Here is a 113276-nt window from a genome sequence, read left to right on the forward strand (position 1 = left end):
CGGCTACAACAATCAGATCAATCAATTCGTTTGGGGCGTAGAAGCCGACTTCGACTGGGCAGACATCAAGAGAGCGCAAACGGATGTCCGTCCCGCTGTTGGCGGGGGCGCAACGCTGTTCACGACGGCGGGAGCACAGAAGCTTGATCTGTTCGGGACCGTGCGCGGGCGCATGGGCTGGACGTTCGACCGCCTGATGATTTTTACCACCGCTGGTCTCGCTTACGGTCACGTACGCGTCTCGAACATTACGGGCTCGGTAGGTGGTGGGGGCACGTTCTGTGATGGCGGCGGATTTGCCGACTGCACCAATGCATCATCGTCAAAGACGTTGGTCGGCGCGGCTTTTGGCGCGGGCCTGGAGTGGGCCTTCGCCGGCAATTGGAGCACGAAAGCAGAATATCTTCACTATGAACTGGGGAGCGTGTCCTACACCGCAATCAATGCGGGAAATCCGCTAAATCCCTATTCCATCAAACATGATGTTTTCGGTGACATTGTCCGCGTCGGCCTGAACTACAAATTCGGCGGGACTGCCGCCGCCTACTGATCCACCAAAAGAACTCAAGCCGCTTCAACTTAAGCCGCTTAACTTCAGCCCGGCTTCGCGCCGGGCTTTTCATTTGTCCAATTGCCGGTGACTGGCTTCTGCCCTGGAGGCGGTGGTCACTACGGCATGTCGACAGCGGACAATATGGCACGTTCTTCGGCGATCCGGTCGGCCAAGCTTCTTCGATGCCTCATTCAAGCCTTACATGCAGACCGTCAGCAGCTCGCTGGTCTACCGCTTCAACTTGGGTGGCCGCTAATCGTGAAGTCCTGACAAGCGTTCCGGTAGGCACGCAGCCTGTTCAGCCCTTCGCCTTGGCCGTCTTCGCTTTCTTAGCGGAGGCCTTCTTGGGGGCTTTGGCCGGTTTCGCAGCCTTCACAGGCTTTGTCGCCTTATCCTGCTTGGCAGGCGCAGCCGCAGGTTTGGAGGCTGCATCTTCGGCGGCCTTGCGCATCGCGCGGGCGTAGCTGTCGGCGACGTTGTCGGCGGACATCTGCAGACGCTTGGCGGCAGCGGAGCCGAGCTCCATCGCGTCCTTGGCGAGCTGCTTGTACCGCTCCTTCGCGTCCTTGGTCTTTGCCTTGGCCGCGAGTTGCAAATAATGGTCGCGCCGCTCCTTGGTGGCTGCAACCAGGCTCTTGTTCTGTTCTTTCGCAACGCGCCGGATAACGACGTCCAGATCGGCTCCCGCCATGTACTCTTTCCCTTTGTTCTCAGTCCGCAGCGTTCTAGCCGATCCCGATCGTCATTTCATTGGCGATGACGGGATCGCCCACAGGCGTGCGTAATCGGGCCACCGGGGCCATGCTGCGGCGCATTCTAGGGGGCTTGAGTTTCCGGCGTGTTAACCCGGCGGGGGGCTGTCGGGCGTCACCCTATGACATGGGCTGCAGGACGGCGCTGTCAGCGGGCTGCGAGACCGAGACGGGCGCTAGCGATTTCTCTATCGCCCGAGCGGCGCGCTTCAGGGCAGGCACGAACGAGAGGGCACGTTCGAGCGGAAGTCGCGTAATCGGCCCGTGCACGGCCACGGTGGCGCAAAGGCGATTGCGCGCGTCGTAGATCGGGACAGCAGCGGCCGCCATGCCTTCCATGAACTCGCCGTTGTCGGTACCGACCGCCGTCTTGCGGATCGTGGCCACCGCACTTTCGATTTGTGCCGCAGTCGTCAGAGTGTGTGGCGTGTAGCGCTGCAGCGGCTGCGAGCGCAGCAGCGTCTTGCGTAGCGACGGCGCGAAGGCGAGAAAGATCTTGCCGCTCGCCGTGCAATGCAGCGGCACATGCGAGCCGATCTTCAGGCGGAATTGCAGCGGCCAATCGGACTCCACGCGATCCAGATAAATCAGGCGATCACCGTCGATCATGGTGATGTTGCAGGTCTCGCCGATCTCTTCAACGAGCGATGAAAGAATCGCACGACGGGGCGCCAGCGCGAATGAATGGCGCATGCCGTCGAGCGCGAGACTCGTAAGGCGATGGCCGATTTCGTAACGCCGCCCATCCACTGCGCGCCGCACGAAGCCGAGCTGTTCGAGCAGCGAGACGAAGCGATGCGTGGTCGCTTTCGGCAATTGAATCGCTGACATCAGTTCGCTGAGCGTCGGTGGTTCATCCGCTTTCGCGATGATCTCGAGCAACAGCAGTGCGCGTTCTGAAACCGAAGAAGTCGTTTGCATCGTCATCGCTAGTGTCCCGGTTCTAACGTTCGCATTTCTTTGCAGCGATCTCACTAGCCGTCCCAATGGATGAGTTCGCGAGGATTCATCCACGTTGACAGAAGTGAGTATGACATTCAACTTTTTAGGACAAAACGTCTCAATAAATGGAATTATTGGGTAGGGAATGTCAGAGCAGGTGGAATACATCGTTGTGGGTGCTGGATCGGCGGGATGCGTGCTCGCCAATCGCCTCAGTGCCGATGGCAAGAACAAGGTGCTGCTGCTCGAAGCAGGACCGAAGGACAACTATCTCTGGATCCACATTCCCATAGGTTATGGGAAGACGATGTTCCACAAGGCCTACAACTGGGGCTTCTACACAGACCCCGAGGCCAACATGAAAGATCGCCGCATCTACTGGCCGCGTGGACGCGGCCTCGGCGGCTCAAGTTCCATCAACGGATTGATTTTCATTCGCGGCCAGCGCGAGGACTACGATCACTGGGCGCAGCTCGGCAATGCGGGATGGGACTGGAACAGTATCCTTCCGTACTTCATCAAGTCGGAACACAACAGCCGCGGCGCGAGCGAGACGCACGGTGGCAGCGGTCCACTATGGTCGTCCGACATCGTCGACAAGAATGAATTGATGGAAGCGATCATTCGCGGTGCGGGCGAACTCGGCGTGCCGCGCACGAACGATTTCAACGGTGGCGATCAGGAAGGCGTCGGTTACTTCCAGCTGTTCACGCACAACGGATGGCGCATCAGTTCGGCGGTGGCGTATCTCAAGCCCGCGAAGGGGCGCGCCAATCTGCGCATCGAGACCGATGCGCAGGCCACCGGGCTGATCATGCAGGGCAAGCGCGCGGTCGGCGTCAGATACATCCAGAATGGCGTGGTGAAGGAAGCGCGCGCCGCGCGGGAGGTGATCCTCTCCGCAGGTGCATTGCAGTCACCGCAACTGCTGCAGCTCTCCGGCATCGGTCCCGCGTCGCTGCTGCAGAGCCACGGTATTGACGTCGTGCATGATCTGCCGGGCGTCGGGCGCAATCTGCAGGACCATCTGCAATTCCGCCTGATGTTCCGCGTCTCGAAGCCGATCACCACAAATGACGATCTGCGTTCGCTAGCGAGCCAGGCGCGCATCGGCCTGAAGTGGCTGATGAAGGGCACCGGGCCACTCGGCATCGGCATCAACCAGGGCGGCCTGTTCGCGCGCGTACTGCCGGGATCGACGACACCGGACATCCAGTTTCACTTCAGCACATTGTCGGCGGATATGGCTGGCGGCAAACCGCACGACTGGTCCGGCTGCACCTTCTCGGTGTGCCAGCTTCGGCCGGAGTCGCGCGGCGTCGTCGAGATCAAGTCGACCGATCCGCTGGAGCCGCCGTCGATGCGGCCGAATTACCTCGCTGCGGAAACCGACCGCATCTGCGCGGTGGAGTCGATCAAATATGCCCGCCGTCTTGCGACAACGGATGCGCTGAAAGACTACATCGAAGGTGAATACAAGCCCGGCGCGCTGGTGCAGTCCGACGACGAGATTCTCGATTTCGCGCGTGGCAACGGCGCGACGATTTTCCATCCCTCCGGCACCTGCAAGATGGGGTCTGACCCCATGGCTGTGACCGATGCACGCCTGCGTGTGCATGGCATCGACGGGCTGCGCGTTGTGGATTGCTCGATCATGCCGACGCTGGTGTCCGGGAATACTCATGCACCGGTGGTGATGATCGCGGAAAAAGCCTCCGACATGATTCTCGCGGACGCAAAAGAAAGTTCGATGGCGGCTTAAGAGACGAAACGACAAACAAAATGAAACGGGGAAGGAAACAATGGAAAAGGACGCATTGCTCAAAAGGGTGGTTATCGCCTCGCTAATCGGGGCGACGGTGGAATGGTACGACTTCTTCCTTTACGGAGTGGTCGCAGGCATTGTCTTCAATCAGCTTTATTTCCCGGCGGGCGATCCGGTGATCGCGACGCTGTTGGCCTACACGACATTTGCCGTGGGCTTCGTCACACGCCCATTGGGTGGCGTGATCTTCGGCCACTTTGGCGATCGCATCGGCCGCAAGAGCATGCTGGTGCTCACGCTGATGATCATGGGCGTTGCGACGTTCCTCATCGGTTTGGTGCCGACTTATGCGCAGATCGGAATCTGGGCGCCGATCCTGTTGTTGATGCTGCGCATTCTGCAAGGCATCGGTCTCGGCGGCGAATGGGGCGGCGCGGTGCTCATGACGTATGAGTACGCGACGCCAGACAAGCGCGGCTTTTATGCGAGCCTTCCGCAGATCGGCCTCGCCATTGGCTTGTGTCTCGCGTCAGGCGTCGTCGCGCTATTGTCCTATTCGCTGACCAACGAGCAGTTCCTCGCCTGGGGCTGGCGCATCGCCTTTGTGCTGAGCTTCGTGCTGGTGCTGATCGGGCTCTATATCCGGCTCAACATCATGGAGACGCCGGAATTCGCCAAGCTGAAAGACAGCCGCAAAGAGGTGAAAGTGCCGTTCGCCACGATGATCCGCGAATATCCAAGGGAGATCATCGCCGGAATGGGCGCGCGTTACATCGACGGCGTGTTCTTCAACATCTTCGGTGTGTACTCGATCGCGTATTTGACATCGCAGCTCAAGATCCCGCGCACGGAAGCGTTGCTCGGCGTCTGTACCGCAGCGCTCTTGATGTGCGTGTTCATTCCGTATTTCGGCCGTGTGTCAGATCGCATCGGCCGCACCAGAACCTACTTCTGGGGATCGTTGATCACCGGCTTCTCCGCGCTGCCGGCGTTCTATATCTGGATGACCTTTCCCGGCCAGCCGCTGCTGGTGTGGGCGGCGTTGATCATTCCGTTCTCGATCTTCTACGCCGCGGTGTACGGACCGGAAGCAGCGTTGTTCTGTGACCTGTTCGGACCGCACGTGCGCTACACGGGCATCTCGTTCGTCTATCAGTTCTCAGGCATCTTCGCGAGCGGACTGACGCCGATCATCGCCACGTATCTCGTGCAGCGCTACGCGAGCAATGCGGGGTGGGCGATCGCATGGTATTGCGTCTTTGCCGGTGTCGTCTCCGCACTGTCGGCAGTATGGATTAGCAGTCTTGCGAGGGCGCGGCAGCGGGAAGAACAACTGGTGGCGAAGCCGCTCGCGGCGTGACGCCAATACGCTTCGCGCGTCAACTCTCAATATGACAAGCAAATGGCCCGGCTCTGCCGGGCCATTTTTTGTTGGCGTGCCGGTTGTTGCCTTTTAAAAACCGTAAAGCGTTTCGACGGTATAATGATACAATTGTATTATTGACGCGTTATTGGCGATGAGAAATTTGGAATTGTCCCGACTGGATCAAACGCTGAATCGGCTCGGAGAAGCCGTGATCGATCCGTCTGTCTGGCCGGACTTGATGGAAGGCATCTCGTCCGGTGTGGGCGCGACGGGCGCCATTCTCCTGCAAAGCGACAGCCGTACTCCAGATGTGCCGCACACATCGGGGGTCCATGACCTCAGGTCAGCCTATTTCGGAGAAGGCTGGCATACGAAAGACCCGCGAGCCGAGCGCGCTGTACCGCTGTTGGTCGGGGGGCATCCGGTCGTCGTGGATGCCGATATTTTGGGGCCTGATGATATCGCACGCGATCCACTCTACAGGGAATGTCTGGCGCCTCACGGTTTCACCTGGTTTGCTGTCGTTGGGTTTAGTGCTGGCGGTGCTCATTGGGGTTTAAGCATCCAGCGCACTGACGCAGAAGGGATGTTCACTGAAGCCGAGAAGCAAAACCTCGCGCCGTTGTCTCAAAGGTTGACCGAAGTCGCTACACTCTCCGCGGCAGTTGGGCGCATCGCGCTGTCAAGCGGTATCAACGCGCTGGAGCATATCCGGAAGGCGGCCATTGCTATTGATCGCTTCGGAAACGTGCTCGATGCGAACAGCGCGGCCTTCAATGCGTTCGATGATGAGTTCAACATTCGGCAGCGGCGGATCGTCGTAAAGGACAAATTGGCCAACGCCCGGTTTGAAAGTCTGTTCGAGAGACTGCGGAAGGCGCGGGACATGGATGTCATTGCGGTCGAGCCGATCGTCATCCGCAGAACTGGTGTGAAACCGACAGTTGTTCGCCTGATGCCGGTTCATCCTGCCGCCAAGTCTCCCTTTCTTGGGGCGCGGGCGCTGCTGGTGTTCACGCCACCCGAGGCGAAGAAAGTCATTCAGCCTGCCGTGCTGGTGCAAGCTTTCAGACTGACCGGCGCCGAAGCTCGTCTGGCAGCCGAGCTTGCGGAAGGCGCAAGCATCGAAGAGATCGCGCTGAAATTCGGCGTCAGCCGGGACACCATCCGTAACCAGCTCAAGGTGATCTTTTCAAAGACCGGTACCCATCGTCAGGCTGAACTCGTTCTGCTGCTGAATCAATTCAAGTCCTGAGAGCGTCGGACTCTCGATAGGACAAGCAAATGGCCCGGTTCTGCCGGGCTATTTTTGTTGGCGATGATCTGCTTGGCGATGATGTGTCATGGTCTGCGAGAAGAATGACGACGACATAATCTGAGCATTTTCGTCAAGTTGAGACGCCCCGTTCTTTATCCATTCAATTGATTTGCTTCAGTTGTGTAACGAACTGCAGGCAATCTGCCGTGCCGCGTTCACCTTGCCGCCAAAGTTCGGCCCTCACAGCATGTTCACTTGCTTTCATTCCGTGCCGTGCATGACCGATCCTGATTGCGTTGTGCCGAGAACAAAGTCCAACTTTAGCGGGTTTGCCAAAGCGAGATCTGCGCATTTCGCAGGAGGTTGTCGCCAGACGGAATCTCGATCGCTGTTGGTAAAGTTGAGATACAGAGGCTGGATTTGGTTGATATCAACGCGTTGCTTTGTTGTCCGAGGTGCCGCTCGGAATTGCATCTGGACAAAAACCCAATTCGCTGTGCCGGAACCCACTGCATCTTTTCGCGGGAAGGATTTCCTCGCGCGTCCGATCAGCCGGTGCTGATTGATTTTGAGCGCAGCATCTTCGACCGCTCGGCTTATCACGATCACCGTGGCTCGGTGTTCAAGCGTGATGATACTGGAAAAGGTCTCCGCGTCCGCGCCCGCCGCTTGTTGACCGGGGCCAACCCCGTGACGCCGACCAAGTCACGCGAGATGATTGCGATGATGAAGCGCTACACGCCGCGGCCTGTCGTTCTCGTTATCGGTGGTGGAGCAATCGGCGCGGGAGCGGATTCGCTTTACAAAGATACCGCCATCGAGGTTGTGGGAACAGACGTCTACGCGTCGCCGAACACCAATGTGGTGGCGGATGGTCATTTCCTGCCGTTTCGTGATGCGATGTTCGACGGTGTCTGGATTCAGGCGGTGCTTGAACATGTGCTTGAGCCGCAGGCGGTGGTGGAGGAAATCCATCGCGTGCTGAAGCCGAATGGCGTGGTCTATGCCGACACACCTTTCATTCAACAGGTGCATGAGCAGGCGTACGACTTCACGCGCTTTACGCTCAGCGGGCACCGCTGGCTGTTTCGCCGCTTCGAGGAAATTGACTCGGGTGCAGTGGGCGGAGCAGGGAAGGCGCTTGTGTGGTCGCTGCGCTATGTTGCGCTGTCAATGGGCCTTGGTACGCGTTTGGCGACGGCTGTCGCTTTGCCGTTCTTTTGGCTACGCTTCATCGACGGCTTTGCAAAGCCGGGTCCAAAATCGGATGCGGCCAGTGGCGTGTTCTTTTTCGGCCGCCGGTCAGACCGCGAGCTAAAAGCCAAAGATATGCTGCGCTACTACGCCTCGAAACGCTGACGGCGCGATAGCGCGAGCCTTTTAAATGCTGATGGCGTCTAAATGCCGATGGCGTCTCTCACCTTGGTTGCCGTGAACGGTAGGTCACGCAGACGGCGTCCCGTTGCTCCCGCAATGGCGTTGGCAATTGCCGCGGGTGTCGGACCTTGTGCTGCTTCGCCGGCGCCGAGGAATGGCAGGCCCGGCCGGTCGATAATGTGAACGTCAACGGTATCCGGTACGGCGTCGAAGCGCAGGATCGGATATGTCGACCAGTCAATGGACGTGATCCGCGTGTCGTCGAACGTGACACCTTCATAGAGCGTCCAGCTTGTTGCCTGCAGGATCGCGCCTTCGATCTGATTGCGGATGCCGTCGGGATTGACAACCTGGCCGGCATCGACGGCGCTGGTTGCACGGATCACCCGCACGCGTCCCGTCTCTCGATGGACTTCCACTTCCAGCGCGATCGCGCAATAAGCCGCGAGGTTCTTGTAGCGCGCAAACGCGAATCCGCAGCCGCGTCCTTCAGTGCGTTTATAGCGGTCCCAACCGAATTCATCCGCCGCGCGGGTGATAACGTCGCGGGCGCGCTCATCGGTCAGATGTGCGAGGCGGAAGGCCACCGGGTCCTGGCTTGCCTCGCGCGCAAGTTCGTCCATGAAGCTCTCGATGGCGAACACATTGGTGTACGCACCGAGCGAACGCATGGCGGAAATCCGCAGCGGCATGTCCGGCAGGAAATGATGCACCACGGTGGCGTGATCGAGCGCATAGAGCGGGATTGCGTTGCGGTCTCCTCCGCCTTCCGGCAGCGGCAATGGTATCGGCGGCGGCACCGGGAAGTGGCTCTCGATATGCTGCGCGGCGAGCAATGATCCAGCGTTGCCGGGCCGCATGGAATGCGTGTTGCTCCAGACGTCGTAATTCCAATCGACGATCTTGCCGTTGTCATCCAGAGATGCCGACGCCTTGGAGACCATCCCAGGTCCAAAGGGCTCCCATGCATGTTCCTGTTCGCGCATCCATTGCACGCGCACCGGCGCTCCATTCATGGCGAGCGCGATCACCGCGGCGTCTGCTGCTGCATCGTCAGCGCCGTTATGGCCGTAACAGCCCGAGCCCTGCACGTGGATGCAGCGCACTTTATCGTTGGGCATCTTCAGCATTTCGGCGATCGCCGCGCGGTCAGGATAGACGCCTTGGGTGTGGGTCCAGATGGTCAGTTCGCCGCTTTGATATTGCGCCACTGCACAGGATGGGCCGATCGAACCATGGGATTGATAGGGGCGGGTGTAGGTGGCTTCGATGGTGGTCTTCGCTTCGCCTGTTGCCTTCCTAACATCGAGGATCGTGCTGTCCTTTGACGGCATGGCACGAATAACGTCAGGAAGAGGCTTGCCTGCGGGCAGAGATGGCTTTTCCGACCAGCGAGCTGATGCAGCCAACGCGCGCATCGCTTTCACGGCCTGGAATTCTTCTTTGGCGACCACTGCGAGGAAATCGCCGTTGCGGATGGTCTTCAACACACCCGGCATCGCATCGATGGCAGCAAGATCAACGTTGTCGAGTTTCGCGTTATAGCTCGGCGGGCGCACCACGCGGGCGTGCACCATGCCGGGAAGCCGCATATCCTGCAAATAGGCTTCTCCGCCGGTCACTTTCGCCGGGATATCGACGCGCGGCACCGACGTGTTCATCACCTTGAATGCCGATGGACTCCGGAGATTTGAGATCGGCTGCGCGGGAATGTGAGCGGAGGCGGCTTCTGCCAGCAAGCCGTAGGACGCTGTGATGTTCGCCCCGATAATCTTGCCGTTGCCGTCGGTCTTGAGCTGTTCTGGCGTCGTATTAAATTTGCGTGCGGCTTCAATAATAAGCAGGTCGCGCATCTGTGCAGCCGCATTGCGGATGGCGGTTGCGCTGTCCTGCATCGAATGACTGCCCGCGGTGTAGCCCTCGTTCACCGTGCGCCCGGTATCGGCTGTGATGAGTTCGATGCTGTGGAACGGTACGTCGAGCTCTTCCGCCGCCACCTGGATCAGCGCGGTCTTGATGCCCTGACCGAGTTCGGCCTTTCCGGAGAGTACGGTGATGCGTCCCTTCGCATCGACCCTGATCCAGGAGTCGAGATAAGGGTCGACGGACAGGCTTCCGGGCAGCTTCGCTGCGGGCTTCGCGCCGGCTGTCGGAGCGGTCTGCTCCTCAGCGAGTGCGGGTGAGAGCGAGAATGCGACGACGAGGGCGCCGCCGCTTTTTAGGACGGTACGGCGCGAGAGCGGGCCAAATGGCGCATTCATCAGGTTGCTCCCTTCGCTGAAGCTTTCTGCATGATATCGGCTGCGCGGCGTACGGCTTTCAGGATGCGCATATGCGTGCCGCAGCGGCAGAGATTGGATTGCAGCGCGGCGCGGATGGCGCTGTCGGATGGATTGTTGTCCTGCGCGAGGAGAGCCTGCGCCCGCATGATCATGCCAGCGATGCAGTATCCGCATTGCGCGGCCTGTTCTTCAATGAACGCTTGCTGGATCGGCGCGGGATTCTCTTCCGTACCGAGACCCTCCACCGTGGAGATCTTTCGTCCTTCGAAGAGCGCGATGGGCATGACGCAGGAGAGCACCGGCTTGCCGTCCGCGATCACCGTGCATGCTCCGCATTGTCCAAGCCCGCAACCGAATTTGGCGGCATTGAGCTGCAGGTCATTGCGCAGAACGTAGAGCAGCGGTGTGTCGGGCGCCGCATCCACGGAATGGGTTTGGCCGTTGACCATCAGGTCCATGCGTGCCTCCGCTAACGAGTAGTCGATGATGTGGAGGCTTGCGCCTCGGTTCGTATCTTGCGCAATTGCTCCGGCACGTTCGTCCACGCAGGCTTCTGCGCGAACCGCATGCGGATGTATTGCGCCAGCGCAATAACCTGGCTGTCGGTCAGCGTATCGGAAAAGCCGGGCATGATGGGACCGCGCGCGCCGCTGGTTGCCGGGACGCCGCCAAGGATGACACGCAGCGCATTGCGCGGATCGTCGGAGCTCACGGTCGTGCTCAGCGCGAGGTTGATGCCGCCATAGGGCACCGGACGGCCTGCGTCATGGCATGAGGCGCATGCGCTGGCGTAAAGCACCGCGCCTTTATCATCGGGAGACTCGGCATTCGCCGTGGTCTGACTCCCCGCCGATTGCGGCTTGCTGCCCGTACCGGATGCGTTGTTGCTCGATACGAGAAGGTTGTTGTCGTCTCTGCGCTGCTGCTCTGCGGGCTGCTTCATCAGCGAGGCGACATAAATCGCGATGGCTTTGACATCCTGATCTGACGCGGTCGCGAGATTGCCGACCACAGGTCCCATCGGTCCGCGTGCAACACCATGGAGACCATGCCAGCCCTGACGCAAATAAGCGTTCAGCGAATCCGCATCCCACGGGATCGGCGCCTGCGACGCCGCGTTGATGGTGAAAGCATGCCAGCCTTCCGCATCCCCGCCCGCAAATGTCTGGCGGGTCTTCTCCGCACCGAGCCAGTTGCGCGGCGTGTGGCATGCCCCGCAATGGCCGATGCTTTCCACCAGATAGGCGCCGCGATTCCATTCCTCGCTTTGCGAAGGATCGGGCGTAAAGGGACCTTTGTGCAGGAACATCACATTCCAGGCGGCGAGGAGTGGGCGAACATTGAACGGAAACGAGAGATCGTTCGGTCGTGCTGGGGCGTGCACCGGTGTCCGCGTCATTAAATACGCATAGAGCGCGCTGTTGTCGTTGTCCGAGACCAGCGTGAAATGATCATAGGGAAACGCAGGGTAAAGATAGTTCCCTTCGCGATCGACGCCTGTGCGCATCGCGCGCTGGAAGGCTGCTTCCGACCAGTTTCCAATGCCGGTGTCCGGATCAGGGGTGATGTTGGTCGAATAGATCGTGCCGAACGGCGTCGGAATATCGCGGCCGCCTGCGAAGGTTTTGCCACCCTCGGTCGTATGGCAAGTGTTGCAGTCGCCGAGTGCCGCGAGATCGGCTCCGCGTTTGATCAAGGCGGCGTCGAAATTTGGGGGAGTTCCTGCCGTGATGGCAGGGATCTCGCGATTGCGAACCGCAACAAAGGTAAGGGCGATTACAACCGCCGCAGAGGCGGCTCCGATCAGGGCAAGTTTGACATAGCGCATAAGCTACATTCGTAACACATAGTTACATTTGCAACACTAAAGACGACGTCAAGCGCGGACACGATAGCGTTAGGTCTTGCGGAGAGAGCACAAATACGGGGCTCTGCTCTGCATTTCCGTGAGGCGCCGTGGGCATTCCATCGCAATCCGATGATCAATCCTGTGCCCGGGGCTCGGTTACATGGCGACGATCATTCCGAATCGGGAAGTATCGGCATGAAATCTGCCCATGGATGCGCTGCCACCCGGAGACTTCGCGATTGCGCGCTCATGAAAAAGGTCAGGCTGCCGCAGCGCAACACAACTCCGAAGCATGACCGCTCAGTGTCCCGCGGGCGTGCGTGCGCTTCGATTGACCGGGCGCAGTGTCAAGGCGAGCGGCACCAGGATCGCGGCCATGGCGGCGAGCATCACGAACACATCGATATAGGCGAGGAGAGTAGACTGGGTCTGCACCAGCTGTCCGATGTAGGCCGTGCTGGTGCCTGACGAATTGCCGGTGAATGTCTGCGCCTTGAAGTAGTTCTGAATTTTGTTGAGCGTGTCGTGATAGAACGGATTCCACGATCCGACATGCTCGACCAGGCGCGACTGGTGGAATTGCTGGCGCCGCGCCAACATGGTCTGCGTTAATGCCACCCCCATCGATCCGCCGAAGTTGCGCGCGAGGTTGATCATCGCCGAGGCCTGATCGGTCTTGTTCGGCGGAATGCCGTCATAGGAGGCTGTGGTGATCGGAATGAAGATCAGCGGCAACCCGATGCCGAGATAAATGCGCGACCAGGCGAAGAACCAGAAATCCGCATCCGGCGACATGCGCAGCAGATCGATCATCGCATAGCCCGCCACCGCCGCGCCGATGGAGATGAGATATTTGGGCTGTATGAAGCTGAGCCGCCCGACCACCACCATCATCACCATCGTTACCAGTCCCCCGGGCGAAATAGCGAGGCCTGCAAGCGTTGCGGTGTAGCCGAACTGATCCTGTAACAATTGCGGCAGCGCCTGTGTGGTGGCGATCAAGAGGGCTCCGGTGGCGAGCATGATGACGAAGCAGGTGCCGAACTGTCGTCCGGCGAGCATCTGCAGGTCGATCAGCGGTTGCTCGCGGTTCAACTCCCACGGGATGAACAGCAGTAGCGCGACAGCGGACATCACGGCGAAGGTGATGATGAAGGTCGATCCAAACCAGTCCTCGATCTGGCCGCGATCGAGTACGACCTCGAGACTGCCGAGAAACGTCGCCACCAGCAGGAAGCCGATGATGTCAAAGTTCGGGCCTTTCTCCCACAGCTTCTTGCGCTCCGCCGCACGCCGCGGCGAACTCGGGATGATGAGATAGATCAGGATGACGGAGGCGATGCCGACCGGCACGTTGATGAGGAAGCACCAGTGCCATGAGAGATTGTCGCTGAGCCAGCCGCCGAGTGTTGGGCCGACCACAGGTGCGACCACCACGGCGATGCCGTACAGCGCAAAGCCCTGGCCGCGTTTGTTTGGTGGAAAGGCCGCCGCGAGAATTGACTGCGCCACCGGCGTCATACCGCCGCCTGCGAGGCCCTGCATCACGCGGAAGATTAGCAGCGCCTGCAGATTCCACGCGAGGCCACAGAGCAGCGAGCTGACGGTGAACAGCGCGATGCAGACGAGAAAAAAGTTCTTACGTCCGAACATCTCGGCAATCCAGCCCGAGGCGCACAGCACGATGGAATTGGCGACGAGATAGGTGGTGATCACCCATGACGCCTCGTCGGCGCTCACCGCGAGGCCGCCGGCGATGTAGCGTAGCGCGACGTTGGCGATGGTGGTGTCGAGCACTTCCATGAAGGTCGCTACCGCCACCAGAACCGCGATCAGCCAAGGATTCGCGCCGCTGTATTCGGATTGTTCGGCATCTGCTGCGCCGGCCATTGTGCCGCGCTCCGCTCAGCGCACGGTGGCGCGCGGCACCACCGACATGCCGGGACCGAGCTGGACGTCCGGGCGCTGATCGAAGGTGATTTTCACCGGCACGCGCTGCACGACCTTGACGAAATTGCCTGTGGCGTTTTCAGCCGGGAGCAGGCTGAACGCGGTGCCGCTGCCGGCTTGTACGCTATCGATATGGCCTTTGAACACGCGGCCACCGAACGCGTCGATGCTGATATCGACCGGCTGTCCGACGCGCATGTCGGCAAGTTGAGACTCCTTAAAATTCGCGGTGACCCACACATCGAGCGGCACCACCACCATGATGGCTTGTCCGGGCGCGGCGAGGGCTCCCAGGGCGGCGGTGAGTTTGGCGACGCGGCCGTCAATAGTCGCGCGTAATTCGGTGCGGCCGAGATTGGCGTCAGCCTGGGCCTTCTGCGCGTTGCCTTGATCGACCTGTGCAGCGGCTGCGTCCTTCTGCGCCACCAGTACGTCGATCTGACGTTCCGCCGAAATCTTCGCGGAATTGGCTGCATCGAATGCGGCCTGCCGGGCCTGCAAATCTGTCGCCGCCTGTTGCGCGCGCTGTACAGTGCCCGCGCCTTTCTGCACGAGATCCTGATAGCGGTTGTTTTCGTCCTGCGCGAACTTCAGCGCGGCCTCCGCTTGGGTCACCTGCTGCTCGGCTTGCTGGATCTGTGATTTCTGCGCGTTGATCTGAGCCTCGAGGTTTTTCACGCTCGCCTCGGCCTGCCGGATTTGCGCTGCCGCCTGATCGACCGCAGCTTGATAGTCGCGCGGGTCGATCTTTGCGAGCAGATCGCCCGCCTTCACGATCTGATTGTCGGTGACATTGACCTGCACGATGTTGCCGGTGATCTGTGGACTGACCAGTACGGGACGGGAATCGATAAAGGCATCGTCTGTCGTCTCGAAATGCCGTGCATGCAGATACCACGCGATGCCGGCGATCAGGCCTGCAACAATCAAGCCGAGGCAGACGATCATTGCGATGGGGTGCTTGCGAAACGCACCTTTCACTCCGCCGTTTTGCTTACTGGCGGAGTCACTTGTCCACTTGTCCTGGACGTGATCCGGCTGCTGCGGACGCTCCGACTTTGCGGTCGGATCGGGACGCATCATACGTTGTGTCTTGTCCTGCGCCCGATCCGCGTCATCGCGGGCCTCCGTGCTCAGGGTCGCGTGATTTGAACTCATACGGCCTCAATCCTGTCCTCGTCGCGATCCCGGAAGGCGGCGCAGGTTTCGGGAGACCAAACGAAACAGGCTGCTAGCTGTTCCCGCTATGCTTTGTGCGAATGCCTACATCCCCGAATGACGAGGGGAAAAGGCTGCGAGCGTGCTCGGCGTTAGGTGTTGTTCCGCATGTGAGGAACGAAAGTTTCCGCAAGACATTGCAGTCATGACAATTCCTTTCACAGGAGAAACAGCATGCGAAGGATGATGATCATGGCAGCATGCGCGGCATTGCTCTGTGGTCCGGCATTTGCCCAGACCAGTCAGCCGCAAGGCGGCGCCAATCAGAGCCCGACGAGTCCGACATCGGAAATGTCGAAAGATGGCATGAAGAAGGGAAAGAGCACGACGGGAATGTCCGGCAAGACCAAGCAGAAAACGCAGAAAGACGGCATGAAAACTCAGGCGCCCAAATACTAATTGGCCCAAACAGGAATTGCGTCGCGCTCCGAACGAGCGCGACTTGTTTGTGTTGGCGTTACGTGGAGACGGACATCCTGGCGATGTCGCCAGCATTCGCCAGCGTCTCCACGTTCCAGCATGAATCCATCACCTGACGGATCTTGGCAGCGGGGATGATGCCGTCCGCCAGATCGCTGAACTTGGTCTCTAACTGCTGGTCGGTCATCGGCACCTCGACGCTGCCGATCGCGTGTTGGATATATTTGTGCAGCGAGCGGCCGTCCTTGGTGACGATGGTCAGGTCCACCTGCGCCGCATCGATGCCCGGCGTCACTACCGGCATGACCTTGGAGCGCAGCGCGACGATGGTCGGGTCTTGCGCCGCGCGGTCGCTGAATTGTTTCTCGCCGCCCGCGCCTTCGACAATGCCGACCGCCACCGCATGGTAGATGCTGAACTTACTCTCAAGCCCGGTCTGCGGCGTCTTTTTGCCGGTGAGTTCGAGCACCAATGGATGAACTTTGAGATCGACACGCTCGATCTGGTCGGCGGTCAGCAGGTTCTCATTGCGCAGTTGCACGGCGGCGTCGATCGCCGGATGCATGACGATGCCGCAGGCGAATGGCTTGTAGGTGTTAAGTGCGGCTTCATAGCGCTTGCCGAGATCGCCGGTGATTTCGTTATAGTCTTGTTTGGTGCTGATGGTGTTGGCCCAGCCGCGCTTGGCCTCGATCATGCCGTCGGAACTCGTGTAGTTCTTCGAAGCAAGCAGTGCCGCGAAAATGCCGTTCGCGGCTGCGCGTCCCGGATTGAAGCTCTTGTTCATGGAGCCGAAGGATTCGCGCAGGCCGACCGGCTGTGACGCTGCCAAGCCCAGCGCCCATACCATCTGCTCTTCGTTCAGTCCCATCAGCTTGCCGATGGCAGCCGCTGAGCCGAACACGCCCGCGGTGCCGGTGATGTGCCAGCCGACATCATAATGGTTCGGATAGACGGCGTTGCCGATGCGGCATTCGGTTTCAACGCCGAGCACCAGCGCATTGAGGAAGTCTTTGCCCGAGACCGGTGTCATTTCGGAATAGGCGAGAATCGCGGAAGCGACAGGACCGGCGGGATGAATGATCGTCTTCAGGTGAGTGTCGTCGTAATCGAAGATATGGCTCGACACGCCGTTGATGAAAGCCGCATTCATGATATCGAAGCGCTCGTTGCGGCCAAGCAGGGACGCCTGCTGCGGACCGGAGAAAGGCGCGAGCGCAGAAACCGCGATGTCCACCGTCTGGTGATGTGAGCCGCCGATGGCAACTCCGACCCAATTCAGAAGCGTGCGGACGCCTTCCTTGCGCACATTGGTGGGAAGATCGTCGTAGCGCGCGGTGACGATGTAATGCGCCAGCGTGCGGGTGACGTCCTTCGGGGCGGCAGGTTTCGCGGATTCATCCGATGCCGCCTTCGGGGCTTGTGCAAACGCCGCTGTGGCGGCCGTCGCGGCCAGGGGCAGGGCGGCCGCAGTCTGCAACAATGTCCTGCGATCGGTGAGCGGCATGGGTGTCTCCCTGGAATTTTCTTCGCGGCGCTTGTTTTTAAAGCTGGCGCAATCTGCCATGGCGGGCGCCACGGTGGTTCTCACTGTGCCGTGAGCGTATGGCGTTTTAAGGCCTGTTCAAAAATTTAGTACGTGGTGTCATGCGGGTCCGTCAGGTGCGGCGCCGCGGCAGCGAATTGCTGCACGATCCAGTCGATAAACACGCGCACGCGCGGGCTCAGCTGGCGGTTGCGCGGATAGAGGACCGAGACCGGTCCCGGCGGCACAGGGTAGTCCGCCAGCACACGCACTAGCCGGCCTTTCGCGATGTCCCGCTCAATGTGAAACACTGGCATCTGGGCAAGCCCGAGCCCAAGGCGTACGCCGTCGAGAAAACTTTCGGTGCCTGTCACTGAAAACGGCGAGGGCATCTCAATGCGCTTGATGCTGCCATCCGGCTGCACGAACTCGAAGGGGTAAAGTGCACCGGTGGTGAGCGAGCGCAAGCTCACCGCGTGATGATTGACCAGATCATCCGGTGTTTGCGGGCGGCTATAACGTTCAAGATAGGCGGGAGCCGCGCATGTGATGCGCTCGAGCGTGGTGACGGTGCGTGCGATGAGATCGCTGTCCGGTAATGCGCCGTAACGCAGCACGCAATCCACGCCTTCGCGCACCACGTCGACCCAGCGGTCGCTCTCGCTCATGGCGATCTCGATGTCGGGATAGTTGGCGAAGAACTGCGGCAGGCCGGGCAAGACGAAGTGCCGCGCGAGCGTGCCCTGCACTTCGATCCGCAGCGTTCCCTTCGGAACGGCGCCGCTGAACGCGCCTTCGGCGTCTTCGATATCGTCGAGGATCGCAAGACATCGCCGGTAGTAAGCCTCGCCATCGAGAGTCGGCATCACTGTTCGCGTGGTGCGCTGAAGCAGCCGCACACCAAGCCGTTCCTCCATTTGCTGGACCACCTGCGTCGCCGTGGAGCGCGGAACATCCAGGTCGTGGGCGGCTTGTGTGAAGCTGCGGCGGTCCACCACCCGCGTGAACAGCCGCATGGCGTCGAGGCGATCCATCGTTGTTATTGTTCCAAATTTGCGAACAGTATTGCTGTTTCTAGCGTGATTATCTTCAGAAATCCAGGATGTATCTCCTTATCCATCAGCTCGACACCGGGCTTTGGCAAACACAGGAGACTAAAATGGCCAACACCACCAACAAGGTAGCAATCGTCACCGGCGCTTCCCGGGGCATTGGCGCAGCTATCGCCGAGCGGCTGGCCTCCGATGGGTTCACCGTCGTCATTAATTACGCCGGCAGCGCGGGCGAAGCCGAAGCGCTCGCCAGCAAGATCGAGAAGGCCGGTGGCCGCGCCACCACGGCGCAGGCCGACGTCAGCGACCCGGCTGCGGTCGCCCGCATGTTCGACGCGGCGGATGCAGCGTTCGGCGGCGTGGATGTGTTGGTGAACAACGCCGGCATCATGCACCTGACCTCGATCGCCGAGGCCGACGACAAGCTGTTCGACAGCCATGTCGCGATCAACATCAAGGGCACATTCAACACCCTGCGCGAAGCGTCGAAGCGCCTGCGCAACGGTGGACGCATCATCAACATGTCGTCGAGCCAGGTTGCCATGCTCCACCCGACTTACGGCGTCTATGCCGCGACCAAGGCAGCGGTTGAGGCCATGACCCACGTCCTGTCCAAGGAGCTGCGCGGCCGTAACATCACCGTCAACGCCGTTGCGCCGGGACCGACCGCGACGAAGCTCTTCCTCGATGGCAAGCCGCAGCAGGTGATCGACCACCTGACCAAGCTTGCGCCGCTGGAACGTCTCGGTCAGCCGGAGGATGTCGCCAACATCGTCGCTTTCCTTGCAGGCAAGGACGGCAGCTGGCTCAACGGCCAGGTGCTGCGCGCCAACGGCGGCATCATCTGATCATCACCCTCTTCTCACGCATCAACTTCATCGTCTTCATCGTCGCATCACAGCGTCCGCCTTGAGCGCGGACGCCAACAGGAGAACCTGTGCCATGTCCAACGTCAACACCAACGCAAACGTCACCGCCACCGCTTCCAAGAAGATCGTTCTCGTCACCGGCGCATCCAGCGGCTTCGGCCGTCTCACCGCCGAAGCGCTCGCCAGAGCAGGCCACACCGTCTACGCCTCCATGCGCGACGTCGCCGGCCGCAACGCCAAGAACGCGGCTGAGATGGCCGAGACCTCCAAGCGCGACAATATCGATCTGCGCGCACTCGAACTGGATGTGCAGTCGGAGCCGTCAGCCAATGCCGCGGTTGAGCAGATCATCGCAGAGAGCGGCCGCATCGATGTGTTGGTTCACAATGCCGGACACATGATGTTCGGCCCGGCGGAATCATTCACGCCGGAGCAGTTCGCCCAGCAATACGACGTCAATGTGCTCGGCACGCAGCGCGTCAACCGTGCGGTGCTTCCGCATATGCGCAAGCAGAAGCAAGGTCTGCTGGTGTGGGTGTCGAGCAGCAGCTCGGCAGGTGGCACGCCGCCGTATCTTTCGCCGTACTTCGCAGCAAAGGCCGCGATGGATGCACTCGCGGTGCAGTACGCACGTGAACTCTCGCGCTGGGGCATCGAGACCTCGATCGTTGTGCCGGGCGCCTTCACCAAGGGCACCAATCATTTCGCGCACTCAGGCCGTCCAGCGGACGAAGCTCGCCTCGCCGAGTATGAAGCTGGTCCCTACAAGGGCTTTGGCGAACAGGTGCAGCAGGCATTCGCTGCCATTGTGCCGGACGATGCGGATGTGAGCGGCGTCGCAGACGCCATCGTCGATATCGTCGACATGCCCTTCGGCAAGCGCCCGTTCCGCATTCACTACGATCCGACGGAAGACGGCGCCGATGTCGGCTTCACCGTGCTCGATCGCCTGCGCGCCGAAATGCTGCACCGGGTCGGCCTGTCCGACCTGCTGAAGCCTGCGAAGCTGGTCTGAAGCGTTCGATATTCAGGAGATGGACCATGAACGCCCCGCGATACCTGAAAATGACTGCGTTGGCTGGCTTTGCCATCGCCCGCCTTTTCGCCACTATCACGCCTGCTGTGGGACAGACTCGTGAGGCCGTTGACTCCATCACAGGTCGAAGCGTGAAGACGGAACACTCGATCTCGGTTCAGCGCGATGCTCACACCACACTCGTGCCTTGAGACGCATCGCTGCCACACTCATTGTAACGAAAAAAAAGGCCCCGGGGGAATTCCGGGGCCTTAAGTCTGAACTGGAGAGTTCTATGAACTATTCTTCTTAGTAAGTCTTAGTATCGGGCGACGACCGGGCTGGCCCAGTTGAAGTGATAGTTCACGCCAACCTTCACAGTGTGGATGTCGTCCTTGTAGCTGAATGCATTCAGGCCGGTGTTAGCCGAGAGGTAAGCCACGTTGGTGGTGTCGAAGTTGTAGTACTGGTACTCAACCTTCGCCGACCAGGCCGGAGCGAACATGTATTCGAAGCCGCCGCCGACGGTCCAGCCAGTGGTGTTGCGTTCGGTTGTGCCCAACAAGATGCCGGACGTGGCTTCGACGCCCCTGTCGTCGCGGAACGCAGCACCGCCCTTGGCGTAGATCAGGCCCGGACCCCAGGTGTAGCCGAGGCGGCCGGTGACCGAAGCGAGCCAGTTCGAACGATCGCGGAACGTGTCGAAGCCATCGCCGAAGCGACGATCATTGTTCGACAGACCGCTGATCTGGCCTTCGATACCGACGACCCAGTTCGGAGCGAACTGATAGTCAGCGCCGATCTGACCGCCGCCGAGGAACGCGGCGTCGCGGTTGCTGCTGACCAGGCCCGAACCGGCGGTAGCAGCGAAGCTGTTGTCACCGCCGAAGGCAGCGCCCAAGTGCGCACCGACGTAGAAGCCGGTCCAGTTGTAGATCGGTGCCACCGGTGCATACACCGGAGCCTTGGTGTAGGTGCGGGCCGGCAGGTCGGCCGCGAAGGAGGCGGTCGAAGCGAGAGCAGCAGCGGAGGCTGCCAGCAGAGCGATACGGATACGCATGGTCTTCCCCGTGTTTGGCGAGATCTTCCACCGAATGCGGAAGGTCCTCCCCGTTTGACTTGGGCGGACGCTATCGGCCGTCCAGTTAATGGAGAATGGACAGCGGGGCCGTTGGTTGCGGCCCGGTCCTGACCGATGCGTCTTTCTCTTGGAGCGTGACATAAAAGACACGAAGTAGGCCAAAATCGTAACGGTTCATTAAGTATAACTTATTGTCGGCGTTCATGATTCGTCGGACGCCCCTCATTCCGGTCATCCCTTGGACAAGCTTGGCGCCAGCGGAAACGGGGCCAAGTCGGAGGCGCTGCAAACCGCCGATCACCACTTATTGAAGGACCCTTCAACGTGGTGAAGATGCTTTTAATCAAATTGATCTAAAACGATTCCCGAGCAGAACGCGTAGCTCCCGCAAAGGCAGCCAACTTCCTCCTTCCGCTATTCGCGCCAGAATAAAGTCGAAGAGCGCTACGCCGTCTGGACTTCATGCTCACATCCTTCCGTTTAAGAACCTACAGGCCTCATCATTATCGGGGCTTAGGCAAAGCAGCTCGCCACTTGATTTACGTTCAGCTCCGTTCAGGCCACGCAGCATGACAGCGGTATTGAACGATGGTCTCTTCATGCCAGCAATCGACCGCATGGGTCTCGGCCAACTCGTGCGGATGGCGTTTAACGGCGTCGATCTGCTCCCGCTTTGGCGACGTCTGTCGGAGCGTGCTGTCGACGGCACCGCCGATGCCGGCGCTCTTCTTGATCTATCGCTGGTCGCCCAACTCGCCGCGTCGAAAGATGTCGGGTTGGCGATTCAGGAGCAGGTCCTTGCCGTCCATCGCTTGTTTCGATTGCCGTGCTCGTCAGAAAATCCGCGCCTGCGCGTTCTGGCGCTCGCCGCTGCCATCGATATGGGAGGCAATACGCCGATCGAATGTCTGCTTGAGGACGCCGATATCGAACTTCAGACTTTATATGTTGTGCCTGGTACGCATCTGCCAAGTCCGCTGCCGGAGCACGACATTGCGATTGTGATCGCGTCTGATTCCGCGGAATGCCGCCCGGCGCTCGAAGAGATTGATCGGCTCGCACCGCATTGGCCGCGGCCTATTCTCAATCTGCCGTGCTCGATCGCCAATCTTGATCGGGACAAGCTGTATCGATTGCTGAACGGAATCGAAGGCATCGATATGCCCGCGACGGTCGGATGCAGCCGTGTCCAGCTCACAGATATCGCTCTCGGGATGATGTCTGTGACGGACTTTGGGGATGATATAGCGTTCCCGATTATCGTGCGGCCGCGTGGATCGCACGCGGGTGTCGGTCTGGCGAAGCTTGATGATGCGGAAGCGCTTTTCGGCTACCTTGACGGGCGAACCGAGGATGAATTCTTCATCTCGCGCTTTGTCGATTATTCAAGTGAGGATGGCCAGTTTCGCAAATACAGGATTGTCGCTGTCGACGGCAAACCTTTTGCCTGCCACATGGCGATCGCGGATCAGTGGAATATCTGGTATCTCAATGCGGGAATGGCGCAGAGCGAGGACAAACGCCTCGAAGAGGCGACCTTCATGTACACCTTTAATTTTGGGTTTGCGCTTCGCCACGGCAAGGCGCTGAGCAATATGATCGAACGCATTGGCCTGGATTATTTCGTGGTCGATTGTGCGGAAAACAAGAACGGCGATCTGGTGATCTTTGAGGCCGACAACACCGCTGTCGTCCACAACATGGATTCACCGGAGACATTTCCCTACAAGCCGCCGCAGATGCGGATGATCTTCGAAGCCTTTGTTGCGATGCTTCTGCGCCGCGCACAGCAAGAACAGCAATGCGCGGCGTGATCGCCTCAAGGACAAAGCGCCATCATTCCAGCCAGCGCCGTACGGCGGTCTTCACGAAAGCTGCATCGGCGGGAATGATGGCGGGATTGCCCGCGCGGTGACCCCAGATGCTCGGGATCGGAAGCAACTCGGCATTACCGAGGTGCTTCAGTTCGAGCTCATTGTCGGCGACACGGAAGTAGAGATCGGTCTCGCCCGGTAGCAGCAGCACCCGGGCCTTGATCGCCTTGAGCGCGCGCTCGAAATCACCGCCGTGGGTTGGATTGGCGCTGATGTCGCCGTGGTACCAGGTGACGAGCTGGGCATAGCAATTGGCCGCGCGCCGGCGCGCGAACGAGGCTTCCCAGTCATTCTTCAAATACGTGTCGAGATCTGGCACCTTGAACGCAGTGAGATGCAGCTTCTCGCGATAGAAATCCTGGCTCAATGCCCAGCCGGCGTAGATGTGACCGATGGCGCGCAACGTCAGGCGCGGCTCTTCCTTGAAGCGCCCATGGCCGAGATGTTCGGGGGCCGCTTCGAAAGTGCGCAGCAGTCCTGAGAGGAAAACCTTGTTGTGTTCGGCCGTGCGCGCGCTGCTGCACACCACGATGATGCGCGCGACATCGTCGGGAAACATCGCGGCCCAGTGATAGGCTTGCTGGCCGCCCATGGAGAAGCCGTAGACCGCGTGAAGCTTCTCGATGCCGAACTGTTCGGTGAGCAGGCGGCGCTGCGCCTGAACATTGTCCCATGGCGTGACCAGCGTAGGATAGTCCGGCGTCTCGGCCGCGCCGGATGAGTGTCCGTTGGAAAACATGTTCGGAATAATCACGAACCATCGGGTCGGGTCGAGAATGCCGTCCGGCTTGACCAGCCACTCCATGTCGTCATGCTTGGCACCGTAGCTGCAGGGATAAAGCACCACATTGTCTTTCTGCGGGGACAGCGTGCCATAGCTCTTCCACACGATGCGCGCGTCGCGAATGACCTCGCCCGACTGCACCTGATAATCGCCGAGGGCGAATTCGCCCGTGTTCGTCGGCCAATCCATCAATCCTACCTTTCCGCTGAAAATTCGTTGCGCGCCCTTATACGCTGCGACGGGAGACCGAGCTATCGCTGTAAAGTCATGACACCATTTCAGTGGTGTGGGATTGCTCCCAGGCTGCGCCGGGGACAGCCGCAAACAATTCGCGGGTGTAGGGATGTGATGGCGAGGCATGGATCGTCGCGGCATCGCCAATTTCAACAATACTACCTGCACGCATCACCGCGATGCGATCGCAGACCTGAAGCGCCACGCGCAGATCATGGGTGACGAACAGCATGCTGAGGTCGAGCTTGTGCTTGATGTCCGCCAGCAGCTTCAGCACCTGTGCCTGAACCGATACATCAAGTGCGGAGACAGGTTCATCCGCCACCAGCACTTCCGGCTCCAGTGCCAGTGCGCGCGCGATACCGATGCGCTGCCGCTGGCCGCCGGAGAATTCATGCGGATAGCGAGCGGCCGCGACTGCACTGAGGCCCACCAGCTCTAACAATTCGGCGACGCGGGCCTGCGCTGCTGCACGGCTGACGCCATGGATCATCGGGCCCTCCGCGATGATGTCGCCGACACTCTGGCGCGGATCGAGCGAGGCGTAGGGGTCCTGAAACACCATCTGCACGCGCTTGCGATAGGGGCGCAACTGGCGGCGGGAGAGATAGGCAAGCTGCTCGCCGTCCAGCAACACGTCGCCGGAGTCAGCAGGCGCAAGACACGTCAGCACACGCGCCAGCGTCGATTTTCCCGAACCGGACTCGCCGACCAGCCCCAGTGTATCGCCCTTGCGCAACATCACGCTCACATCGTTGAGCGCCATGGTGACGCGGCCGCCGAAGCCGCGGCGGGCATAGGTCTTTTTCAGATTACGCGCTTCGAGGATTTGAACACCCGGCGTATTCGCGGGCCGCGACGGCGGCATGAGCCGCGGCACGGCTGCGAGCAGCGAGCGGGTGTAGGGATGGGACGGATTGCGCAGCACGTCGTCGCGGCGGCCTTCCTCGACCAGTTGGCCGCGCTGAAGCACGGCAACGCGATCGGCGATCTCCGCCACCACACCGAAATCGTGGGTGATGAACAGCACCGATGTATTGCGCTCGCGCTGCAGCTCGCTCAACTGCTTGAGGATTTGCGCCTGTGTCGTAACATCGAGCGCAGTGGTCGGTTCGTCCGCGATAAGAAGCTTCGGCCGAAGCGCCAAAGCCATCGCGATCACCACGCGCTGACGCTGGCCGCCAGAAAGCTGATGCGGATAGGAGCGATACAGCCGCTCAGGTTCGGGCAGGTTGACGTCGGTCAGCAGTTGCACCACGCGTTCACGCCGCGCGCGGCGGGACAGATCGGTATGCAGCCGCAGCACCTCGTCGACTTGATAGCCGACCCGATGCAGCGGATTGAGCGCGGTCATCGGCTCCTGAAACACCATGCCGATTTGCGCCGCGCGGATCTTGCGCATCTGCGCTTCGGTCGCCTGAGCGAGATCGGTGGTGCCGAAACGCAGTGCGCCGGAGGTGACCTTCACGCGCTGGGGGAGCAGCCCCATGATAGCCTTCGCAACCATGGATTTGCCGGAGCCGGACTCGCCCACAAGACAAGTGATCTCGCCAGGGCGCAACACGAGATTGAAATTCTCCACCGCATGGGCGCGATCGGCGCCGCCGGGCAAAGAGATGCTCAGGCCCTCGATCGACAGCACCGGCGTGGATAAGAAAGATCCATCATTCATCGGTCGCGCAGCCTTGGATTGAGGGCCTCATTCAGGCCGTCGCCGACCAGGTTGATCGCCAGCACCGTGGCAAGGATGGCGAGACCGGGAAATGTGCAGATCCACCACGCGGTGCGCAGCACCTCGCGTCCCGCACTGATCATCAGGCCCCAACTCATCAGGTTGGGATCACCGAGACCGAGAAATGACAGGCCGGATTCGAACAGGATCACGCTCGCCACCAGCAAAGAGCCGACCGCGATCAACGGCGATGCGCAGTTCGGCAGCAAATGACGGAAGACGATGCGGCCATCTCCGGCGCCGAGACCCGCACATGCCAGCACGAATTCGCGGCCGCCGAGCGAAGCAAATTCGCCACGTGCCAGCCGCGCGATGCCGGGCCAGGAGACGATGGCAATCGCAAGGATTTCACTGCGCAGCGATGGCGACAGGATCGCGACCACCAGAATCGCCAGAATGAACGACGGAATGGTCTGGAACAGTTCAGTGACGCGCATCAACGCGACGTCGAGCCTGCCGCGGTAGTAGCCGGCGATCGCGCCAAACAACACGCCGAGCAATGTGGCGGCAACCGTCGTGGAAATGCCGATGATCAGCGAGGTGCGTGCGCCATACATGATGCCGGCCGCAACGTCGCGGCCCAGCGTATCGGTGCCGAGCAGGAACTTGCCACCGGGTGGCTGCACCGGCTGTCCTGCGAGAGCGAATGCGCCAGCGGGATAGACAAGAGGCGCAGCCAACGCCATCACCAGCACAAGGAGCAGGACGAGCGAGCCAAGCAAAGCGAGGCGGTTGCGCGCAAATCTTTTCAAGGCAGCTTGCACGGTCAAGCCTCCATACGCGGATCGAGCGCGATGTAGGCGAGATCGACCACGAGGTTGATCACGACAACAACGCAAGCGGAGACGAGGAAGATGCCGAGCAGCAGGTTGAGATCGCGGCCCTGCAGCGCGGAGAAGGCGAGGGTGCCGATGCCCGGCCAACCGAACACCGATTCTACGACGACGGAGCCGCCGATCAGGTTGCCGGCCTGCACGCCCGCCATGGTGACGACTGGCAGCAGCGCGTTGCGCAGGATGTGGCCGAACAGGATGCCGCGTTCGGTCTGGCCTTTGGCGCGCGCGGTGGTGACGTAATCCATATTGGCCTGCTCGATCACCGAGGCGCGCATCACCCGGGTGTAGAGCGCGAGATAGAATAGTGCTAGCGACAGCGCGGGCATGACGAGATGGCGGGCGACGTCCAGGACATATTCGCGGCCCTCATAGAAGCTGCCGATGGTTTCGAAGCCGCTAGTGGGCAACCATCCCAAGCGTATCGACAGCAGCACGATCAGCATCAGGCCGAGCCAGAACGAGGGCGTTGCGGAGGCCAGCAAAGCCAGGATTGAACTTGCAGCATCGCGCCATGAATTGCGCGCGGTGCCTGCGAGCAGACCAAGCAGGCTGCCGACAACGACGGAGATGACGAAGGCGGTGCCCATCAAGAGCAACGTCGGGCCCAGCCGATCGAGGATCAGGTTGAGCACCGGCTCGTCATTGCGGAACGAATAGCCGAGATCGAGCGTCGCGATGTTGGCAACATAGTGCCAGAGCTGGACCGGCAGCGACTGATCCAGTCCGAACTTATGGCGCAGCATCGTCATGTATTCGGCAGTGGCGCCGCCGCCTTCTCCGGCCATGACTGACGCCGGGTCGCCCGGCGCCAGATGGATGAGAAAGAAGTTGAGCACAGCAATACAGAACAGCACTGGTATCGCCAGCGCCAGCCGCCCGCCGACATACATCAAACGTCGCATCAGTTGATCCCGTCAGTGTTCGATCCATGCGCGCTCGAACGCCGAGTAGGTGCCGAGCGGATTGGTGGTGGCATCGTGAAGCTTGCGGTTGAACACGCTGACGTACTGCACTTCTGTCAGCCAGATCACCGGCGAGTCGGCCACCAGGATCTTCTGGATCTTGTGATAGATCTCCGCGCGCTTGGCAGGATCGAGTTCTTGCGAACCGGCGGCGAACAGGTCGTCCACTTCCTTGTTGCTGTAGAAGGTGTTGTTGACGAAATCGACGCCCTTGCGGATCTGGCCGGTGACATACTGCCGCTGCACGCCGATCACCGGGTCGGAGAGCCCGAGGAAGAACGGCTCGCTCATGTCGTAGTCATAGTTGGTGTAGACACGACGCAGCCATGCGCCGACATCTTCACTGCGCAACGAGAGATCGATGCCCACCGCGGCGAGCGCCTGCTTGAGATACTCCGCCTGGCGCAGCCACTGTTGACCGAACGGGTTGACTTCGAGCGTCGCCGAGAAGCGCATGCCATTGTCTTTGCGCGGCAGGCCTGCCTCATCGAGCAGTTTGTTGGCGATCGCGATGCGGTCCGGCACGTCGAACTTCATCACGTCATCGGTGTAGAGCCCCTTGAAGTTCGAGTTGAGAGGGCCGGTTGCAGCTTTTCCGAAGCCATACTGCACGTTGTCGATGATGAAATTCCGATCAATGGCATAAGCAATGGCCTGACGCACCTCGCGCTTGTCGAAGGGCGGACGATGCGGATTCATTTCGATCTCGCTGAGGCCGTTCGCCATCTCGTAACCCTTGGTGGTGGTGTCGAGCGTCGGATTGGCCTGCAGCCGCTTGACGTCGGCATAGTTCACCGCGCTGTAGCCGGCGAAATGTGCTTCGCCGGCTTCAAGTGCGGCCGAGCGGGTCGATGCGTCGGGAATGAAACGCGCAACGATGCGGTCGAGATAGGGCAGGCCCTTCTGCCAGTAGTTTGGATTGCGATCGAGGCGGACGTATTGACCGCGCTCCCATGCGCCGAATTTGTAGGGTCCGGTGCCGATCGGCTTGTTGGCCGATGGATTGGCTGCGGGATCGGTGTTTTCGAATACCGATTTGGAGAGGATCGGTGCATCGTAACCCGACAGGGCCTTCATCAGGTAAGGCGCGGGATGGTTGAGATGAAACACCGCGGTCAACTCATCGGGTGTATCGATCGATGCGAGTTCGCCGAGTACCACGGGCGCGCGCGGGTGCACTTTCTTCAGCACCTGCATGAAGGTGTATTGCACGTCGGCGCTGGTGAATTTCGCGCCATTGTGAAAGGTTACGCCTTCGCGCAAATGAAATGTGATGGTCAATCCGTCCGGGGAAATCTCCCACGACTTCGCAAGTTTTGGTGTGGGGTTCAGGTCCCAGTCATATCCCACAAGTCCTTCGTAGACTTGGCACGACACCGGACAGATGTTGCCCGCGACCGAGAGATAGGATGCAAGCGTTGCAGGCTCGGGCTGCACGATCATGACCATGGTGCCGCCGCGTTGTGGTTCCGCTGCCTGCGTTGCAGGCGACATGACCACGAATGATGCAGCAACCAATAATGCGCGGAGGCTCAGACCGAACCTTTGATACATAAGAGAAGTCTCCAGATTGAAATGTATTGGCCGACGAGGCCGCGCGAGGATGCGCACGAATGACATTCATCCACGAAGCAAGGGGTGTGCCATTTATCGGGTGATCACTCGACCGTGAGCGCTGTGACATTGTGCAAATTGTCATAGTCAACGCGGCGTCTAAAATGGCGCGAGGGAGTGTCGGCATGACCTCGCGTGGAAGGAAGATCCTTTTTTCAGGTGCTTCGCTTCTGCTCGCCCTGGCTGCGGGGCTGTTTATCCTTGTCGAACAGACCCGTGTCAGCGCGGACGCGATCCGCACGTCCGTCACACGCACGGACGATCTGATCAACAAGGCGTGGTCGCTGCCTGTCGCTGCAACCTTCGAGCGTAAAGTGACGTGGCAATCGAATCCGTCGATGTGCGGCCCCGCGAGCGTCGTCAACATCCAGCGCTCCATGACCGCGTCTCGCATATCAGAACGCAGCGTGTTGAAGGGCACAGGGCTTTGCTGGTCCGGCTTCTGCTGGATGGGACTGACCCTCAATGAACTTGCCGTTGTGGCAAAGACCAAGACGCGGCGCTCGGTGAGCGTGCTGCGCGATCTCACGCCGGAGGAATTCAAGGAGCATTTAAAGCGCGCGAACAACACCGACCGGCGCTACATCATCAACTTCAACCGCGCGGCCATCTTCGGTGCAGGTGCCGGTCACCATTCGCCGATCGGCGGCTATCTCGAGGCCGAGGACCTCGTCTTCGTTCTCGATGTCAATCGCGACTATCGGCCATGGCTGATAGAGCGTGCCCGTCTGTTCGCTGCCATGGATACGTTCGATGGCGAGCGCAAGCGCGGTCTGCTATTGATCCAGTGAACATCGCTGCATGCTCGCTCCGCAGATCACCATCTCGCCATGGCTGCTCTGCCGGGCTAGGAAGTTATGACCTTTCCGATTCCCGTCGCTTCGTGGGTATTGTCCCGCACCGGCCTGCATATAGGACAAATCCCTCGCGATGACGCCCGAAACAATCTCCCTGGTGCTGGCCTTCATGGCCGCCCTCCTGTTCGGGACCGGCGTCGTCATCACCCAGTTCGGCTTGAAGTATCTGCCGCCGCTGTCGGGCGCGGCGGTCAGCATGCCTGCGTTCACGGTCCTGTTTCTGCTGCTGTCACCGATCCTGCTGCACGGAGAGACGCTGGAGTGGCGCGCCGTGCCAATCTTTATTGGTGTCGGCCTGGTCTTTCCGGCATTGCTGACGACGCTGACATTCTCGTCCAACCGCGCGTTGGGGCCGGTAGTCACCGGCGCGCTCGGCAATCTGGCACCGCTGTTTTCAGTGGCGCTTGCGGTCGCAGTGCTTGGTGAGGAGCTGCATTCGCTGCAACTGGTCGGGCTCATCGTTGCCATTGCCGGGGTGTTTCTCATCACGCTCTCGCGCGCGAGCGACAAAGGCGACTGGCGGACATGGGCACTCTTGCTGCCGCTGGGAGCCGCGGTTCTGCGCGGTGTCATTCCGCCCATCATCAAGATCGGTCTTGCGATCTGGCCGAGCCCGATCGCGGCAGGGCTTGTCGGCTACATCGTGTCGTCGCTCGTGGTGCTGACATCCGAGCGCGTCCGCACCGGGCGTTTCATTCCCAAGGGCCCGATCTATGGACATCTGTGGTTTGCTACGGTCGGCATCTGCAACGGTGTTGCGACGCTGATGCTTTATGCCGCCGTCGGCTACGGCCGCGTCTCGCTGGTGACGCCGCTGATTGCCACATACCCACTCGTCACCGTGGTGCTAAGTGCGCTCATCCTGACGCACATCCGCATCACGGCGAAACTCGCCCTCGGCACCCTCGCGGCAGTTGCGGGTGTCGTGCTGGTGTTGGTCGGATAACGCTTGCCTTTTTGGATGGGGGTATGCGCGTTGCCGAGGAACGAGCCGCGTGAAATCTTCGTAAGCGGCCCAACTTTTCGTCACCGATGAGAACGAAGCGGGCCGCCGTCTTCATCGAAATTAAACGAAAATTGACGGCTGTTGGACAATCTTCTGCAATCGGCGCACTCGAATTGCTGCGAAGATTGGAGTTCTCATGTCGCGTCTAGCGAACGTGTCCATCCTGGTTCGGACAATACTGGCCTTCGGGCTCGTGTTGCTGGTGACTATGGGCCTCGGCGCGTTCTTCCTCAAGGAAGTTTCCCTGATCGAGCGGGCCGCGTCCGGGCTTGGCGGACACGCGATGCCGTCGCTATCACAAGCTGGGGAAATGCTGAACTCGGTGGTCAACTCGCGGCGAGAGGAGGCCAATCGGCTTTTGAGCGTTACAGCGGATGATGCTGGGTACCGGGAAAACTTGATTCACGGTTATGTAGAGAAGGCAAGGAAGGCTCGCGCGCTGTATCAGCCGTTAAGTGAACCCGAGCAAAGCACTCTCGCGGAGTTTGACGGACTGCTGCCCCATTACGTCACGACGATCAATCAAGTCTTGGCCCTCATAGATAAGGGCGACGCGGATGGCGCACATCAACTGTATGTCGGTGACAATCGCAAATATTTTGACGCTGTAAACCTTCTGCTTGCGCGGCTCGTTGAGCTCAATAACAAGAGCGGCGAAACTTCCTATAGGACTTTGTCTGAAGCGGTGAACTGGTCCCGCGATGGGACGCTGCTTGCTTTGGCGCTGGCGAGCTGTGTTGCTTTTGCGATGGGCTATTTAACGGTTCGCACAACCGCTTCACCCGTCGGTCGGCTGACGTCCACTATGCTCCAGCTGAGCAAACATGACCTGGAGGTGGCAATTCCGGATACCTCGCGGCGCGACGAAATCGGCGCGATGGCGTGTGCGGTGGAGGTATTCAAATCGGGACTCATCGAAGCTCATCGTTTGACGGTCGCGCAAGGCGTGGAAGAAGCTGCAAAGAGCAAAAGAGTTGACGCGATTAACGGGCTTGTATCGGCGTTCGACTCACAGTCCACAGTTGCGTTGACAACTTTTGGTACTGCTGCATCTCAGCTTGATACGACGGCCCGAAGCATGGCGGGCTTGGCGAAGGAATCCATTAGCCAAACGCAGGAGGCGGCAGCGGCAGTCGATCGCATAACCAATAGCTTCCATAGCGTCGAGGACGCTGCGGAAAAAATGTCGTCCAGCATTTCCGGGATCAACGAGCAGGTTACGCACGCGAAGCGGATCGCCGATCGTGCAGCAAACGACATTCGCAATACACAAGACACTGTGAACGTGCTTACGCAGGCAGCCCAGAAGATCGGTGAGATCGTCACGCTGATCAATGCCGTTGCTGCCCAAACTAATCTGCTCGCCCTCAATGCGACGATCGAGGCGGCGAGGGCCGGCGAGTTTGGACGTGGCTTTGCTGTCGTTGCTGCCGAAGTCAAAGGCCTGGCTGCGCAGACAGCCAAAGCTACCGAAGAAATTACAACTCATATTGCTGCCGTTCAAAAGGTGTCCGGCGAAACAGCCGGCGCGATTGAAGGGATCGGAACGACGATTGAAGAACTCAACAATATTTCCGCTCATATTTCCGAAGCCATGAGCGATCAGGGACAGTCGACGTACGACATTCGCGATCATGTCAGGCAGGCTTCCAGCGACACGCGCGCCATGGTCCAAACCATGCGCTATGTCGCCGATGCAGCGACCCAATCCGGAGCCGCCGCCGGTCAAGTGCTGCACGCTGCTTCGGAGCTTGCTGCCCGGTCGACTTCACTGCAATCGCAGGTCGCGGTTTTTCTGAAGGACGTAAAAACCGCCTGATCGGACCATCAGCTTGACGGGGAGGGGCGGGAGTTACACATTCCCGCCTACGTTCTTGCCGTGAATTTCTCTCCGGCACAGGAGCCGTCATGGAATACGCAGATCTCCGCGTTCTGGAAGCTGTTGCCCGTCACGGCAGCATGAATCGCGCCGCGGCCGAGCTGCACATGGTGCAGTCCAATGTGACGGCGCGCGTCCGTGCGCTTGAAGAGCAGGTGGGAACCGCGCTTTTCCAGCGTACCAGCCGGGGTGTCGTGTTGACGGCGGCCGGTCAGCGGCTTCTGCCCTATGCATCGCGGATCGGTGCGCTTCTGAAGGAAGCGCGCGAGGCGGCGCGTGATGACGGGACACCGCGCGGGCCGCTCCACATCGGCACGCTGGAAACCACCGCAGCACTTCGGCTGCCGGCAGCGCTCTCGGCCTACACACAAGCCTATCCTGAGGTCGCGCTATCGCTGACCACCGGAACGAGCAGCAGCCTTGTCGCCGAGGTGCTTGATCGCAGCCTCGATGGAGCGTTCGTGGCTGGCCCGGTTCAGCATGCCGACCTCGCCGAAGACGTAATGTTTCGCGAGGAGTTGGTGCTTGTCACGTCGCCGGCGTTCCGCAATCCGGATGATCTCGGCGAGCAGCGTGATCTCAAGATCATCGTCTTCCGCAGCGGGTGTTCGTATCGCCAGCGGCTGGAGAACATTCTCGCCCAGCGCGGGATTCAGACTGCGCAGCCGCTCGAATTCGGCTCGCTCGATGCCATCATCGGCTGCGTCGCCGCGGGCGTCGGGATTACCTTACTGCCGAAGGCTGTGGTGTTGCCCGCATGGCGCGAGGGGCGGGTGTTGGCGCATGAACTGCCGCCGGAACAGGCTCGCGTTGACACTGTGTTTATCCACCGCAAGGATACGCACCTCACCAGCACCCTCGCGGCATTCCTGGACATCGCGCGGCCGTCGCCGCTGAAACTGGTGGCCGGCGAGTAGGTCGTTATCGATTTTAGAGATAACCGCTCTCTCAACAATTCGTTACCGCCGATAGCGACCCCTCCCTATCTTTGGTTCTGAGCCGAACTTCGGATTCAGGACATTCAAATGCCAGGGTCGAGCACATGTGACGCTGCCAAGATCGCCGCAAACAGCGTCGCACCAAACAATAACACCAACTTCAACAGCTGGCGGGTCACCCTGTCGGCATCCTGCGCGAGCCTCGTCGGCATCGGTCTTGCGCGCTTCGCTTACACGCCGCTATTGCCGGCCATTATCGGCGCGCACTGGTTCGCGCCATCCGCAGCCGCCTATCTCGGCGCGGCGAACCTTGCCGGGTACCTTGCAGGCGCATTGCTGGGGCGGCCACTGGTCGCGCGCGTGCCTGCGCACATCGCGTTGCGCGGTCTAATGCTGCTCGCGGCGCTTGCGTTTTTCGCCTGCGCTGTGCCCGTCTCGCTCACATGGTTTTTCGTCTGGCGCTTGCTGTCCGGGATTGCCGGTGGTGCACTGATGGTGCTTGCGGCGCCAACAGTGTTGCCGCATGTGCCGCATCGCCGCCGCGGCGTTGCCAGTGGCGCGATCTTCGCAGGCGTGGGCTTGGGCATCGCGATGTCAGGCACGCTGGTGCCGCTGCTGCTCCGTCAGGGCCTCACTGAGACATGGTGCGGCCTCGGCGTGTTGTCGCTCGTTCTCACGCTGGTCGCGTGGTCGGGTTGGCCGACGGAGGCCGCGGTTACGCCAGCCGCGCCCCAGACGCAATCGCCGCGGCGTTTGCCGACAGTGCGGCTGCGCGCGCTTTATGCGGAATATGCGCTCAACGCTGCTGCGCTCGTGCCGCATATGCTGTTCCTCGTCGACTTCGTGGCGCGTGGTCTTAAGCAAGGTTTGGATAGCGGCGCGCAGTATTGGGTGCTGTTCGGTCTCGGTGCCGTGGTTGGTCCGGTCCTGAGCGGCCATTTGGCGGATCGGATCGGTTTCAGGTCGGCATTGCGTTGGGCGTTTATCGCGCAGGCGCTGGGTGTCGTACTTCCGGTGTTGAGCACCGGTGCGCCGTCGCTGATCGTGTCGAGCTTCGTCGTCGGCGCGTTCACGCCCGGCATCGTGCCGCTCGTGCTCGGCCGCATCCACGAATTGGTGCCGCACGATGTCTCCGCACAGAAAGCCGCGTGGAGCGCGGCCACGACAGCCTTTGCCTTGCTTCAGGCTGCGGCTGCTTACGGCCTGACCTTCGTCTTCGCCCAGAGCGGCGGCGATTATCACCTGCTGTTCATGATCGGAACGGCGTCCGTCGTGCTGGCGGTGTGCGTCGATTTTGCCGTGGCTGCCTTCGCACCGCGCGGCAAGCCCCACGATGCGCACAAGTGAAATTGAGATCAGAAAAGGAAAAACGGCATGTCGACAACTCCAACCGAAATCAGCGGCGTCGAGCATATTGACGATCCTGCGAGTCCATTGGCCGCGCTTAGCGGGTTTTATCGGGCGTTCAACGCAGGTGATCTCGATGGCCTTGCAAGCAATTGGCTGGACGGCGCCGAACCGAGCATGAGCAACCCGATCGGCGGAATTCGCCGCGGTTGGTCGGAGATCAGTGCAGGCTACGCGAAGCTGTTTGGTGGGCCAGCCCAGGTGCGCGTGACATTTCACGATTTCACCTCACATGGGGACGATCATGCGCATCTGTTCGTCGGGCGGGAGAAAGGCGTTTGCGAGTCGCCGTCAGGCACGCTCGCTTTGCGCATCCGCACCACACGATGGTTCGTGCGGAAGGACGGCGTATGGCGGCAGCTGCATCATCATGGCTCGATGGAAGAGCCTGCGCTGCTTGCGGATTATCAGCGCATCATCTTCGGCGCTCCGCTCGGCGCGCCGTGATTACGATTTCTGAAGATGAAGCTCACGCTCAGCACCGTCGTTGCCGTACGCTGCTGAGCGGCTAAGGGTATTCACTTCTTCTGATACGCGGTGAAGACGTAATCTTTGGCCGTCACGAGGGTATGGCATGCGGTGCCGCAGTCAGCACCAGTGCCTTCGGGCGCAAAAGTATCCGAGGCGGTATCATAGTTAAACTGCGCGTATCCCCAGTTGCCATTGGGGAAACGCTTGCTGTCCCTGACCATAAAATCCACATCGTGCAGAACGTCCGGCACGCTCGTTGGCGCAGGGGCATCAATGCTTTTTTTGAGTTTCCAATGGATCTTCGCAGTCTTGGATCCGTCCGGGAAAGGTTTCCCGTTTCCGGGGATGCCGGACTTGTAGGCCTCGATCATCACGGGATTGGCGAGGATCACGGCCATCACGTCCTCTGCCAGACTGACGGAGACAACCTCCCAGTTTTCGTATCCTCTGAAGTCGGAGAATGCGAGCCCACCCGGTACCTGCACCGTGTACTTATCTTGAGCTGAAATGGCTCTGCCTGCCAGCATGACAGCGACAACGACCGACAGCAACGACGCAACTCTCAACATGCTCATTCCTCCGCCGTGATGTGAAAAATAATTTCAGTGACGCGTGAGAGGCATTGATGTGGTGCGCGACGTTCAACTCCTTTCCATTTATTAGCATGGGCGCGGCGCATCGTCTGGCGCCGGCGACCGATGCAACCGTATCACCCGATTATTCGAAAGCCAGTCCAAATCCGAGGCGCTGCTCTCAGGTCATCGCAGTGAAAGGAAAAGGTCTGTCACGGCCCGGTGCTCCGGTAGACCAGCGTGATGGTGCGGACGACGCCCAACCGATCTTGCTCAGTCGGCGAGGACGACAACACATAGATTCGTGATGTCGGAGGCGCGAGAATCTTGAGACGCAATATTATTCCCGCATTGAATTTAATGTGAGCTTGTTTCGCGATGCGAAGCACGCGTTGCTGTTATCTGCCTGAGGGCGAAAGAACTCTAGATTTATCGTTCGATCACGTTAACGGGATCGAAACGCTGTCCAGCCCGCGTTGAGGAAGGCAGTTTGCCTGCCAAGGAACGATCATCGTCGCGAGGTATTCTCCCCGCAGGCAGGGACATTGAATGCAAGACTATAAGATCAAACGAGCCGGTCGCGAGTTTGTCGTCTATGTTGGTGACAGCCAGATACTGAAGTGCGCGAGCCGGCGTGAAGCGGAAAATGCAATCCGCAATGCCAACGGTGACACGGCGCGCCGCTGGTATGCGTTACCCAGTCTTGAGCGCGCGTTGAATTACTTCCGCAACGCGTCCCGCGTTTCGGACTAGCACGCGTCCCTATAAAGTTAGCGTGATTGGCGTCGCTTTATCGATGCCTGTTCTGTGACGCCCGCTTTGTAATATTCGCCCTGTGATACCTGCTTTGCCATCTCTGCATAGAGCATCGCTCGAAGCGAGGTGATGAGAGACAATTTATCTAACAGTCTCGAACTGAGCAATTATCTTCCCGTTCAGATAACGCTCATAGCAGAACTGCACTGCCGGAATGCTTCGAAGAGTTGTGCAAAATGCCTCCATACATAGCGGTTGGTTGTGCATTGATCGTAGTGCGATGTTGTTTTGGCGCCACGCTTCGCTATCAAATCTGATTCCGTCAACAACGTGTCATCTGCGGATGTTTGCTAAGGGCACACACCCGTTAGGAGTCTCTATGCCCATCTATCGTTTCGCTTCCGCCGCGATGCTCGCGGCAACCGCACTCACGTCGGTTACCATCCAACAAGCGCATGCAGAAGGCAGCGATGCCGAAATCGCGCTTTTGAAGCAGCAAGTCCGCCTGCTCGAGCTGAAACTCGACAAGATCCAGCAGCAAACATCGGCAAACACGACCGCGACGGCAAATGCCAAAGCTGAAGCAAAGGCTGAGGCGAAAGCCGAAGCGAAAGCGGCCGCAAAGGCTGCGGTCGCAAACGCCAATGCGTCGTTCCCGGCGAAAGCTCCGGTGGCGTATTCCGGCGCGGTGGTGTCGATGCCGAACAACCGCCCGACCATCTGCACCGCGGACGGAGAGAACTGCGTCGGCATCACGGGTCGCCTGCACTGGGATGTCGGTGGTTATGACTTCCACCCCAACACCTCAAACGGGCCGCAACGGCTCGATTCCGGTGAGAATGTTCGCCGTGCACGCATCGGCATCGTCGGCAAGTTCCTGAGCGACTGGAATTTTGCCCTGATCTACGATTTTGGCGGCACATCTGACGGCTTTGGCGGTGCGGCGGCCGGCTCGCTTCCGGGCGGCGGCACGTCGGGAGTCGAAAACGCCTATATCAGCTACACAGGCCTCAAGCCGTTCGGCGGCAAGATGGCGATCGAAGGCGGCATCATGGATCTGCCATGGACGCTGGATGAAGCCACCAGCTCCAACGACATTCTGTTCATGGAGCGTGCTTCGGCGGGCGTCGTCGCGACCAACATTGCTGCCGGCGATTTCCGTTCGGCGTTCGGTACGCGCTGGTGGAACGACCAGTTCTGGGTGGGCGGCTACGTCACCGGCCCGACCACGGGCTCAATCCATTCCGCATCCACTACGGCGCCAAGCTCCACCGAGCAGTACGGCGGAGTGATCCGTGCTGCAGGCCAGCTCGTGAGTGGCAATAACTACTCGTTGCATATCGGCGGCGACGCAGAATGGTTGATCCAGCCACCGCGTAGCATTGCGACCAACCAGCAGACGCTGGCGCTGAGCGATCGTCCGGAACTGCGCATCGATCCGACTACGCTGATCACGACCAGCGCGATCGCCAACACGTCGGCCGCGCAGGTGTACGGCGTCGAAGCGGCGGGCAACTACGGTCCGCTGTTCTTCCAGGGTGAGTACTACTGGTTCAACGTCGAGCGCGATGCTTCGACCGGTCTTGCGCCTATTGGTGCGCCGAACCTGCACTTCCAGGGTGGCTACGCGCAGGCGAGCTACGTGCTGACCGGCGAAAGCCATACCTATAACACCTCGACTGCGGCGTATAACGGCATCAAGCCGAAGGATCCGTTCTCGATACAGAACGGCGGCTGGGGCGCGTGGGAAATCGCAGGCCGTATCTCGACCATGGATCTCAACGATCAGGTCGGTACGGCGCTCGGTGTCGCAGGCGGTCGGCAGACCGTCTACACGGCGGGCTTGAACTGGTACGCCAACGGCAACCTGCGCATCATGTTGAACTATCTGCACGGTGACATCGCCAAGCAGTTGTCGCCAACGTCAACGGTGGATGCCGGCTCGACGTTCGACGCGGTTGCGATGCGTACTCAGTTCGCGTTCTGAGATCGTCAGTACTGTAATGATGAGTTACGGCAATCCAGGACAAATATCCTGGATTGCCGTTTCGTTATGCGATGTCGCGTGACGTCGGCGCGATATGGCGCGACGTGAAGTCGCCCGGCACGCCAAGGAAGATGTTGGACACGAACGGCGTCCCGCGCTGATGCAGTGCGTGACCGACGTGTCCGTTCGCATGCTCTGGCTTGAGAACCTGCAGCTCATCGTAGTCGCCACCGTTCTGTGAGCGAAAGGCGATGGGTTCAGTGACCGCAATATCCAGCAGGCGGCGGATGTAAGCCTGCGCCATGTTTTCCACGGCGTCCGGCGTCGCCCTGTTGACCTCGTAGAACACCGCAGGCGGGACAACCGTAAGACCGGGATAGAACAGCAGGCCGTGATTGATCGGCCAGAGCAGATCATCAATGGTACCGTTGACGCCGCGCGGGCCGTAATGGGACATGCGGCCGCCGACCGTCATCGCCACCATCGCGCGCTTACCCTGAAGAATGCCTTCGCCGAAGCGTTTGCCCCATTGCGCGCCGCCATGCGGGCCAATGCCGTAGGCAAACCCATACGCATAGACGCGGTCGAACCATCCCTTCATGATGGCCGGCATGCCATACCACCAGAACGGAAATTGCAGTACGACAACGTCGGCCCAGAGCAGCTTGCGCTGTTCTTCGGCAACGTCCGGCGACTGGCTGCCGTTGGCGTAGGCGTCTTTTGAGGCCACGGCGTAGTTGAGCTGCGCATCGCGGTCCCGTGCGGGGAAATCGTCGCGATCGGCGACGGCCTTCCATCCCATGGCGTAAAGGTCGGAGACGACGACCTCATGCCCAGCGGCGGAGAGGGCCTCGACCGCGCGGTCCTTGAGGTAGCCCGTCAGCGATTTCGACTCCGGATGAGCATAGATGATCAGGTATTTCATGGTGTCCTCACGATCAGCTTGTTGCTGAACTGAAGATGGGGCATCAAAGGTATTTATTGAAATTGTAGGATGTTGGTGCTGGTATCCATCGTATGGATGACAAGCGCCAGGACCTGAATTTGCTGTTGGCCTTCGACGCACTGCTGTCGGAGCAGAATGTCACGCGTGCTGCCAAGCGCCTCAACCTCAGCCAGCCGGCGCTAAGTGCGCAGCTCGCCCGGTTGCGCGATCTGTTCGGCGATCAGCTTTTCATGCCGACGTCCCGGGGCGTGTTGCCGACCGCGCGCGCAGAGGAGTTGCGCGAGCCGGTGCGCCGCGCGCTGAAGGAAGCGAAAAGCGTGTTCGGGCAGGGGCGGGGCTTTGATCCTGCCACGGCCGAGTTCACCTTCACCATTGCGTCCAGCGATTACATGCAGGTCGCCGTGCTGCTGCCGTTTCTGACGGCAATCAGCGAAGCCGCGCCAAAAGTGAGAGTGATGGCGAAACTCGGCACTCCTCGCTCTGTGCGGGCCGACCTTGAGCGTGGCGATCTCGACCTCGCTTTCCTGCAGACAAGAACTCCAGAAGCGCTTGGATTGCACGCGCTGCCCGTGCTTCAGGAAACCTATGTCGGCATCGCGCGGCGCGGAAGCGTGCCGACGGGACGGATGTCGATGAAACGTTTTGTGGCTGCACGGCATATCATCGTTGCGCCGGCGGGTGAGAGCTTCCTGGGGCCGACCGACGCGGCGTTGGCTGCGGCCGGTTTGACGCGCACGGTGTCCTTCGCGGTGTCGTCTTTCGTCACGCTGATCGAGGCGGTGGCGCAGAGTGACCTGATTGCGATGGCGCCGGAGCGGTTGGCGCGGCGATATGCCGACAGGCTGGATCTGTTCAAGGCGCCGATCGATGTCGAAGGTTTCGGCATCGCGATGGTGTGGCACGACCGCACCAAAGACCATCCGGCACATCGCTGGCTGCGCGACAGGTTGGCGGCGTTTTGTAATGTAACACCGCGCGGGCGTCGCTGAAATTTCAGCGGCGCCTGCGCTTCGTGCTTTCAAGTTTTGCTATCGTGCTGCCACACGCTTCGGCTTGCGGATGGCGCGCACCTTGCCGCTCTTTCCGCCGCCACAGAAGAAACGATCGGCGCCGTCGGATTCCAGTCCCGACACGGCAGTGTCTGGCGGCATCTTGAGACTCTCCAGAAGTTCACCCGTCTTGGGATCGATGCGCCGCACGTCGCTCTCGTCGCCCTCCCAGGTGCCGTGCCAGAGTTCGCCGTCCACCCATGTCACACCGGTGACGAAGCGGTTGCTCTCGATGGTGCGCAGGATCTTGCCGGTATCCGGATCGACCTGATGGATCTTGCGCTCGCGGTATTGCCCGACCCACAATGAGCCTTCCGCCCATGCCATGCCGGAGTCGCCGCCGTCACCCGGCGCCGGAATGGTGGCGAGCACATCGCCGGTGTTCGGATCGATCTTCTGAATGCGTTTCTCGAAGATCTGAAACAAATGCCGGCCATCGAAGGCCGTTCCCGCATGTGCAGGCACGTCAAGCGTGCGCTGGAGTTTCCCGCTGGCGGGATCGAATGCAACAATGTTTTCGCCTGTGGCGAACCACACATTCCTGCCGTCGAACGTCACACCGTGCACATCCGCGATGCCGGGGAAGGGGCCGTACTCCTGAACGATTTCAGCGTTGCTGGCGTTGGCTGTTGATTGCTTCATGTGCTCATTCCTCTGGTCGTTGTGTGATGAAGCCATCTTATTTAGCCCGGCAGTGGAGCTGGGAGTAACAACGTCGTCGTGAAACCGGGAACGGGCGGCGTCATCCAGCGGCGCGCACGTCCATGGCCGAAGGACTGCACCTTACCAGCAAGGGCCAGCGCGTCGAGCGCGCGCTGCACCGTGCGCTGGCTGGTGTCGAGCGCCAGCGCCAGTGCTGAACTCGACCAGGTCTCACCGTCGGCAAGCAGCGCCAGCACGGCTGCGTATTGTTCCTCGACAGGATGTGCCAGCACGATGATCTTGCGGGCGGTGCGCGGCGTGAGCGCGAAGCCGCGTGGCGTGGCCGTGATGCTCGCCACCTTCTCCAGCATGGTGCGCAGCCGGCCGATCTCGACCCGCAGCCGTGCGCGGTGGGATTCATCGGCATGTTTGGCGCGGAACGCCCGCTTCACCAATTCGTCCCGTGAGACATCGCCGGGCCAAGCTTCGGCGAGGGCGCGTGCCAGCGCGAACAGCACCGGTCGCGTGGCGAGTGAAACAGTCGCATGAGGATCACGCACCACATAACGGCACGCATCGACCATAAGGTCTTTCGAAGACTGCAGCGCCTCGACCTCATCCAGCAGCAGCGGCCTTTCTTCGCCATCCGCGATCAGGCGTGCGGCGGGTGATTTGAGGATGCGCATCGCATTCTCGACTTCCCCGATCAGGGCGGGAATCCGGGCCTCACGCGCGCTCTGCGTTGCACGCGCCAGTGCATCGCGCGCGGTCTTGGCCTGCAGCCGCCGTATCGCGATGCCTGCGATGGTCAGCGCATGAAAGGTCTTCAAGGCCGGAGGCAATGGTGCGGGATCGAGCAGGGCAAGCACGCGTTCGGCGTCGTCAAGCCGTCCGATCAGCAGCAAACGGCGCACCTCGAGGTAGCGCGCGTGCGCCGCGTTGATGTGGTCGCCATGCTGTTCGAGCGCGATGCGCGCGGCATCGAGCGTCTTCTCCGGCCAGCCCAAATCGCGCGAAGCCAGCGCGATCTCCGCTTCGGCGACCACGCACCGCGCCCGGGACACCGCCTCGCGCGGGCCGAACGCGCGCGCAGCACGCCGCAGCAACGCCTTGGCACGGGCCAGATCGCCGAGCTGCGCCATCGCGATGCCACGCAGCGCCAACGCGGGCGCGTCGTCGCGCAGGGCAACACGGTTTAGCGCGCCGAAGGGATCACCCGAGGCGAGGGCAAGCGCGGCGGCCGTGATCAGCGAATCCATCCGAATCCCGACACATGTGTCACTCGCATTGTTCGATGCCCGGTCCTCGTCGCCGCTGCAAGCCTGAATCAGCACCCGATGCGGAACAAACGAGGCGGGGAGGTCAAGCAGAGCACGCGATGACCATGGACTGATGCGGGAACATCGGGCAAAAACCGGACAGCGCGACGCCGGTGAATGAGCGGCAGCTGACGAATACCCGGCTGCCCACTGTCTCCGGCGATGCGCCTGACAAATGGAAAAAACGTCCCATGTCGAGTTCAACTCCCGCGACGCGCGCGCTGGTCGCCGCAGGCGTCGCGGTCGATCTTCGCCACTACGATTACGATCCGCAGGATCAGCAAATCGCGATCGCGGCGGCGTTGGCGCTCGGCGAACCTCCTGGTCGTGTATTGAAGACGCTCATCATCTTTGCGGATGAAAAGCCCGGCTGCGTGCTCGTGCCCGCGGACCGCGAGGTGAAAATGAAGAAGGCAGCCGCCGCGTTCGGCGCGAAGGCGGCGCGGATGGCGACGGTGGCCGAAGCCGAGCGGATCACGGGGTATAAAGTGGGCGGCGTCAGCCCGTTCGGTCAGAAGAAAGCCTTGCGGACGTTTTTCGAGCGCGCGGTGGAAAGCGAGCCTTACGTCTTCGTCAACGGCGGTCAGCGCGGACTTCAGCTCAAGATCGCGGTGGCTACGCTTCAAGCAGTGGTAAAAGCCCAGGCCGTCGATCTCACCGGCTGAGGACGCTGGCGTGACGGTGTCAGCTTCCCTTGTTCAGCCGTTCGCGAAAGGCGCGCGGGGACAATCCCGTGGCTATCGTATAGACGCGGGTGAAATATGCAGGATCGTCGAAGCCGAGCGCATAGGCGATCGCGGAAACAGGCAAGTTTGTGTAGGCAAGATTTCGCCGCGCTTCCCGGACCATCCGGTTGAGGATCTGGTGCGACGCGGTGCTGCCGGTTGCTGCACGCGTCACGCGGTTGAGATGCGTGGGCGTGATCGACAGCGCCTCCGCGTAGTCCGAAACGCTCCAGCGCTTGAGGTGATGCTGCTCAAGCAGGGCCTCGAAGCGGCGAAAGATATCAGGCTCCACTGCGCTTTCGCGTGTCACGCGGGCAAGCTCGCGGGCGACCAGTCCGATCAGGCTCGCGGACAATCCGCGCAGAACATGGGCGCGGGCAAAACCCTGCGCCGCATGCTCGGTGAAAATCTGCTTCATCGTCGCGCGGATCTGCGACGTTCCCCGCACCACAGCGGCATGAGACAATAGGCCGCGCAGACCTTCCGAGGACAATAGAACCTGATCCAGGATCTCGGTGGACAGCGTCAGAACCCACCCCTGCGTGCCAGGCACGAAGTTAAACCCGTGCACGTTCCCGACAGGGACGTTCACGATGGACATTGGCCGCAGCGCGTAGGATTGACCGTCGAGCGTCGCCTGTCCGCCGCCGCTTTCGATCAGCAACACCTGATGCAAGCGCTCATGGCGGTGCACGGCCAGCGTCCAGTCATGCAATGAAGAGCGCGAAGGAATAGTCTCGCAATGCACCACGTCCGGCAGGTCGGCGTGCTCCCCGAACAGATTGTAGACCTTGATGGCCGAGCTTGGTGCTATTTTCCCCATGTTCGAATTGTACAAGACAATGAGTGATCCCTCCATCCGTTTCTCCCGTCAAATCGGAGAATGATAGGGTCTACGGAGGAAACAAAAGTGAAGGTTCAGGTCTGTATCGTCGGCGGTGGACCGTCCGGCCTCTTGTTGTCGCAGCTCCTTCATTTGCAGGGCATCGACTCGATCGTTCTCGAAAGACACACCCGGGAGTACGTGCTGTCCCGCATCCGGGCCGGCGTGCTGGAGCAGGGCTTTGCCAAGCTGCTGCGCGAAGCCCAGTGTGGCGAGCGGATGGACCGCGAAGGCGAGGTTCACAACGGCTTTCACATCGCGCACGAAGGCGTGCTCGATCACGTCGACCTCCACAAATATTCCGGCGGCAACTCGGTTCTCGTCTATGGCCAGACCGAGGTGACGCGCGATCTTTATGAAGCGCGCGATCGGCTAGGCGGCAAGATCGTCCACGAGGCGGAAGACGTGACGCTGCACGGCCTGACGTCAAATGCTCCCTATGTCACCTATCGCCACGAGGGGAAGGAATTCCGCGTCGACTGTGATTTCGTCGTCGGTGCCGACGGCTTCCACGGCGTCAGCCGCAAATCGATCCCGGGCGATGCCTTGCGCGAGCATGAAAAGGTCTACCCATTTGGCTGGCTCGGCGTGCTGTCGCGCACGAAGCCGGTGTCATCGGAATTGATCTATGTGAAGCATGAGCGCGGCTTTGCCCTGTGCTCGATGCGCTCTCAGGTGCTGAGCCGTTACTACATCCAGGTTCCGATCACCGACAAGGTGGAAGACTGGTCTGACGATGCCTTCTGGGCGGAATTGAAGCGCCGTTTGCCGTCCGAGGTAGCGGAGCAGCTTGTCACCGGTCCGTCGATTGAAAAGAGTATCGCGCCGTTGCGCAGCTTCGTCGCTGAACCCATGAGCTATGGCCGGCTGTTCTTGGCAGGTGATGCAGCGCATATCTTTCCGCCCACCGGCGCGCGGGGTCTTAACACCGCAGGCTCGGATATTCACTACCTTTACCATGCGCTGCTCGCTCACTACAAAAGCGGCGACAGCGCGGGGCTCAAGGAGTATTCGCAGAAGGCGCTTGCCCGCGTCTGGAAGGCGCAACGCTTCTCCTGGTGGATGACGTCGATGCTGCATCGTTTCCCCGATCGCAATTCTTACGACGACAAACTGCAGCAGACCGAGATCGATTATCTGTTTTCATCGGAAACCGCGATGCGGATGCTCGCCGAAAATTACGTCGGGCTGCCGTTCTGAAATATTGGCGGGCTCTCCCTGGGCTCGCCGGACATCAGAGCGTTCATCAATAAAACGAACGATCATCAGATCGTCATCAATCAACAAGGGGAGGATTATGCAGGGACATCGTCTGCTTATCGCCGGAACTATGCTGTTGGTTTGGTCCTCGGCCTCGCAGGCCACGGAGCCTGCGGGTGAGGCTTGTGCAAAACTTAAAGACGCGGTCTCAGCCGTCAGCATCGAGTTGCCGAGCCGTGGCGCCACCGTCCAGTCGGCTGAACTTGTCCCACCAGCTCCGCTTAAAGCCGCCGAGCTGCCTTTCGGCCCGTTGCCGCCGTATCTTGCGGTCACGCCTGCAATGCCCGAGTACTGCAAGGTTGTCGGCGAAATTGCGCCGGTCGATGAGAAAGCCCCGCCGATCCGCTTTCAAGTTAATCTTCCGACCCAATGGAACGGCGCGTCCTTGCAATTCGGTGGAGGCGGTTTCAACGGCACACTGATCACCGGTCTTGGCTTGGCGCCGCTCGCGCGTGCGGATCAGCCGTCGCCGCTTGCGCAGGGCTTCGTCACCTATGGGACCGACTCCGGTCACCAAACCGCGCCGGGGACGCCGCTCCAGGCTTTCGCGCTCAACGATGAAGCGCTGACGAATTTCGCTTACGCATCCTACAAGAAGGTGCGCGATGTCGCCGTCGAACTGATGCAGCGGCGCTATGGCCGAAAGCCAACGAAGATTTACTTTGCCGGATTCTCCGAAGGCGGACGCGAAGGCCTGACCATGGCTCAGCGATTTCCGGATGACTTCGACGGCATCATCAGCGGCGTCCCCGTCATCAATTGGGTCGCACTTCAGGCTGCAGGAACGCGGGTCGGTGCAGCGCAGTTGAAGGGCGGCTGGCTGGGGCCGGACAAGGTCAAACTCGTGGGCGAGGCGGTGCTCGCCGCGTGTGACCGCCTCGACGGTCTCGCGGATGGAATTGTCAGCGATTACGAAGGCTGCAAGCAGGCATTCGATACTGCCAAGCTCGCCTGCAAAGCCGATGTACAGTCTTCCGGTGGACAGTCGTCATGCCTGTCAGCGGCGCAGCTTGAAGCCGTCACTCGCATGCATAGCTCACTGGAACTCAGCTTCACGCTCGCCAATGGCATCCGCACCTATCCTCAATGGGGGCTTGGCGGTGAGGCGACCAGCGGCACCGGTCCAATCGGTGGCTGGATGAGTTGGCAAACTGGCGCTGACGCGCCGACATTGCCGCCGGGGCCGAAGAGCAGCCGTGGGTGGCTCTATGGCAGCGGCGCCGTGCAGTATTTCTTTGCGCGCGATCCGAATTTCGATGCCTCGAAATTCGACCCGGCGCGATTGGCGGAACGGATGAAGGAGGTTTCCTCCCTGATGGATTCTACCGATCCCGATCTGTCGCGGTTTCTGGCGCGCGGCGGCAAGATCATCATGTACGAGAACATGGCCGATTACGCCCAGAGTCCGTATGCCGGCATCGCGTATTACAAATCCGTTGTCGACAAGATCGGCGCGGACAAAGTTGATGGCTTCCTGCGGCTCTTCATCTTGCCCGGCGTCGATCACATGGGGACCGGTGCGCCCGCGAGCGTCGATCTGTTGAGTGCCCTGACGGCGTGGGTCGAAAAGAGCAACCCGCCCGGTGAGCTGACCGTCGCAGCGCAAGAGTCAAAGGCGCCGTTCACTGTCACCGCCACCCGTCCCCTGTGCCGTTATCCCGCTTATCCGCACTATGCGGGCGGCGATGCGAACAGCGCGCAAAGTTTCGAGTGCACGGTGCACTGACACCATCACAGCTTACAGTCCGGGAGAAATAAATGATCAACGTGAAACCAATCGTGGTCGCGCTTGCCTGTTTGGCTGGCAGCGCAGCCCAGGCCGAGATTTCCGACAACGTGGTGCGCGTCGGCGTGCTCAACGATATCTCCGGTGTTTTTCAGGACACCAACGGCATGGGCTCGGTGGAAGCTGCGCGCATGGCGGCGGAAGATTTTGCGGCCAGCAACAAGAACATCAAGGTCGAAATCGTTTACGCGGATCACCAGAACAAGGCCGACGTGGGCGTTGCGATCGCGCGGAAATGGCTTGATGTGGATGGCGTCGACGCGATCGTCGACGTTCCGAACTCCTCCGTGGGTCTCGCCATCAATGCGCTGCTGCGCGACACGCGTATGACCTTCCTGGCGTCATCCACCGCGAGTTCGGATCTCACCGGTAAGGCCTGTTCGCCCAATACCATCCAGTGGGTCAATGACACCTGGGCCACGGGCAACACGACCGCGTCGGCAATGATGGCGCAGGGCGGCAAGGACTGGTATTTCGTCACCGTCGACTATGCTCTCGGCAAGGGCATCGAGGCGGAAGCGAGCAAATACATCGAGGCCCACGGCGGCAAGGTTCTCGGCTCCGCCAAACATCCACTCGGCACATCCGACTTCGCATCCTTCCTGCTGCAGGCGCAGTCGTCGAAAGCGCAAGTGATTGGGCTCGCCAATGCAGGCGGCGACACCATCAACGCCGTGAAGCAGGCGTCTGAATTCGGCATTCAGCAGAGCGGACAGAAGCTGGTGGCTTTCCTCATGCTGATCCAGGACGTGCATGGCATGGGCTTGAAGGTCGCGCAGGGCCTTCAGCTCATGGAGGCGTTCTACTGGGATATGAACGACGACACCCGCGCTTTCGGTAAGCGCTTTGGCGCGCGCCCCGGCATGAACGGCAAGATGCCGAGTAGCAATCACGCCGGTGTTTACGCCGCGACCATGGCGTATCTCAATGCTGTCGCCGCCAAAGGCAGCGATAACGCAAAGGACGTCGTGCCGCAGATGAAGACGTTCTCAGGCAAGGACAAGCTGTTCGGCGATATCGCTATCCGTCAGGACGGACGCGTGGTGCATCCGCTGTTTCTTTACGAAGTGAAGAAGCCCGAGGAGTCCAAGTATCCTTGGGATTACTACAAGCTGATTTCGAGCGTTCCGGGCGATCAGGCGTTCCGGCCGCTGGCAGAGGGTGGTTGCTCGCTCGTGAAGTAAGGGCGGCCCACACCGGCATGGCAACGTGTCCCGGCAGCAACCTGCCGGGACTGGCCGTTCTCACGGGACATATCATTCTCATGACATCGCCGCGCTGGACATGCGCAACCAGCGCGGCGATTGCAATCAATCGCCAAATCAACCAGTGTTTGGACCATCTTCCAGAAGGGTCCATCGCATGCAACCGCGGCTCGTACGAACATTGAGGATGTTTGCCGTTATCCTCGTGTGCGGGATGATCGGCGGCGTTCTCTATGTCACCTCGCGCGTCGGCACGTCGCGGAATGACATCATGATCGGCCTGTCATACGGGCTGCTGATCAGCGCGGCCATCGGCGGCTTCGAGATGTTTGCCTCCACCGGGCCGTTGCGTGAGTGGCTCGCGAGCCTGTCCTTCACCGCAAGCCTCTTGATCCGCAGCGTCATCTACGCGGCGGTGATCTTGCTGATCCAGTATTTCGATCTCGGCACTCGCCTCGTCGGGCTGACGCCGGACCCGGAGCGGGGTGACTTTGTTTCCGCGATCATTTTCTGCGGGGCGTTTTCGATCATGATGAATCTCGCGCTGGCGGTGGTCAACATCATCGGCCCGCGCTCGTTTCTCAATCTCGCGACCGGCCGCTATCACGCGCCTATCGAGGAGGAGCGCTTCGTGCTGTTCGTGGATATCGCGGGCTCCACCGGCCTCGCAGAAAAAATGGGTGGTCTCGCCATCCATCGCTTCCTTGACCAGACCTTCCGCGTGCTGACCGATGCCGTGGTCGATTATCGCGGCGAGATTTTGCACTATGTGGGAGACGAGGTGATCGTCACATGGCCCGCTGAAGCCGGCGCCATCGATTGCCGCCCGCTCAGGTGCTTCCTGGCGATGCGCACTGCGCTCGTGGAGAGAGCTGCGCGGTTCGAGAGGGAGTTTGGCGCCGCGCCAAAAATCCGCGGCAGCCTACATTTCGGCGCGGTGATCGCGGGCGAGATCGGCAGCGTCAAGCGCGCGATCGTCCTCAATGGCGACGTGATGAATACGGCCGCGCGGCTCGAGGCGCTGAGCCGCGATGTCAAAGGCGGGTTTCTGGTTTCGCGTGATGCGATGGCGCGGTTCTCCGCCGCGCCGCCGGTTCAGCTGGAAGACCTCGGCCCGCGCGCCATTCGCGGCCGGGCTGACAGCATTGATGTGCTCGGGCTGGCGTAGACGCTCTAGCGGACCGTCTGTCCTTATGACGCTTTGGCGGTAGGCTGGGTGAGGGCACGGGCGGAAAGCCGCTCGAACTCGCTCGCGGCAACGAAGCCGTTGATCATCTGGCCTGCGATGCGCCAGCTCGGTGTACCGCGTACGTCAAACTGCTCGCCAAGCTGCTGGCCTTCAGTGACCAAAGTGCGCGCGTCGCCGCCCGTCAGCGCGGCACGCAGGCCCTCGATATCCGTCACAACCCCGCGGGCGCATGTCACGACGGTCTCGGCATCGCCGATGTTGAGGCCATCGGCGAAATGCGCGCGAAACAGCCGTGACAGCACGGCGGAGAACGCGTCCGGCTGATGACGGCCCGTCCACTCGGAAGCCGCAAGCGCGATGCGCGAGTTCGGCAGCCGTGGCGGCCAGTTCAGCGGCAGGCCCAGCGTGGCCGCGTCGCGTTCGATCTGCCGATACATCGCGCCCTGGCGCGGGCCGACAGTGATGCCTTCCGGCGGAATGTCGGCATGGGCTTGAAACGGCAGCTCGATGACGGTGAGGCCGCGCTGCTGCAGCAGATGCGTGCGCGCCTGGCCGAGATAGCAGAATGGGCAGGTGAGGTCATACCAATGCAGGGCGACCGGACCATGGTCCGCAGCATGCAGCAGGCTCACTGGCGGCGCTGACACGAGTGATTCAGACATGATGTCTCCTAGTGGTCCGATTCTAACGTTCGCATCCCGTTTGAAACAAGCACCTTTGCGAACGTTAGAATCAAAGGACCACTATCAAATATTGGTTGCCAGTGGAGTTTTCGGATTTGACATTCGCTTTGCCGGTCTGCGGCCAACGGGAGAGCGAATGTCAAATCCACTCCACTGGAAATCTCGTTGCCCGATATGAATGATGGCAACGGAGACTAAATGATGGCGGCACCGTGCACTATCAAGTGACTGGACCGCGAGCCCTGCGGTCGCGGCATACGTGGTGCGTAGTTAGCGAAACGATCGCGCCACTTGTCACGAAACCGTATGATAGGCTGTCGACGACATTTGTCGAAGATGCGTTCGATCCGGGCGGAGGAACGCCGCGCAATCGTCCAGACAATGGTTCGCAATCCCCTGTTCTTGATGCGGCGGTGGCATGAACGTTGCGTCGTGATCGCGCGACCAATAGCGGTCAGCCCGTCCTGACAGGATTTCAGATCAGGGATCGAGATATGCCTTTAACCCATGCTACCATCGCGGCGAACCGACAGCTTGCTGAACACCTTGCCGATCTTGCCGACGTCCACCTGCTCGTGAGGAGCCCCGAGCCGCCGATGTACACGGTCGAGGGTGTCCGCGATATCCAGGTGATCGGCCGCGACAGCACCGGCGGACAATTCTTGGTGTCGCAGGTCTCGGGGCAGGTGTTCTATTTTTCGTCCGAGGGAGAGGCAGGGGCACTCGCGAACGACTTCGCCACCTTCATGACCATCGTCGTCGCGCTGCCGTTCTGGCGGGATATCCTGAAATATTCGTCTCACGGCAAGATCGCCGAGATACGCCGCGCCACCGGGGCGCTGGAAGACGATCTGTTCGAGGAGGAAGAATCCGTGACGTCGCGTGATCAGCTCGCGGAGCTGCTCGAACTCGATGAGGAGATCGATGTGGTGGCCGAGCTTCACGCCGCGGTATCGTCGAAGATCGTCATTCACGACCAGTGGGGCAATGTCACGGAATCCCTGTTCGGGCGTTTCACCATCGACGACAACCCGATGTGGCGCGCGGCCGGTTAGCCGCGAGCGTCCCATCACGATAGCGCGGCTGGTAACTCCCTTCAGCTATCCGTAGTTCGCGAACAGGCCGAGGCGCGGCTCCGGCGCATGATCGGCTGGCACGAATCTAACTTCGCTGCCGCGGCCCCACGATCTGACGAGCCCAAACTTACCGAGATATTTGAGGTTAGCGTAGTATTTTGAATCCGGTGGCGACGTTGGGATTGGCCCGCTTTGTTCGGCCGGGTCAATGTAGTTTTGGCGGCCCCGCGCGCCGGGATCAATCGCCTCATGGGCACTATACGATGTGGTCATCGAGAGCTGCTTGCCGAGCGACGTGTAGGTGAGCGGTTGGGAGTCGCGATATGAAGTCAAAGTTCCGGACGACAATTCAAACTTCCAGAGCTTGTAGCCGACCGCGACAAAATACGTGCCGCCGTCAGTTGACCGGTAAACAGAGGCGCCGGAGTTGTAGGGTTTTTTCCAGACCGAGAACCATTCGCTCGAATGCCAGGGCCACCATCCGCCGAAGCGGGACAGGCTGATCTTCTCGTCCATGCCCCAGCCCCACGTCATGGTGTAGGTCAGGGTATACCCTGAGGGCTCCAGCGCGACCGCTGCCGATCGCGACATCCAGGAGGTCCAGAGCAGATAGCCGACGATCGCGACTATGCTGATCTTGAGAGGTCGTGACATGAGCTTGGGCTATCGGCTCACCGCAGCGGTTCGATCATCGCCGCCATGTCGGGGTCGAGCCGGATCCTGTAGTTCGCATTGCCACATTGCAGGATCCAGGCGGCGCGGTCGGGGCGGGAGAGCTTGCGGTCACGCGTTGCGGTGACCGGCGTTGCGCAGTGGAAACCTTGGGTGCGGACCTGCGCCGCCAGCGAATCCGCTGGTGACGCGACCTGTTGGGCCTCCGCATGGGACGCGACAAGGCCAGCAACGGCAGCCAAAGATAAAGCTCCGAGAATTTTATGCATCATTGAAATTCCCAATCAAACGTCTCGCTTGGTTTGGTGGACTATACATCAAAAATGGATGTTGTCGTGATGCTGTCCGGGCATCGGCGCGGTGCTTGACCCCGCGAGGCATTTAGCGGGCGTTTCGTCTCAGCGGCTCGGGTGGATTTGAGCGCGTTGGACCGCTGCTATGTTGGGTTAAGGTGTTAAGGGGATGGGCTGATACAAGGGACGGGGAGGCTCTAAACGTAGAACTTAAACGGCTGCCGCTCTGCTCCTTTTGCCGATCCCATTGTTAGAACTTCGCCTACCATATTGGCGAACCTGACGGTGACCGGGAGGCCATCGTTATAGTTGCAAGAATTATAGTTGATTTTGGTAAGACCCATAATATCGGAAAGGATTGTTTTCATCTCCGTCATCTTGAGCTTGCTACGGAGTGCCGTGATGAAAAGTGGATTGGGCGTTTCAGGCCCGATATAGGTATCGAGTTGGGGAACATAGCCGTTTGTCCACAGATACGCGTTTCTATGGTCCAATATTAAAGCGGTGCCGCGCAGCACAGGATAGTCGCCATCCCGAAACAACTTCGTTTCGCCGCCCGTTGTCTTTATTCGGACGCCTACAACATTTGTCTTTTTGGGTGTTGCGGATTCGAAAGCTTGCCATTCATCATCTCTGAATGATGTTTGTCCATGAATAAACAATTCGCTTGGATCGCAATCATGTTGCTCGCGATAGGTGTCGAGCACTTTGGTGATCAGATCCTTGGCGGCCTCTGGCCTTAGGTGATATTCAAACTCATCCGTTTTCCAAGGGCCGTTCGCACCGCGAAAGACTACGCCGTCGCCTTCGCTGAGAAACATCTGTGCTGCACAACAGGCATGATTGTTTGGATCGTTTGGCAAATTCTTGTAAACGAGTCCGATATAGCAGACGCCGGGGCGGACGCCTGAGAGTTTCCACGGTGGTTTAGGTTGTGTCTTGTAATAAAGCCCAGTTGCCAAATTCCAGGCAACCGTGGCGACGTCTTGCGTGCGACGTTGCGGATACCCGGCCTTGTTCTTGAAGGCATCGGGAGCCAAGGTCGTCTCGCGGAGAATTTGAGTTGGCGAGAGACTTAAGTAATCAGCCTTAATCTGTCTGTGAAAATCAGGGATGTCGTCAAATACAGCTTCTGAACTCAACACGTCCCGGAGCAAGGGAAGATCAGAACGGTATTTCTGTCGCTTAATAAATTCTCCCGTTTCCATCGGGAGACCTGTTCGTTTCGCTTTCGGTTTGCAACGCTCGAATACGATTTCGGGAACTACCAAAATCCAAAGATCTATGGGGCGCTCGTCATTGTCGCGATGTTTTCGGGTTTTGTCAGCGTAGAGTTTGACCACCTTGCTAACCGCCTCATGCAGATTCAAGATGCGCGTTGCTTGGTCGATTGCCTTAAGATCTATCGGATAACAAGCAAACTCCGCCTCGTTCAGTGTGGTCCCAAATGCTTCTTCAATGCCAGGAAAATTGGCGAGGTGAAGTCGGTCCTTCTTCTCGCCCTTAGTGGGAGGAGGAACCGTGATGCGTCCCTTAATACGCCTCGTCCATTCTCGGAAATATCCAATACCTGCTGAGGTTCCGATAACCCCCACGCGAACCTCTCTTACCTTTTTTGGCTTCGAGTGAGGCCCATATAGAAAGAGGCCGTCTTTTGGATGAGGCGTTGTCTGCTTTAATGCAAATTCGAGTTGAGGCTCATGAAAATGCAAAACTTCCAGAGCGTGCTCAGAATGTTTTGTCACGCCTCATCCTCCATATCAGGGCGCCCCAAAGTTGTTTCATCGAGTTCTTCCTCTTCATCAAGTTGTTTATCTGGAAGAACGGTGCTTACGGGAGAGGTAAACAGAAGCGGAGAGGCCTCGATACGCACATGAGCATCTTCGGCTAACAGCAATGTTATTGACGGAGAATCCCCAGATAACAATTCAACAAAGGCTCGTAATCTTCCATGCCATTGTTTGTTGCGCCATCCCTTACAAACGGATCGGCGTAGGCGATGTTGTTTTTTTGCGTCGTCGATAGGGTCGCCAGCCTCTTCGCCCTGAATGTCTGCAAAAAGTACACGTGACTTGAGTTTAAAGTGTGGGAAGGGCCAGAGCGCCGGTGTGCCCGTGACACCAAATTGCCAGACGTGTCCTTTGGCGGAGTTTCTTAGCATTGAGGACCGCCGCTCGCCTTGTCCGCCCCAAGGTACTTTTTGGCCTATCTTTAGTTGAGCCTTCCCGATGTGGAATCCATCTGCATTTGAATAGCGATACTCGATAAGGCCGCGATCTCGGCAGTATGCATTCCACGATTTGCGAAACATCGAATGCACAACGTTTGAAGCATCCTGCTTCTTAATGTTTTCTGCTGTCAGACCCTCGCTAACGAATGACAATAAAGGTATCGCGTGTTTGCGGGTAAAACGCCCGATAAGACCAAACCTTTTTTCCATTTCTTGGGGAGATAAGAACGTAACGTAGCCGGTCTGCATCGGAACGATAGGGTAGTTGTTTTTGGCGCAAGCGCTCGCCATCGCATCACGATCGATTACGCCAGTAGATTCAAAATAGCTAATGCAATCAGGAGTTTCGGTAATGCGGAGCCAATTTGACGTCAGTCTCTCTGGCTCTTCTTTTAGCGAGACCGCTCCTCTCCGCCTATAAATTTCCCAGTTCGGATTGATCTCTACATTGACTGGGTCGCAAGGAACTTTTTGGCGCTTGAGGGCGCTAAGCAGCTTCTCCAGCCCCTCTGCCCAGCCACGAACAAAGTCGATGTACTGAAGTCCGCCAATACCAAAGATTTTTTTGTACGGCTCAAGCCGCAATGGAATTATAAATCGCGCATCGTTCAGTTCTTTTGTGAGATCAGTGGCGATTTCAATTTCTTCTAAGACGCCGGCTGCAGCGAGTGTGGTGTCCCGGCAGCATAGCAACATTTTGATGCCGCGCGTTTGTAGCGTCGACGTAATTTCCTTTCGCCAACGGTCGCCTGGCTGAAGGGTAAGGACGTCACAGAAAATTCGGTATCCAGCAGCTTCTAGTTTTGGAGCAAGCCATAGGGCAAATTCGTCGTCTCCCGGTGTTGCTTTGCTTAGAAACAGGACGTTTCTTTCAACCTGCGTGCCTGGAGGCGTCGCCGAAAGTTGGTGCACTAAATCCTCCGTCAGTGAGGAGGCGAGGTATCAGCTCGCATGCGTTGCCGTTGGTCGCCGGGTGGTGCCGAGCCCCACGTACTTTCTCATCAAATTGATTTATCCACCGCTGAATGCGGGCGGGCATCGGGACAGGGGATTTCCCCATTGCGGTAATCTGCAATGAGTTCTGCAATCGCTTGGATGGTCTCTTGTGTATCGGCCATCCTGCAACCATAACGTATCGCAACGATGGGTTGCAGGCCGTCAATGAGTTATCCGCTAATTTTATCGCAGCAAGACGCGCCAATGGTCAGCCAGCATCGTGTCGCCATAGCGCGGGGGAAATGAGTCCCGAGTAGAGTTTAGGGGCGATTTCTCGACGATGAGTGTCGGGACTGCAAATACAAACTAGCGCGCCCCCTCACTCCACCGCGGCGTAAACCAGGCTTCGCACCAGCGTGCGGAAATATTCGCGCTGGCCGGGGCCTTGCGACATGAACACGGCGAAGAGGTCTTCCTTTGGATCGATCCAGAAGAAGGTGCCCGCCATGCCGCTCCAGAAAAACTGGCCAGTGGTGCCGGCGAACGGCGCCATGCCTTCGTCTGTGCGTATCGCAAAGCCTAGGCCGAAGCCGTGGCCCGGCGGCAGCAGATGCGTTTCCGCCTTCACGCTTGATGCAAGATGGTTCGACGCCATGAAGGCCAGCGTCTTGTGGCCGATGAGGCGGTTGCCATCGAGCGTGCCGCCGTTGAGCAGCATCTGGCAGAAGCGCGCATAGTCCATGGTGGTGGAGACGAGGCCGCCGCCGCCGGATTCCATCTTCGGCACTTCGAGCGGATCGATCAGCGCCACCTTGTCGCCGGTCCATGGATCGGCGGGGAAGGGCTGCGCGAGGCGCGGCTTGTTGGCCTGCGCGGTGGAGAAGCCGGTCTCGTTCATCTGCAGCGGATTAAGGATGCGCTGTTTCAGGAATTCGCCGAGCGACTGGCCTGAGATGACCTCGATGACGCGGCCGAGAATGTCGGTGGAGCGGCTGTAATTCCATTCCGTTCCGGGCTGCGCCATCAACGGCAGCTTGGCGACGAGGCGCGCGTGCTCCTCATTGGTGATGTCGCGCTTGCGCAGCTCCGATTTCGCATACATCCGCTGCACCATGCCCTGGCCGGTGATCTCGTAAGAGAGGCCGGAGGTGTGGCGCAGCAGGTCCTGAATGGTGATGGGGCGCACGGGCAGTTCGTAGTCCAGCGCGCCGTTGCGCTCGACGCCGACACGCACATCGGCGAAGTCCGGAATGAACTTCGACAGCGGATCGTTCAGCAGCAAATGGCCGTCTTCCACCAGCATCATGATGCCGAGAGAGACCAGCGGCTTGGTCATCGAATAGATGCGGAAAATCGTGTCGCGCGACATCGCAGCCGCGTCGCCGGGGGCCTGTTTGCCCTGCGCCTCGAACCAGCCGATCTTGCCGCGCCGCGCCACCAGCGTCACCACGCCGGGGGTTGTGCCCTTGTCGATCTCGCGCTGGAACGCCTCGCTCATCTTCTTCAGGCGCGGCAGCGACAGCCCGATGGATTCAGGTGCTGCGGAAGGCAGGGCCGGCGTTGCATTGGCGGCAGATGGCGTTGAGTGGACGTTCATGAGGCCTCCGGATTTTCTTACTTTCGTTGCAAAGCCGGACATGGTTGAACCGGCGCGTCGGCGGGAACATTGATACAAAAATTCCGCCTTGAACAGGGCGAGATGGCGGAAACCATGCGGTGAACACCGACGGTTGATCGTGCATTTCGTCATGCGGAACATGAGAGATCAGACGGACAGGTTGATGAGCGAGATAAGCGCCGAAGAACTGCAAAAAGACGGTTGGACCCTGTTCGATGACGACGGCTTTCTCGCCCTCGTGGGTCCGCTCTGGCAGCGCAAGAGCGGCGAGACGCATCAATACGCCATCGCCTCCGGGGCCAAACACAAGAACCGGCGCGGCTTTGTGCAAGGCGGCCTGTTGATGACGCTGGCGGATCGCTCGCTCGGCATGGCGGCGCGCCATGGCAGCGGCGCGAGCGCGGTGGTGACGATCCAGATGGACACGCAGTTTATTGACGCGGCGAAGATCGGCGAGCTGCTCATCTCCACGCCGCACATGGTGCGCTCGACGCGCACGCTGATCTTCCTCAACACCGAGATCACCGCCAACGGCCGCTGCGTCGCCATGGCCAGCGGCGTGTTCAAGATTATGAAGGGGGAGGGGTGATCCTACGTACGTGTGGATCGCCATTACATCTCAGATTGCACGATGCCACGGTGTGACTAAGCTGGACGTGCCGTTGGGGCGCATGAAGTGATTTAGGCTGAGATCTGCCGAAATGGATTCCCTGGATTTTCTTTCCCTCTCAAACACGATCGAGATGGTTGTGACGCTGTATGCGCGCGCGACGACTCGTTACATTCTTGAGGATGACCGGCTTATCATCCGGCGCGCGGGCTCGGTCCGGATGGAAATTCCGTATCGTGATATGGATTTGATTGAATATATCGACGACAAGGGTTGGTTCTTCGGGCCGGAGCGGCTGTACCGGCTTTTTCTTCTGGCGCGAAGAGTCTTGCGAATAACAATACGAAGGAATGGTGACCTTCAATACGTTCTCATTAACCCGCTCGATCCCGACCGTGTAATCAAAACATGGTACTGGGCAAAGTTTCCCGCCGAGGCGCGGGCGCAAGGCGCGCAACGTCCATTTCCGGGTGCATCACGCGTGGTCTGAGAAGATACCGCTCTGCGGAACCGAAACGCCGCCCGTGCGTCATGTTCACGCTTGTGAGATGCGCGCCGCCGCTTCATGCGGTAGAATGAAACACATCTAAGATTTTAAGGAGTTTGCCGCGACCGGTCATTGTTCGATCAGCTCATTTGGGAGGAACGCATGCGTACGCTTGTCCGTGGTTCGTCGTCCCTGCTTGTCGGAATTGCCTTTCCCGCTTTATTTTATTCTTTAGATATTCACGCCCAGGAGCTTTTAAAAGACCAGCTCACCCACCGCGCCATTGAGCGCCGCGCAGTGGAAGCCATGATCTGGGGCATGCCTGCGGTCAATGCGGACCTCATGCTGCAGACGATGCTCAACACCACCAATGCCAAGGTGAACGAGATCGTCTACTGGTCACGGCCAGTGAACTGGAAGAACCAGACGCTGACGCCTAATCCAGACGCGATCTACCTGATGTCGTTCTGGAATGTGAAGGACGGTCCTGTCGTCATCGAGATTCCGCCGGCGCAGGGCGGCTCCATCGCGGGCAACATCGTCAACGCGTGGCAGATGCCGCTGGAGGATGCGGGGCCTGAGGGCGCGGACAAGGGCAAGGGCGGCAAGTATGTGATCCTGCCGCCGGGCTTCAGCGGCAAAGTGCCGGAAGGCATGATCCCGCTGCAGTCGGATACCTATAGCGGCTTCGCGCTGCTGCGCTCCAATCTGCGAAGCCACAGCGATGCGGATATCGCGAAGTCCGTCGCCTACGGCAAACAGATCAAGGTCTATCCGCTGTCACAAGCGGCCAAGCCGCCGCCGACCAAATTCACCGACGCTTACGACGCACTGTTCGATTCCACCATCAAGTATGACGCGAGCTTTTTTCGCAATCTTGATCGCGTGGTGCAGAATGAGCCGTGGCTGCAGCGCGACCGCGCGATGATCGATCAGCTCAAGACCATCGGCATCGAGAAGGGCAAGCCGTTCAATCCAGATGACAAGACGCTCGCCATTCTCGATGGCGCAGGGCGCGAGGCGCACGCGCTGCTGTCAGCGCGGTATGACGAAGGCTTTCCGGTAATCAATCCCGGCATCCGCTGGTTTCCGGCCGCCATGCCGGAGATGGTGAAGGCCGCGTCCACCGGCTATGCGGACCCGGACACCTATCCCGTGGACGCGCGCGGCGTCAGCTACACATTGGGCTTTACAGGCATCAAGCGGATCGGCACCGCGCAGTTCTATCTGATGACGAGCAAGGACAAGGACGGCGACGCCTTCGACGGCGGCAAGCTCTATCGTCTCACCGTGCCCGCGAAGGCGCCGGTGAAGCAATACTGGTCGGTCACGGTCTATGACCGCGAGACCCACGCGCTGGTGCCGAACATGGATCGCGCCAGCGTCGCGTCTACCAGCTCTGGCGTGCAGACAAACGCCGATGGATCGGTGGATGTCTATTTCGGTGCGACAGCGCCGGAGGGGAAGGAGGCGAACTGGGTGCCGACTGATCCCAACAGGAAATTCGAACTGCTGTTCCGCCTCTACGGGCCGGAGAAGCCGCTGTTCGAAAAGACGTGGAAATTGCCGGACGTGGAGAAAGTCGCAACGAAGTAAACAACCATCATAAGTCCTCGGAGAGAGTGCCATGACCAGTGCCGCAAGAGTGCTCCTGCATGCCGGCATCGCCGGATTGTTCGCCTCCGTCAGTTCATTGGCTTTCGCGCAGACTGCGCTTTCGCCATCGCCCGGCTGGGATCGCGCGCTGCCGCCGGGGCCTGATACGCGGGTGAAGATCACCGAGGAATACGCCAAGCTCGTTGCACGCGATGCTTACTTTTGGACGTGGCCAATGGTGAACATCTACAACCGCAGGCTCGCCTTCGCGCAGGTGAAGGATTTCGTCATGGCGGGGCCTGTGCCAAGCGCGCCGCTTAATCGCGTGGCGATGCTGACGGATTACGTCAATCCCGACCAGCGGCTGGTGGCGTGTCCCAATCAGGATGTGGTTTATGGCGCCGGCGTGCTCGCGCTGGATCAGTCACCGGTGGTGATCCAGGTGCCGGATTTCGGTGATCGCTTCTGGGTCTACCAGATCGTCAACCTGCGCACTGACAGTGTGGTGCAGCTCGGCAAGATGTACGGCACCACGCCGGGCTTCTACATGGTCACGGGGCCGGACTGGAACGGCGAGGTGCCTAAGGGCATCACCAAGGTGTTCCGCTCGGCGTCCAACACGAACTTTGCCGCGCCACGCATTTTCCAGGACGATACGCCTGAGGACAAGCGCGCCATTCAGGAGGTGCTGAATCAGGTGATGATCTATCCGGTGGCGGAGTTCGACGGCAGCATGAAGCGTTACGACTGGAGCAAGGTCCCCGTGGTTGCGTCCACGACTCCAAGCGGGGATGCCGAGACGCGCTGGGTTTTCCCGGACAAGATCTTCGACCAGCTTCCCGCCGTCTTCGCGGACACGCCGCCGTTGCCGGGCGAGGAGGCCCGCTACGCACAGGTGCTCGCGGTGCTCGATGCGGCGAAGAAGAATCCCGCGCTCAAGGCAGCGATGATCAAGGCGGCTGCGGAAGCGGACGAGCAGCTTGTCACGCCGCTATTCCAATTCCGCAATTACGGTGAGCAATTGCCGCACAACTGGAGCACGATCTCCAATGAAGCCGCTTTCGGCACCGACTACTTCACGCGCACGGCGGTGGCGAAATCCAACATCCTTGTCAACGCGCCGAACGAGACGAAGTACTACTATCAGGACTTCGATGCGGACCGCGCACGGCTCAACGGCGCGAACCGCTACACCGTCACCTTTGCGAAGGACCAGACGCCGCCGGTCAACGGCTTCTGGTCGCTGACGCTTTATAACGAGCATCATTTCTTCGCGAAGAATGAGCTGACGCGCTATTCGCTCGGCACCAAGAACAAGACGCTGAAATATAATCCCGATGGCTCGCTCACCATCTATGTGCAGGCCGATCCGCCGTCCGAGGCGCAGCGCAGCAACTGGCTGCCCGCGCCGAAGGCCGACTTCTCGCTGTTCGGTCGCGCTTACTGGCCGAAGGTTGCGGTGACGGATGGTTCATGGACGCCGCCGCCGGTGGTGCGCACCAACGTTGCGACGGGAGAGGTGAAGTAGAAAAAAAAGGCGTCGTTGTGCGTAGGGTCCGGTTGCGGGCCTTACGCGCGCGCGGCTACCTGCCGATAGATCCATAGCGCGAGCAGCACGATCAGAGATCCGGCAACGGCGGAGACGATATCGCGCAGCGAGATCGAGATCGTGTTGAGGTAGGGCAGCCAGTTGAACATGCGGAACAGGAAGCCTCCGATCAGCGCGCCCACAAGGCCAAGGCCGAGATTGGGCCACAACCCGAAGCCGCCGCGCTTCCAGGTGATCATGCGTCCGGCCAGGCTCCCGCCGATCAGCCCGACGACGACCCAGACGAGCAGTTGCGATGTGGTCGGCATTGTCGCTCTCTTTCCATTGAAGGCAGCGGTGCTGCCGGGAGATCATGATGATCAAATTTGAACTCATGCGAGACCAAGGCATCCTCATTCTGTCACCGGATGGACCGCTCGAAAAGGCTGACTTTGAACGGCTTGCCCGGGAGGTCGATCCTTACATCGCCGCGAATGGCAAGCTGACCGGCGTGATGATTATCGCCAAGACTTTTCCCGGGTGGGAGAGCTTCGGGGCACTGGTGTCGCACCTCAGCTTCGTGAGGGATCATCATCGGAAGGTGGAGCGCATTGCTGCCGTCACCGACAGTGAATTGCTCAAGATCATGCCGCATATTGCGAAGCACTTTGTTGCGGCTGAGATTCGGCAGTTTCCCTTTGACCAAAAATCAGAGGCGTTGGCGTGGCTTGAAGCGGGCTCGGCTACGGAGTGATTGTGGTGTGCTGCATCAGTGATGTACGTGCGGATATATCGCGATCGCCGCGACGGCGAACGGCACCACGATGGCGATAACGACATAGATGCGGAAGAGCGCTTTCTGACTCATCGGATGAAGCTAGATGAGACGCCTTCCCCATTACAGCAGCAACACTGACCTAATGCGCAAAGGGAGGAACGCACACTCGGGATGGGCATTGATCTGAGTCAATTCGGATTGGGGTAAGGAGCAAATGCTCTCATCGGGTGCCGGCCCCGCAAGCGCGCATCGCATCCACGGCACCCCAAATAAGGAGGAATGCCATGCTTCGATACATTCTCGTTGCTCTGTCGGCGCTTGTCCTCATCACAGTGTGCCTTATTCCTGACGATGCCTATGCCCGGCGTGGCGGCGGTGGCGGTTTCCGCGGTGGCGGAGGAGGATTTCATGGCGGCGGGATGCGTGCCGGTGGCTTCCACGGTGGTGCGCGAGGTTATGCGGGGCGCGGATACAGGGGCGGAGCGCGCTATGCTGGCGGCGGCCGTTATGCCGGCCGCGGATACGGGGTTCGCCGGGCCGGCTATTACGGCGGCCGTTATTATCGACCGGGCGTAGGTTGGGGAGCAGCAGCCGGTGCGGCAGCGCTCGGTGCCGCAGCGGCAGGATCCTACGGTTATTACAATCGTGGCGGCGGCTGCTACACCAACAGCTATGGGTCCTGGGTTTGCCCGGGACAGTACGGGTATGGGTACTAGGGGGAACGGCTGAACGCGTGACGGCGGCAGCTCATTCTGTCGCCGTACGCGTGGAGAAAATCTGCCGGCACAAACCGCCCCACATCGATGGGGCGGTATGTGTGCAGAAGACGTTTGACGTTTGCTCTATTGCTTGAGATCGGCCTTCGCGGTTTCCAACGCCGCGCGAACGCCATGCGCCAGCTTCCCGGCGTCATCATTCGCCCAGAAATGGATAAAGAAGGCGCGGGGCTCATCGTCCAGCATGTGATTGTGGATCGCCGTCACCTCGATATCGTTCTTCCGCAACGCCGTGATCAGTGGCACCACTTCGTTCGACAGCGCGATGAAGTCACCGGTGATCGCCGCCTTGCCGTCTCCTGTGGGCTGGAAGTTGATCGCGTGTGCGGAGCCGAGCGCAGGCGGCACCGCCATGCCGTCATCGGAAATCACGTCCGTGCGCGGCACGCTGAATTGGTAGACGCCGCCGGTGGCTTTGCCTTTCGCACCGATGATTTGATCCAGCGCGGCGCTATCAAGGCCGGGGGTGCTGGTGACACCCGTCGTTGCAGGTGCCGCGACACTCGGCGTCCTGGTCAGAACCAGCGCGTCGCGCAGCGCCAACGCCATCCTCACCGGATCGCCGTGGCCGCCCACATGCATGTAGAACGTCGCGGGTGTGGCGCGCAGCAGGTGATTGTGAAGCGCGGTGATTTGCAGTCCATCGGCCAGTAGCTTGGCCATCACGGGATTGATCTCGGATTCCGTGAGCACCAGGTCGCCCATCAGCATTGCGTCCTTGCCCATGGACTTGAACGCAACCCAACCGCCGAGCGCCAGCGCAGGCTTGATGGTGACGCCGTCAAGCGTCACGTTGAGGTCCGTGCGCGGGAAGCCGTAGCGGTGGACATCCTGGGAGACGGCTGCCGTGCGGCCGAGCGCATCATCCACTTGCGCCCAGTCGGGCCCTTCCGCATGCGCCGCCGTTGCAAACGCCGCGATTGCCACGAATGTTGCGAGCATCCTCATCGTCATTCTCCACGAGTTTGGTCCGCCCCCAAATCTGCGTGTTGCCCATCGTCATGCGGCGTGAATTGCAGCCCGCCGAAGCGGGTGACGTTGTTGTTTTCGCACCACACGCCGATGCTGCCTTCGTGCACGGCGCTGCGGTCGAATGCAGTGAGCACCCAGCGGCCGTCGAGCATGATTTTGAACTCGTTGCTACGCGCATCGACCTCGAGCGTCTGCCAGTGGTCCTGTGCGATCTCGGTGTCGACGCTCGCGATCTCGTTCGACGTACCGTTGACGACGTGAATTAACGAGAGCCGCTCCTCATAGGCGCTGAGCTTGATGAGATAATAATCGTCCGGGCTTGTCATGCGCAGCACGAGGCCGCCGCCTGGCAGTTGGCCGCGGATCAACCTGAACTGAAGCCGGGCCTTGAAATTGGTGGCGCGAGCCGATGGATCGCTGGCAATGGAGGGCCCGCCGCGCTTGTCCGATCCGGCGAATTCCAGCGCAAGGCCATCATCCGCGCCGCTATCGCTGACCACGGACCAGTTCGTGCCGTCAGCCTTGTCGTTGGGCCAGAACGCGAAGCCTGGAGGCAGGGTGCCCGGTTGGCCGAGCGGGATCGTCGCGGCGGTCGCGATGGTGAGGCTGCCGCATATCAGCAGCATGGCGAGGAGGCATCGATGCAGCATCACATCAGGTTCAAGAGATGAAGCGCGAGGCCCGCCAGCGCGCAGCCACCGAGCGTTACGATCATGTTGGCATTGAAACGAAAGATGGCGATCGCGGCACCAGCCGCAAGCAGAACGGCCCAGTGATCCATACTTGTGAGAAAGGGCAGATCGAACGATAGTCCCATCGTACGCACCGGGACTGTCTCGCGAAACAGTGTATGGATGGCGAACCACACCGCGAGATTGAGGATCACACCGACCACCGCGGCCGTGATCCCGGATAGTGCGCCGGCCAGCGCCTTGTTGCCGCGCATCACTTCGATGAACGGCGCGCCCAGGAATATCCAGAGAAAGCATGGGATGAAAGTCACCCATGTGGCTAGTAGCCCGCCGAGCACGGCGGCGGTCATCGGCGACAGTGTGCCGGGATCGCGGAATGCGGCCATGAAGCCCACGAACTGCAGCACCATAATCAGCGGGCCGGGCGTGGTTTCCGCCATGCCGAGCCCGTCCAGCATCTCGCTCGGCTGCAGCCAGTGATAGTGCTGCACCGCCTGCTGGGCGACATAAGCGAGTGCCGCATAGGCGCCGCCGAACGTGACCATCGCCATCTTGCTGAAGAACACGGCGATCTGACTGAACACGTTGCCGGTGCCGAGCGTCATCACGATCAAGGCCACCGGTACGAGCCACAGCAACAGCCACACCAGCGCGACGCGGATGGTGCGCGCGATGCTTGGCCGCGCATGCGGGGGCAGTTCATCGCCGAGCATGCTGTCCACCAGTGCCGTTGATGATGAGGCGCCGTGTCCGCTGTTCGATGCAAAAGCCGAGATACCGAGCTGCGTGGCGGCAAAGCCGATCACGCCCGCCAGAAGAACGATCAGCGGAAATGGCAGATTGAAAAAGAAGATCGAGATGAAGGCTGCGGCGGCCAGTGCCTGCGAGGCGGACGATTTCAGCGCACGGCTACCGACGCGGAGCACGGCCTGAATGACGATGGCGAGCACCGCGGCTTTGAGGCCGAAGAACAGCGCGGCGACAAAGCCGACCTTGCCGAATACGGCATAGATCACGCTCAGCGCCATGATCGAGATGAGGCCGGGAAGAACGAAAAGGCCACCCGCGATGATGCCGCCGCGCGTCTTGTGCATCAGCCAGCCGACATAGGTGGCGAGCTGCTGCGCCTCGGGTCCCGGCAGCAGCATGCAATAGTTCAGCGCATGCAGGAAACGGCTCTCGGAAATCCAGTGCTTCTCGTCCACCAGAATCCGGTGCATCACGGCGATCTGTCCCGCGGGCCCGCCGAAGGACAAGAGCGCGATCCGCAACCACACGAAGAACGCCTCACGCTCGGTCGGAAACGCGGGACTCTCAGCTCGGGCGGATGCGCCTTGTGTCGCCGTGATGTCGGTCATGCTTTCACTCGCTTCGCGGTATGAGACGGCCAGTTATGTGTCTCATCAGTCGCATCGCGGCACCAGCGGTAAAACGCATCGAACAACAGCATTCCGGCGTCGAGCTGTTCAAGGTCGTCGGAATACATCCGTGACAGGCCAAGCGCCGCTGCCATCAGGCCCGGGGCTTGAGGTGCGAGATCGAGCCGCGCGGTATCCGCGCCCCGGACGATGGTTGCCAGACGCTCCAGCGGCTCACTCGCGAGGTTGAACTCCTCGATCATAATATCGAAGGTGCAGAGGTCGCCGCGGTGGCCCCAATGCACGCCTTCGATGTCGAACGGCACGGCCTTGAACTGCTCGGCGACCGGCGCGACTTCGGATGCAGTGACGAATAGGAACACCGCTGACGGATCGATAAAGCGGCGGATCAGCCACGGGCAGGCGATACGGTCGATCTTTGGCCGTGCGCGGGTCACCCACACCGTGCGGCCTTGCGGATCGCGCGGTGGAATTTTCGATGCTGGCACCAGTGGCAGTTTCGCGGCGGCCCAGGTTTCCATGCCGCCGTCGAGAATATTCGCGGAACTGCCGGCGACGCGTAGCCAGGCTGCGACGCCTTCGCTGGTTTTCCTGCCGCGCGTGCAGATCGCGATAACGGATTTTCCCGCGTAGAGCAGCGCCCATTCGGTGACGTCGTGATGGTTGCGCCGGATCGCGGTGGGAATGAGTTTCGGATCGGCGGCGAAGTCGTCGTCGGTCCTGACATCGATCAAAATCGGGCAGCCAGGCGTGCCGATCAGGCGACCGAGTTTATCCGCTGAGATGGAGTTGATGGCAGACATGATGCGTCCCTCAAATGAGAATTGGACGCGATTCTTGGGCATGTCGCCTTGTGGGGAGATCGCTTCCCCATGCCGACAATACAAACCCTGCACGCATCGATGTCAACGGGTGCGACGCGAAGAAATATGTCAGTTACGTAATCTTGTATGGAACGAAAAAAAGCCGCTCCACTTCTGTGGAGCGGCTCTCTTTCCTTGGACGTCTTCTTCTAGTTCGGTTCGGGCCTTACGCCGCGCGGACTTCGCGCAGGAACGCATCGACCTGCGACTTCAGTGTCTCGCCGCTGCGCGACAGTTCGGAGGCGGATGCGACCACCTGATCGGCGGCAAGCCCGGTCTCGCGGGCTGCTTCCCTGACGCCGACGATATTCGCCGACACCTCGCCGGTGCCGCGGGCGGCTTCCGCCACGTTGTGCGCGATCTCGCGTGTTGCAGCACCTTGTTCCTCGACGGCCGACGCGATCGCACTGGCGATCTCGTTGACCTTGCTGATGGTCTTGGTGATGCCGTCGATAGCCTCCGCGGACGAACACGTCGCGGCCTGGATGGCGTTGACCTGGGTCGCGATCTCGTCGGTCGCCTTCGAAGTCTGGCTTGCCAGCGCCTTGACCTCAGATGCAACCACCGCGAAGCCGCGGCCGGCTTCGCCTGCACGTGCCGCCTCAATGGTGGCGTTGAGCGCGAGCAGGTTGGTCTGCGCGGCGATCTCGCTGATCAGCTTGACCACGTCACCGATCTTCTGTGCTGCTTGCTCGAGGCCTTGGACTTCCGCATTGGTGTCGTTGGCCTGGCGCGCGGCATTGCCCGCGACCTGCGCGGATTCGTTGACCTGCTGCGCGATCTCGTTGATGGACGCATTCAACTCCTCGATGGCGGCGGCGACGGCTTGCGAGTTGGCAGAGGCTTCTTCCGAAGCCTGCGCCACAGCGGTGGTCTGAGCTGTAGCTTCTTCTGTCGTACAGGCCATCGATTCCGCCGTGGTGCGCAGCTCAGTGGCGGCGGCGCTGACGGTCTCGACGATGCTGCCAACATTGCTTTCGAACCTCTCGGCCAGCATGTGCATGGCGCTGCGGCGCTCGGCTTCAGCCTGCACACGCTGTTCTTCCTGCGACGCGCGCAGGCGCGCTGTCTCGATCAGGCCCTCGCGGAACACTTCCAGAGCCTGGGCCATGGAACCGATTTCATCTTGGCGCTTCGCACCCGGAACGACGACATCGTAAGTGCCGGCCGCCATAGTGCGCATGGCGCCATCGAGAGCGAGGATCGGTTTGGCGAGGCTGCGACCAACCCAAGCGGCCATCAGGCCTGCGAGCAGAACGGCGGCGATAGCGCCCCACACAAGCCACGTCGTGGACTGGCTCGCAAGTTGGTTATAGGCGGTGGTGTCGCGCACGATCTCGATCACGGCCACAGGAGCGCCGGAGAAGTTTTTGATCTGGCCGAACGTGGTGGAGCTTGGTTGCCCGGTGCGTTCACCCTCGACGAAGATTTCTTCACCGCCCATAGCGCGTTTGATTATATCGAGCGTCGGCGAAGCTTCTTTGATGGTGGTGGCGAGTGTCTTCACCGCATTGTCGCTGATCTGGTGAATGGCGACGTCGACACCGAAGCGCTCCTTCATGGACTTGACGAAGGTGTCGCCGAACGGCGCGCCGATATCGACTGCGCCAAGCACGGTGCTGCCGTCAAGGATCGGCGCTGTGCCGAAGATGTTGAGAACGTCGTAGCCCGCTTCGACGCCGCCGATCGGCTTGCCGATGGAGAGCACTTGCGCCACCATCTTGCGGCGTTTGGTCACGTCATCGCCGAACACTTTCGGGTTATGCGCGCGCGCGAGCGCGATGCCTGGTGGGATCTGGATTGTGATCAGTTCGAGGCCGTGGGCTTTGTTATCTTCAAGCGCCTGCGCCATCAGTTTTAGCGTTGCTTCGCGATCCTTCGTCCGCACAACGTTCTTGACGTCAGGCATCGTCGCCAGCGCGTTCGCCACCACCTGCACCGCGCGCGTGTCGGACTCGATGGCGGAAAGAATGTTGACGTAGTCGGATTTCAGCTCGCGATGCAGCGCAAGATCGATCGCGGTGTGCTGACGCCAGAGACCAAATGCGGAAAGCCCGGCACATGTGACGGCTGCCACCAGCGAGATGGCAATCATGATACGGGCGGAAACGGACTGCAGCCGACGCATAAAGCCTCCAGAAAACGGTAGTTAATAAACATAAACCTGTGTGACGTTATTTATACGTTCTGCCTCAACAGCCCGTTAAGGATGGCGCTGCGCGTGAATTAATATGCAGCGAACGTTCCATTTGCCGGAACGAAAGGCACATTTCGCACGCGTCGCGATATGTCGATGCAAGGCACGCAAAGCGCAGATGGGCAGCCCGCAAGCACGGTGCGCACAGTGATATCTGTTCGGTGCGAGATGTTTCGCCGCAAGCGCATCATGCGCCGTTAGTCGCGCGGCTCTTCCTTCGGCGAAATGAAACGCAGATGGCACGCGAAGCCGGACGGCGGATAGTGCAGGTTGGCTTCGCCGCTGAGTTGCCGGCTGAGATTTTGAATGAGCTTGGTGCCGAAGCCTTCCTCAGTCGGCGGCTTCACTTCGGGGCCGTCGCTCTCGCTCCACAAAAGGCTGACGGTCGTGCCTTCCTTACAGAGCTGCGCGGTCCAGGTGATGGTGACGCGCCCGTTCTCGTTCGACAGTGCGCCGTATTTTAGCGCATTGGTGCAAAGCTCATGCAGGATCATCGCCATCGGCACTGCTGTGGTTGGCGGCAGATTGACTTCTGGTCCCGCGATGGAGAAGCGATGTCCGCGCTCCTGCTTCAGCGGCGCCATCGCTGCTTCCGCCACTTCAAAGAGATCCGCGTGCTGCCAATTTTTGCGTGTCAGCAGATCGTGGCTGCGCACCAAGGCCTGCAAGCGATCCTGAAACTGACGTAGCGCTTCCGGCCCCTGGCTGTGGCGGAAGCTGAGACTCGCAATCGATTGCACGGTGGCGAGCGTATTCTTCACGCGGTGCGCCAGTTCGTGCACCAGAATCTCGCGGCGTTCTTCCGCGCAGGCGCGCTGCTCTTCGCGCAGTGCGTTCTCGTCCATCAGCCGGTCGATGGTCTGGCCGAGAACGCCGATCTCGTCGCTGCGGTCGATGATGCCGGTGCGTGCCGCATCATGGCCGCGCCGCCACGCTTCCGCGGTCGCCACCATCTGCATCAGCGGCCTGCGGATGATGATTTCGCCCACGAGCCACGCCAGCAGAAACGCAATCGCGGTGCCGAGGCCATAGAGCGCGATGCTGTTGCGCACCGCGCGGTCGATCGGCGCGGAGGCTTCCGAGCGCCCAATGCCGGTGCTGACGTAAAGACCGAACGAGGTGACGGCTGGCGGAGCGTAACCGATGATGCGCTCGGCGCCGTCGAGGCTGACAATGTCCGCCGTGCCTGACGTCTGGCTTTGCACCAGATGTATGTTGGCCTGGGGGATCGTGGTGCCGATGTATCGCAGCGGCTCCGGCTCGCGGGCAATGATCACGCCGTTACGGTCGGCGATGATCGCAGAGCCGCCACGCCCGAAACTGCGCCGGCCGAGTTGCCGGCCGAGCCAGCCGAGATCGAGCCCGGCGATGATGGCGCCTTGTGCCTTGCCATCCCGGACGATCGGCAGCGCGAGGGGAATGATCTCGCGGCCTGAGATCTTGCTCCTGGTGTAGGGCCCGATGGAGAATCTCTGGCTGTCCACGGCGTGGCGGAAATAATCGCGGTCGGCCATATTGGGCGAGCCGAGGCTCGGATCGCTGATGCAGCGGATGTTGCCGTCGAGGTTGACCACGAGAATGGCGGTGACTGACGCAATGTTCGGCCGTACGCGCAGCAGGTAATCGGTGCAGACGGTGTTGTTTGCCTCGTGCACTTCCTCGGCTTCGGACACGGCGCGCATGGTGCCTTGAAGGCCGTCGAACACCTGATCGAGTTCGGCCACAACGGCCTGCGTGGTGCGGGATGCTTCTGCACGCACTTCGGCATAGCGCGTGTTACGGAGATCGAGCGCGTTGTAGATCAGCGCGATCATGCCGGGGAGGGAGGCCACCAGCGTCAGGGCCAGCAGCCGGTGGGTGAGCGACATGCGGCGTATAAGGTTGCGAAGTGACACGCCGTCTGGCCCCATCCCCTTGTCTGCTCCGCTTGAGCGGAGCCGATCGCGGTTTGTCCCGAACCGAAATCGCCCGAATCTGACAACGCGGCACGAATCCGGCTTTTTTGGATGCCGTTGGGCAGATTCCGGACGCCGTTGTGTAAGTTCCGGAAAAAGCAAAGAGGGGGCGTGACGTAGCGAAAATGGTTCGCTATAGAAGCGCTCAATAGGAGTGTAGCTCAATTGGTAGAGCACCGGTCTCCAAAACCGGGGGTCGTAGGTTCGAGCCCTACCACTCCTGCCAAGTATTGATTTTTCCCTATTCTTTTCAGGTGCTTGGTAGGGAAGTGAATCGCCCAAAGAGTTCCCATGACCCAATTCCTGGTTGATAGGCAGGAAGTAATGGACTGGCGCAGGGCCTAGCTGCCCAAATTCTTCTCGAGAACAATCCGTTCAGGCGTCAGGCTGGGCACCAGTTTCAGATTCTGGTCTTGCGTCGTCGGGGTTTCTTTCTCGAAGGATTGTTAGAAACGGCGAGCTTGGTGGCCACCTGCACCTCAGGATCGAAGCTATCGATTTCCTCCTCGCGCGCGTCGAGCCAAGACCGCTTGAGGATATGTGATGGCAGGGAAATGTAATCGAAACCGACACGATTGATGAAAAACATGCGATGGCTGCCTTCTGGTGAAAAACGGATCATTTCAGGCAACATCTCGTCACCATAAGCTTCGCATTCGATTAATTCCCAAACCGAGTTGTACAAGTCCATACCGTCGTCGTGGCAATACCATTTGCGCTGTACGCCGCCATTGGACAGTTGATAGATGCCCTTGGTAGCTGCCTCGAAAAGCCGTTCGCATTGTTTGCTCTCGGCCGCTTTAGCCGCTTCAAGGTCCTCTGGTTTGAGGTGGCCATCCGTGATGAGTTGCGCAAATTCCTCATCGGAGGTGAAGTAGGCTTTTTGGACGCGCTCGATGTCCGTCTCCGCAAAATCCTCCAAACCAACACCGTCAGTCGCAAGGGCGTTGATGATGTCCCAGTCGAGCGGATCGGCGATCTGAAATTCGTAGTGGTTCTTGTAGCCCCCGCGGTTAAATGATCCATCCTTGTTACGGTGTTCCGGTCCGTAATCGTCATAAGCCTCGCTTGAAAAATACAAATCTGAGATCGCATCGCGGCGAAGGATCACAGTCTGATTTGCGAGACTTTCGATTGTCAAATAGGACAAGTCCTGCTGCAGTTCGTGATGCAGCTTGTCGCAGGCCGCGTCTGAAACCGACAACAGGATTGGATCGCCGCCGCCGCGAAAATGCACCGCGACTTCGCCGTAATAGTTGTGCTCCGGGTTTGCCTTGCTGTCATAAAGCGACACGCGGATCGGGTCGCCTCGTAGTTCGGCCTCGGTTGTCTCGAAAGCCTTAGCTAGTTTCTTCAGTTTGTCGCTTGGGATTTCGACTTGGCCGGTTTCCCATCGCTGATAGGTGGGCTGAGTCACTCCAGCCGCCTGCGCCGCTCTCGCCTGCGTCAGGCCCGCGCTGACGCGAAAGTGTCTAAACCTGTTTTTCAAAGCTGAGCTTCCTTTATGCGCATGCGATACACGAAAGTGTATATTATGCGCATAAAATTCGCAATAGGTTGTGCAGGATTCTCGCCAGACGACTGTTACGGTGATGCGCGCGGGCGATCTCAAGTGTCCGCGCCGCTATCGTCCCTTGGCTTCAGCGTATACTTCTTGCGCAATTCGGCCGCTATCTGGTCGGCGCGGTCCTGCATGTTGCGGGTATGTTTCGGCGCGGTGATCACGGTCGGCCGCCAGCCGAGCATGGGGTCTCTGCGCACCGAGACGTAAACACCGCCGATCAGGAGCCGTTCGAGGATCATGTCCTCAAGTTCGGCGTCGGTCTTTTCTTCTTTCTTCATTCCGCTTCTTTCGAACGGTCGTAAACTGCTCCTTAGGTGGTGATTGGGAGACCAGGATTGAAGGGTGGGCCGCTGGGACAAACAGCCGCTTTTGCCCGTTCATGATTGTGACGACTCGTCCATCCGCCTGATGATGTCGCCGAGCGTCACTCTGCCACCTTCGATGATCCGCGCGGTGATGCCACCATGGCCGCGCATGGCGTTGTATCCGCCGGGGCCGAGCGCATCTTCCATGAAACTGCACGGTGCGCATTCGCCGGATGTCTCCAGCACTGCATTGCCAATGCGAAAGCGCCGCTCTTTCAGCGCCATGAGATTGATGCCGCGGGTGACGAAATTTCGCCGCACCAATTCGGGCGGGATCGCGTCGAGACCGAGGAATGATGCAATAGCGGCCAAGTCCTCTTCGGCAACCAGCGTGACCTGCCGTGCGCCATTGCGGTTGGTCTTGTAGCGGTCGCCTTCGATTCCGGTCTCGGCGATCAGTGTCGCCGATTGCGATGTGACGACAGGCGCTCTGCGCGCGGGCCGCAGGCCGATCCAGATCAATTCACCGGGCCGCATCGGGCCGGCCAATAAGCGGCCGAGCGGGGAAGTTGCAGACAATGCCATGAAAGGCTTTTAGCACATCCGATGTTTCAATGCCGCGAACATCATCGATGTCATTTTAGTTGGCAATATCCACCACGCCGACAGAGACATTGCGGCGTCCGCTATACGCTTCTTGTTCCCGGCCCTGGTGCCGACCTCCGTCTGACTGATGGTTGTCTCGTCGAAAATAGCGATCAGTTGAAAAGCTGTCGCACCGTCTTCAGCGGCAATGAACGGTGGTGTGGCCGGCGGGAGACGCGCCGGCCCAGTCGCCTAAGCTGAGCTTCAGAATTCTTCAGGGCTTCGTCTACATTGCGAAAGATCGCTTCAGCAGTCCAAAGCAAATCGGCCACGTGCTCGTTTACGTCATGGCCTGTCGTGTCGTTCGCAAGTGTGGAGATTTGTCCGCGAAGCGTGGATATCCGTGAAGCCGCGCTGCGTGTCTCGTCCTCAATCGTTTGTGCGGCTCTCAGTGAAATCGATAGTTGAGGCCAAGAACGACCATGTCGATGTGCTGGCCAACGTCAAGTGTGGCCGGCGGTGGCGCGCCCCCGCAAGTCGGGCAATTGAGTGTATAGCCGTTAACGCCAAGATCCATATGGTCGTACTCGACCTTCCATGACCAGTTCGGCATAAACGCCACTTCAACGCCGACACCCGCAGTCCACCCAAGAGCGCTGCCGCCTCCGTTAAAATTATTCAAGCCGTTCGAGGCACCCAAATTGACCTTGTCGGAATTGGCCCATGCAAATCCCGCTTTGGCGTAAGGTAACACGCGGTCGATGGCATATCCGATGCGCGCGGTGCCGGTCGCAATCTCGTTGAGATGTATTGACGCCACGCTGACGTTGTCGATCGCTGCGTGACCGTTCATGTCGGCCGCGCTGAACTGTCCCTCGAAGCCGAATACCCAAGAATCAATCTGATAGTCGCAGCCCGCCTGTCCGCCGCCAAGCCACCCTGGCGCCCGCATACCGAACACAGTTGCGCCCGGAACTGTCGTCGTATTCTGTGTCCAGCCGCCACCTCCATGAACGCCAAGCGAGCAACCGGTCCAGTTGTAGCCCGAAATATACGGGGCTTTCGTAGGCAGGTCAGCAGCCGTTGCATTTCCAGCCAGGGCCAACGTCATGGCGGCCATCAAGGCAATTTTTTTCAACATAAGGTCGCTCGATTCTTTTCCAGATTGCCTGCAAGCCTTACCGGCTGAGCACATGGGTGGCTTGGACTGAGTGGCAAAGTCACTTGGACGATTCGATACTTTCGATGGAAACCAAACCATCGTTACTCTTGGGCCACACTCGTGCGTGTGCGTGCGCCGAGGTCCGCAGCGGAGACTGCTCAATTAATTGCGCTTCGAGAAGCCGTAGTTGAAAACATCCGATCACTGTCGAAACCAGGATATTCTCTACGGATGGACGTTCACTCGCGGGGGCGCACCGGGCCGGCCAATCATCGATATTGCTCTAGTTCGCGATATCGACCACGCCGACGGAGACATTGCGGCGCCTGCCGTCGCGCTGCACTGTGAGATCGATGGCGGAGCCGATCTTCGTCTTTTCCAGTTGATCGGTGAGATCGGCGAGCCGCTGCACCGGTTTGCCTGCGGCTTCCACAATCACGTCGCCGAGCGTGCCGTTCCGCTGATCGACACCGCGCAGGCCCGCGCGATCCGCCGGTGAGTTCGGCGCGACGCGCACGATCACCACGCCCTCTGCGCCGAGCCGCGTGGTCGCGGCTTCGTTTGCACTCACGATGCCGATGCCAGGCGTCGGCACGCGGCCTGACTTGATCAGCTCAGGCACCACGCGGTTGACGATGTCCACCGGAATGGCGAAGCCGATGCCCGCACTGGTGCCCGACGGCGAGAGGATCGCGGTGGTGACGCCGATCAGGCGGCCTGCGGAATCCAATAATGGCCCGCCGGAGTTGCCGGGATTAATCGCGGCATCAGTCTGGATCACATCGGCGATCTCACGCCCGCCTGCGGTGGGCATGCGCCGCTTCAGCGCGCTGATGATGCCGGTGGTCAAGGTCTGGTCGAGGCCGAACGGATTGCCGATGGCGAACACAGCCTGGCCGACTTTGAGATCTGCCGATGAGCCGATCGCAATGGGCGGCGGCAACGTGCGGCCGGAGATGCGCACCACGGCGAGATCGTAATTCGGCGCGCGGCCGATTACGCTCGCCGCCGTTACATCGCCCTTCGAGGTGCGGATCAACACGCGGTCGCTTTGCCCGACCACATGGGCGTTGGTCACGATGTTGCCCGCGTTGTCCCACACGAAGCCGGTGCCGGAGCCTTGCTGACCCGGCTCATGTCCAGGCTCTTGCTCTTGTCCGGGCGCTTGCCCGAACCCTTGGCCCTGCTCAAAGTCCTCGTTGCCGGAGAAGGCGCCATTGCGTTCCACGACGACTTGCACCACCGAGGGCGAGACGCGCTCGAACAGGGTGATAGCGGTTTGCTCGAAATCCGCCAGCGCGCCGCGCGGTGCGATGACCCGCGGCTCGGATGCGGACAGGAAGGCCTGCCGTATCCGGGGTTGGATCAGTGCAACGACGCCAAGGAGGATGGCGACGATCACAAGGCCTCGGACGGGGATGCGCATCGCTCTGCCGTTGTTGATTTGCCCACAGCCATAAGCGCACAAGAAGGATTGAGTTCCCAAGCCAGAATGCCACATGTAAACCCGTCCCACAGGACTGAATTCAATAGCAATGAGAGTTGAGATGACGGCTGAAAATCCCGCGCCCGAAACCCATGCCTTTGAGGCGGATGTTGCAAAACTGCTTCACCTGATGGTGCACTCGGTTTACTCGGACAAGGATATTTTCCTGCGCGAGCTGATCTCCAATGCCGCCGACGCTTGCGAGAAGCTGCGCTATGAGGCGATCGCCAATCCCGCGCTGCTCGGCGACGATCCGCAGCCGCATGTGACACTGCGCCTCGATCCCGATGCGCGCCGCCTCGTGGTGGAAGACAACGGCATCGGCATGACGGCGCAGGAGATGGTGGAGGCGCTCGGCACCATTGCGCGCTCCGGTACCAAGGCATTCATGGAGCGTATCGCCGCCAAGGCCAACGGTGAAGACTCGCAGCTCATCGGCCAGTTCGGCGTCGGCTTCTATTCGGTGTTCATGGTGGCCGACAAAGTCGACGTCATCTCGCGGAAGGCCGGGGAGGCGGATGCCGCCGTGTGGTCATCGGACGGCAAGGGCACTTACACCGTCACACCGATCGATACGGCGGAAGCCCCCGCACGCGGCACTCGCGTCGTATTGCACCTGATGGAGGAGGCAAAGGACTACGCGGAGCCGCACACGCTGGAGCGCCTGATCAAAGCGCGCTCGGGCCACGTGGCAGTGCCGATCACGCTGATCGACAAGCCAGATGCGGAGCCGCGTCAGGTTGCCGATGGCGCCGCGCTCTGGACCAAGCCGAAGAGCGAGGTGAGCAAGGAGGACTACACGGACTTCTACCGCACCGTGGCGGGACAGTTCGATGAACCGGCGCTGACCATTCACTATCGCGCCGAAGGCCGGCACGATTACTCCGTTCTGCTGTTCGTGCCGGAGACGCGGCCGTTCGATCTGTTCGATGCCGACCGGCATGGCCGCATGCGGCTCTATGTGCGGCGCGTGTTCATTACTGACGAAGCCGAACTCCTGCCGCGCTATCTGCGCTTCGTGCGCGGTCTGGTGGATTCATCGGACCTGCCGCTCAATGTCTCGCGTGAGCTCATTCAGGAAAGCCCGATCCTGACCGCGATCAAGAAGGGCGTGACCAATCGCGTGATGAGCGAGCTGGAGAAGCTCGCGAACAGCGACCAGGCAGCCTACGAGAAAATCTGGGACACCTTCGGCATCACCATCAAGGAAGGTCTGTACGAGGATTTCGAACACCGTGAGCGGCTGCTCGGCCTGTTCCGTGGATACTCGACGGCTTCCACCGACAAATGGCGTTCGCTGAAGGATTACGAAGCCGACCTGCGGCCCAACCAGACCGCGATCTATTACATCGTCGGCAACGACATGGAGCGCCTCAAGACCTCGCCGCAGCTCGAAGGCTTTCGCGCCCGCGGCATCGAAGTGCTGCTGCTGCCGGATCATGTCGACAGCTTCTGGGTGACGAGCGGCATCGATTATCAGGGCAAGCCGTTCAAGTCGGTCACGCAAGGCGCCGCCGATCTCAAGCTCATCCCACTGCTGGAAGGCAAGAGCGAACCGTCCGCCGATGTTGATGCGAAAGTCGCGTCGTTCCTGGTATTCGCGAAGAGCGTGCTGGGTGATGACGTCTCCGAGGTGCGCGCGTCTGAACGGCTGACCGACAGCGCGGTCTGCATCGTCGCGCCGGAGAGCGGCATGGATCGCCAGCTCGAAAAGCTGCTGGCGAGCGCGGGCCGTCCTGTGCCTGCGTCGAAGCCGGTGCTTGAGGTCAATCCCTCGCACGAGTTGATCCGCAAAGTTGCGGACCTCGGCGACACGGAGATTTCCTTCCGCGAGGATGTCGCGCATCTGCTGCTCGACGAAGCACTCGTGGCGGACGGCGATCGGCCGCGCGATCCGAAGTCGTTCTCCGCGCGTCTCGGTCGCCTGATCGAGCGCGGCGCTTCAAGCAAGTAAAACATCAACGGCGCGGGGCGGCATCGCCTCGCGCTTCACGCTCACCCGCCAGCACTCACCGGAGAGATTCATGAAAATTGGAATTATCGGAACGGGCAATGTCGGGTGTGCGTGTGCGATGGCTGCAGCCCTTCGTGGCAGCGCGCGGCAGATCGTGCTGGTCAACCGTACGCGCAAGACGGCCGAGGCGGTGGCAACTGACATCCGCTACGGCATGCCGCTGTCGAGCAAGGCGGAGATCGTCGATGGCGACTATGCTGATCTGGCGGGCGCAGGTGTGGTGCTGATCACCTCCGGCGTCAACGAGAAGACGGGAGGGGCCACCGACCGCAGTGATCCGCAGGGGCGCCTGCGTCTGCTCGACAAGAATGCGCAGATCTATCGCGACATCGTGCCGAAGATCGCCGCTGCCGCGCCGGACGCCGTGCTCGTTGCGGTCACCGATCCGCCGGACCCGCTGGCGGATATCGGACGCGACGCAAGCCCCGGCACAACGGTGCTGAGCGCGGGGACGTATTTAGACAGCCAGCGCTTCCGTGTTCACCTCGGCAAGCACTTCGGTGTCGATCCCGCGCACGTGGAAGCTCAGGTGATCGGCGATCACGGCACCGCGCAGGTGTTTCTGTGGTCGTCGGCGCGCATCGGCGGCGTGCCGATCGCGCAGCTCTTGAAGACACGCGGTGAAGATTTCAAGGCGCTGCGCGAGAAAGTGGAGAAGGAAGTCCGCTACGCCAACATCACCATCATCGAAGGTCACGACGCCAGCCAGTACGGCATCGGCATTGTCTCGGTGCGTATCGCCGAGATGATCCTCAACGATGAGCGTGCCGTCATTCCGATCGGGAGCTTCCAGCAGAAATTCGGCGTCACGCTGTCGTTGCCGAGCGTGGTCGGTCGCAAGGGCGTCATCGAGGTGTTTGAGCCTGAGCTGTCAGACGAAGAACAGGCGGGCCTCGCCAAGAGCGCGAAACTTTTGAAAGAAGCGCTGGATCGCGTGCGGGGATCGTAACGCGGCGTCGCTGCACACTCACATCAGCTTCAGCACGAGCTGGCGTTCGTATCCCGCGTGCCGCGCGACGAAGTCGTCGATGGATGAGGTGAGGTCTTCGGCGGCGAGGTCTGCGCGGCGCCGGATTTCGAGCGCAACATCTTGCGAGACATCATCTGCCCATTTCTCCGCGGTGTTGAAGGCGACGATGCGAACGGGATTATTGTATTGCCCCGACATCAGGTCGGTGATCACCGTCTCTAAATCGGTGTGCTCGACATCGGCTTCGCGATAGACGGTGCCGGATTGGTCGAAGTCGTCCACCACGAGATAGACATTCTGATCGCCGCCGGCAGGCACGATCGATGGGGTCCACCTGTTACGCATGACACAGCCCCTGTCAGGAAACGACGCAAGACAAGTGCGGAACCGCGCGTTGGTTCCGCTTGCAACGTCTTTTCAGCGCAGGAAAGGCTGAAGGTCGATGCTCAGCCGATAAGGCTTCAGTCCGGAAGCGATTGCCGGAAGCCGGCGATCAATGCGCGTGTGTGCGCGATCGCCGGGTCTTACGCGTGTTCGATCAGTACCCGCCGACGGAAGCCGGTGGGCGCGGCGCCGGTGATGAGTCAGCATACCCGGACGGGTCTGAATAGGTTCGTGGTTGTGCGTAACTCGGTGGCGGCGAAGTCGGCTGCTGCGAGTAAATCACCGGCGGAGGGGCCGACGTCTCCTGCGATGTCACCGGATAAGGCCGTGCCGGCGGCTGATATTGCGAGACCGGGCGCGGCGTGGCAGCAGACTGCACCGGCGGAAGCGAAGCAGGCCGTTGCACCTGCGCGGTCGGTGACGGTGCCGCAGGACGCGACGGAACAGCCGCGCGGCGCGGGATGTTACGTTCGTTGATCTTGGCGATTTCGCGCGCCATCTGCTCGTTATTGGTCTTCATCTCGGACATGTTCTTCTGCAACGCGGCGACTTCGCGCGTCAGCGCCTGGACCGATTGCGTGAGCTGCGTCACATCAGGTGATGAAGCTACGGCTGCGCTTGTTGCTGTCGCGTCGGTTGAAGCCGGAGCGGCAGACGTAGGCTGTGGTGCTGCAGCCTGCTGCGGCGCGGGCTGTTGTGGCACAGCCTGTTCTGCCGGTGGCGTTGCTGCCTGCTGCGATGAATCTGCCGGCGATGTATCGGCAGCATGTGTCGTGTCTTGCGGTGCGTGCGCGGATGCGTCTGCTGTGTCGGCGGGTGTTGCGCTTGCCGCAGTCGCTGCGCCTGATGTGGCGTCGTGATGTTTCAGATGCAGCCACGACACCAGCGGCATCTGCTGCGTCAGCCCCTGGGCGAGTTGCTTCGCATCATCGCCGAAGGTCTTCCAGCCCATAGTGGCGACGGCGCCGACGAGCATGATCACCAGACCGGTGACCGCGCGCTTCATCGCTTTGCCAAAGGCGGACGGCTCGCCGTCGAGCCGGATCGACGGCTGGTCTTCCACCGGGCCGAGGTCGTTGGCCGGCGAAGGAAACTCCGCGGAAGGAAATATCGTATCCGCGCGCGGTGTCAGGCGTTCGGCGTCGACCCGAGACACCACTCGTTCGGCGCCCGCACGTGGCACCAGCCGCTCGGCAGTAAAATCGGATGCCGTGAATTCGGGAGCTGATGTCGCGGTGAAACGTGGCTCCGTGCGCTGAGTTGAATCGCGGGCAGGGCGCTGGTCCGGCGCAGGGCAGGATTCTTCGGCCCCGGGGGCGATGGCAACGGCCTCCTGACCGGACGTTTCAATGTGATCGAGCGGCTCGGTGTGCTTCCGTTTCATCATCGATAGCATGGCGGCTCCGTATCCTCATCCGATATCAGCCGTATACCCCCGTTAACCAAGCGCCATGCAGGTTTGACCAAAGCAAGGCGAGAGGATGAAAAGGCGTGGAGGGATTGTGGCAGGAACTTCGCGAGCCGCAGCATTTGCTGCGTCGTGTTGGGTTACAACGTGTCGCTTGCCTGCAGCATGGCAATTGTCTGGAGCGCGTTGGTCTGCTGTGAAGCGCTCGCGCGCGAAGCGGTGCGATAGCGCTTAGGCGCGTGGCCCTTTGCGCGTTTGAAGGCGTTGCTGAACGCGCTTTCCGATGTGTAGCCCAGCGCAAATGCAATGGTCGAGACCGGTTGCTCGGTTTCGCGCAGGTCGCGCTCCGCCAGATGCATCCGCCATGCAAGCAAATAGGCGAGCGGCGCGACGCCAACGAGCGTCTTGAAGCGCAGCGCGAACGTCGTGCGCGACATGCCGGCGGCCTTCGCCAGTTCTCCCAGTGTCCACGCGCGCGCTGGTTCGCCGTGCATCAGCCGCATCGCCACTGCGATGCGCTCGTCGCCAAGGCCTTTCAGCCATCCGCCGGCCAGCGGCCCCGCTGTTTCAAGGTGCGCGCGCAGCGCCTGCACGAACATCAGTTGTGCAAGCTGCGTAGTCACCAGCAAGCCGCCGGGATGATCCTCGTTCATCTCGCGCACGAGCTGTTTTACCAGCCATTGCAGCACAGCGGCTTCGTTCGAGGTATGACGCACGTGAACCATCGGCGGCAGCACGTCGAGCAGCAACGCCTGACGTGATGGATCGAGCGTGACGTGACCGCCGAGCATGACGAAGTCATAATTGTCGCCGATGCGCGCGATACCTTTAATCTTGTCGGCGAAGGCCGTTTTTGCGTCCAGCGGCGCAAGCTTCGGATCCGTGGTGAGCACGAACGGGTGTTTGCCGTCCACGACGATCACGTCGCCGGTGTCGAGCCGGATCGGCGGCCGGTCTTCGAACAGCATCAGGCAACTGCCTTCCGCGAGCGCCATCACTTTGACGGCGTCGGGCCTTCTGAAATGCAGCGACCAGGCCCCGCCGGCGATCAGGCCCCCGGACATTACGCAGCGGGCCTCCAGCAGATCGAGGATTTCGGACATTGGGTCAGAAGAACCGGGGTCCGAAGAACTGGGGTCGGAGGAACCGGCATCGGAATTGGGGGTGGAATTCATGCCCGTACGATCGCGCAAGAAATCGGGATTTACAAGCATTCAGAATCCCGCAGGGCCGGATTATCAGCCTCTCCGACATTTATCGGAGATCACACCATGTTCACACCGCAAGTTCCCCTCGGTTCAGGCTTCGGAGCCGCCACCGCCGCCAGCGACGTCATCAACGGCTATGATCTCAGCGGCAAGACCGCGATCGTCACGGGCGGCTATGCCGGGCTAGGGCTTGAGACCACAAAGACGCTGCTTGCCGCCGGGGCGCAGGTCATCGTGCCGGTGCGCGATCCGGAGAAGGCGCGGCGGACGCTCGCGTCTGTGCCCGGCGTCGAACTCGGCGCGCTCGACCTGATGGACCCATTGTCCATCGATACGTTTGCCGAACGCTTTCTCGCCTCCGGCCGTGCGCTGCATCTGCTCATCAACAATGCGGGCATCATGGGCAATCCGCTGACACGTGATGCCCGCGGATACGAGTCGCAATTCTCCACCAATCATCTCGGGCATTTTCAACTCACCGCGCGGCTATGGCCTGCACTCAGGAAGGCCAATGGTGCGCGCGTGGTGGAATTGTCCTCGCGCGGGCATATGCGTGGCGCGGTCGATTTCGGCGATCCCAATTTCGAACGCCGTGCATACGAGCGATGGGCTGCTTACGGCCAGTCCAAATCGGCCAACATCCTGTTCCCGCTGGCGCTCGATACGCGCGGTGCGGCGCATGGCGTGCGGGCGTTCTCCGTGCATCCCGGCGGCATCATCACGGATCTCGCAAAATATATGTCGCCGGAGGAAATCCGCGCCACGGGTCACGTCGATGATCAAGGCCGTCCCATCATCGATCCGTCGCGCGGAATGAAGACTGTCGAGCAGGGCGCTGCCACCACCATCTGGTGCGCGACGAGTTCTCAGCTCGACGGCAAGGGCGGTGTTTATTGCGAGAACTGCGACATCGCCCAAGCTGTGCCTGCGGATTCTAAGGAGCCATCCGGTGTCCGCCCCTGGGCGACCGATCCGGAGTTTGCGGATCGTCTCTGGAGTCTCAGTGAGAAACTGACCGGCGTGACGTTCAAAGTCTAAGCACGCCGCGCGCTGTTCACGGCTCCTCGAACAGCGCGCGCTCGTCGACAAACACCTGCGTGAGAAATTCGCTGATGCTGCGGATCGCCGGGTCGCGCGCATCGTGCCGCCGCGTGATGAGCCAGAGCTCACGCGGCGGTGGCGTCTTGCCGAGAGCGCAGAGCACGAGCTTGTCGTCCGCACGGCCGATGAAGTGCGGCAGCATGGCGATGCCGGCACCCGCGCGCGCGGCAGCAGCCTGTGCGACCTGATTGTCGGTACGGAACGCGACGCGGGCGCGCGGGAATTGCCGCGTCAACGACAGCGCATCGGGGATCGACGCATTGGCTTCGTCGAAGCCGACGAATACAGGCGATGCGCCATCCGCAATGCGTCGTCGCCATTTCGCTGTGCCGTAGAAGCCAAAACTGAATGTCACGAGGCGCTTGGCGATCAGGTCGCCGTCATCCGGGCGTGCCAGCCGCAACGCGATGTCCGCCTCGCGTCGCTCCAGGCTGACATTGCGGATATCGGTGGCCACTTCAACGTCGAGGCGCGGAAGTTTATCGGTCAGCGTCGCGAGGCGCGCGACGAGAAATCCCTGCGCAAGTCCGGGCGTGCTGCTGACGCGTACCAGTCCCTTGGGCTCACCGTCCGCGCCGCCACGACTGAGCGTCGCCGCGGCCGTCTCCATCTCGATCGCGGCGCCGAGCGCGCGCGTGCCCGCAGGCGTCAGCACGTATCCGTCGGGCCGCCGCTCCACCAGCTTTTCATCCAGCGCGCGTTCAAGTGCTGCGATCCGCCGTGCGATGGTGGCGTGATTGACGCCGAGCGCCCGCGCTGCCGCCGAAAGGCTGCCGTGGCGCGCGAGTGCCACAAAGATGCGGACGTCCTCCCAGTCGAGGCCTGTGCGAATCTGATCAGCCATTGAGAGATTTTAGCGAATTTTCTCACAGGTGGCGACGGCTTAATTCATGTCCATCGACATACTCAAGGACACCGCGTCATGACTGCATCGCCCCTCACACTCACTCTTATCGGCGGCCCGACCGCGCTCATCGAAGTCGGCGGCTTCCGTCTGCTCACCGATCCGACTTTCGATCCGCCCGGGCTTTATCAAGAGACACCGGTCCACTTCGAGAAGACCTCTGGTCCCGCGCTGTCGGTGAAGGAGATCGGCAAGCTCGACGCGGTGCTGCTGAGCCATGATCATCACTTTGACAATCTCGATCACTCAGGCCGCGCAATGCTGCCGACAGTGGGCGTGACCTACACCACCAAGGCCGGGCAGGGACGTCTTGGCGGCAACGCGGTTGGCCTTGCGCCGTTCGAGACGACGACGCTGCAAGGCGCGAACGGCCGAAATCTGTTTGTCACCGCAGCGCCTGCGCGTCACGGGCCGGTGGGCATCGAGCCACTGTCAGGCGATGTGGTCGGCTTCCTGCTCGGCATCGAAAAGCCGGGCGATGCGATCTATGTCACCGGCGACACGGTCTGGTACGAGGGCACGGCGGAAGTGGCGCGGCGTTTTTCGCCGAAAGTGGTGATGCTGTTCACTGGCGCTGCCGAGCCGCGCGGCCGCTTCCACATGACCATGGACAGCAACGATGCGCTGGAAGCCGAGCGGGCGTTCCCGAATGCGGCCATCGTCGCCGTGCATAACGAAGGCTGGGTACACTTCAAGGAAAGCCCGGAGCAACTGGCGGATGCGTTCACCAAGCTCGGCGTCGCTCCGCGGCTCCGCACGCTCGAACGCGGCAAGCCGATGACGTTCGATTGACGCGCAATATCATGCGTTGATGCGGCGTCATCGCCGCATCAATAGCCTGCGGCGGCGAGCGCGGTGACCGCTCCCATCGCCATCCAGCCGAAATGCTTGCCGCGCGTGGCATAAGCATTTGCTGCCGCGCCAAACGCGTAAGTCACTGCCACCGTGGCGACGATCCAGTGGCGCGCGGTGTCGGAAGCGACATAAGGTGCTGCGATCAGCAGCACGCCGCCGCCGAGCCAGGCCACGGTGCTGCATTGCCAGACCAGGCGAAGCAGGGTGCGCAGGCGCGGGGGCTCGATGGTGGCGCGGGCGAACACTTTGGTTTCGCCCAGCACGCCATGGATGATTGAGACCACGATCGCGGCGACGCCGGCACATTGCAGAAGAAAATCTTGCATTGAAGGATCCTCCATACAGTGGTGTATGGATGCTGCACCTGCCGTTGCCTTCTGTCAATACACTCCTGTATGGTGGTTGCATGACAGACCAGTTGTCTGCAACCGATTGGCTCGATGCCGGGCTGAAAGCGCTGGCGGCAAGCGGCGTCGCGGCGCTGAAGGCCGATCCGCTGGCGAAGGCGCTCGGCGTCTCGCGCGGCAGTTTCTATTGGCATTTCCGCGATGTGGAGGCGTACCACACGGCGGTGCTGGCGCGCTGGCGCGATATCGCCACCGAGCGGATTATCGCCAACGTTGAAAAACATGCAGACGCTGCAGAAGGCGTGGAATATCTGCTTCGCGGTGCATTCGCGGCGCGCTCCGATCTCGAAGTCGCGATACGGAGCTGGGCCACCCACGATGCCGCCGCGCGCAAAACTGTGCGCGAGATCGACCAGCGGCGCATGTCCTATATCGAGGCGCTGCTGAAACGCGCAGGCATTGCGACGGACATCGCTCGCGCGCGGGCGCAAATTCTCTTCTGGGCGTTTCTGGGATTCGAGCTGTCGGACAAGCCGCTGCCCGCAAAGGAGCGCGAGCGGCTGATCGAGGAACTGATCCGCGTCGGTGGGACGCACGGCTAAAGCGCGCAGTTCTGGAACCTTTTGGCGGAAACTGCGCGTTGTTTGTCCGATCCGCATGGGTCAATGGTGGCATCATCGGCCGACCTCAAAAGAGGTCTCAGGCTTATTTTGACGCGTTTTCTTCACGCGAACCGGTACCCACTTCGCTCGAAAACGCTTTGGAAGGAGATCCCCATGCGCAACGCGATTTATATATGTCTCGGCGCGCTCGCGGTTCTGGCCGTCTGCCTGCCGTCGCTGCTGTCTGCGCGCAAGATGCCCATTGCTTCGCCCGCGCCTGAGCGCATCGCATCCGATGAACACCAGAAGGCCGTCGAGGCCTTGAAGCCGCCGAAGCGCAAGCGCCCAGCCATCGCGCTCATTGCCGCGAACGACGGCACGGAAGTCGCCGACTTCCTCACCGCCTATGGCGTGCTGAAAGAGGCCAACGTTGCGGATGTGACGGTGGTGGCGGATCGGCCTGAGCCGATCCGGCTTTATCCCAGCAGCATCAAGGCCGAGACACAGGCGACCACGGCGGAGTTCGATACGTCTTATCCTGTAGGTGCGGATTATGTCGTGGTGCCCGCGCTGTTGCGGCCGGACGATGCTGCTGTGATTGCGTTTCTCAAGAGCCAGCATGAGAAGGGCGCAACCATTGTGTCGATCTGCAATGGCTCGCTGACAATGGCAGCAGCTGGACTGCTCGACGGGCGCAAGGCCACCGCCCACTGGTACGAGATTGCAGGGATTCAAGCGAGACATCCCACCATGACACGGGTGCGCGATCGCCGTTATGTGGTGGACAACGGAATTGCGACATCTACCGGCATCACCGCTTCGCTGCCGCTGATGGCGACGCTGGTGGAAGCCATCGGCGGGCGCGATGAAGCCGAGAAGGTCGCGGCACGTGTCGGCCTCGACAACTGGGATGCGCGTCACAAGTCGTCCAATTTTAAGCTCACGCTGGAGCACAGGAAGACCTTTATCCGTAACAAGTTGAGCATCTGGCGCGATGAAAACGTGGGCATTCAGCTCGGCGACGGTGTCGATGAGATCGCGCTTGGTTTGATAGCGGATGCTTATGCACGCACGGAGTTGACTGAATTGATTGCGACTAACGGAGCGGGCGGACAGGTGCAAAGCCGGCGCGGCCTCACATTGCTGTTTGATGCACCAGCGAAGAGCGTAGCGTTCGTGGTGGAACCGCCGCCTGACCAGCCGGCGCGCGTGATCGACCGCGAGCTCTCACGCATTGCCACGCGCTACGATACGCCGACCGCAGCCTTTGTGGCGTTGACCATGGAATATCCGTGGGGCGGACCGCAGGCGCGGCTGGTGAAGAACTGAAGTAAAGCCATTGCGATGGATAAATTGCAGTGCGCCGTCTCATCGGCAAGTTGGAATAGCGCCACACTTGTTACTCCCACCGGATGGATGCCCGGTGTCAAAACGATCCTACGAAGAGCAGCGAACCGCGTTGCGCCTCATTTTTGAGGGCTGCAGGTTCGGCCAACCGAGGAGTTTTGATAATCATGACGCATAACGGAAAGGGCGGACACTCCGCCATGCAAACGCCACCGGTCGTCTCGAAGCAAGAATGGGACGCCGCTCACAAGCAGATGCTGGTGAAGGAAAAGGCGCACACCCGCGCGCGTGATGCACTCGCCGCCGAGCGCCGCCGCATGCCATGGATGGCCGTGGAGAAGTCGTACACCTTCGATGGACCCAATGGCAAAGTCAGTCTGCTCGATTTGTTTCAAGGCCGCCGTCAGTTGATCGTCTACCGTGCTTTCTTTGAGCCCGGTGTGCATGGATGGCCGGAGCATGCCTGCATCGGCTGTTCACTTGGCGCTGATCAGGTCTCCAATCTTGCGCATCTGCACGCGCGCGACACCACGCTCGTCTATGCCTCGCGCGCTCCGCAGCCGGATATTCAACGCTTGAAGAAGCGGATGGGCTGGGACCGCATGCCTTGGGTCACCATCACCGACAGCTTCGATGCTGATTTCGGCGTCGATGAATGGCACGGCCACAACGCCTTCATCCGCGACGGCGACCGCATCTTCCGCACCTACTTCATCAACAACCGCGGCGATGAGGCAATGGGCACCGTCTGGAGTTACCTCGATCTCACGGCGCTCGGGCGTCAGGAGGAGTGGGAAGACTCGCCACAGGGTTATCCGCAGGAGCGGACGTACAAGTGGTGGAATTGGAACGACAGTTACGTCGCGGGTGCCGCGCCCGATCCGAGGTGGGTTGAGGTGTCCGACGCTGGAGAAGCGGCCTTCCGCAATAAGGATGCAGGCACGCAACCATGAGACGCGCGTGTTGCGGCAATTCCGGCGGAGAGACGACCCGCCGAAATGTCTCCCCGTTCAGGATGACTGATTTTCTCGCTCTGGCGGCGTCGCCGACTTTCGCCCTTATGGCGGTCCTGACAAGCACGCTCGGTGGCGGTCCGGCGGACACACTCTGCTCAGCGGCGCACGCATCGCCGCTGAGTGGAATGAGCGTGATGTATCTCTTGATGAGCGCGTTTCATGCCGCGCCATGGGTGAGGGTGGTGCGAGATCGGCTGTAGAGCGAAGGTCCGGTATAGGTCAGAGTATGCACCGCTCAGGTCTTGAAGATGCGCTTGCTCATGCTCACGCGTTCTTCAACCTCATATCCGGCCTTCTCGTAGAAGCCCAAAACGGATGTATTCGAGCCGACAACCTGAAGATTGATCTTGATGCAACCCAATGCAGCGAGCCGTTTCTCGGCTTCCTGAATAAGCGCCTGTCCGATCCCTGCGAGACGATGTGACCGCAAAACAGCGATGCGCGAAAGCCAGCCACGGTGACCGTCGTATCCGGCCATCACCGACCCAACGACATGATTGCCTTCGACCGCGATCAGGAGGAGGTCCGGCTGGATCTTCAGCTTTTCGGGAATGGAGATGTGGGCTGCATTCCAGGGTGGGGAATTCGGGAACGCCTCCCGCCAAAGTGCGTCCACACCGTCAAAATGATTGTCTGCGTAGGTTACAATTGAAAACGTCATGCTGGTCCAATCAGGCGCGGCGGGGTCTCGCTTATGTCGATCGGAGCAACAATATTCGTCGATCCATGATGCTTCAAGCTCACTCCAATTCACATCGGTACGAAGGCCCTATGATGGGCGCGCAGCCCCGATCGCAGCCGCCGGGTCGCATCATCATGCGGCCCGGCAGTTGATAACAACCCAGCAGATCACGCAGCTTTGTGCTGGCGAAGCTGTTCGAGCACCGGGAAGATGTCGGACGGTTCGGGCCGACGGGTGTAGTCGGCGTTGACTTCGGCGTAGGCGATCACGCCGTCCTGGCCGATCACGTAACGTGCAGGCATCGGCAGCGTCCAGCTCTCTTCGCCGTTGAACGCAGTCAGGTCAGCACCGAGGGCCTTGTGCACCTCGCGCAGATCATTGGGCAGGGTCCAGCGAACGCCGAACTGCGCGCCGAGATCGCCGCCTCTGTCGCTGAGGATTGGGAAGCCGAGCGCATTCTGCCGCTGCGACTTGCGGCTGTTCGGTGCGGTCTGCTGCGAGATTGCGATCAAGGTCGCGCCGCGTGCTTCGATCTCCGCGCGGGCCGCTTCGAGGGCCACAAGGTCGAAGTTACAATAGGGGCACCAGACACCGCGATAGAAGGTCACTACCAGTGGTCCCTTCGCCAGCAGGGTCTTGGACGAGACCGGGTTGCCGTCCGGATCCGGTAGCGTGAATTCCGGGGCGACGTCGCCAGCCTTCAGGGCCTTACCCGGGGCGGCCGCCGCGATCAGTTCCTCGGTGGCGCGGTGCATCACGTCGACCACGGCCTTCGGCGCAACGTTGTTTTCGAATTCATGTCTGATGGCATCGAGTTTGCCCTGCAGCGGCAGGTCCGAGCTGGCGATCTTGGTCAGAACTTCCTGGAAAGACATCGAACTTCTCCTGTTTGTTTGGGGGCGCGACCAGCGCCGTGTCAGGAACATCGACTTTTCCATTTCAAAGCAGTAGCCAGCCCATATGGCTTTGAGTTATCCATTTTTGATATGAGTGATCATCTGGATGCCCTACGGCTTTTTGTGCGGGTCGCCCACCTCGGCAGCTTTTCCGCGGCCGGGAGGGAGCTCGGCGTGCCGCAATCCTCGGCCTCGCGCACCATCGCGACGCTGGAGCGCGAGGTCGGCGCCTCGCTGCTGATCCGCACCACGCGCGCTGTCACGCTCACTGATGCCGGCACCGATTTCCTCGCGCGGATCGAGCCGATCCTGGCGGACCTTGATGAAGCTGAGCACGCGGCGCGCGGCGACGGCGAGCTGCGCGGGCTGCTGCGGGTCGCGGTCGGCACAGCCATGGCCGTGCGGGTGCTGATTCCGTGTCTCAAGCCTTTTTTGGATCGTCATCCGGCATTGCAAGTCGAGCTGATCCTGGAGGATCAGCGGCAGGATCTGGTGCGGGAAGGTGTCGATGTCGCCATTCGGTTTGGACAATTAACGGACTCCACCGCCATCGCCCGTAAGCTGAAGAGCTGGCCGCGCATCCTCGCTGCGTCACCACTCTACCTGAAGACCGCGCCGCCTTTGATCAAACCAGCGGACCTCGCCGCCCATTCGGTGATCGTGGGGCCGCAAGGCGCTCGCGACTGGACATTCCACAAGGACGGCACCACCACTTCGGTTCGCATCGAGGGGCGTCTCAGGATTCCCGCGCTCGAAGGTGCGTTGACGGCGGCGGCCACCGGCATGGGCATTGTCATGAGCGTGACCGGCGCTTTGCGAAACGAACTGACAAGCGGCACTTTGGTCCGCGTGTTGGAGGACTGGGATTTAGGCTTCGTCGATGTGCATGCGGTGTTCACCGGTGGCCGCGCCGCCAAGCCATCTGTACGCGCGATGGTCGCGCACCTCGCGGAAGCTTTGGCAGAGATCTGACGTATTTAACGTGACAGCGCTTCCGCCACCCGCGCCAGCTCACGGATTCCCCGTTCGATGTCGGCGAGCGGTGTGCTCGCGTAGCCGAGGACAAGCCCGGCCATTTTCGGGCGATCCTTCGATCCGAAAAAAAGCGGGCCCACGGGATAAACGCCGACGCCATTCGCTTTGGCCGCTTCGACAAGTTGGGATTCCTTGTTTCGCGGCACGCCGTGCAGCCAGAGCATGACGTGAAGCCCGGCATCTGCGCCCGAAACGGTAACGCCATTGCCGAAGTGCTTCTTCACCGCTGCGAGCAGCGCCGTTCGGCGCTCGCTGTTTGAACGCCGAACGCGGCGCACATGACGTTCGTACGCGCCGGACTCCAGCATGTCGGCCAAAGCAGATTGGGCGAGGGTGGGCGTATGGCGGTCCGTCAATCGCTTCGCTGCGGAAAACACGGCGGCCAGATGATGGGGCACGACCAGATAGCCAAGACGAAGTTGCGGAGACAGTGTCTTTGAAAGCGTGCCGACGTAGATCACCACGTCTGCACGGTCGAGCGACTGCAACGCTTCCACCGGCCGCGCGTCGTAGCGGTATTCGGAATCGTAGTCATCCTCGATGATGTGAGCGCCTGCACGCGCGGCCCAACTCAGCAACGCCTGCCGGCGGCTGACCGACATGACACCACCAAGCGGATATTGATGGGATGGCGTCACGTAAGCGAGACGTCCTTTCCGCATATCTTCAAGCACGTCCGTTTGCATGCCGTCCTGATCGACCGGAACGGGATGAAGTTTCGCGCCGATGGCTTCGAACACCTGGCGGGCGACCGGATAGCCCGGGTTCTCGACCACCACGGGATCGCCCGGATCGAGCAGAATGCGCGCGCACAGATCCAGCGCCTGTTGGGAGCCGCTCACCACAATGATCTGATCGGCATCACAGCGGATGCCTCTCGCGCGTCCGAGATAACCTTGCAGGGCGTTGCGGAGTTGAGGAAGTCCGGACGGATCAGCATAGCTTAGCCGTGGCTGTTTCTGCAGGAGCGCGTGCACGATGGCGTGCTTCCACGGAAGAGTCGGAAAATCGTCGGACGAGAGATCGCCGTATCTGAAATCGATGGCGGGTGGATCGCCTCGATCGATGAGAGGAAAAGTCAGCACGCGGCGTGCGAATGCCGAAAGATCGCGGGCCGGTGCGCGTGCCGTCGCCGGTTTGGTGGGCGCCAGAACTGGCGGCCGGAATGACGCTGCAACGCGGGTCTTCGACCCTTGTTTGGCTTCAAGATAGCCCTCGGCGATCAGTTGATCGTAGGCGGCAGTGACCGTGGTGCGGGACACACCGAGTTCGGCGGCAAGCGCCCGCGACGAAGGCAACGCTGCGCCGGGAGCATAGAGACCGTCCGTAATCTGCGCCCGCAGATTGCTGCAGATCTGCGCACCCGGTGAACGATCCGCCCGCTGCGCGGCTTTCAGTGTTGTCAACTGGACTACCTGTTTTTCTTAAAACTGGATATGTATTCTGGACCAGTTATCGGGCATTCTCCAGCGGAAATCGGGATTCGAGCGCTGCGTATTCCGGCGTTCGCGACCTGAGTTGTTTTCCCTCCGAGAGACGATGTCCACCGCACTTGAGACGAAGACCAAGAGCCGCCCTCCCATGTTCTATGGGTGGTGGATCGTGGTCGGCTGCCTGCTTGTGGCTGTCGTTGGATGGTCGCTGACCGTCTTCGGAATGGGAGTTTACATTCATGTGCTCGCCGAGCGGCCGGGCTTCTCCATCAGCCTGATCTCAACCGCGGTGACAGTTTCTTATCTGGTGAACGCAGTTCTTCTGATCAGCGTGGGAGCGGCGACCGCACGCTTCGGGCCAAAGCCGGTGATTGGAGCCGGGGCCGTTATCTTGGGTGTCACCGTGCCTGCGTTGGCCTTCTGCCAGCAGGCGTGGCAGGTCTTCCTCGTCTTCGCTGTGATGGGACTGGGCCGAGCGTGTCTGTCGCCGACATCGATCAGCACGACGCTCGCTCCATGGTTCGAGCGGCATCAGGGCCGCGCGGTGTCCATGGCGCTGCTCGGCGCAAGCATCGGCGGAATGATCGGAACGCCTTTGCTGTTGGCTGGCATAGCCGTGTTCGGTGAGCACACGGCGCTGATCCTTGCCGGAGCATCGTCGCTGCTCATTGTGCTGCCGGTGGTATTCTTCGTGTTGAAGCGCACGCCGCAGGAGATGGGGCTGTTGCCGGATGGCGAGACATCTTCGACTGGCAGCACGCAGAAGGCTGAGGCGCTCTGGTCGCGAAGGGGCGCGATGACCACCCGGCACTTCAATTCGCAAATGATCTCATTCGCCCTGAGCTTGATGGTGCAGATCGGTTTCCTGAGCCACCACGTCTCATTGGTCGCGCCGACGCTGGGCGATCACGGCGCATCGATTGCGGTGTCCGCCGCGGCGCTGGCCGCGTTTGTTGGCCGAATTGCGCTTGCTCGGTTCGCCGATCGTGTCGATCTGCGATGGACAACCTGCGGCGTGCTGCTCGTTGCGGCGGCGTCCCTTGCGGCCATGGCGATGACGTCGAACCCGGCAGGCCTGATGATCACCAGCGTATGTTATGGGCTCACGATCGGAAACCTGACGACGCTTTCGCCGATTATTGCGCGTCGCGAGTTTGGCGCTGCATCCTTCGGCGCAGTGTTCGGCGTTGCGGCCTCGGCCATTGCCGTTGCGAGCGCCTTCGGTCCGGGCTTGTTCGGCATCCTGCGCGACACGTTCAATAGTTACGGACCGGCCTTGATCATCGCCGCGATGATGAATTTGATCGCTGCCATCATCATCGTGTGGGGCGGCCGAAAACCTCTTCCTTCGCCACGCTGAACGCGCCTCTCATCCACAATCGGAGTTGCACGATGTATATCCCGCCCGCATTCAAGGACACTGAGCTCGCGGCGATCCACGCAACGATCCGCGGCGCGCGCCTCGCCAATTTTGTCACGTCCACAGCAAGCGGGCTGATTTGCACGCCGCTGCCACTGTTCTTTGACGATCGTGAAGGTGAACACGGTGTTCTGTACGGCCATGTGGCGAAGGCCAACCCGCAATGGAAGGAAACGCCGGTGGGCGAGGCGCTTGCCACCTTCAACGGCCCCGACGCCTATGTCACGCCGTCCTGGTACGTGTCGAAGCGGGAGCACGGCAAGGTCGTCCCGACCTGGAACTATGTGGCCGTCCATGCCTATGGACAGGCCGAGTTCTTCGAGGACACTGACAGGCTTTACGACGTCATCACGCGGCTGACCGACCTTTACGAGCGCCCGCGCGCCGAGGCTGGGCGTACTGAGGCTTGGGCTGTCACAGATGCGCCGGCTGACTTCATCAAGTCGCAGCTGCGCGGCATCGTTGGTCTTCGCATGCCGGTCTCGCGCATCGATGCCAAACGCAAGATGAGCCAGAACCGCAGCGAGGCGGATCGGGCAGGTGTTGCCGCTGGACTAGCTGAAAGCGATCGAGAGTCCGATCGTGTTGTGGCGACGTTGATCCCGCTTGAGCGGTCACCAACTTAATTCTTCAACGCCTTCGTAACGCGCCCCAGCTTATCCGGATTGCGCGTAATGTAGATGGCGATGATGCGGCCGTCTTCGATTTCGAATGCGGTGGTCTGCAGCACGTCGTCGCGCTCGCGGCTGACATAGCCGGGCAGGCCGTCGATCCACATCGGCTGGAGGAACCTCGCGGGCTGCGCGGTGTATTTGCGATAGATGCCTCCGAAAAAGCGCGAGACGCGGCCGCTGCCGAGGATCGGATTGATGGACGCGATCACCTTGCCGCCGCCGTCGGCTTTCAGCACCACGCTGTCGGCCAACATGCTGCGCAACGCATCAACATCGCCGCTCGATGAAGCCTTGAAGAACGCCTGCGCGATGCGGTCGCCTTCAGCGCGATCCACTTGGTAGCGCGGCTTGGCATCGCGCACATGCTTGCGGGCGCGTGCAGCCAACTGGCGGATCGCGGCGGCGTCGCGCTCCAAGGTCAAGGCGACTTCGTCCGCCGGCACCTGGAATACATCACAAAGAAGGAAAGCGGCACGTTCGAGCGGGGAGAGCCGCTCCAGTGCCATCATCAGCGTGAGTGTCAGTTCATCAGCACGCATCTCTTCGTCCTCGGGCTCAGTGATGGGCTCGGGCAGCCATGAACCAACATAGATTTCGCGCCGCGTCCGCGCAGACTTGATGAAGTCGAGGCACAACCGCGTAACAGTGCGGTGGAGAAAGGCAGCAGGCTCGCGCACGTCAGCACGGTCGGCGCGCTGCCAACGCAGCCACGCTTCCTGCACGATGTCTTCGGCGTCCGACATCGAACCAAGCATGCGATAGGCGAGGCGCACCAGCCGTGGCCGGTGCGCTTCGAACTCATTAACTGCAGCATCAGGCTGCGTCACGCGACTCCTCCACCGGGTGCAGCGCGCGGAAGCCGACCTGCAATCGGTTCCAGGTGTTGATCGCGCCGATGGCCAACGTCAGGTTCACTTGTTCGCCCTCCGTGAATTCAGCCTTGATCAGTTCATAGTCGGCGTCAGGTGCGCCAGTTTCTGCCACTAGTGTCAGCGCCTCGGTCCACGCCAGCGCCGCACGTTCCCGCGCTGTGTAGAGGGGAGATTCGCGCCAGGCGTTCAACATGTAAAGCCGCATTTCGCTTTCGCCGTGCTTGCGCAGGTCGGTGGTGTGCATGTGAATACAGAAGGCACATTTGTTGATCTGCGAAGCACGCAGCTTCATTAGCTCCAGCAGGTTATGTTCGAGACCGCTGGCCTGCAAAGCCATTTCCAGGGTGTACATGGCCTTGATGGCAGCGGGAGCGAGCTTGAAGTGGTCGTTCAAACGCGGTGTCATTATGCGATCTCCAAATTGATCGATTCAACAAAGGTATGAGGCGGGCCTGCTCACTTCCGGTAAGGCAGGACCAGGTCTTTCTCGTCGGTGTTGACGATAAACACGGCGAGCAGCTTCGCTGGCTCTGTCGTGCTGGCATTGGCGCTGACGCCGTGGCGGTCGCCCGGATTCTCGGAGAAGTTCTGTCCGGCGCGGTAGGTCGTCACCGGGCCGTCGTTGACCTGGCTGTTGATCGCGCCTTCCAGCACGGTGGCGTAGATGAAGGCGGAGCTTGGATGGGTGTGGGCGTCGGATGATCCGCCGGGCGGATATTCCACCAGCACGCCCCTCATGCTCTTGCCCGGAACGTTCGGCAGAACATGATCGAACACCAGTGTCACTTTGGACTTATCGTCATGCGCCAGCGATGAACTGACCTGCAGGGCAACGAACGCGAGTGCGCAAAGAAGTTTTCTCATGATGTTGGTCTCCAGTGTGATGGATTGTTGTCAGGCGGTTTTCAGTTGCGGGCCCAGCCAGTCCTCGAAGCGGATGGTGCCGAGATGCGGATTGTTGTCCGACACCAGTGAACCGTCGTGCAAAAGCGCGCCGAAGTAACGGGCCTGATCGTCGGTCACGACTTTGCGGGCGTCGCCGAGGGCGGCGAGATAGCTCGCCACCAGATCGCTGAGACGCACGCGCTCGGGACCTGCGATTTCGATGGTGCCGTTCACAGGCTTGCTCAGTGCCACCTCGGCCATGATCTTCGCCACGTCGTCCGAGCTGATTGGCTGCACATGAGCGGGCGACAGCCGCACGGTGTTGCCCTCGGCGCCGGACTGGGCGATGCCGCCGAGGAATTCGAAGAACTGCGTCGAGTGCACAATGGTGTAAGGGATGCCGCCGCCCTTGATCAGCTTTTCCTGCGCGAGCTTGCCGCGGAAATAGCCGCTCTCCTGCAGGCGCTCGGTGCCCACGACCGAGAGTGCGATGTGATGCTGCACGCCCGCAGTGCGTTCTGCGGAGTGCAGGTTGCGGCCAGAGGTCTCGAAAAACTCCAGCACCGCTTTGTCTTCAAACGATGGTGAGTTTGCGAGGTCAATCACGACCTTTGCGCCCTTAAGCGCTTCCGCCAATCCCTCGCCGGTGATCGTGTTGATACCGAGTTTGGGGGCGGCGGCGACCACTTCGTGGCCCGCATTACGCAGGATTTTGACGGTCTTGGAGCCAATGAGCCCCGTGCCACCGATGATTACGATCTTCATGGGCATGGTCTGATCCCTGATAAAGGGCGCCAGCCTCCGGGTGGCTCCCATCGGCGTGCGCATTCGATATCAGGACGAGACAACCCTCGGCCCTGTGACATGGCCGATCAAAAAAACGAAAATATTTTTGGAGTGCGATTTTACCGCTAGGGCGCGGCCAGCTCTCCTCCAAAGTTTCCTTCCAAGCTTGGCTGCAAAATGGCGATAGACGAAATACCGGATGCAAGTGGTTTCTTGAAGGAGCCAGTGTGTTCATGACACTGGCTCCATTGGATTCTTCGATCCAGCTTCTCTCCAAGCTGCGCCTTGCGCACGCAATCAGTGCAGCGGGAACGACCAGGGGCTCGCTTCATCCGCCGAGCGTCCGCGCGGATCCCAATCCTGCACCGTGGACCAGACATGATTGCCTGATTTCTGCGCATCTTCGCGCAACTTGTCGACATCGAGATTCGGGATCACGCCGCCTTCCATGCAGATCTTGCCATTGACGATAACGGTGTCGACGTCGTCGCCCACGCCGCAATCGACAACGCTCTTGATCGGGTCGCGGACAGGTCCGTAGCGTAAGGAGTTCTTGCCCGCGAAGTCGATGATGATGATGTCGGCGAGGGCGCCCTTTGCCAGCTTTCCGAGATCGTCGCGCCCAAGTGATTTCGCGCCACCGAGTGTCGCGGCGGCGAAGACCTCACCTGCGGGCGCCTTGTAATAGTCGTGCCCCATGATCTTGCCCATCAATGAGGCGGTGCGCATGTTCATCATCATGTCGCGGGGATAGGTATCGCTGCCGATCGAGATATTGACGCCGGCTTTCCGATAACGATTCCAGTTGTCGAGGGTGCGTGCCCGCCGCGCGATATTGATCGGGCAGTGCGAGATCGAACATTGATGCGAACCCATCAACTCGAGATCACGCGCGCCCGAATAGTTCAGGTTGGGATTGTCGGCGATCAGGTTGCCGTGCCCGATGTTCAGCGTCGTGCGCAGCATGCCGACTTTGTCGAGCAGCTCAATCGGCGTCATTTGATGTTCGCGGACGATGTCGTGGAATTCGAGAATGCTGTAGGCGGCGTGGGTTGCCATCGGCACTTTCAGTTCGTCGGCGTGTACCAGCGTCTGTTCGAGAAGTTCGACGCTCGATGTCTCGACCTCGCGCGGCACCAGGATGCCGCGGACACGGTCGTCCTGCGTGCCATTGTATTTATGGATGAAATCCACAGCCGTTTTCAGGCCGCGCAGGCCGCCTTCGTTGTCATAGATGCGCTTCAGTCCGCCGCGCGCGTCGCCGACCCACCGGCCGCAATCGTAGCCCGGTCCAAGATAGGCGCGCGTGCCCAATCGTTCGATCTGTTTGTTGAGCGCGAGCTGCACGCTCTCCTGGCTTCCGAATTCCACGAACGTGGTCACACCGTTGCGAAGAAGCTCGGCAACGGTGAAGAGGGCATTCAGGTCAAGAGCCGCGTCGAGTTCCTTGTCACCGGGCTTCAAGTAGCGCGGATCACCGGAGACAGTCTTGCCTTCCTTCGGCACGCTGATTTCGAGAAACGGCTGGCCAAAATAGAGCGGCCGTCCGCTGTCGGTGATCAGGCGATGCGAAGCGCGATGACCGGAGTGGACGTGGGTGTCGATGAAGCCGGGAGCCACGAGTTTGGCGCCGGCATCGATGGTCTTGTCCACGGGGCCGTCGAATGTCTTTCCCACATGAATGATGTGGCGGTCCTCGTAGACCACAACGCCGTCGCGCAACAGGGTATGGCCGCGGCCGTCGTTGGCGACAATCCATTGGGCCTTGATCATCGTTCGCATTTTTTCATGTCCTTTTTCGATGGATGATGTGTTGGGAGAAAACTGAGGAGAGGCACTAGAGCTGCATGCCCCAGCGTTGCACGGTGTGCTTTTCGATGAAGCGGAAGATCACGGCTTCAACCGCGAGGCCGATGAGGATGACGGCGAGCAGGCCTGCGAATACGCGGCTTGTTTCGAGTTCGGCGCGCGCTTCGAAGATGTACCAGCCGAGACCGCCGGAGCGGGACGAGACGCCGAAAACAAGTTCAGCGGCGATCAGCGTGCGCCAGGCGAAGGCCCAGCCGATCTTCAGCCCCGCGAGGATCGAAGGAAAAGCGGCGGGGATTAGAATGAAGGCAACATACCGGATGCCGTGAAGGCCGTAATTGCGGCCGCTCATGCGCAACACAGTGGGGACGCTGCGAAAACCGGTGAGCGTGTTGAGTGCGACGGCCCACAATACTGAATGGATGATGACGAACACCAGCGACGGCGTGCCAAGCCCGAACCAAATCAAGGCGAGAGGTAAGAGCGCAATCGCCGGGACAGGATTGAACATGGCGGTCAATGTCGACAGCACATCCGATCCAAGCCGCGTTGAGACCGCGATCGTGGTGAAGACTGTTGCAAGCAGCAGTCCCGCCGCATAGCCCAGCAATAGCGAGCGAATAGATGTGCCGATGCGGTCGAGCAGCACGCCACTCTTCAGGTCGGAGACGAAAGTGACGAGGGTGTCGCTCAGGGTCGGCAAGATCAGCGGATTGTCGACCCATCGGGCATAAAGCTCCCAGATGAGACCAAGCGCAACGAGGATGCAGAGACGGCGAAACCCGTCGCTGGCGGAAAGCCGCTGCAGGAATGTGAGGGGCTGCTGGACGTCGCCGATGTCGGCGGCGTCAACCAGTTCGAATTCAACATCGGGCTTGGCGGGGATAGACGGTTGGATCGACATGTCATCACATCCCTTGCGTGGGTTCGGTTTTCCGCCCGAACAGCAGCTCGTGAATTTTGTTCGAGAGCGAGATGAACTCACCACTGCTGGCGTCGCCGGAGCGATAGCGGCTCGCGTCGAGCTCCGCCCGTACGCGCCCAGGGTGCGGTGAAAGCACCAGGATGCGCGAGCCGACGATGATGGCTTCTTCAATGGAATGCGTGACGAACAGCATGGTGAAGCGGGATTGTTCCCACAGTTCGAGAAGCTGCTCCTGCATCTCGCGCCGCGTCAGCGCATCGAGCGCCGCGAACGGTTCGTCCATCAGCAGCACTGCGGGCTCCAGTGCCATGGCGCGCGCCAGCGCGACGCGCATCTTCATGCCGCCCGACAGCATATGCGGATAGACATCGCGGAACTTGCTGAGCTTGACGCGATCGATCATGGCGACCGCGCGCTCGTGCGCTTCCTTGCTGGTGAACTTTCCCGTCGCCTTCATCGGGAAGACCACGTTCTGCAAAACAGTCTTCCATGGCATCAGCTGCTCAAATTCCTGGAAGACCATCATGCGATCCGGCCCGGGAGCCTGGACCTCTTGCCCATCGATGAAAATGTGTCCATCGACGGGAGCCATGAAGCCGCCCACGGCTTTGAGCAAGGTCGACTTGCCGCAGCCCGACGGTCCGAGAATAACGTAGCGCTCTCCCTTCTCGACAGAGAAGGAGACCTTGTAAGTCGCCGTCACAAGGTGCTGCGGCGTCTTGTACTGCAGCGTGACGTTGTCGACCTTCAGCAGGTCTTCGGTCCTCGGTAAGTCCCGGGCTACGGGCGAAACGGCGTGATGTTGTGACATGCGGTCCGCCGTCAGCTGCCCGAGCGATCGGCGATCAGCGGCGTGAACACATCCTTCCAGCTCTTGGCGGCCGACTTGATCGTTCCCGTCTCCGCCATGAAGTTCACGAACTTCATGACGTTCTGCGGCGTCGTGGTGAAGACGTTTTCCGGATCCTTGATCATTGCCTCGACCAGCTCGGGGCTCAGCGAGGAGTTGTCGGCCTTGATATAGAGTTCGGCCGCGCGTCGCGGATCACTCTTGATGATGTGGGTCGCCTCATCCATCGCATCCAGAATCGCGCGTGCGGTCTTTGGGTTTTGTTCGATGAATTTCTTCGAGGTCCAGGCGGCGCTGTAGGTCGCAGGTCCTCCGAGAACGGAGTAGGAATTCAGTGCGCGATTGAGACCCGCAGCCGTTTCCTGCTGGTAATAGGGCGCGGCGGTAAAGTGCGCCGTAATTTCCGTTCGGCCGGACTGCATTGCCGCCATGGCGTCGGAATGAGGCAGCGGCACTGTCAGGGTATCGAGCTTGGCGTACTGGTCCTTTCCGAACGCTTCGGCCGCGAACATACGCAGGATGATGGCCTGCATCGATACCCGCGACACCAAGGCGATGCGGTCGGTCTCCTTGAAATCCTTCACGCTTTTGATGTTCGGGTCGCGCGTCATCAGCACGGCCGGCATCGAGCTCAGCGCTGAGAGGCCGACATAGGCACCCTTGCTCTTGTCCCAGAGCACGATCAGGGCGGTGAGGCCGCCATTGGCGACGTCCAGGTTGTTGGAGATCAAGGCCTCGTTCATGCCGGGACCATCACTGAACCGGGTCCATGTCACTTTCACGTTGCCGAGGCCGGCGCTCGCGGTGTGTTTTTGCACAAGCTGCAGCTCATCCATGATCGCCATCGCCAGATGCGAGATGCCGTACTGGCGGGCAAGGCGGACTTCGTTCACTTCGGCCTTCGCGGAACGGGGCAGGGCCAGAGCGATTGCGGCCAGCAATGCCGCTCCCGCCAGCAGGCGCAAGGAACGACGCGCAGTTCTGGAATGAAGTCGTGGATCTCGCATGGGGCAGGTTCTCCTCTGGCGAAGTCAGATCGGGAAACAATGTTCTATTCGTCAGTATACTGACGATTTGGGCGCAAAAATTCGTCAGCGTACTGACGATATCGGTGCAAAAAAGGTTCCTTCCTGGTCCGGCTTTCAAAGCCTAGCCGTAAATCCGCACGACGCAAGCATGTTTTGAAAGCGCACGGCGCCCAAGCTTTCATCAGCTACGAACGGTTCCGGTTCCGGGGTGGGCGATCGTGTGGCAGTGGGCCGGGATTTTCGGTCAGCCGAATCCCCTGAGCGCCGAGCGGCCCTTGTCGTTGTTCTCCTGCACCAGCCGCAGCAGAAGGGCGAGAAACTGCTCGCGTTCAGCGCGATCCAGCGGTCCCAACAACTGACTATGGGCGGCGTTGATCGATTGCTGCATCTCGGAGAGGAGCGACTTTCCGTGCGCGGTTAGATAAGTGCGCTTGGCGCGGCGATCGCTGGTGTCGAACTCACGCGTCACGATGCCACGAGTCTCCAGGCGCGACAGCACATTCGACGTGGTGGTGCGGTCGAGGCCGATCTCCGCGGCGAGCGCAGCCTGATCGATGCCGGGCTGCGCATCCAGCACCTGCATGATGCTGGATTGGGCCGGCGTCGTGCCGAAGCGCTCGCAGTTCTGCAGATACATCGCCACGAAGATCTGGTGGAGGCGGCGGACAAGGAATCCTGGCCGCCGAATGAGCGCCGTATGCGGTCGATTGGTGTTCGGGCGCTTTGCTTTCGTTGGGCTCATTGCTGGCTACTCACGGATCCTCGCAGAGCAGGGATCATTCGCCGAAACGTTGCCTCTTGTCGAGAGCAGTGCCGGGCGCTTGCCAATATTGCATTAGGCCGGACCACTGATCTTCTGCGACCAAGACGTCACCGCGTCGCCGAGTGTTTTCAGATGGTCGGCCGCTGAGAAGCCGGAGATTTTCTTTCGCGGCTTGAGATCGTGATCGCCGTCCTCAAGCCAAAGGATGTCGATGGCGTTGGAAAGCTTGTAGGAGGCAACCTCGTCGCGGGTACCGAACGGGTCCCGTGTGCCCTGTACGATGAGCGCGGGCGTCATGAGGCCAGCGAGATGCTCGGTGCGCAATTGCTCGGGCTTCTCCGGCGGATGAAACGGATAGCCGAGACACAGTAGCCCTGCGATACGTTTCGAGGCGTAAAGCTGATCTGCGACCATGCTGGCGACGCGCCCGCCCATGGATTTGCCGCCGATGATGAGGTGGCCTTTTGCATCCAGCGCATCGATAGCGGCGATATATTCCGGCATCAGCTTGTCCGCGCGCGGCGGCGGCTTGCGCTCCGTCGAGGTGCGGCGTCGCGCCATGTAGTCGAACTCAAAGCGGGCGACACGAAAGCCTGCATCTCCCAATGTTTTTGCAAGCGCCGTCATCGCCGCCGAATCCATCGCCGCGCCCGCACCGTGCGCGAGCAGGATGGTGGTTGAGGCTTGTTCAGGCCCGTCAAACAGAAATGTCGTCATGCATCCCAATCTCACACGCGCCACGCACCGTACAGGATTTGCGGAGAATTATAAATTCAGTGGGGATGCTTGATTTTTTGCGCGACATTCCTGCGCAGAACTTGTCACTTTTCTGCGTCTCGCGCCAAATCGAGGCAGATCTGCAACTCGACGTAGCTCGGCGTGTCGTCAGTCATGGTATCCGCGACGCAGCTAGCTTTGTCGGAGGCGCGAAACTGCGACCATTCCGTTTCGAGCTGCTGCTTTGCCTGCTTCTCATCTGCGATGCATTTCTCAATTGGCTGAGCCAGATTGGTATCTTCGGCGGCCTCACGATCGAGCTGGCAGCTCCGCTCAATGTTGAACTTTGGAACGCCGTCCGCGACCGGAACGGCGAGATGCGAACCAACAGCAAGAACAAGCATCGAGAAGGGGATCATCATTGTTGCTCTCCTTGCCGCGGGCGACATCGAGGGCATCGCACGTGCGATGAGCGCCACGCTGCACCAAAGATGATTAAAGAGGCGCGGACAACGGATCAGTTCAGAACGAGTTTAATTGTTGCCGGCAGCTATTCGGGTCCACTTTACCACGGAATATCTAACTGCGATATCATGCAACTCCCTCAAATGAGGTGACGGCAAGCTCGACCTTAAATCGCAGAATGGGGGCCCGCGCTGGAAATACACATGCGTACTCAAGGTCGATGCGGATGAAGGCGTCAGCCGATCAGCCACCCAAACGCACGGCGTAGGAAGGCTGGCGCATCTTTTCCGACCGGCGTGCCGTGAGCCATCAGCACTTTCTCGGCTGGCCATGAAAGAATGCGGCTCAGCGCCTCTCGCGCAGCGCGGCGGTTGGTGAAGGCGAGGCGAAACTTGCGCGGCACGGACGGCTCGGGCCCTGTCATGAGGTCGAGCTTGGCGACAATCGCCCGCCAGCCTGAGAACAGTTTGGCGGGAAGCTGCTGTAGCAGATCGGTGAAGAGTACGGTGCCGCTGTTGAGATGAAAGAACACCACTTCAGTGGTGATCAGGTTGCCGTGCATCAGCACCTGATCGATCTGCCCGGCCCACTCCGGATTCGGCGTGTCACTGAGATCGGCATCGAAGACAATGTCGGCGCGACGCTTTCGCAGGCCTGGAGGCGCGTAGAGCTTCGCTGCAGGGAAAGCGCGCTTCCACTGGTTGAGAAACAGGTGATGCAGCGAATTGGGCGCAACGATGTGCCGGACGTCGCCAAGGGCATTCACTGCTGCGCGCAGGCTATCGGTGAGCTCGATCGGCGACCAGATGAAGAGGTGTCCGTCTGACAGTCTGATGATGGCCATGCGGGTGGGATAGTGAAATCCCGCGACCGCAACGTGAGGTCCATCCGCAATCCAGATCTCGCGACCGAATTCCTGCAACATGATGGGTCCAGTGCAACCGGCACGGACGAAGTGTTAGCCGCTGGGCGCTGCCCTCGCAATCGCCACAGACATGTGTCGAATTTGCATCATGCGCCACTGATGTGAGGGGATGACCTATCACAACAAGTGGCTGGACGCGTACGTCCAAGACATCGGCCGCAGGAACCCTAATGTCGGTCGCGATACGATTCACTCGCGAGACGATAGACTTTGGGGGTCCCATGCGTCGGAAGTTCTGGGCTGGCTTGATTGGCGCCGGCTCGCTTTACATCTCCCTTGCCGGGCCGGGACCCGCGCTGGCCGCCGACGTCGCGCCGCCAATGTTCACTAAGGCGCCTATTGCTTCAGTACCGGATTGGACGGGATTCTATCTCGGTGCCAACGTTGGCTATGGCATTGGGCGCAACCCGAGCACAACGAGCTTTCCGGGCTTTTTTGGCATTTCCAATCCTACTGAGTCCTACATGCAGGTGCCCGCTGGCGCTCTAGGAGGATTCCAGGCGGGCTATGATCTGCAGGCGGGACCGATGGTGTTCGGCATCGAGGGCGATTGGCAGTGGTCTGCACAACGTACGTCCACCTGTGGTTTCGTCTGCACCGACGAGGGGGCCGTCATAGCCGAGCAGCGGTTGCGCTCGTTTGGCACATTGCGTGGACGGCTCGGTGTCAGCGCAGGCAGTTCATTGCTTTACGGCACAGCTGGCCTCGCCTGGGCTGATGTCAACACAGATATCAATCTCACCAATACTTTTAACAATCTATCCGACCGTGCAAGCTTTCATCACACGATGAGCGGATGGACTGCTGGCGGCGGCATCGAAACTGCCATCGGCGGCAACTGGACGGCAAAGGTCGAATATCTCTACGCGGATTTCGGCAGCGTAACCGACGCTTTTTATTCTCCCACTTTCGCTCACGTGACACAGGTGACGAGTGATCTGCACGAACACATTGTCCGTGCCGGGATCAATTATCGCTTCAATGGTCCCGTCGCGTCAGGCGCGGCAGCGGCGACACCCTGGCAGGCTTTGCAGGCTCGGCCCGTCAACTGGTCGGGAGCTTACGTCGGCGGCAACATCGGCTACGGCATTGGAGAGAACCGAAGTGAGCTCGCTCAAACCGTCGATCCTGCGCTCGTCCCGGAAACGTTCACCATGTCACCGGGTGGTATCATCGGCGGCGTGCAGGCGGGCTACAACTGGCAGGCGGATCACATTGTTGCCGGCATCGAAGCTGATTTCCAGGGGACTGGGCAGAAAGACTCGGTCTGTATGCAAAGTTGCGAATTCCCGCTTCATGGTGGCGTGACCGCGCAGCAAAGCCAGTCATGGTTTGCGACGGTTCGAGGGCGGATCGGTTATGCGGCCAGTTCTTCGTTGTTATACGCAACGGGTGGATATGCCGCGGCCAATATCAAAACCAGTTTCCAGACATTGTCCTTTGGTGTGACGACGCCTGTCACCCTTAACGCGACGCGGGGTGGGTGGACAGCGGGAGCCGGAATCGAGACGATGATCGCGCCAAACTGGAGCACGAAGTTTGAATACCTTTATACGGACTACGGCAACGTCTCGAGCGGGTTCGTGCCGACGGGGCCGTTCATCAGCACCAGTCTGAGCTCTGATCTGCATGACCATGTCGTACGTGCAGGGGTCAACTATCACTTCGGCGGCTGAGCCGCTACGCTCTTTTCGCATCAACGAAAGTCCCGGCGAAGCGAATTCGCCGGGACTTTTGTTTTGATCGACAGTTCATGCTGGTTTGCGATCGCTTTGCTTCGAAACATCCCGGCTTCAGCGACAGCCTTCGCACGGAATGATGTGTCGAAATTGCATCAGGGCACGGCTCATGTGTGGGCATGACGTATCACGACAATCGGCTGGGCGCGTGTGTCCAAGACGCCGGATGCGGAGCCTCTAATGTCGGTTGCGACACGATTCACTCGTTAGACGATAGATTTTGGGGGTCTTATGCGTCGGAATATCTGGGCTGGCTTGATTGGCGCCGGCTCACTTTGTATCTCACTTGCCGGGGCGGGACCCGCACTGGCGGCCGACGTTGCGGCGCCACTGCTGTCCAAGGCACCCATTGCCTCGGCACCGAACTGGACCGGATTCTACGTGGGCGCCAACGTCGGCTACGGCATCGGCCGCAACCCGAGTACCGTCGGCTTCTCTGATTCCGATGCAATCGAATCTTTCACACAGACGCCCGCGGGCATGTTGGGTGGATTCCAGGCGGGCTATGACCTGCAATCGGGACCGATGGTGTTCGGCATCGAAGGCGATTGGCAGTGGTCCGCACAGCACATTGATTCCTGTCTGATAAGTTGTAGCGCCGAGACGGCTGTCACCTTCAATCAGCGGCTGCAGTCGTTCGGGACGTTACGCGGACGTCTTGGCGTCAGCACTGGCAGTTCACTGCTATACGCCACCGCAGGCTGGGCAGTAGCTAATATTACGAACGATGTCGGCGTGGCCGGCGGGTTCGGCAGTTATGCAAATACCACCAGCTTCCGCCACACCGCTTCGGGTTGGACGGCCGGCGGCGGCATCGAAACGGCCATCGGCGGCAACTGGACCGCGAAGGTCGAATATCTCTATGCGGATTTCGGCAATGTCAGCGACTCGATCTTTACGGCGCCTGGCGGTGGTTTCATCCCGTTCACGACGGTCGCCACGAGCGATCTGCACGAACATATCGTCCGTGCCGGGATCAACTATCGCTTCAACGGTTCGGTTGCTCCGGGCACAGCATCCGCGACGCCATGGCAGGCACTGCAGGCTGCGCCCGTGACCTGGACCGGCGTCTATGTCGGCGGCAACCTCGGCTATGGCATTGGACAGAACCGAAGCGCGCTCACCCAGACCAATGATCCGGCTTTTTTTATCCCGGAAAAGTTCACCATGTCCCCGGGGGGGATCGTTGGTGGCGTGCAGGCGGGCTACAACTGGCAGGCAGGGCACATCGTCACCGGTGTTGAAGCTGATGTCCAGGGAGGCGGGCAGAGAGACACCGCCTGCATGCAAGGCTGCGAGAAGTTTTTCAGCGTCAACATCGTGGAACGGCAGTCGTGGTTCGCAACCGTTCGCGGCCGCATCGGCTACGCTGCTGGTTCATCGCTGCTGTACGCAACCGGCGGCTACGCCGTGACCGACGTCAAGACTGATCTTCAGACCAACTTCAGTAGCAAGTCCGGCTCGGCGTCGTTCAACGCGACGCGGAACGGATGGACGTTGGGCGGTGGCATTGAAACAATGATCGCGCCGAACTGGAGCACGAAGGTCGAATACCTCTATACGGATTACGGCAGCATCTCGAACAGCCTTGTGTTGACGGGACCGGAATACTCCATCCTGAATTCGGACCTGCACGATCACGTCGTCCGTGCCGGTGTGAACTATCACTTCGGTGGCTGATAGGCTGCAATGAGCGCAGCGCATCGATCGCTGCGCTCTCCGACGACGACAAAAATCCCGGCGAAGCGAATTCGCCGGGATTATATTTAGGCCTCTTTGCTTACGGCTTTACGCTTTCACGCATGTCAGTCGGCGTCATGCCGAAGCGGCGGCGGAACGAACGATTGAAATACGACAGGTCCGCGTAGCCGACGGCGTGAGCGATATCGCTAATCTTGCGCTGCCGCTGGGCCGGATTGAGCAAGAGTTTCCGTGCGAGCAGCAGGCGCTGCTCTGTCATGTACTCGGTGAATGTTTCGCCGTTGTCGCCGAACAGCCGTTGGGCTTGACGCGGACTCAAATTGTAGCGGCGGGCGACGGTGCTGATATTCAGGTCGAGCTTGCCGAGATTGGCCAGCACATCGCTCTTCATGAGGGCCAGGCGGGCTTGCACCTGACCGCGCTCGCGCGCCAGCTCTGCCTCATCGGAACGCGCGCCGAGCGCAAGGCCGACGAGATCGACAAGGTGCTGGCTCATAAGCAGGCGACCTGGTGCATCGATGTGTGGTGCCGTCCGCGTCACCAGCGCGGCGTAGCGGCCGATGGTATTGCTGAGCTCGGCGTTGATCGCCATCGGATCGAACAGCATGTCCTCCGCTAGCGGCGCGATGCTGAGAAGCGCCTTGCGATTGATTTTGAGCGCGGTGAATTCGCGGCATTCCCGCAGCATGGCGGCCGCAGGCTCGGCGGAATCGCCTAAACAGATCTGGGTATCGCCGATGTCGATGAGGCGATCGCGATGCCTGAAATGCATCGTGCCGCCTTGCGTGTGGCAGACGAAGGTGAAGTCGTCGAGGCCATCGGTGTTGGTCTGCACCGAGCGGCCGATGATCGCCGAGGTGCCGGTCGAAATGGCGATCGCGCAGGGCTGCAGATTGGCGATCTCGGCATGCATGTCGATGACGCCGTCGCGACTTGGATCGATCTCAACCGAGAAAAAGCCGCGGCAGATTTCTTCGCGCCATTGATCGTAGTGATCACCGCGCGCCGCGCCTTCATAGGCGTTGACGAGGATGACAGGAGGATCCGACACAGTCATGCCGAAGGAACCTTGAAAGTGTGAGCAGAAGTCACATCCATAATTATCGTGTCACGATATCTCCGGACGGAAAGCCGCCGAAGACTGAAGTTTATGGCGATTAGTTCTTCAGCACGCCGCGCGGTATCCATAACGGGGAACGCTCGGACGCCATCCTGTGCTCCAAGCGAAAGCCGGATGGTGTTGCACCGAAGCGGCGGCGGAACATTCGGTTGAAGTGCGAGACGTCGCCGAAACCGTTCTCGTGCGCGATGCCTGAAATGGTCACGTGTTCGTAGCGCTGGTCGGTCAGCATACGCGCACTGCGCAACAAGCGACGCTCCATCACGAATTCGGAAAAGGATGTGCCGTCGCGTTCAAACAGCTTACCGAGATAGCGTGGCGAGATACCGTGCCGCGAAGCGATCATCTCCATGGTGAGCTTGCCGGAGGCAAGCATCCGCAAAATGTCGCGCTTGATAGCGTGCATCCGCGCGACCTTCATCCCGCGCTCACGTGCGACTTCCGCATGGTCGCCGGTAGCGCCGAGCGCCAGCACCACAAGGTCGAAAATGTGGGTTGAGATCGAGCGGCGGAGTTCGGGCAATGACAGGTCGAGATTGCCGTCCAGGAGCCCGGTGTAGGTCACAAGTAACTGTAGCGCGTCCACGCTGCTGGAAACGACCGAGAGCAACGCCGTGTCGAGGTCCGGGATCAGCGGCGCGAGTTTCGCGAAGGGAAGGGCAATGCTGACGAAGCGCGATGGGCTTTGCACCAGGCTCGCGCTCGCCTCGGCGCTCGACATCAGCGTGGCCTCGCCGGGCCGCAGCGTGATCTCCTGACCATAGGATGACGTGGTCAGGCCACCTCGCGTGGGGATGGCGAGGATGAGATCATCATTGCCGTCGGCAATAAGCTGTCCCGTGCGAGTGAGCTTGTTGGGCGACGTTTCGAGAGACGCGACCGTAAGCTCGGGCAATGGGTGGATAATTGCCTGACAATGGAACGGTTCGTCGCCGACGGGCGCCATGTCCATTTTCATCAATAGCCGGCCGGCCACCTCGCGCCATTGCGGCACGCGCTCGCGTTCATCGAGGTCATCCGTCGAGAACAGAATCGGAGAGAACTGGTCCGACGACATGGCGATCGTCTCCGCCGCCTGCGTCGCCTTAACGACTTGCCGTATCGAAGTGGTAGTTCAGACCGGTGCGGAAGATGTGTTCCTGAACGTGGCTTGTGATGGTGCGATTGAGCGGGGTCTGCCCAATAGTGCTGGTATACGTCTGGTTGGCGTCGCCGAGATCGACATAGAGATATTCGGTCTTGGCCGACCAGTTGCGCCCGAACAGGCCGAACGGATCGAATTTCGTTTCGATGCCGCCGCCCACCGTGTAGCCGGTCCTGGTCTGCGCGGAGCTCGCATACGCATCGGTGAAACCCGGCAAGAGCTCGATGACCTTTGTGGTGAGTCCGCCGTAAGCGAGGCCGCCCGTCGCATAGAACAGTGCAGAGCCTGTTGCGTAACCGATCCGCCCGCGCACGGTGCCCAGCCAGTTGAGCTGTTGCTGCTCGTTATTGTAAGAGATGGTGGCAGAGCAGAACAGAAGGCATGTGTCGCCACTGCGCTGCGCTGATCCCTGGATGTCCGCCTCCAGACCGTAGACCAGCGAACCGGCTTGCCAATTGTAGCCAATCTGTGCACCGCCGATGAAGCCGCGCGCCGATAGGTTATAGGTCTCGTTAGGTACGATACCGGAAAAATCGTAGGCCCGCGAAGCCGGATTCAGGCCGATGGCAACGCCGGCGTTGGCGCCCAGATAGAGCCCGCCCCAGTCCGCTGCCGTTGCTGCGGCGACGACACGTGGTTCGCCGAAATGGTAGTTTACGCCGGCCCGGAAAATATGCTCGCGGATGTCGTTTGAAGACGTGATGGTGGTCGCGGGCGGGAGCGAGGCGCCGCCGCTCTGCGTTCCCAGATCGAGATAAAGATATTCAACCTTGCCGGTCCAGTTGCCGCCGAGCGCAGCCTCGACGCCGGTGCCCAATGTCCATCCAGTACGGACTTGATCCGATGAGATCACCAGAGAGGTCGGGAAGTGGAGCGTATTTTCTGTTTTCACGTGACCGTAGGCGAGACCGCCGGTGATGTAGGTCAGCACCGAACCCGTGGCGAGCCCGATCCGACCGCGGGCCGTACCGAACCAATCGATACGTTGATCGATGGAATTAAATACAACTGCTTCACACCCAAGGGTGCAGGTTCGGTTGTCGCGCAGCGCGGCCGCCTGAATATCGGCTTCCAAGCCGAACACGATGTCGCGCATCTGCCAGTTGGTGCCGATCTGCCCTCCGCCGACGACACCAGCCGCGCCGACAACCGATGACGAACCGATAGGTGATGTGGGCTCGAAGGACAGCGCGCTTTGGCTGCGATCCACACCGACCCCCACATTCGCACCGAGATAGAAGCCGGTCCAATCGTAAACCTGTGCGATCGGCGCCTTGGTGTAAACACGCGCGGGAAGATCGGCGGCGGAGGCGATGGTCGTCGAGACAACAATGAGGCCGAGGGCCGCAGCGATCCGTTTCATTTCAAACTTCCTATTCGGTGCACGACGTTAAGCGCGCAAACAAATGCGCTCGTTGAGATATCAATTGGCGAGAGCGGGGATTCTGTCTTGGACTGAAGCGACAAGGCGTGCAGCCTGTCGCGACATCCTGTTCTTTTCCGCGACGTGCGAGGCCGAGTTGCAACAGCTGGGGCGAGCGGTGATGACATCGCAAAACCGCCCGCCATCGTCACGCCTTATGGGCTTGCGAAGTGATAATTCAGACCGGTGCGGAAAATGTGCTCTTCCACGCGGCTGGTGAGCGCATGATTTATGACAATGGTCGATGCAACCGCTGTGTATTTGTCGGTGATGCTGCCGAGATCGGCATAAAGATATTCAGTCTTGGCCGACCAGTTGCGTCCGAACATGCCGAACGGGTCGAATTTGGTCTCGATGCCGCCGCCCAGTGCATAACCGGTCTTGGTGTGCGAGAAGCTGCCGTCGAACAATGCGCCGCTGAATGGAACGATTTCGGATACCTTCGTTGTCACATTGCCGTAGGCCAGACCGCCGGTGACGTAAAACAACGCATCACCCGTTGCGTAGCCGAGGCGGCCGCGCGTGGTGCCTAGCCAGTTCAAGCGCTGTTCAGGGGCGGTGAGAAATGCATTGGTGCTACAGCTGATAAGGCAGGCACTCCCGCCGCTTTGCGCCACGCCTTGCAGGTCGGTTTCCAGACCATAGACCAATGATCCAGCCTGCCAGTTATAGCCAACCTGGCCGCCGCCGATGAAGCCGCGCGGCGAGAGATTGTAAGTGTCCTGAGCGAAGGTGCCCAAAATGAAGGACTCCTGCAGCGAGCTTGGGCTGAGTGCGACGGCTTCGCCGGCATTGCCGCCGAGGTAGAGGCCGTGCCAGTCAGCGGTCGGCGCAGCGGCTGCGACTCGCTGATCGCCGAAATGATAGTTCACGCCCGCACGAAAGATGTGTTCGCGGATGTCGAGCGAGGATGTCACGTTGCCGGAGGCACCTGATAAGGGCAGGGTGCCGCTTTGCGACCCGAGATCGACATAGAGATACTCGATCTTGCCGGTCCAGTTGCCGCCGAGCGAGGCTTCGACGCCGCTGCCGATCGTCCATCCGGTTCGGGTTTGGTCCCATGAAAACGGGTTCGGTTGATTGAACAGGACATTATTGTCTGTTTTGACGCCGCCATACGCCAGACCGCCGGTGACATAGCCGAGCACGGCGCCCGTGGCCCAGCCGACACGGCCGCGGACCGTGCCGAACCAGTCCA

Annotated in this window: 106 protein-coding genes and 1 tRNA gene (2 of these 107 only partly in view); 45 read left to right on the top strand and 62 right to left on the bottom strand. The window is 60.3% G+C overall.

Going from position 1 to position 113276, the window contains the following annotated elements:
* Positions 1-550 carry the 3' portion of an outer membrane protein gene (locus ACZ5C3_RS07845; RefSeq protein ID WP_464036636.1) on the top strand. Its footprint begins 278 nt before the window's first position, so only the last 550 of its 828 coding nucleotides appear in the window; its start codon lies beyond the left edge, outside the window; it ends in the stop codon at positions 548-550.
* A gap of 301 nt (positions 551-851) precedes the next feature.
* Here ACZ5C3_RS07845 and ACZ5C3_RS07850 read toward each other — a convergent pair whose 3' ends face one another.
* Entirely contained in the window at positions 852-1244 is a 393-nt protein-coding gene (locus tag ACZ5C3_RS07850) for a hypothetical protein (RefSeq protein ID WP_464036638.1), read from the bottom strand.
* A gap of 181 nt (positions 1245-1425) precedes the next feature.
* On the bottom strand, positions 1426-2232 hold the full coding sequence (locus ACZ5C3_RS07855; protein ID WP_464036639.1) for an IclR family transcriptional regulator: 807 nt from the start codon (positions 2230-2232) through the stop codon (positions 1426-1428).
* Positions 2233-2392: 160 nt separating this feature from the next.
* On the opposite strand from ACZ5C3_RS07855, the gene ACZ5C3_RS07860 reads away from it, so the two are divergent.
* The 4 genes from ACZ5C3_RS07860 (at position 2393) to ACZ5C3_RS07875 (ending at position 7995) form a co-directional block, all read left to right on the top strand.
* Positions 2393-4009, top strand: coding sequence for a GMC family oxidoreductase (locus ACZ5C3_RS07860; protein ID WP_464036641.1), 1617 nt, complete (start codon positions 2393-2395; stop codon positions 4007-4009).
* A 40-nt stretch (positions 4010-4049) separates the two neighbouring features.
* Positions 4050-5372, top strand: a complete 1323-nt coding sequence (locus tag ACZ5C3_RS07865; protein ID WP_464044630.1) for an MFS transporter — start codon at positions 4050-4052, stop codon at positions 5370-5372.
* A 214-nt stretch (positions 5373-5586) separates the two neighbouring features.
* Positions 5587-6633: a helix-turn-helix transcriptional regulator gene (locus ACZ5C3_RS07870; protein ID WP_464036643.1), complete on the top strand. Its 1047-nt coding sequence runs from the start codon at positions 5587-5589 to the stop codon at positions 6631-6633.
* A 558-nt stretch (positions 6634-7191) separates the two neighbouring features.
* Entirely contained in the window at positions 7192-7995 is an 804-nt protein-coding gene (locus ACZ5C3_RS07875) for a class I SAM-dependent methyltransferase (RefSeq protein WP_464036645.1), read from the top strand.
* Positions 7996-8033: 38 nt separating this feature from the next.
* On the opposite strand, the gene ACZ5C3_RS07880 is transcribed toward ACZ5C3_RS07875, so the two are convergent.
* From ACZ5C3_RS07880 to ACZ5C3_RS07900, 5 genes are all read right to left on the bottom strand, one after another.
* Entirely contained in the window at positions 8034-10274 is a 2241-nt protein-coding gene (locus ACZ5C3_RS07880; protein WP_464044631.1) for a xanthine dehydrogenase family protein molybdopterin-binding subunit, read from the bottom strand.
* The gene (locus ACZ5C3_RS07885) at positions 10274-10753 is read right to left on the bottom strand and encodes a (2Fe-2S)-binding protein (protein WP_464036647.1); all 480 of its coding nucleotides are present in this window, start codon (positions 10751-10753) and stop codon (positions 10274-10276) included. The genes ACZ5C3_RS07880 and ACZ5C3_RS07885 overlap by 1 nt, the downstream gene beginning before the upstream one ends.
* Before the next feature lie 11 nt (positions 10754-10764).
* Complete coding sequence (locus ACZ5C3_RS07890) at positions 10765-12123, bottom strand: c-type cytochrome (protein WP_464036649.1); 1359 nt, start codon at positions 12121-12123, stop codon at positions 10765-10767.
* A 321-nt stretch (positions 12124-12444) separates the two neighbouring features.
* Positions 12445-14034: a DHA2 family efflux MFS transporter permease subunit gene (locus tag ACZ5C3_RS07895; RefSeq protein WP_464036651.1), complete on the bottom strand. Its 1590-nt coding sequence runs from the start codon at positions 14032-14034 to the stop codon at positions 12445-12447.
* A gap of 15 nt (positions 14035-14049) precedes the next feature.
* A complete protein-coding gene (locus ACZ5C3_RS07900) occupies positions 14050-15252 on the bottom strand; it encodes an HlyD family secretion protein (protein ID WP_464036653.1) in 1203 nt (400 codons plus the stop codon).
* A gap of 234 nt (positions 15253-15486) precedes the next feature.
* Between ACZ5C3_RS07900 and ACZ5C3_RS07905 the strand changes: the two genes are divergently transcribed.
* Entirely contained in the window at positions 15487-15711 is a 225-nt protein-coding gene (locus tag ACZ5C3_RS07905; protein WP_464036655.1) for a hypothetical protein, read from the top strand.
* 58 nt (positions 15712-15769) lie between these two features.
* On the opposite strand, the gene ACZ5C3_RS07910 is transcribed toward ACZ5C3_RS07905, so the two are convergent.
* Both ACZ5C3_RS07910 and ACZ5C3_RS07915 read right to left on the bottom strand, forming a co-directional pair.
* On the bottom strand, positions 15770-17239 hold the full coding sequence (locus ACZ5C3_RS07910) for an MmgE/PrpD family protein (RefSeq protein WP_464044632.1): 1470 nt from the start codon (positions 17237-17239) through the stop codon (positions 15770-15772).
* Positions 17240-17364: 125 nt separating this feature from the next.
* Positions 17365-18291: a LysR family transcriptional regulator gene (locus ACZ5C3_RS07915; RefSeq protein ID WP_464036657.1), complete on the bottom strand. Its 927-nt coding sequence runs from the start codon at positions 18289-18291 to the stop codon at positions 17365-17367.
* A gap of 125 nt (positions 18292-18416) precedes the next feature.
* Between ACZ5C3_RS07915 and ACZ5C3_RS07920 the strand changes: the two genes are divergently transcribed.
* The 3 genes from ACZ5C3_RS07920 to ACZ5C3_RS07930 all read left to right on the top strand — a co-directional run bounded on the left by ACZ5C3_RS07920 (position 18417) and on the right by ACZ5C3_RS07930 (position 20405).
* A complete protein-coding gene (locus tag ACZ5C3_RS07920; protein ID WP_464036658.1) occupies positions 18417-19157 on the top strand; it encodes an SDR family oxidoreductase in 741 nt (246 codons plus the stop codon).
* Positions 19158-19251: 94 nt separating this feature from the next.
* Positions 19252-20193, top strand: coding sequence for an SDR family oxidoreductase (locus tag ACZ5C3_RS07925; protein ID WP_464044633.1), 942 nt, complete (start codon positions 19252-19254; stop codon positions 20191-20193).
* Positions 20194-20219: 26 nt separating this feature from the next.
* Entirely contained in the window at positions 20220-20405 is a 186-nt protein-coding gene (locus ACZ5C3_RS07930; protein WP_464044634.1) for a hypothetical protein, read from the top strand.
* Between the two features lie 107 nt (positions 20406-20512).
* Here ACZ5C3_RS07930 and ACZ5C3_RS07935 read toward each other — a convergent pair whose 3' ends face one another.
* Positions 20513-21253, bottom strand: a complete 741-nt coding sequence (locus tag ACZ5C3_RS07935) for an outer membrane protein (protein ID WP_464036660.1) — start codon at positions 21251-21253, stop codon at positions 20513-20515.
* A 590-nt stretch (positions 21254-21843) separates the two neighbouring features.
* Between ACZ5C3_RS07935 and ACZ5C3_RS07940 the strand changes: the two genes are divergently transcribed.
* On the top strand, positions 21844-23088 hold the full coding sequence (locus ACZ5C3_RS07940; protein ID WP_464036662.1) for an ATP-grasp domain-containing protein: 1245 nt from the start codon (positions 21844-21846) through the stop codon (positions 23086-23088).
* 22 nt (positions 23089-23110) lie between these two features.
* On the opposite strand, the gene ACZ5C3_RS07945 is transcribed toward ACZ5C3_RS07940, so the two are convergent.
* The 5 genes from ACZ5C3_RS07945 to ACZ5C3_RS07965 form a co-directional block, all read right to left on the bottom strand.
* Positions 23111-24121 (bottom strand): alpha/beta fold hydrolase, encoded by a 1011-nt coding sequence (locus ACZ5C3_RS07945; protein WP_464036664.1) that lies wholly within the window; start codon positions 24119-24121, stop codon positions 23111-23113.
* A 76-nt stretch (positions 24122-24197) separates the two neighbouring features.
* On the bottom strand, positions 24198-25838 hold the full coding sequence (locus tag ACZ5C3_RS07950) for an ABC transporter ATP-binding protein (RefSeq protein WP_464036666.1): 1641 nt from the start codon (positions 25836-25838) through the stop codon (positions 24198-24200).
* A complete protein-coding gene (locus ACZ5C3_RS07955) occupies positions 25835-26662 on the bottom strand; it encodes an ABC transporter permease (RefSeq protein ID WP_464044635.1) in 828 nt (275 codons plus the stop codon). Before ACZ5C3_RS07955 ends, ACZ5C3_RS07950 begins: the two co-directional genes overlap by 4 nt.
* A 2-nt stretch (positions 26663-26664) precedes the next feature.
* Positions 26665-27636, bottom strand: a complete 972-nt coding sequence (locus ACZ5C3_RS07960; protein WP_464036668.1) for an ABC transporter permease — start codon at positions 27634-27636, stop codon at positions 26665-26667.
* 12 nt (positions 27637-27648) lie between these two features.
* A complete protein-coding gene (locus tag ACZ5C3_RS07965; RefSeq protein ID WP_464036670.1) occupies positions 27649-29250 on the bottom strand; it encodes an ABC transporter substrate-binding protein in 1602 nt (533 codons plus the stop codon).
* Positions 29251-29435: 185 nt separating this feature from the next.
* On the opposite strand from ACZ5C3_RS07965, the gene ACZ5C3_RS07970 reads away from it, so the two are divergent.
* The 6 genes from ACZ5C3_RS07970 (at position 29436) to ACZ5C3_RS07995 (ending at position 35844) form a co-directional block, all read left to right on the top strand.
* The gene (locus tag ACZ5C3_RS07970) at positions 29436-30101 is read left to right on the top strand and encodes a phytochelatin synthase family protein (RefSeq protein ID WP_464036672.1); all 666 of its coding nucleotides are present in this window, start codon (positions 29436-29438) and stop codon (positions 30099-30101) included.
* Between the two features lie 139 nt (positions 30102-30240).
* Positions 30241-31113: an EamA family transporter gene (locus ACZ5C3_RS07975; protein WP_464036674.1), complete on the top strand. Its 873-nt coding sequence runs from the start codon at positions 30241-30243 to the stop codon at positions 31111-31113.
* Between the two features lie 196 nt (positions 31114-31309).
* Positions 31310-32992 (top strand): methyl-accepting chemotaxis protein, encoded by a 1683-nt coding sequence (locus ACZ5C3_RS07980; protein ID WP_464036676.1) that lies wholly within the window; start codon positions 31310-31312, stop codon positions 32990-32992.
* A gap of 89 nt (positions 32993-33081) precedes the next feature.
* The gene (locus tag ACZ5C3_RS07985; protein WP_464036678.1) at positions 33082-33969 is read left to right on the top strand and encodes a LysR family transcriptional regulator; all 888 of its coding nucleotides are present in this window, start codon (positions 33082-33084) and stop codon (positions 33967-33969) included.
* 108 nt (positions 33970-34077) lie between these two features.
* A complete protein-coding gene (locus ACZ5C3_RS07990) occupies positions 34078-35337 on the top strand; it encodes a YbfB/YjiJ family MFS transporter (RefSeq protein WP_464036680.1) in 1260 nt (419 codons plus the stop codon).
* 27 nt (positions 35338-35364) lie between these two features.
* A complete protein-coding gene (locus ACZ5C3_RS07995; RefSeq protein WP_464036682.1) occupies positions 35365-35844 on the top strand; it encodes a YybH family protein in 480 nt (159 codons plus the stop codon).
* 71 nt (positions 35845-35915) lie between these two features.
* Here the strand turns inward: ACZ5C3_RS07995 and ACZ5C3_RS08000 are convergent, their stop codons facing one another.
* Positions 35916-36437 carry a cytochrome P460 family protein gene (locus tag ACZ5C3_RS08000; protein WP_464036684.1) on the bottom strand — a complete coding sequence of 174 codons (522 nt, stop codon included), beginning with the start codon at positions 36435-36437 and terminating at the stop codon, positions 35916-35918.
* 552 nt (positions 36438-36989) lie between these two features.
* Here ACZ5C3_RS08000 and ACZ5C3_RS08005 point away from each other — a divergent pair.
* Together ACZ5C3_RS08005 and ACZ5C3_RS08010 are read left to right on the top strand one after the other, a co-directional pair.
* The gene (locus ACZ5C3_RS08005; RefSeq protein WP_464036686.1) at positions 36990-37193 is read left to right on the top strand and encodes a hypothetical protein; all 204 of its coding nucleotides are present in this window, start codon (positions 36990-36992) and stop codon (positions 37191-37193) included.
* A gap of 412 nt (positions 37194-37605) precedes the next feature.
* Positions 37606-39183, top strand: coding sequence for an OprO/OprP family phosphate-selective porin (locus tag ACZ5C3_RS08010; protein WP_464038288.1), 1578 nt, complete (start codon positions 37606-37608; stop codon positions 39181-39183).
* A 64-nt stretch (positions 39184-39247) separates the two neighbouring features.
* Here ACZ5C3_RS08010 and ACZ5C3_RS08015 read toward each other — a convergent pair whose 3' ends face one another.
* Positions 39248-40108 (bottom strand): NAD(P)H-dependent oxidoreductase, encoded by an 861-nt coding sequence (locus tag ACZ5C3_RS08015; RefSeq protein ID WP_464036688.1) that lies wholly within the window; start codon positions 40106-40108, stop codon positions 39248-39250.
* 92 nt (positions 40109-40200) lie between these two features.
* Between ACZ5C3_RS08015 and ACZ5C3_RS08020 the strand changes: the two genes are divergently transcribed.
* Positions 40201-41118: a LysR family transcriptional regulator gene (locus ACZ5C3_RS08020; protein WP_464036690.1), complete on the top strand. Its 918-nt coding sequence runs from the start codon at positions 40201-40203 to the stop codon at positions 41116-41118.
* Positions 41119-41157: 39 nt separating this feature from the next.
* On the opposite strand, the gene ACZ5C3_RS08025 is transcribed toward ACZ5C3_RS08020, so the two are convergent.
* Together ACZ5C3_RS08025 and ACZ5C3_RS08030 are read right to left on the bottom strand one after the other, a co-directional pair.
* Positions 41158-41820, bottom strand: coding sequence for a Vgb family protein (locus ACZ5C3_RS08025; protein ID WP_464036692.1), 663 nt, complete (start codon positions 41818-41820; stop codon positions 41158-41160).
* Positions 41821-41861: 41 nt separating this feature from the next.
* The gene (locus tag ACZ5C3_RS08030; protein WP_464036694.1) at positions 41862-43079 is read right to left on the bottom strand and encodes a helix-turn-helix domain-containing protein; all 1218 of its coding nucleotides are present in this window, start codon (positions 43077-43079) and stop codon (positions 41862-41864) included.
* Between the two features lie 251 nt (positions 43080-43330).
* On the opposite strand from ACZ5C3_RS08030, the gene ACZ5C3_RS08035 reads away from it, so the two are divergent.
* On the top strand, positions 43331-43804 hold the full coding sequence (locus ACZ5C3_RS08035) for a YbaK/EbsC family protein (protein WP_464036696.1): 474 nt from the start codon (positions 43331-43333) through the stop codon (positions 43802-43804).
* 19 nt (positions 43805-43823) lie between these two features.
* On the opposite strand, the gene ACZ5C3_RS08040 is transcribed toward ACZ5C3_RS08035, so the two are convergent.
* A complete protein-coding gene (locus tag ACZ5C3_RS08040) occupies positions 43824-44723 on the bottom strand; it encodes a helix-turn-helix domain-containing protein (protein ID WP_464036697.1) in 900 nt (299 codons plus the stop codon).
* A 51-nt stretch (positions 44724-44774) separates the two neighbouring features.
* On the opposite strand from ACZ5C3_RS08040, the gene pobA reads away from it, so the two are divergent.
* The 4 genes from pobA (at position 44775) to ACZ5C3_RS08060 (ending at position 50166) form a co-directional block, all read left to right on the top strand.
* On the top strand, positions 44775-45947 hold the full coding sequence (pobA, locus tag ACZ5C3_RS08045; protein ID WP_464036699.1) for a 4-hydroxybenzoate 3-monooxygenase: 1173 nt from the start codon (positions 44775-44777) through the stop codon (positions 45945-45947).
* A gap of 97 nt (positions 45948-46044) precedes the next feature.
* On the top strand, positions 46045-47733 hold the full coding sequence (locus tag ACZ5C3_RS08050) for a tannase/feruloyl esterase family alpha/beta hydrolase (RefSeq protein ID WP_464036701.1): 1689 nt from the start codon (positions 46045-46047) through the stop codon (positions 47731-47733).
* A 32-nt stretch (positions 47734-47765) separates the two neighbouring features.
* Positions 47766-48977, top strand: coding sequence for an ABC transporter substrate-binding protein (locus ACZ5C3_RS08055; protein WP_464036702.1), 1212 nt, complete (start codon positions 47766-47768; stop codon positions 48975-48977).
* Between the two features lie 208 nt (positions 48978-49185).
* On the top strand, positions 49186-50166 hold the full coding sequence (locus ACZ5C3_RS08060; RefSeq protein ID WP_464036704.1) for an adenylate/guanylate cyclase domain-containing protein: 981 nt from the start codon (positions 49186-49188) through the stop codon (positions 50164-50166).
* Between the two features lie 23 nt (positions 50167-50189).
* Here ACZ5C3_RS08060 and ACZ5C3_RS08065 read toward each other — a convergent pair whose 3' ends face one another.
* The gene (locus ACZ5C3_RS08065) at positions 50190-50849 is read right to left on the bottom strand and encodes a DsbA family oxidoreductase (protein WP_464036705.1); all 660 of its coding nucleotides are present in this window, start codon (positions 50847-50849) and stop codon (positions 50190-50192) included.
* Between the two features lie 515 nt (positions 50850-51364).
* Between ACZ5C3_RS08065 and ACZ5C3_RS08070 the strand changes: the two genes are divergently transcribed.
* A complete protein-coding gene (locus ACZ5C3_RS08070; RefSeq protein ID WP_464036707.1) occupies positions 51365-51925 on the top strand; it encodes a hypothetical protein in 561 nt (186 codons plus the stop codon).
* 45 nt (positions 51926-51970) lie between these two features.
* Here the strand turns inward: ACZ5C3_RS08070 and ACZ5C3_RS08075 are convergent, their stop codons facing one another.
* The 5 genes from ACZ5C3_RS08075 to ACZ5C3_RS08095 form a co-directional block, all read right to left on the bottom strand.
* Entirely contained in the window at positions 51971-52600 is a 630-nt protein-coding gene (locus ACZ5C3_RS08075) for a hypothetical protein (protein ID WP_464036709.1), read from the bottom strand.
* Positions 52601-52617: 17 nt separating this feature from the next.
* The gene (locus ACZ5C3_RS08080) at positions 52618-52890 is read right to left on the bottom strand and encodes a hypothetical protein (protein ID WP_464044636.1); all 273 of its coding nucleotides are present in this window, start codon (positions 52888-52890) and stop codon (positions 52618-52620) included.
* 218 nt (positions 52891-53108) lie between these two features.
* Positions 53109-54656 (bottom strand): argonaute/piwi family protein, encoded by a 1548-nt coding sequence (locus ACZ5C3_RS08085; RefSeq protein ID WP_464036712.1) that lies wholly within the window; start codon positions 54654-54656, stop codon positions 53109-53111.
* Positions 54653-56053, bottom strand: a complete 1401-nt coding sequence (locus ACZ5C3_RS08090; protein WP_464036714.1) for a toll/interleukin-1 receptor domain-containing protein — start codon at positions 56051-56053, stop codon at positions 54653-54655. The genes ACZ5C3_RS08085 and ACZ5C3_RS08090 overlap by 4 nt, the downstream gene beginning before the upstream one ends.
* A gap of 403 nt (positions 56054-56456) precedes the next feature.
* The gene (locus ACZ5C3_RS08095) at positions 56457-57674 is read right to left on the bottom strand and encodes a serine hydrolase domain-containing protein (protein ID WP_464036715.1); all 1218 of its coding nucleotides are present in this window, start codon (positions 57672-57674) and stop codon (positions 56457-56459) included.
* A 184-nt stretch (positions 57675-57858) separates the two neighbouring features.
* Between ACZ5C3_RS08095 and ACZ5C3_RS08100 the strand changes: the two genes are divergently transcribed.
* The 4 genes from ACZ5C3_RS08100 to ACZ5C3_RS08115 all read left to right on the top strand — a co-directional run bounded on the left by ACZ5C3_RS08100 (position 57859) and on the right by ACZ5C3_RS08115 (position 61916).
* Positions 57859-58284 carry a PaaI family thioesterase gene (locus ACZ5C3_RS08100; protein ID WP_464036717.1) on the top strand — a complete coding sequence of 142 codons (426 nt, stop codon included), beginning with the start codon at positions 57859-57861 and terminating at the stop codon, positions 58282-58284.
* Positions 58285-58396: 112 nt separating this feature from the next.
* On the top strand, positions 58397-58795 hold the full coding sequence (locus tag ACZ5C3_RS08105; protein WP_464036719.1) for a PH domain-containing protein: 399 nt from the start codon (positions 58397-58399) through the stop codon (positions 58793-58795).
* 159 nt (positions 58796-58954) lie between these two features.
* Positions 58955-60388, top strand: coding sequence for a DUF1254 domain-containing protein (locus tag ACZ5C3_RS08110; RefSeq protein WP_464036721.1), 1434 nt, complete (start codon positions 58955-58957; stop codon positions 60386-60388).
* Between the two features lie 31 nt (positions 60389-60419).
* Entirely contained in the window at positions 60420-61916 is a 1497-nt protein-coding gene (locus ACZ5C3_RS08115; RefSeq protein ID WP_464036722.1) for a DUF1254 domain-containing protein, read from the top strand.
* A 41-nt stretch (positions 61917-61957) separates the two neighbouring features.
* On the opposite strand, the gene ACZ5C3_RS08120 is transcribed toward ACZ5C3_RS08115, so the two are convergent.
* Positions 61958-62245, bottom strand: a complete 288-nt coding sequence (locus ACZ5C3_RS08120) for a GlsB/YeaQ/YmgE family stress response membrane protein (RefSeq protein WP_464036724.1) — start codon at positions 62243-62245, stop codon at positions 61958-61960.
* A gap of 44 nt (positions 62246-62289) precedes the next feature.
* Here ACZ5C3_RS08120 and ACZ5C3_RS08125 point away from each other — a divergent pair, with 44 nt between their 5' ends.
* Entirely contained in the window at positions 62290-62670 is a 381-nt protein-coding gene (locus ACZ5C3_RS08125; RefSeq protein ID WP_464044637.1) for a SpoIIAA family protein, read from the top strand.
* Positions 62671-62978: 308 nt separating this feature from the next.
* Entirely contained in the window at positions 62979-63410 is a 432-nt protein-coding gene (locus ACZ5C3_RS08130; RefSeq protein ID WP_464036727.1) for a hypothetical protein, read from the top strand.
* Positions 63411-63536: 126 nt separating this feature from the next.
* On the opposite strand, the gene ACZ5C3_RS08135 is transcribed toward ACZ5C3_RS08130, so the two are convergent.
* From ACZ5C3_RS08135 to ACZ5C3_RS08160, 6 genes are all read right to left on the bottom strand, one after another.
* Positions 63537-64424 carry a DUF1259 domain-containing protein gene (locus tag ACZ5C3_RS08135; protein ID WP_464036729.1) on the bottom strand — a complete coding sequence of 296 codons (888 nt, stop codon included), beginning with the start codon at positions 64422-64424 and terminating at the stop codon, positions 63537-63539.
* Positions 64421-65068 carry a hypothetical protein gene (locus ACZ5C3_RS08140; protein ID WP_464036730.1) on the bottom strand — a complete coding sequence of 216 codons (648 nt, stop codon included), beginning with the start codon at positions 65066-65068 and terminating at the stop codon, positions 64421-64423. The genes ACZ5C3_RS08135 and ACZ5C3_RS08140 overlap by 4 nt, the downstream gene beginning before the upstream one ends.
* 23 nt (positions 65069-65091) lie before the next feature.
* Positions 65092-66492 (bottom strand): chromate efflux transporter, encoded by a 1401-nt coding sequence (gene chrA, locus ACZ5C3_RS08145; protein WP_464036732.1) that lies wholly within the window; start codon positions 66490-66492, stop codon positions 65092-65094.
* Complete coding sequence (locus tag ACZ5C3_RS08150) at positions 66489-67316, bottom strand: chromate resistance protein ChrB domain-containing protein (RefSeq protein ID WP_464036734.1); 828 nt, start codon at positions 67314-67316, stop codon at positions 66489-66491. The genes chrA and ACZ5C3_RS08150 overlap by 4 nt, the downstream gene beginning before the upstream one ends.
* Before the next feature lie 226 nt (positions 67317-67542).
* Positions 67543-69504, bottom strand: a complete 1962-nt coding sequence (locus tag ACZ5C3_RS08155) for a methyl-accepting chemotaxis protein (RefSeq protein WP_464036736.1) — start codon at positions 69502-69504, stop codon at positions 67543-67545.
* A 266-nt stretch (positions 69505-69770) separates the two neighbouring features.
* Positions 69771-71468: a sensor histidine kinase gene (locus ACZ5C3_RS08160; protein WP_464036737.1), complete on the bottom strand. Its 1698-nt coding sequence runs from the start codon at positions 71466-71468 to the stop codon at positions 69771-69773.
* A gap of 210 nt (positions 71469-71678) precedes the next feature.
* Here ACZ5C3_RS08160 and ACZ5C3_RS08165 point away from each other — a divergent pair.
* A tRNA-Trp gene (locus ACZ5C3_RS08165) sits at positions 71679-71754 on the top strand.
* A 174-nt stretch (positions 71755-71928) separates the two neighbouring features.
* On the opposite strand, the gene ACZ5C3_RS08170 is transcribed toward ACZ5C3_RS08165, so the two are convergent.
* The 5 genes from ACZ5C3_RS08170 to ACZ5C3_RS08190 all read right to left on the bottom strand — a co-directional run bounded on the left by ACZ5C3_RS08170 (position 71929) and on the right by ACZ5C3_RS08190 (position 76570).
* Positions 71929-73140: a helix-turn-helix domain-containing protein gene (locus ACZ5C3_RS08170; protein WP_464036739.1), complete on the bottom strand. Its 1212-nt coding sequence runs from the start codon at positions 73138-73140 to the stop codon at positions 71929-71931.
* Positions 73137-73370 (bottom strand): hypothetical protein, encoded by a 234-nt coding sequence (locus tag ACZ5C3_RS08175; RefSeq protein ID WP_464036741.1) that lies wholly within the window; start codon positions 73368-73370, stop codon positions 73137-73139. The genes ACZ5C3_RS08170 and ACZ5C3_RS08175 overlap by 4 nt, the downstream gene beginning before the upstream one ends.
* A gap of 99 nt (positions 73371-73469) precedes the next feature.
* The gene (locus ACZ5C3_RS08180) at positions 73470-73982 is read right to left on the bottom strand and encodes an MOSC domain-containing protein (protein WP_464036743.1); all 513 of its coding nucleotides are present in this window, start codon (positions 73980-73982) and stop codon (positions 73470-73472) included.
* Positions 73983-74430: 448 nt separating this feature from the next.
* On the bottom strand, positions 74431-75123 hold the full coding sequence (locus ACZ5C3_RS08185; RefSeq protein WP_464036745.1) for an outer membrane protein: 693 nt from the start codon (positions 75121-75123) through the stop codon (positions 74431-74433).
* A 304-nt stretch (positions 75124-75427) separates the two neighbouring features.
* Positions 75428-76570: a S1C family serine protease gene (locus ACZ5C3_RS08190; protein ID WP_464036746.1), complete on the bottom strand. Its 1143-nt coding sequence runs from the start codon at positions 76568-76570 to the stop codon at positions 75428-75430.
* Positions 76571-76691: 121 nt separating this feature from the next.
* Here ACZ5C3_RS08190 and htpG point away from each other — a divergent pair, with 121 nt between their 5' ends.
* Positions 76692-78584, top strand: coding sequence for a molecular chaperone HtpG (gene htpG / locus ACZ5C3_RS08195; protein WP_464036747.1), 1893 nt, complete (start codon positions 76692-76694; stop codon positions 78582-78584).
* Positions 78585-78654: 70 nt separating this feature from the next.
* Complete coding sequence (locus ACZ5C3_RS08200; RefSeq protein ID WP_464036749.1) at positions 78655-79593, top strand: lactate/malate family dehydrogenase; 939 nt, start codon at positions 78655-78657, stop codon at positions 79591-79593.
* 18 nt (positions 79594-79611) lie between these two features.
* On the opposite strand, the gene ACZ5C3_RS08205 is transcribed toward ACZ5C3_RS08200, so the two are convergent.
* The 3 genes from ACZ5C3_RS08205 to ACZ5C3_RS08215 form a co-directional block, all read right to left on the bottom strand.
* A complete protein-coding gene (locus ACZ5C3_RS08205) occupies positions 79612-79959 on the bottom strand; it encodes a hypothetical protein (protein ID WP_464036750.1) in 348 nt (115 codons plus the stop codon).
* Between the two features lie 193 nt (positions 79960-80152).
* Entirely contained in the window at positions 80153-81385 is a 1233-nt protein-coding gene (locus tag ACZ5C3_RS08210; protein ID WP_464044638.1) for a hypothetical protein, read from the bottom strand.
* A gap of 161 nt (positions 81386-81546) precedes the next feature.
* Positions 81547-82620 (bottom strand): AraC family transcriptional regulator, encoded by a 1074-nt coding sequence (locus ACZ5C3_RS08215; RefSeq protein WP_464044639.1) that lies wholly within the window; start codon positions 82618-82620, stop codon positions 81547-81549.
* 57 nt (positions 82621-82677) lie between these two features.
* On the opposite strand from ACZ5C3_RS08215, the gene ACZ5C3_RS08220 reads away from it, so the two are divergent.
* Entirely contained in the window at positions 82678-83652 is a 975-nt protein-coding gene (locus tag ACZ5C3_RS08220) for an oxidoreductase (RefSeq protein ID WP_464036755.1), read from the top strand.
* A gap of 16 nt (positions 83653-83668) precedes the next feature.
* On the opposite strand, the gene ACZ5C3_RS08225 is transcribed toward ACZ5C3_RS08220, so the two are convergent.
* Positions 83669-84559 carry a LysR family transcriptional regulator gene (locus tag ACZ5C3_RS08225; protein WP_464044640.1) on the bottom strand — a complete coding sequence of 297 codons (891 nt, stop codon included), beginning with the start codon at positions 84557-84559 and terminating at the stop codon, positions 83669-83671.
* A gap of 78 nt (positions 84560-84637) precedes the next feature.
* On the opposite strand from ACZ5C3_RS08225, the gene ACZ5C3_RS08230 reads away from it, so the two are divergent.
* Positions 84638-85411 carry an MBL fold metallo-hydrolase gene (locus ACZ5C3_RS08230; protein ID WP_464036759.1) on the top strand — a complete coding sequence of 258 codons (774 nt, stop codon included), beginning with the start codon at positions 84638-84640 and terminating at the stop codon, positions 85409-85411.
* Between the two features lie 38 nt (positions 85412-85449).
* On the opposite strand, the gene ACZ5C3_RS08235 is transcribed toward ACZ5C3_RS08230, so the two are convergent.
* Positions 85450-85800 (bottom strand): hypothetical protein, encoded by a 351-nt coding sequence (locus tag ACZ5C3_RS08235; protein ID WP_464036761.1) that lies wholly within the window; start codon positions 85798-85800, stop codon positions 85450-85452.
* An 80-nt stretch (positions 85801-85880) separates the two neighbouring features.
* On the opposite strand from ACZ5C3_RS08235, the gene ACZ5C3_RS08240 reads away from it, so the two are divergent.
* The 4 genes from ACZ5C3_RS08240 (at position 85881) to ACZ5C3_RS08255 (ending at position 88986) form a co-directional block, all read left to right on the top strand.
* Entirely contained in the window at positions 85881-86423 is a 543-nt protein-coding gene (locus tag ACZ5C3_RS08240) for a TetR/AcrR family transcriptional regulator (protein WP_464036763.1), read from the top strand.
* Between the two features lie 174 nt (positions 86424-86597).
* Complete coding sequence (locus ACZ5C3_RS08245; protein ID WP_464036765.1) at positions 86598-87752, top strand: DJ-1/PfpI family protein; 1155 nt, start codon at positions 86598-86600, stop codon at positions 87750-87752.
* A gap of 185 nt (positions 87753-87937) precedes the next feature.
* The gene (locus tag ACZ5C3_RS08250; protein ID WP_464036767.1) at positions 87938-88723 is read left to right on the top strand and encodes a DUF899 domain-containing protein; all 786 of its coding nucleotides are present in this window, start codon (positions 87938-87940) and stop codon (positions 88721-88723) included.
* Between the two features lie 62 nt (positions 88724-88785).
* Positions 88786-88986, top strand: coding sequence for a hypothetical protein (locus tag ACZ5C3_RS08255; RefSeq protein WP_464036768.1), 201 nt, complete (start codon positions 88786-88788; stop codon positions 88984-88986).
* A 35-nt stretch (positions 88987-89021) separates the two neighbouring features.
* Here the strand turns inward: ACZ5C3_RS08255 and ACZ5C3_RS08260 are convergent, their stop codons facing one another.
* Positions 89022-89447, bottom strand: coding sequence for a GNAT family acetyltransferase (locus tag ACZ5C3_RS08260; protein ID WP_464036770.1), 426 nt, complete (start codon positions 89445-89447; stop codon positions 89022-89024).
* Between the two features lie 188 nt (positions 89448-89635).
* The gene (locus tag ACZ5C3_RS08265) at positions 89636-90301 is read right to left on the bottom strand and encodes a peroxiredoxin-like family protein (protein WP_464038289.1); all 666 of its coding nucleotides are present in this window, start codon (positions 90299-90301) and stop codon (positions 89636-89638) included.
* A gap of 153 nt (positions 90302-90454) precedes the next feature.
* On the opposite strand from ACZ5C3_RS08265, the gene ACZ5C3_RS08270 reads away from it, so the two are divergent.
* On the top strand, positions 90455-91336 hold the full coding sequence (locus ACZ5C3_RS08270) for a LysR family transcriptional regulator (protein WP_464036772.1): 882 nt from the start codon (positions 90455-90457) through the stop codon (positions 91334-91336).
* A gap of 5 nt (positions 91337-91341) precedes the next feature.
* On the opposite strand, the gene pdxR is transcribed toward ACZ5C3_RS08270, so the two are convergent.
* A complete protein-coding gene (gene pdxR, locus ACZ5C3_RS08275) occupies positions 91342-92805 on the bottom strand; it encodes a MocR-like pyridoxine biosynthesis transcription factor PdxR (RefSeq protein ID WP_464044641.1) in 1464 nt (487 codons plus the stop codon).
* Positions 92806-92938: 133 nt separating this feature from the next.
* On the opposite strand from pdxR, the gene ACZ5C3_RS08280 reads away from it, so the two are divergent.
* Both ACZ5C3_RS08280 and ACZ5C3_RS08285 read left to right on the top strand, forming a co-directional pair.
* Entirely contained in the window at positions 92939-94192 is a 1254-nt protein-coding gene (locus ACZ5C3_RS08280; protein WP_464036774.1) for an MFS transporter, read from the top strand.
* A 32-nt stretch (positions 94193-94224) separates the two neighbouring features.
* Positions 94225-94878, top strand: coding sequence for an FMN-binding negative transcriptional regulator (locus ACZ5C3_RS08285; RefSeq protein ID WP_464036775.1), 654 nt, complete (start codon positions 94225-94227; stop codon positions 94876-94878).
* Here ACZ5C3_RS08285 and ACZ5C3_RS08290 read toward each other — a convergent pair.
* From ACZ5C3_RS08290 to ACZ5C3_RS08345, 12 genes are all read right to left on the bottom strand, one after another.
* Positions 94875-95753 carry a sigma-70 family RNA polymerase sigma factor gene (locus ACZ5C3_RS08290; protein ID WP_464036777.1) on the bottom strand — a complete coding sequence of 293 codons (879 nt, stop codon included), beginning with the start codon at positions 95751-95753 and terminating at the stop codon, positions 94875-94877. The two genes, ACZ5C3_RS08285 and ACZ5C3_RS08290, sit on opposite strands and share 4 nt — an antisense overlap.
* On the bottom strand, positions 95740-96204 hold the full coding sequence (locus ACZ5C3_RS08295) for a carboxymuconolactone decarboxylase family protein (protein ID WP_464036779.1): 465 nt from the start codon (positions 96202-96204) through the stop codon (positions 95740-95742). The genes ACZ5C3_RS08290 and ACZ5C3_RS08295 overlap by 14 nt, the downstream gene beginning before the upstream one ends.
* Positions 96205-96254: 50 nt before the next feature.
* Positions 96255-96665 (bottom strand): cupin domain-containing protein, encoded by a 411-nt coding sequence (locus ACZ5C3_RS08300; RefSeq protein ID WP_464038291.1) that lies wholly within the window; start codon positions 96663-96665, stop codon positions 96255-96257.
* 27 nt (positions 96666-96692) lie between these two features.
* The gene (locus tag ACZ5C3_RS08305; RefSeq protein ID WP_464038292.1) at positions 96693-97448 is read right to left on the bottom strand and encodes an SDR family oxidoreductase; all 756 of its coding nucleotides are present in this window, start codon (positions 97446-97448) and stop codon (positions 96693-96695) included.
* Positions 97449-97766: 318 nt separating this feature from the next.
* Entirely contained in the window at positions 97767-99251 is a 1485-nt protein-coding gene (locus tag ACZ5C3_RS08310) for a chlorohydrolase family protein (RefSeq protein WP_464036780.1), read from the bottom strand.
* A 55-nt stretch (positions 99252-99306) separates the two neighbouring features.
* Positions 99307-100182, bottom strand: coding sequence for an ABC transporter permease (locus ACZ5C3_RS08315; RefSeq protein ID WP_464036782.1), 876 nt, complete (start codon positions 100180-100182; stop codon positions 99307-99309).
* Positions 100183-100186: 4 nt separating this feature from the next.
* Entirely contained in the window at positions 100187-101014 is an 828-nt protein-coding gene (locus ACZ5C3_RS08320; RefSeq protein WP_464036783.1) for an ABC transporter ATP-binding protein, read from the bottom strand.
* A gap of 11 nt (positions 101015-101025) precedes the next feature.
* Positions 101026-102060, bottom strand: a complete 1035-nt coding sequence (locus ACZ5C3_RS08325; RefSeq protein ID WP_464036784.1) for an ABC transporter substrate-binding protein — start codon at positions 102058-102060, stop codon at positions 101026-101028.
* 265 nt (positions 102061-102325) lie between these two features.
* Positions 102326-102823, bottom strand: a complete 498-nt coding sequence (locus ACZ5C3_RS08330; protein WP_464036786.1) for a MarR family winged helix-turn-helix transcriptional regulator — start codon at positions 102821-102823, stop codon at positions 102326-102328.
* A 93-nt stretch (positions 102824-102916) separates the two neighbouring features.
* On the bottom strand, positions 102917-103561 hold the full coding sequence (locus tag ACZ5C3_RS08335; RefSeq protein ID WP_464036788.1) for an alpha/beta hydrolase family protein: 645 nt from the start codon (positions 103559-103561) through the stop codon (positions 102917-102919).
* A gap of 104 nt (positions 103562-103665) precedes the next feature.
* A complete protein-coding gene (locus tag ACZ5C3_RS08340; RefSeq protein WP_464036790.1) occupies positions 103666-103983 on the bottom strand; it encodes a hypothetical protein in 318 nt (105 codons plus the stop codon).
* 278 nt (positions 103984-104261) lie between these two features.
* Entirely contained in the window at positions 104262-104951 is a 690-nt protein-coding gene (locus tag ACZ5C3_RS08345) for a DUF4336 domain-containing protein (protein ID WP_464036792.1), read from the bottom strand.
* A 221-nt stretch (positions 104952-105172) separates the two neighbouring features.
* Between ACZ5C3_RS08345 and ACZ5C3_RS08350 the strand changes: the two genes are divergently transcribed.
* Complete coding sequence (locus tag ACZ5C3_RS08350; RefSeq protein WP_464036794.1) at positions 105173-106627, top strand: outer membrane protein; 1455 nt, start codon at positions 105173-105175, stop codon at positions 106625-106627.
* Positions 106628-106921: 294 nt separating this feature from the next.
* On the top strand, positions 106922-108370 hold the full coding sequence (locus ACZ5C3_RS08355) for an outer membrane protein (RefSeq protein ID WP_464044643.1): 1449 nt from the start codon (positions 106922-106924) through the stop codon (positions 108368-108370).
* Between the two features lie 100 nt (positions 108371-108470).
* Here the strand turns inward: ACZ5C3_RS08355 and ACZ5C3_RS08360 are convergent, their stop codons facing one another.
* The 4 genes from ACZ5C3_RS08360 to ACZ5C3_RS08375 all read right to left on the bottom strand — a co-directional run.
* Positions 108471-109448 carry a helix-turn-helix transcriptional regulator gene (locus ACZ5C3_RS08360; RefSeq protein WP_464036798.1) on the bottom strand — a complete coding sequence of 326 codons (978 nt, stop codon included), beginning with the start codon at positions 109446-109448 and terminating at the stop codon, positions 108471-108473.
* Between the two features lie 100 nt (positions 109449-109548).
* Positions 109549-110568: a helix-turn-helix domain-containing protein gene (locus ACZ5C3_RS08365; protein WP_464036800.1), complete on the bottom strand. Its 1020-nt coding sequence runs from the start codon at positions 110566-110568 to the stop codon at positions 109549-109551.
* Between the two features lie 28 nt (positions 110569-110596).
* Positions 110597-112018, bottom strand: a complete 1422-nt coding sequence (locus tag ACZ5C3_RS08370; RefSeq protein WP_464036802.1) for an outer membrane protein — start codon at positions 112016-112018, stop codon at positions 110597-110599.
* Between the two features lie 215 nt (positions 112019-112233).
* Positions 112234-113276, bottom strand: the 3' portion of a protein-coding gene (locus ACZ5C3_RS08375) for an outer membrane protein (protein WP_464036804.1). It continues 388 nt past the right edge of the window; only the last 1043 of its 1431 coding nucleotides appear in the window; its start codon lies off the right edge, out of view — the gene reads right to left on this strand; the stop codon is at positions 112234-112236.

The sequence above is a fragment of the Afipia dichlorophenoxyacetatis genome (assembly GCF_055386385.1).

Bases quoted from the DNA above. Each gene is read 5' to 3' on its own strand.
- ACZ5C3_RS07890 (WP_464036649.1), bottom strand. From the start codon at position 12,123: ATGCGCTATGTCAAACTTGCCCTGATCGGAGCCGCCTCTGCGGCGGTT.
- ACZ5C3_RS07945 (WP_464036664.1), bottom strand. From the start codon at position 24,121: ATGGATTGGCCGACGAACACGGGCGAATTCGCCCTCGGCGATTATCAG.
- ACZ5C3_RS08345 (WP_464036792.1), bottom strand. From the start codon at position 104,951: ATGTTGCAGGAATTCGGTCGCGAGATCTGGATTGCGGATGGACCTCAC.
- ACZ5C3_RS08065 (WP_464036705.1), bottom strand. From the start codon at position 50,849: ATGTCTGAATCACTCGTGTCAGCGCCGCCAGTGAGCCTGCTGCATGCT.
- ACZ5C3_RS08075 (WP_464036709.1), bottom strand. From the start codon at position 52,600: ATGTCACGACCTCTCAAGATCAGCATAGTCGCGATCGTCGGCTATCTG.
- ACZ5C3_RS08335 (WP_464036788.1), bottom strand. From the start codon at position 103,561: ATGACGACATTTCTGTTTGACGGGCCTGAACAAGCCTCAACCACCATC.
- ACZ5C3_RS07960 (WP_464036668.1), bottom strand. From the start codon at position 27,636: ATGCGACGTTTGATGTATGTCGGCGGGCGGCTGGCGCTGGCGATACCA.
- ACZ5C3_RS08350 (WP_464036794.1), top strand. From the start codon at position 105,173: ATGCGTCGGAAGTTCTGGGCTGGCTTGATTGGCGCCGGCTCGCTTTAC.
- ACZ5C3_RS08230 (WP_464036759.1), top strand. From the start codon at position 84,638: ATGACTGCATCGCCCCTCACACTCACTCTTATCGGCGGCCCGACCGCG.
- ACZ5C3_RS08185 (WP_464036745.1), bottom strand. From the start codon at position 75,123: ATGTTGAAAAAAATTGCCTTGATGGCCGCCATGACGTTGGCCCTGGCT.
- ACZ5C3_RS07925 (WP_464044633.1), top strand. From the start codon at position 19,252: ATGTCCAACGTCAACACCAACGCAAACGTCACCGCCACCGCTTCCAAG.
- ACZ5C3_RS08325 (WP_464036784.1), bottom strand. From the start codon at position 102,060: ATGCGAGATCCACGACTTCATTCCAGAACTGCGCGTCGTTCCTTGCGC.
- ACZ5C3_RS08055 (WP_464036702.1), top strand. From the start codon at position 47,766: ATGATCAACGTGAAACCAATCGTGGTCGCGCTTGCCTGTTTGGCTGGC.
- ACZ5C3_RS07900 (WP_464036653.1), bottom strand. From the start codon at position 15,252: ATGAGTTCAAATCACGCGACCCTGAGCACGGAGGCCCGCGATGACGCG.
- ACZ5C3_RS08115 (WP_464036722.1), top strand. From the start codon at position 60,420: ATGACCAGTGCCGCAAGAGTGCTCCTGCATGCCGGCATCGCCGGATTG.
- ACZ5C3_RS08370 (WP_464036802.1), bottom strand. From the start codon at position 112,018: ATGAAACGGATCGCTGCGGCCCTCGGCCTCATTGTTGTCTCGACGACC.
- ACZ5C3_RS08010 (WP_464038288.1), top strand. From the start codon at position 37,606: ATGCTCGCGGCAACCGCACTCACGTCGGTTACCATCCAACAAGCGCAT.
- ACZ5C3_RS08135 (WP_464036729.1), bottom strand. From the start codon at position 64,424: ATGACGATGAGGATGCTCGCAACATTCGTGGCAATCGCGGCGTTTGCA.
- ACZ5C3_RS08305 (WP_464038292.1), bottom strand. From the start codon at position 97,448: ATGAAGATCGTAATCATCGGTGGCACGGGGCTCATTGGCTCCAAGACC.
- ACZ5C3_RS08070 (WP_464036707.1), top strand. From the start codon at position 51,365: ATGCCTTTAACCCATGCTACCATCGCGGCGAACCGACAGCTTGCTGAA.
- ACZ5C3_RS08360 (WP_464036798.1), bottom strand. From the start codon at position 109,448: ATGACTGTGTCGGATCCTCCTGTCATCCTCGTCAACGCCTATGAAGGC.
- ACZ5C3_RS07980 (WP_464036676.1), top strand. From the start codon at position 31,310: ATGTCGCGTCTAGCGAACGTGTCCATCCTGGTTCGGACAATACTGGCC.
- ACZ5C3_RS08255 (WP_464036768.1), top strand. From the start codon at position 88,786: ATGACTGATTTTCTCGCTCTGGCGGCGTCGCCGACTTTCGCCCTTATG.
- ACZ5C3_RS07910 (WP_464044632.1), bottom strand. From the start codon at position 17,239: ATGCCGCTCACCGATCGCAGGACATTGTTGCAGACTGCGGCCGCCCTG.
- ACZ5C3_RS08110 (WP_464036721.1), top strand. From the start codon at position 58,955: ATGCGTACGCTTGTCCGTGGTTCGTCGTCCCTGCTTGTCGGAATTGCC.
- ACZ5C3_RS07990 (WP_464036680.1), top strand. From the start codon at position 34,078: ATGCCAGGGTCGAGCACATGTGACGCTGCCAAGATCGCCGCAAACAGC.
- ACZ5C3_RS07885 (WP_464036647.1), bottom strand. From the start codon at position 10,753: ATGGACCTGATGGTCAACGGCCAAACCCATTCCGTGGATGCGGCGCCC.
- ACZ5C3_RS08040 (WP_464036697.1), bottom strand. From the start codon at position 44,723: ATGGAGGGATCACTCATTGTCTTGTACAATTCGAACATGGGGAAAATA.
- ACZ5C3_RS08295 (WP_464036779.1), bottom strand. From the start codon at position 96,204: ATGACACCGCGTTTGAACGACCACTTCAAGCTCGCTCCCGCTGCCATC.
- ACZ5C3_RS08250 (WP_464036767.1), top strand. From the start codon at position 87,938: ATGACGCATAACGGAAAGGGCGGACACTCCGCCATGCAAACGCCACCG.
- ACZ5C3_RS07860 (WP_464036641.1), top strand. From the start codon at position 2,393: ATGTCAGAGCAGGTGGAATACATCGTTGTGGGTGCTGGATCGGCGGGA.
- ACZ5C3_RS07950 (WP_464036666.1), bottom strand. From the start codon at position 25,838: ATGAATGATGGATCTTTCTTATCCACGCCGGTGCTGTCGATCGAGGGC.
- ACZ5C3_RS08100 (WP_464036717.1), top strand. From the start codon at position 57,859: ATGAGCGAGATAAGCGCCGAAGAACTGCAAAAAGACGGTTGGACCCTG.
- ACZ5C3_RS08355 (WP_464044643.1), top strand. From the start codon at position 106,922: ATGCGTCGGAATATCTGGGCTGGCTTGATTGGCGCCGGCTCACTTTGT.
- ACZ5C3_RS08285 (WP_464036775.1), top strand. From the start codon at position 94,225: ATGTATATCCCGCCCGCATTCAAGGACACTGAGCTCGCGGCGATCCAC.
- ACZ5C3_RS07940 (WP_464036662.1), top strand. From the start codon at position 21,844: ATGACAGCGGTATTGAACGATGGTCTCTTCATGCCAGCAATCGACCGC.
- ACZ5C3_RS07865 (WP_464044630.1), top strand. From the start codon at position 4,050: ATGGAAAAGGACGCATTGCTCAAAAGGGTGGTTATCGCCTCGCTAATC.
- ACZ5C3_RS08245 (WP_464036765.1), top strand. From the start codon at position 86,598: ATGCGCAACGCGATTTATATATGTCTCGGCGCGCTCGCGGTTCTGGCC.
- ACZ5C3_RS08280 (WP_464036774.1), top strand. From the start codon at position 92,939: ATGTCCACCGCACTTGAGACGAAGACCAAGAGCCGCCCTCCCATGTTC.
- ACZ5C3_RS07905 (WP_464036655.1), top strand. From the start codon at position 15,487: ATGCGAAGGATGATGATCATGGCAGCATGCGCGGCATTGCTCTGTGGT.
- ACZ5C3_RS08320 (WP_464036783.1), bottom strand. From the start codon at position 101,014: ATGTCACAACATCACGCCGTTTCGCCCGTAGCCCGGGACTTACCGAGG.
- ACZ5C3_RS08105 (WP_464036719.1), top strand. From the start codon at position 58,397: ATGGATTCCCTGGATTTTCTTTCCCTCTCAAACACGATCGAGATGGTT.
- ACZ5C3_RS08020 (WP_464036690.1), top strand. From the start codon at position 40,201: ATGGATGACAAGCGCCAGGACCTGAATTTGCTGTTGGCCTTCGACGCA.
- chrA (WP_464036732.1), bottom strand. From the start codon at position 66,492: ATGACCGACATCACGGCGACACAAGGCGCATCCGCCCGAGCTGAGAGT.
- ACZ5C3_RS08050 (WP_464036701.1), top strand. From the start codon at position 46,045: ATGCAGGGACATCGTCTGCTTATCGCCGGAACTATGCTGTTGGTTTGG.
- ACZ5C3_RS08235 (WP_464036761.1), bottom strand. From the start codon at position 85,800: ATGCAAGATTTTCTTCTGCAATGTGCCGGCGTCGCCGCGATCGTGGTC.
- ACZ5C3_RS08080 (WP_464044636.1), bottom strand. From the start codon at position 52,890: ATGATGCATAAAATTCTCGGAGCTTTATCTTTGGCTGCCGTTGCTGGC.
- ACZ5C3_RS08035 (WP_464036696.1), top strand. From the start codon at position 43,331: ATGTCGAGTTCAACTCCCGCGACGCGCGCGCTGGTCGCCGCAGGCGTC.
- ACZ5C3_RS08095 (WP_464036715.1), bottom strand. From the start codon at position 57,674: ATGAACGTCCACTCAACGCCATCTGCCGCCAATGCAACGCCGGCCCTG.
- ACZ5C3_RS07895 (WP_464036651.1), bottom strand. From the start codon at position 14,034: ATGGCCGGCGCAGCAGATGCCGAACAATCCGAATACAGCGGCGCGAAT.
- ACZ5C3_RS08015 (WP_464036688.1), bottom strand. From the start codon at position 40,108: ATGAAATACCTGATCATCTATGCTCATCCGGAGTCGAAATCGCTGACG.
- ACZ5C3_RS08220 (WP_464036755.1), top strand. From the start codon at position 82,678: ATGTTCACACCGCAAGTTCCCCTCGGTTCAGGCTTCGGAGCCGCCACC.
- ACZ5C3_RS08200 (WP_464036749.1), top strand. From the start codon at position 78,655: ATGAAAATTGGAATTATCGGAACGGGCAATGTCGGGTGTGCGTGTGCG.
- ACZ5C3_RS08205 (WP_464036750.1), bottom strand. From the start codon at position 79,959: ATGCGTAACAGGTGGACCCCATCGATCGTGCCTGCCGGCGGCGATCAG.
- ACZ5C3_RS07855 (WP_464036639.1), bottom strand. From the start codon at position 2,232: ATGACGATGCAAACGACTTCTTCGGTTTCAGAACGCGCACTGCTGTTG.
- ACZ5C3_RS08005 (WP_464036686.1), top strand. From the start codon at position 36,990: ATGCAAGACTATAAGATCAAACGAGCCGGTCGCGAGTTTGTCGTCTAT.
- ACZ5C3_RS07995 (WP_464036682.1), top strand. From the start codon at position 35,365: ATGTCGACAACTCCAACCGAAATCAGCGGCGTCGAGCATATTGACGAT.
- ACZ5C3_RS07975 (WP_464036674.1), top strand. From the start codon at position 30,241: ATGACGCCCGAAACAATCTCCCTGGTGCTGGCCTTCATGGCCGCCCTC.
- ACZ5C3_RS08150 (WP_464036734.1), bottom strand. From the start codon at position 67,316: ATGTCTGCCATCAACTCCATCTCAGCGGATAAACTCGGTCGCCTGATC.
- ACZ5C3_RS07970 (WP_464036672.1), top strand. From the start codon at position 29,436: ATGACCTCGCGTGGAAGGAAGATCCTTTTTTCAGGTGCTTCGCTTCTG.
- ACZ5C3_RS08310 (WP_464036780.1), bottom strand. From the start codon at position 99,251: ATGCGAACGATGATCAAGGCCCAATGGATTGTCGCCAACGACGGCCGC.
- ACZ5C3_RS08155 (WP_464036736.1), bottom strand. From the start codon at position 69,504: ATGCGTCGGCTGCAGTCCGTTTCCGCCCGTATCATGATTGCCATCTCG.
- ACZ5C3_RS08060 (WP_464036704.1), top strand. From the start codon at position 49,186: ATGTTTGCCGTTATCCTCGTGTGCGGGATGATCGGCGGCGTTCTCTAT.
- ACZ5C3_RS07935 (WP_464036660.1), bottom strand. From the start codon at position 21,253: ATGCGTATCCGTATCGCTCTGCTGGCAGCCTCCGCTGCTGCTCTCGCT.
- ACZ5C3_RS08210 (WP_464044638.1), bottom strand. From the start codon at position 81,385: ATGATGAAACGGAAGCACACCGAGCCGCTCGATCACATTGAAACGTCC.
- ACZ5C3_RS07915 (WP_464036657.1), bottom strand. From the start codon at position 18,291: ATGGATCGCCTCGACGCCATGCGGCTGTTCACGCGGGTGGTGGACCGC.
- ACZ5C3_RS07965 (WP_464036670.1), bottom strand. From the start codon at position 29,250: ATGTATCAAAGGTTCGGTCTGAGCCTCCGCGCATTATTGGTTGCTGCA.
- ACZ5C3_RS08215 (WP_464044639.1), bottom strand. From the start codon at position 82,620: ATGCTTGTAAATCCCGATTTCTTGCGCGATCGTACGGGCATGAATTCC.
- ACZ5C3_RS08225 (WP_464044640.1), bottom strand. From the start codon at position 84,559: ATGGCTGATCAGATTCGCACAGGCCTCGACTGGGAGGACGTCCGCATC.
- ACZ5C3_RS08130 (WP_464036727.1), top strand. From the start codon at position 62,979: ATGCTTCGATACATTCTCGTTGCTCTGTCGGCGCTTGTCCTCATCACA.
- ACZ5C3_RS07880 (WP_464044631.1), bottom strand. From the start codon at position 10,274: ATGAATGCGCCATTTGGCCCGCTCTCGCGCCGTACCGTCCTAAAAAGC.
- ACZ5C3_RS08125 (WP_464044637.1), top strand. From the start codon at position 62,290: ATGATGATCAAATTTGAACTCATGCGAGACCAAGGCATCCTCATTCTG.
- htpG (WP_464036747.1), top strand. From the start codon at position 76,692: ATGACGGCTGAAAATCCCGCGCCCGAAACCCATGCCTTTGAGGCGGAT.
- ACZ5C3_RS08000 (WP_464036684.1), bottom strand. From the start codon at position 36,437: ATGTTGAGAGTTGCGTCGTTGCTGTCGGTCGTTGTCGCTGTCATGCTG.
- ACZ5C3_RS08030 (WP_464036694.1), bottom strand. From the start codon at position 43,079: ATGGATTCGCTGATCACGGCCGCCGCGCTTGCCCTCGCCTCGGGTGAT.
- ACZ5C3_RS08365 (WP_464036800.1), bottom strand. From the start codon at position 110,568: ATGTCGTCGGACCAGTTCTCTCCGATTCTGTTCTCGACGGATGACCTC.
- ACZ5C3_RS07850 (WP_464036638.1), bottom strand. From the start codon at position 1,244: ATGGCGGGAGCCGATCTGGACGTCGTTATCCGGCGCGTTGCGAAAGAA.
- ACZ5C3_RS07920 (WP_464036658.1), top strand. From the start codon at position 18,417: ATGGCCAACACCACCAACAAGGTAGCAATCGTCACCGGCGCTTCCCGG.
- ACZ5C3_RS08330 (WP_464036786.1), bottom strand. From the start codon at position 102,823: ATGAGCCCAACGAAAGCAAAGCGCCCGAACACCAATCGACCGCATACG.
- ACZ5C3_RS08120 (WP_464036724.1), bottom strand. From the start codon at position 62,245: ATGCCGACCACATCGCAACTGCTCGTCTGGGTCGTCGTCGGGCTGATC.
- ACZ5C3_RS07985 (WP_464036678.1), top strand. From the start codon at position 33,082: ATGGAATACGCAGATCTCCGCGTTCTGGAAGCTGTTGCCCGTCACGGC.
- ACZ5C3_RS08025 (WP_464036692.1), bottom strand. From the start codon at position 41,820: ATGAAGCAATCAACAGCCAACGCCAGCAACGCTGAAATCGTTCAGGAG.
- ACZ5C3_RS08190 (WP_464036746.1), bottom strand. From the start codon at position 76,570: ATGCGCATCCCCGTCCGAGGCCTTGTGATCGTCGCCATCCTCCTTGGC.
- ACZ5C3_RS07930 (WP_464044634.1), top strand. From the start codon at position 20,220: ATGAACGCCCCGCGATACCTGAAAATGACTGCGTTGGCTGGCTTTGCC.
- ACZ5C3_RS08270 (WP_464036772.1), top strand. From the start codon at position 90,455: ATGAGTGATCATCTGGATGCCCTACGGCTTTTTGTGCGGGTCGCCCAC.
- ACZ5C3_RS08175 (WP_464036741.1), bottom strand. From the start codon at position 73,370: ATGAAGAAAGAAGAAAAGACCGACGCCGAACTTGAGGACATGATCCTC.
- ACZ5C3_RS08340 (WP_464036790.1), bottom strand. From the start codon at position 103,983: ATGATGATCCCCTTCTCGATGCTTGTTCTTGCTGTTGGTTCGCATCTC.
- ACZ5C3_RS08315 (WP_464036782.1), bottom strand. From the start codon at position 100,182: ATGTCGATCCAACCGTCTATCCCCGCCAAGCCCGATGTTGAATTCGAA.
- ACZ5C3_RS08240 (WP_464036763.1), top strand. From the start codon at position 85,881: ATGACAGACCAGTTGTCTGCAACCGATTGGCTCGATGCCGGGCTGAAA.
- ACZ5C3_RS08140 (WP_464036730.1), bottom strand. From the start codon at position 65,068: ATGCTGCTGATATGCGGCAGCCTCACCATCGCGACCGCCGCGACGATC.
- ACZ5C3_RS08260 (WP_464036770.1), bottom strand. From the start codon at position 89,447: ATGACGTTTTCAATTGTAACCTACGCAGACAATCATTTTGACGGTGTG.
- ACZ5C3_RS08180 (WP_464036743.1), bottom strand. From the start codon at position 73,982: ATGGCATTGTCTGCAACTTCCCCGCTCGGCCGCTTATTGGCCGGCCCG.